Genomic DNA, 115,343 nt, shown 5'->3' on the forward strand with positions numbered 1-115,343 from the left:
CTGGCTCACCTGTGCTGGTGCTTGGAAAATCTGGTCGCCAAAGAAAACGTCAACGTGATCGAAGTCGATGAAGAGACCTCGCGATGGTCGCTGGTCGCACTGGAACGCATGCTTGCGGTGAAATAACCCATGACTCAACCGATGAATCCGACCACGCCCTTGTCGCGGGAACAGGTTCGAGCGATCGACGAGATCGCGATCGGGGAATTTTCGATGCCAGGCATCTGCCTGATGGAGAACGCCGGCCGAGGCGCGGCCGAACAGATCGCTGCTTTTACAGCCGCCACGGAGATTGCGATCCTGTGCGGCGGCGGGAACAACGGCGGCGATGGGTTTGTGATCGCCCGCCATCTGCAGCTGATGGGACGCAAGCCCCACATCTTTCTGCTGGCCGATCCCGCTCGGCTCTCCGGCGACGCCCTGACCAATTGGCAGATCGCGATGGCCAGCAAACTGCCTTGCGAAGTCGTCGACGAACACTCGCTGCCGAGCCTACAGCGGAAACTGGCCGAAGCATCGTGTATCGTCGACGCGATGTTAGGGACCGGAGCCAGCGGAGACCCTCGCGGCACGATCGCCAACGCGATTCGAAATGCCAACGCAACCACGGCGGTACGCGTGGCGATCGATCTTCCCAGCGGACTCGATTGCGACACCGGCAGCCCCGGCGATCCCTGCTTTCGCGCCGACCTGACCTGCACGTTTGTCGCCGAGAAGATTGGCTTTGCCGCCGCCGGGGCAAGCGAGTTCACCGGCGCGGTCCGCGTCGTTTCGATCGGCGCACCGGCGGAACTGCTGCGTCGCTACACGGTCGACGATTAGACCGACGCCAAGCCCCAGGTGGCCAATTGCGCCAGGACGCTTTCGGTCGCCTTCCACTGCTCGTTGGTCGGCGGAGCGAAGAGTTCCGTCGTATGATGCTCGCAGATCCCCAGCAAACCGAGCGACATCTTCAGCCCAAGGATCACCGAGCCGATCGTTTCCGGCTGACCGTACAGCCGCCCCAACACATCGGCTTGCTTTTGCAGACGGTGCAGCGCGACGGCATCCTCGTCGATTGCGGCCTGATAGATGCTGCGGAACAGCGACGGGCAAACGTTCGCGCCACCGTTGACGCCCCCGGTCCCGCCCGCCGCGATCGCTTCGGCCAGCAAATGTTCGGGGCCAACCAAACGGCACCACTCCGGCCGCCGCGCGATCGCGAGGTCGCAGTACTGGCGGAACAGCTGCATGTCGCCGCCGCTATCTTTGAAACCCGCGATGTTCGGCTCGTCGGCCAGCCGTTGCAACGTGCGGATCGAAATCGTTTGATGGACGCAGGACGGCATGTTGTAGACGACCAACGGGAGCGGGCTGCGCCGGGCCAGTCGCACCAGATGCCCCGCTTGATGTTCTTCTGCCGACGCAAAGTAATAGGGAAGCGTCGATACGATCGCCGACGCACCGCAATCGGCGGCGTGTTCGGCCAGCCCGACGGAATCTTCCAGCGAGGGGCTGCTGACGCCAACCAAGACGGGGACGCGGTCGTCGACTTGCGAACAGGCCCGTTCGATCAATTCGCATTGCAATTTGAAAGGCAACGCGGGCCCTTCGCCGCAGGTTCCCAGCAGGAACACGCCCGACACGCTGCCGGAGATCAGGTGTTCGAGCAAGTTGTCGAGCCCCTGGTGGTGCAAGCTGTCGGGAGCCGTCAGCGGGGTCACCAGCGGTGGCACGATGCCGCTCAAAGGGGCAGGGAAACGGGACGTCTTCATGCAATGCACTCCGCGAGAACAAACAACCTGAGGGGCCGAGGCTGGCTTCGTTCGCAGAGCTACGAAAAATCGCCGCCGCCAACAGCACGTCGCCACCTCAACGCGGTTTGGATGCCGAAAGTATATTCGTTTGTCGGGGGCAAATGAACGTTTGCGTCGCCAAATTCACTGGCTTTCCCAAGCACCGGGCGTGGTCGTTTGCGGTGGGCAAATTTTTTCGAACACGCAGCTTCGCATCCCTCCGCTGGTCCGCAAATCGTGGTCGCGCGGCGGCGGGGTTCGAGGGAGCGGCGATTCGCGGGGGATGATCTGGTTCTGGGGAGCAATTTGAGGCACAATAGCCGTTCCGGCCGTTGGACGCAGTGACGTTCAGGGCGTCCCGATCAGGAACCACAATGTCCAGTTCTCGCAGCGAAAACAAACCCTCCGCGATCCATCCAGGCCCCGGCGATCGCGTCGTGGAAGTCGATGGGCAAACGGTCTACTTGCGAAAACCGGCGTTGGCAGCCGTCCTGGCGTGGTTGATCCCCGGTGCGGGGCATCTGTACCAGGGCCGCACGCGGAAGGGCTGGATGTTCATGATCTGCATCCTGGTCACCTACTTCTTCGGCTTTGCGATCGGCGGCGGACACGTCGTCTACGCTTCCTGGATCAATGGCGACAAGCGATGGCACTACCTGTGTCAGCTGCCAGTTGGTCTGGTCGCGTTTCCGGCGTTGATCGAAGGGAACAATATGCGAAAGCATACGGTTCGCGGAGTCACGACTGCCGACTGGAAGCCCTATTTTGGCGAACTGATGTCGCCGCCGCGGCGTCCGCTACAGGAGAACGATGCGGACGATTTGGCCAGCTGGTATGCCCAACGGGGCGCCGGATACGAGATGGGAACTTGGTACACGATGATCGCCGGGCTGTTAAACGTGCTGGTGATCTTCGACGCTTTCGCCGGTCCGCTGGCGATCCCGATCAGCGGCAAGTCGGAGCGTTCGCCCAAAGACGAAAAAGAGGGTGACGAGAGCGAAGCGAAGAGCCAGGAGGGAGCTGCCTGATGTTGCCGATGACCCCCGTCTACATGCTCTACTTCATCCCGCTGCTGATCTCGATCAGTTTCGTCTACGCGGGCACGCGGCACGAAGATCCCAAACAGATCTTGGTCCAAGCTTGGCACACAGCCTACTGGATCCTGGCCTTCATGGGGCTGATCTTCGCGTTGCTGTGGGTCGTCGGCTGGTTTCTCTAACCGCCGCGTCTGCGACGCCGAACGCAGAGCCTGAAAGTCGCTAGCAACTGCCCTCGCCAGAGGCAAACAATCAGCCTGCGCCGCCTGAATATGAAGATTGCATAAAGAGACGATGAGTTCTCCGTTAGGAACGCTTGTCCCTCGATTCTCCTGCCCATACCTTTCCCAAGGTGATGCATTTTGCGTTGGCATCGCCGTGGGAAATCGGTCGCAGATCGATCAAGCCGAGGTGTGTCAAAAGCTTCGCGCACGTCGCCCCTTGGATCGCACCGGATCTTCGTGGACATCATCTCTTTCAGGCAAATCGGCAATGAAACGTCGCGGTTTCACGATCATCGAAATGTTGGTGACGCTCACGATCATTGGGGTCTTGGCCAGTCTGTTGCTGCCGGCGACCAACATGGCTCGCGAAGCGGCTCGGCAAACCCAATGCGCGAACAATCTGCGGCAGATGGGAACCGCGTTGCTCGCTCGCGCTGAACAGGATAAGGGTCGGCTGTGCAGCGGTTCGTTCGATTGGGCAAACGACGGCGCGGTCACCGACATCGGCTGGGTTGCCGATCTGGTCCGCGACGGCATCGCGCCAAGTGAATTCCGCTGTGCTTCAAATCCTTCGCAGATCAGCGCCGCCTACCGCGATCTGATCGAGATGCCGGTTGCCGATGCCGGCAACGAAGCCTGTACGCCGCGGTTGGGCAAAGCTCCCGTGACGCAGATCGACGGCACGATCGCGAAAAACTATGCGTTGACAATCGTCGATGAAAACCTTGCAGCGTCGGGCGCCGATCGGATCGCGGTGCTGACACGCGACGTCTACGATCGCGGCTTCAACACCAACTATGCCGCTTCTTGGTTCCTGGTTCGCGGCGGCGTCCGGTTGGACGACAGCGGCAACTTGGATCCCGCCGACGCCGGTTGCAGCACCGACATCGATCATCCCAACGTCACGACGGGACCACTGACAACGAAACAGATTGCCTCCGCTCGCGCCCCCAGCTACACGATCCCGCTGCTGTGCGATGCCAAATCCAACGAAGCGCTGACAACAGACTTCGGCGACCGGCTTGGTGGCGAACCGATGACTCGCACCATGGTCGGCGGTGCGATCACGATCTCCGGACTGGCAACGCCCTCGTTTGCCGCGGGGACAGCTCGCGCCGGCGCCTCGGGTTGGTGGAATGTTTGGAACAAGGAAACGCTGCAAGATTACCGCGGCATGTTCCCGCTGCACCGCGGCATCTGCAACGTCGTGATGGCCGACGGTTCAGTCAAACAACTGTTCGATGAAAACGAAGATGGCTTCATCAACAACGGCTTCCCACAGAACAGCGATTTCCAAAGCGACGTGATCGAAGCCGCTCCGCTGCAACTGGTCAGCACCTACACGCTGACCACCGGCGACAGCGATTGAGCCCAAGTCAAAGCCGCGGTTTTGACCCGCGGTCGGTCGTCGAACTTTCGACAGCCCGCCTGGATCTGGTGTAGAATCGTCGACCGACGAACGCCTCTACCTACCTAGATCCTGCCGAAAGACTCCGCCATGCTTCGCCTCTCTCTTTGGCTGGCAGCGCCGCTGCTGCTCCTCTCCAGCTCACTCCTCGCCGCGCCGAAGCCGAACATCCTGCTGATCGTCTCGGACGACCAAGGCTACAACGATCTGGGCAGCCTGGGGAACGGGATCATCACGCCGGCCTTGGATCGACTGGCTGCCGAAGGGACACGGCTGACAAACTTCTACGTTTCCTGGCCCGCTTGCACACCGTCGCGGGCGAGCCTGTTGACCGGTCGGTATCCGCAGCGGAACGGGATCTACGACATGATCCGCAACGAGGCTCCCGATTACGGCAAACTGTATACGCCCGAAGAATATGACGTCACGTTCGAACGTATCGGCGGGATGGATCTCCACGAAGTCATCCTGCCGGCAGCCCTGAAGCCAGCCGGTTACAAAAGCGGGATCTACGGCAAGTGGGACCTCGGGACGCTGAAGCGGTTCCTGCCGACCTCCCGCGGCTTCGACGATTTCTACGGCTTCGTCAACACCGGAGTCGATTACTTCACGCACCGGCGGTACGGCGTCCCCAGCATGTACCGCAATCTGGAGCCGACGGTCGAAGACGAGGGCACGTATTGCACCTATCTGTTCGAGCGTGAGGCGCTCCGTTTCATCGACCAGCACGCCGGAGAGTCTCCGTTTTTCCTGTACGTACCGTTTAACGCACCGCACAATTCTTCGGCTCTCGAACCGGAGATCCGTTCGACGGTTCAAGCTCCGCAGAAATACAAGGATCTCTATCCCGCAGTCGATCCCGAAACGCAGATCAATAAGAAGTATCGCTACGATGCGCCGGCGACCGTGACGACACGAGCCGCACGGCAACGGGACTATCGAGCCGCCGTCACGTGCATGGACGACGCGATCGGCAAGATGCTCGACAGCCTCGAACAAAAGCAACAACTCGACAATACGATCGTGATCTTCTTTTCCGACAACGGTGGCAGTGGCGGCGCGGACAATGCACCGCTCCGCGGCCGCAAGGGACAGACTTGGGAGGGCGGAATCCGCGTCCCCTGCATCGTTCGCTGGCCCGATGGCGGCGTGAAACCGATGCAGGTGAACGACGCCTTTTTAACCAGCTTGGAACTTCTGCCCAGTCTCGCCGCGGCAGCAGGCATCGCCCCGCCGGAAGATGTCGTTTTGGACGGCTTCGATTGGTGGCCGACGCTGCGGGGCGAGCAGCCTTCGCCGCGGAAGGAGATGTTCTGGAAGCGACGCGATATGATCGGCGCTCGCGTCGGCAAATGGAAATGGGTCGACATGAGCGGCAAAGCGGGCGGATTGTACGATCTCGAAGCCGATCCGGGTGAGCGAAACAACCTCGCCCAGTCGCATCCCGAAGTCTTAAAGCACGTCCAGTCGCGGTATGCGAACTGGATCGCCGAGATGGAAGCTGCCGAACCGCGCGGACCGTTTCGCGATTTCTAAACGGATTGCCCGCCGCAGACCGCGGTGCGACTAAACGCCCGCGTCAAACGGAACGGGAACCAACAAGGCGTGCTGCTGGACCCAAGTCGCCAGCCCGTCCCAGCTGGTGAAGGCCGACAGGAAGACGATTCCCAGATAGCCGAAGATGACCGGCAAGCATAACAATCGCAAGCTGATCCGCAGCAACAGGTGCCACCGCGTCGCACCGGGCTGTCGGCGTTGACCTCGCCCCACCGCCAATCCGGTCATCAACCGAGCGGGTAACATAAAGGCGACCATCAGGATGCATGGCAACCATACAACCTCTTGTTGTGTCGCTTCGATCTTCAGCAGATACAGCGGCACGGCAAACAGTAGCGTCGACGTCAGGCCCAGCCAATAGAAGATCGGAGACGCGGCGAACCCCGCCCGGATCGGTGCCACTTCGAACATCGCTCGCCAGCGGTTCTCGGCGGCGAAGCGAGCTTGCAGGAAGGGGAGGTACAGCAGCACGATCGCCATCAAAATGAGACCGACGGCGCCGACGATCGCCGCCAGTCCGGTCTGGCCATCGCGCGTGGTGCCGATCAGAATCGCCGCGGGAGGCAACAGCCACAGCACCGTCGCCAGCATGCCACGCGTTCCCAGCCAAAACAATTTGCCAAGCTGCATCGAGGCGACAAACTCCCACAATCGATCGCGGGCTTCGACCCAAGTCGCCGGACGCCAGACCTGCTTGAGAAACTGGATCGGCCGCGGCCAGAAATAGCTTCGGAAACGACCGCCGCGAAACCAGACCCAACCGATGTGCGCCGCGATCGCAAAGACCAACAGCGTGCCGACGACCTGCAGCACTCCCGCCGCGTTGCCCGCCGGATCGACTAATCGAGCGGCTTCCGCCCACGTGGCGACCGCGCGGATCGGCAGACTCATGACCAAGATCGCAACGATCGCCGTCCCAATTCGACCGGCTTGATCCAACAGGAACAATCCGTCGCGAAGCCGCCCGCTGCGAGCGACTCGGCCGCTAACTTCCAACAAATACCCGAGCGCGACCAATTGAAAAACCGGGATCGCGGCGAGGACCGCCAACAGCACGACAAGGCTGGCCGTCTGAAAAGGACGGACGATGATCCACTTTCGCGCTCCCGCAGCGACCGATCTCCAACGCCCCGCCGGCCGATCTGACTGCAAATCCCGGCCGATGGCGTCCTCGGGAATGTCGATCACCGCCGTGGGTGCCGCGTCGGATACCAGTTCCGCATCGATCGTCATGACAAAGGGTCCTGGTCTCAAGTAAGTGCGGGTGTTTGCATCGCTTCGCCCTTGGCAAATCAAGCTTTCAAACGAGAGCGGCAGAGGAAGCGGTAACGCAACGCGTAAGCGGGGAATTCACGCGGCGACTCGCTCACGCGCCGGGTTACCAATCATTCCTAAACACAATCGGTGACTCGCCCTTTCGCGTTGCCGACGCAGCTTGCATTTTGGCGGATCAAAGAGTGGGAAGCTACAAGTGAAACGGGGGGAGTGATACATCGATGCAGCGTTCGAATTTGCGCATGCAGTGGGCGCCGCCATCGCACTACCACTTGTCTGGTTCGTTGCGGGAGCCGTGATATTGGACCGCGGGGCTTGAATCGGCACAAAAAAATGAGAAACGACGGTCGGGAAGCGGCCTGATCCGGGCGAATCAGGCCGATCCGAGCCACTCTTTTGGAATAATCCAAAAACTTCGCTCAGTTTACCTAATCCGCACCACGATCGAATGACGATCGATTGGGCAGGGGGATTTTTGGTGCAGCATTGCGCCCCGTCTCTCTCGAATTGCTAGCTGGCTGAGATGTTCCCAAAACCACAGCTCTCGGTTTTCCTGATCCTCGCGATCTTATCCGTCGCCAGCGGATGTCACTGTTTCCCTAGCGTTCGCTACCGCAATCCGCACGCTGCGGATTACGAGACCGCCTGCACTTGCGGCCGCGGCGATTGCCTGGAGTGCCGGGACCGCGAAGAGAAGACCAAGAAGGTCCCATGGCCGCTGTTCCATAGCGTTCCGACGCGGCCTGTCTTTGAAGGCAACCCCGCGACGCAGATGGTTCCGTACTGCGAACCGCAGAACGAAGTCGTGCTACCGCCGCTCCGGCCCGTCCCTCCGCCTGGGGCCGTGGAAACGCTCGCCCCCCCTCTAGAAATGCAGGAGGAAACCCCGCCAGGCACAAACTACTCAGTCTAGCCAAGCGGCCAGGTCCCCCCAGTCGAATACGTAAGCCTGTTAAACCTTGCGGCTCGACTTATGCAGGCGTCAAGCTGCTGCCAACGATGTTCCGATGCTAAGGCTCGTAAGAGTTATAATAGGGAACATGTTGAACCTCACCCCGCAGGTTTCGGTGCGTTCTCACTAGCATGCCCTATCAAGGTATCGCGTAGGGACCTATGAAACTGCGACCCGCTTCTATGACAACACTTCTACGTAGCAGTGTCATCTGCCTGACAACGTTTTGCACGCTGTTGGCACACACTGCCCAGACGGCTTTCGGCTCAAATCGCGATACGCCGGTTGTCCGGGTCGTTCGCGAAGCGTCTCCATCGGTGGTAAACATCCACGGTCACAAGACCGTGCGTGCCGGTGGCTTGCCTGGCCAAGGCCAATCGTTCCAACAGGTCAACGGCATGGGAACGGGAGTCGTGATCGATTCCCGCGGTTACGTCGTCACCAATTTTCATGTCGTTCAAGACGTCAACGACATCCGCGTCACATTAGCTGACGGACGCCCCGCAGTCGCTCGCGTGATCGCTCACGACCTTCGCACCGACCTGGCAGTCTTAAAGATCGACGCTCGCGAACCGCTGCCGGTGATTCGCATCGGCACCTCCGAAGACCTCTGGGTCGGCGAGACGGTGATCGCGATCGGCAACGCGTTTGGATATGAACATACAGTGACCCAGGGAATCGTCAGCGCGCTGCATCGCGATGTCCCGGTCAACGAAGAACAGAGCTATACCGATTTGATCCAGACCAGTGCAGAGATCAACCCGGGCAACTCCGGCGGTCCGCTGCTGAACCTCGACGGCCAGATGATCGGCATCAATGTCGCCGTCCGCGTCGGAGCTCAAGGGATCGCATTTACGATTCCCGTCGACCAAGTCTTGGACATCGTGTCGGGTTTGATTCAGCAGAAGACAGTCAACCAGATCTCTCACGGGATCCGCGGCGTCACAAAATGGAAAGACGACGAATCGATCTTCGAAGTCACCAGCGTCGCCAGCGGCAGCTCCGCCGAGAAAGAGGGTGTTGGCAAGGGTGACCGCATCCTGCAGGTCAACGGACATACAGTTCGCAACCACATGGATTTCGAATTCTCGATGTTGGAACTGACCTCGCGGGATTCGATCGAATTCGAAGTCGCCGACTCCAAGGGAGACGTGACCTTGGTTTCGTTGCAATCGCGACCTCAGACTCGCACGACCGACGCCATCTCTTCGCCCGTCGCTCAGCGAATCTGGACCAGCTTCGGCATCCAGGGCGAACCGGTCGCAGAAGCGACGATGCAAGACCTGAACCGCCGCATGGAAACCGCCTACGGTGCGGGATTGAAGATCACTTCGGTCCGCCCGGGCAGCCAAGCCGATCGTCAGGGAATGCAATCGGGAGACGTCCTGTTGGGAATCCGCAACTGGCAGACCTCCAACCTGAACGATCTCGATTACATCTTGCGAAGCGACGAATTTCGCAGTGGCAGCCAGTCGCAATTCTTCATCATCCGATCCAACAAGACGATGATCGGATATCTGCAGGTAGCTCAAGCCAGCCGACGGACCACGCGGTAAACTTCCAGAGACCGCACAGATTCCCGGCTTGAACCCATCCGCACTGGCGAAGATACTATGTTTTCGCAAGTGCGGCGGCCTTCATCGAAGGCAGGGTTTTCGGCCTCCAGGGGCTCGATCCTCGCCGCGCTGCAGATTGGCGAATTAAGGGGCGGTAGCTCAGTCGGTTAGAGCAGGGCACTCATAATGCCTTGGTCGCGGGTTCAAGTCCTGCCCGCCCTACTTCGCTTTCTCGGCAATAGTGCCTATTTCTAAAGCACCCGATCGCTGGCCAGCGAACACTTACCGGGCTTGTGCACATTGCTACCGCGCAACTGCCAAAAAGTTTTGCTTCCGTTCGCCGAATCCTTACGGCGTCGAATCAAACATCGATCGGCAGGGTGGATTCAATCCGCCCCAGTGCAACGCGCTCCGCACCGACTCGGCCTGTCGCACGGCAGGCAATCTTTTCGATTCGACGAGCGATTGGCACTCAGGTTGCAAGAGGGAATTCTGCGAGGTTCTATCGAGCCCGCACATCCTACCTGCCTTGGATCTCCTTCCAGACCCCCCCTCCTACCAACTTTTTTGGACCCTCTCCCCATGAAGCCTAAGTCCCTCCGATCGGGATTCACCCTGGTCGAATTGTTAGTCGTCATCGCCATCATCGGTATCTTGGTCGGGCTGTTGCTTCCCGCAGTCCAGGCGGCGCGCGAAGCGGCGCGGCGGATGTCGTGTTCGAACAACATGAAACAGATCGGTTTGGCGCTACACAACTACCACGACGTTCACAGAACGTTTCCTGTCGGCGCGTTTTACAACAAACACGGCAGTAATTGGCGGGCCTTGATCCTGCCGTTCATCGAAGAAACCGCAGCTCACGATCAGATCAACTTCGAAACCGGAGGCTTCTGGGCGCACGACGTGGCGACGCAATCCAACAACCCCATTTTCAGTTCGTTGCGGATCGCTGGCTATGTCTGCCCATCGAGTCCCCACGGGGTGACGAATATTGGCGACATCCCGCTTTCCCAACATGCTTCGACGGGAAATACCAGCATGGTCATGGACTACGTTGGCGTCTCGGGAGCGACTCCCGACCTGAACGGCCGGACCTCCGCCTGTACCGCCGACAATATCGTCAGCGGAGGAACGTACTGTAACAACGGAATGATGACGGTCTACTTCAACAAGCGATTCCGCGATTGCACCGATGGCACATCGAACACGCTGATCATCGGTGAACAATCGGGGAACGTAAATGGTAAAGAGGCCAGTGCGAATCCATTGGGCGGCTGGCACGGCTGGGTCAACAACTCCGGCGAACAGATGCTGGAAAACATGAGTCTTTCATCGTTCTCCAGCTTGGCCGCTTATGCGGGTGGAATCACCACGGTTCGTTATTCGCCCAACGCGTTCTGGAAATCGGGGGCTCCATCGAGCGCCAGCAGCCAGTACGAAGTGAACACCATTCTGAACTCGTTTCACCCCGGCGGGATCCACGGTTTGCTGACCGATGGCGCGGTTCGATTTGTCTCCGAGACGGTCGAACTCGACACGATGATCAAGCTGAGCATTCGCGACGATGGCCAGGTGCTGGGCGAGTTCTAATACCCTCGCCGCTTCGATCGCCCGCTATCCGAACCAAAGTGTTCTGCGCTTCCGCTCGCATTTCCACAGTGCGAGCGGACCTTACACCCATCGCCTCCAAAATCCCTCCCGCTCCCAATGCATTCAACTTTCACATCTCGCAGCACCGACACGCGTCATTTCATACTTTCGCTTCTCACGACATTCAGCCTTGTCGTTTCGATCGGTTGCGATCACGAACCGGACTACCTGCATCCTGGAGCCCCGGTTTCGATCACGATCCTATCGTCCGGCACTCCGGTCGCTGGAGGACAGCTCAACCTTTCGGGACAGGGAGGTGGCGCGGCGTTGGACGCCCAGGGGCTCGCAAATCTTGAGCATGTTCCGTACGGGACCTACAAGGTGGTCCTGCTTGCTCCCGAACCAGATCCGGTCCCGCCGGAACCTGGTACCGCGGCAGCTTCCGCCGCCGCAGAGGTCTCGTTCCCGAAAGAGCTTGGCAGCGAAGCGACGACGCCATTGAGCATCACCGTTGCGGAAGGAACCGAGAACACGTTCACGCTGGACATCGCAGAGTAGAGCGGTCCGGTGCCAAGCGGTGCTTGAAGCTTTAGAGTTCAGCCGGAGCGCACTCGCGCGACGGCTGATCTTTTAACTAGGAACTCTGATCAGCCCACGCGAAGCGTTTCTGGGCAGGTTGCGAATGCCGCAGATGCCGAAGATAATGGGTTGGCAAGAGGCAACCACCTCTCCGCCGGCAATCGTTGCTGCGGCGTGCCGATCGTGGCAGCATGGCGTTCCTTGTTTTTCGCTCGCGTTGGATAAGGCTCGCTGATTCGCTAGCCCTCCCGGAGCCTGGTGGATGCCAAGTCGACTTGCGGACATATTTCGCGGATGATTTGGGAACCCTATCGATGGATCGCATCGCTTATTTGAAAAACCTTGTCGTGATGGCGATCGCCGATGGCGCATTGGCTGAACACGAACTGTCGCTGCTGAGCCAACGCTGCGCGGAACTCGGATTCGAAGAGCAGGAATTGTGTGATGCGGTTTCGTACGCTCTCGGGGATGACGCTCAGTTGGAACTGCCGACCGACCCGGCGGATCAGGAAGCTGTCTTGAGCGATCTGATTCGGATGATGGCTGCCGACGGGCAGATGTCCGAATCCGAGAAGCGTTTGTTTGCGTTGGCTGCGGCAAGGATGGACTTTTCAGGCGAGAAGCTCGAACGCCTGATCGACCGCGTCGTCCGCACGAACCACTCCGCCTGAAGCCGGATTCCAAGCAACGTGACAGACCAGGTAAGCGATAGCGTTCAAGCCAAAATCGACGCGAACTGGCGATCGGTTAGCGAGCAGGTTGCCGACGCTTGCCGAGCGGTTGGGCGCAGCCCCGACGAAGTAACGATCGTGGGAGTCACGAAATACGTCGACGTGCCGCTGACCCAGGCTCTGCTGCGCGCCGGATGCCGCGACCTGGGAGAAAATCGCCCGCAAGTCCTTTGGCAAAAAGCCGAAGCGATGTCCGATCCAACGATCCGCTGGCACTTGATCGGCCACCTGCAGCGAAACAAATCGCGGCGGACGATACCGTTGGTCCATCGGCTGCACTCGATCGACACGCTTCGCTTGGCCGAGACGGTCGCACAGCAGAGTGGCGAAGCCGGCCAAACGACCTCCTGCCTGCTGGAAGTCAACGTCTCGGGAGACGAGCAGAAGCACGGTTTTCGCCCGGCGGAGATCGAAAAGATCGTCCCCGATTTGATCGCGCTCCCCAACCTGAAGATCCTCGGCTTGATGGGAATGGCCTCTTTCGACCAACCCAATCACGATCCCGCCATCGATTTTGCAGCGCTCCGCGAGTTGCGAGACCGCCTGACCGTCACAACCGGACTTCCGCTACCAGAACTTTCGATGGGGATGAGCGGCGATTTCCAGGCGGCGATCGCCGAGGGATCGACTTGCGTACGGATCGGAACGCGGCTGTTCGAAGGGGCTCGCTAGAGTCCGCCCCGAGAAATCGCAGTTTTTTGCGGTCTTAAATCACGCGGCCGGGGTTTCACTGGTAATCTTCGCGGTTTCCTCAATGATGCGCCTCGTGTTGCGTCGCCGTGCGGCAAGATTTCAAGTTCGTTGCTACCGCCGGAACCTCCGCGGTTTATACTTACTCTTGAAGGGGCGCGGTATCTTTGCGGTTCGCGCCGCCTCTTGAATCGATCCCACCTTTCCGTTTGGCTGGCGACCTTTGTCAGCGGAGACTCTCCCCTATGAAGCCCCTCGTACAACCTGCCAAAAACCGCCGCGGCGGGATGCTCACCTACCTCTCGATTTTGATCGTGTTGGCCGCTGTGGCGGGCGGCGCTTATTGGTACTTCAAAATTCGGCCCGCTAAGAGCGTCACCACCGGCGAATTGATCACCGATGTTGTCCGCCGCGGTGCGTTTGACCACATCGTGCTCGAACAGGGCGAGATCGAGAGCAGCAAGAACATCGAACTCGAATGCGAAGTCGAGAGTCGCGGTGGTGGCGGCACGGCGATCCTATGGGTAATCGACGAAGGAGCTCGCGTGAAAGCGGGCGACAAGCTGGTCGAACTCGATTCGTCGCAGCTGGAACAGGACCTCAAAACGCAGCGGATCGTGCTGCTTGGGGCCGAAGCGAATGTGACCAATGCGGCGGCACTGCTGAAACAGGCAGAGATCTCGCGGCAAGAGTACCTCGAGGGAACGTTTAAGACCGAAGAGAAAGCGATCCTCAGCGAATTAGCCGTCGCCGAACAGGAGCTCCGCAAAGCGCAATTGGCACTCGCTAGCACCCAGCGACTGGTTGCCAAAGGGCTGGTCAAATCGCTGCAAATGGAAGCCGATCAGTTCGCCGTCGCCAATACGAAAAACCAACTGGAAGCCGCTCAGGGCCGGCTGAAGGTTTTGCAGGAACTGACCAAACAGAAGTTCCTGGTTCAATATGACAGCGACATCGAATCGGCTCGCGCGGTCCTCGAAGCCAACAAGAGCACGCTCAGTGAAGAGCAGGACAAATACGCCGAGATGGAAGACCAGATCAAAGCCTGCGTGATCTATGCCCCCAGCGACGGCGTCGTGGTTCACGCCAACCGCTTCAGCAGCCGCGGTGGCAACGCGGAGTTCGTCGTCGAAGCGGGAGCGACAGTTCGCGAGCGTCAAGCGATCATCCGCTTGCCCGATCCGACGCAGATGCAGGTCAAAGCCAAGATCAATGAATCCCGGATCGCCTTGGTTTCCGAAGGCATGCCGTGCAAGATCAGCGTCTCGTCGCTCAATGGCGTCGAGCTGTTGGGTCAGGTGACGAAGGTCAACCGCTACGCCGAACCGAGCAGCTTTTTCACGTCGTCGATCAAGGAATACGCCTGTTCGATCGCGATCATCGATCCGCCCGAAAGCATCCGAACCGGGATGACCGCCGAGGTGCAGATCTTTGTCCAACAGAAACCCGACGCGCTGCAGATCCCGATCCAAGGCGTTTACGAGCACAGCCAACAAACGTTTGCGTTGGTCCGCAGCCCCGAGGGCAAATTCGAAACTCGGAAGATCGAAGTCGACGCGACCAACGATAAACTGGCTGCGATCGCATCGGGATTGGAAGAAGGGGACGAGATCGTCCTGAACCTGCGTCAGCACTTACACTTGTTAGACGATCTGCCATCGGGATCGACCGATACCAACACCGGATTGGCTGGCTTGATCGAAGGCAAGACCGGCGTCTCGGTCACCAATGGTGCTCCGCCCAGCACGCCTCAACCTGTCGATGGCCCCAGCCCCGCGCGAGCCTCCGCTCCGCCCGGCCGCGAAGGTCCTCGTGGTCCCGGCGGCCCTGGTGGTCCCGGTGCGGGAGGCCCACCTTCGCCGGCGGCGATCGTGAAACGGATCTTCGACGAATCGGACACCGACAAAGACGGTTCGCTTTCGGAAGCGGAGATCGCCAAGATGGAAGACCGCCGTCAATCGATGGCTAAAGCGGCCGACGCCGACAGCGACGGCAAAGTCACCCGGGCCGAATTGACCAGCGCGATGGCTGCTCGCTTCGCCGAATCCAACAACGGCGCGGGGCGATAATCCGATGGTCCGACTGGCGACTTCCATTCGCGAGCTGAAAAAGGAATACGTGCTCAAAAGCGAAACCGTCCGCGCGTTGCGTGGCGTTTCGTTCGACGTGCCCGAGGGTGACTACGTCGCCATCATGGGCCCGTCGGGCAGCGGCAAAAGCACGCTCCTGAACATGCTCGGCTGCCTCGACAAACCCTCCAGCGGGCAACTGCTGTTGGGCGACGACGACATCTCGCGAATGACCGACGACAAACTTGCCGAGGTTCGCAGCCGACGGATCGGATTTGTCTTCCAATCGTACAACCTGATCCAGCAGTTAACCGTCGTCGAAAACATCCAAGTGCCGCTCTATTACCAGGGGCGGTTGGGCCCCAAGGAGCGGCAGCGATGCGTCGAACTGGCCGGGCTTGTTGGATTGCGCGATCGCTTGGACCACCGCCCCACCCAGTTGTCCGGTGGTCAACAGCAACGCGTAGCGATCGCACGCTCGCTGGTCAACGATCCGTATTTCATCCTGGCCGATGAACCGACTGGAAACCTCGATTCGCGGACGACCGCCGAGATCCTGGCGATGTTCGATCAGTTGAACAACGAGGGGCGGACGATCATCCTGGTCACGCACGAAGACGACGTGGCCGAACGGGCTCGCCGCGTCGTTCGCTTGAAGGATGGGCTGCTCTGCAGCGATGTCCAGAACAGCGAAGAGAACCGCGAGAAAGCTCGCCAGGCTTCGCTGGCTGCCGCCGAAGCGGTCCGCGACGAATAAGTGCTCCCGGCGGCGACTGTCCCTGCCGATTCACAACACGAAGCATTGCCAACACCGACGAAACCTGAACATCTATGTTGCTTCTGAGAACCTTCCGATTGGGCGTCAAAAGTTTGATGCTGCACCCGCTCCGCAGCGGTCTGACGATGCTTGGCATCTTGATCGGCGTGGCGGTTGTGATCGCGTTGACGGCGATCAGCAACGGCGCCAGTCGCGTGGTCCAGGAGCAGATCGAGAGCCTTGGTGCCGACACGATTATCGTCCGCACGGTCAAACCGCCAAGCGACGTCTTCGCCGGCCGCAGCGCGGTCCCCTACGGCCTGTCGCGCGATGAACTGGATCTGTTGATCGCCACCGTGCCGACGATTCGCAGCGCTCTGCCGATTCGCGAAATCAAACGCCAATTCATGTATCGGGACCGGTCGATCGATGGCCGCCTAGTCGGCTGCACCCCCGAATATGCCGACGTCACGAAACTGGAACTGCAACCGGGGCCCGAGGGAGCTTCGGGGCAATTCATCACCGATCTGAACAACCTCAAACGCGATAGCGTCTGTGTGCTGGCAGCCAAGGTGGCGGAAAAGCTGTTCCCGTTTGAAAACCCGATCGGCAAGCGGATCTATCTCCCCGAGCACACCGATTTCTATCGCGTCGTCGGCGTGCTGAAGCATCGCACCGCATCGGCGGCGATCGGCGGCTCGCTCGATTCGCAAGACTTCTCCAGCGACGTCTACATCCCGCTGAAGACGCTCGAACAACGGATCGGCGATACGATCGTGACCCGCGGCAGCGGCAGCTTCTCGATGGATATCGTCGAACTCAACCAGATCACGCTGAAGATCGACAAGGTCAGCAACGTCCGGACGACCGCTGCATTTATCGAGGATCTGTTGGGGCCGCGTCATACGGCCCTGAACGACATCTCGGTCGTCTTCCCCTTGGAACTGCTGGAACAAGCCGAGAACATGCGGCTGATGTTTATCGGCATCGGCGTTCTGATCGCCTTCATCTCGCTGTTCGTCGGCGGCATCGGCATCATGAACATCATGTTGGCGAGCGTCACCGAGCGGACTCGGGAGATCGGGATTCGCCGCGCCCTGGGAGCCAAACGGGCCGATATCGTCTGGCAATTTCTCGTCGAAACGATCGTGCTCAGCTTCGTCGGCTCGCTGCTCGGAATTGTCCTGGGGCTGCTGAGTCCCTGGATGTACGACGGCATGCGGCTGTTGGCGACCGAGTTCATCCCCGAGAAGCTCGCAGCGCTTCCCGAGGCGATCCGCGAGGCGAGGCCACAAATTGTCGAGCTTTCGATTCCGATCGCCGTTGTGATCGCGATGGGCGTCGGCATCCTCAGCGGGCTCTATCCGGCGATCCGCGCCGCTCGCATGAATCCGATCGAAGCGTTGCGCCACGAATAGACCGCTCCGCCAACCTGCCTACTTAAAGATCTCCGCCGCGGTCGGCGCGTGAATTGCGACAGTTGCCCCCTCGGTACAATATCGAGACGAAAGGAAGCGTAGGCGGCCAAACTGGCAGAACGTTGGTGCAAATTGCGACAAACTGGTGTCAATTTGATACCACTGGACAGTTTTTACATAGCTTCCGAGCAGAAAACGAACAAGTTACAAAGCCCCAAAGGTGGGTAACCGAAGCGGGCTGAAAAATTTAAGTCCTTTGTTTTCAGACACTTAGTCGAATTTGGACGCTAATTTGTGAACGCTTTTGCTCTGTTTGGCCTCTTATTTCCTAGTAAGGACCTATGACTCGAAGCGTCCTGTAATGTGTGACGTGCTTCACAGCGAAACACGCGTACTCATGGTAGGATTCAATCTGCCAGGCGATTGCCCCAAGATTGATCGAGTTTGAACGATGTACGTTGACAACGAAGTTGTTGTTGCGAAAGCAGAATCTGAACAGAACTCAGTCGCTCTGCTTTTCGTAACATGACTCGACGGAAGGACAAGGAGTCCGGAAGTCGTTGTCCACGTTAACCCGCCTCGGGAAGAGGCGAATCCCGGGCCTAATTTTAGGCAGCAATGACGGAGCGACCCGCCGGGGTCGTAGGGATGCCGTCGCTGTCGGTATACGGGGAATGAGTGATGCACGAAGACTATCGCGATCAAGCTGTCAAAGAACTGCGCGACCACCTGCGTTTTGCGCCTCGCAGCAAAAAGCTGGAGCAGACCGCGCGGGCTGAAAAGCTGTTATCGGAAATTGAAACGAACAAGGAGTATTCGTTTGACTACCTCTGCTTTCGCATCACCGATTACCGCCCCGAGCAACCCTCGCGTCGACTAGTTCACGGCAAAGATGTCCGCCACGACCTGCGTCTGTTCGTCGAAGATGTCTCAGACGCCGCCGACGTTAACGCCGACGAAGCGTCCGAACCGGTTCACACCGTCGACGATCTCAGCAAGATGTTTAACGTCTCGACCAAGACGATTAGCCGTTGGCGCGATCAGGGTCTGGTCAGTCGTCGATTTGTCTTCGAGGGTCGCAAACGCGTCGGCTTTCTGCACAGCAGCGTCGAGCACTTCGTGGCTCGGAACAAGGACCGCGTCAAACGCGGCGAGCGGTTCAGCCAACTGAGCGAAGACGAGAAGGGCGAGATGATCGAACGCGCACGTCAGATGGCGACGCGCGGCACCAGCCTGTCGGAAGTCACTCGCCGCCTATCGGCGCGAATGAGCCGCAGTGCTGAAACGATCCGCTACACCCTGAAGAACTACGATGCCGAGAATCCTCAACTGGCGATCTTCCCGAACCATCGCGGTGCACTAACCGAAGATGACAAGCGGGCGATCTTCCAATTGGCTCGTCGCGGCACCACGGTCCCTCAACTGTGCAAGCGATACGGTCGCACACGCAGCAGCATCCAACGAATCCTTGTCGACATGCGTGCCGCTCGGATCATGGAACTGCCGCTGGACTATATGTTCAACGAGGACTTCGAGAACGCCAAACTGGAACCCGAGATCTTGGGCGAGATGCCTGAACCGGAGAAGGCGCCGCGAAAGCTGCGTGTTCCCGCCGGGCTGCCCCCCTACCTCGCCAGCTTGTACGACGTGCCACTGTTGGATCGCGAGCAGGAATATTACCTGTTCCGCAAGATGAACTACCTCAAGCACAAAGCGAACAAGCTCCGCGAGCAACTGGTTCCGGGCAACGCCAAGGCGTCGCTGATGGACGAGATCGAAGCCCTTTACGAACAAGCGGTGCAGACCAAAAACAAGATCGTTCAATCGAACCTTCGACTCGTCGTTTCGATCGCGAAACGGCACGTTGGATCGACCGACGACTTCTTTGGTCTGGTCAGCGACGGCAATATGTCGTTGATCCGCGCCGTCGAGAAGTTCGATTACGCTCGTGGCAACAAGTTCAGCACGTACGCCAGCTGGTCGATCATGAAGAACTTCGCCCGCACGATTCCGGACGAATTCAAGCACCGCGATCGCTTCCGCACCACCGGTGAGGAACCGTTCCTGGCCGCTCAAGATGAACGCAAAGATCCGATCGCCGAAGAATCGGCACATCAACGTCGCCAACGTCAGGTCAATCGAATCCTGAATCGCTTGGACGACCGCGAACAACGGATCATCAGCGCTCGCTTCGGCTTGGGACGTCGCAACGAACCGCAGACTTTGAAAGAGGTCGGCGAGGAGCTGGGCGTGACGAAGGAGCGGATTCGTCAGATCGAAGCCCGCGCGTTGTCGAAGCTACGCGAAGCGGCAAACGCTGAAAAGATCGAGATCGATATCTAAGTCGCAGCCCTTTCTGCGACCGCCGACCTGCAGCTTGCAGGTCGCGATTGGCTCGGCCCCACGATCCAACGGCTGTTCTCAGCAGCAGCCGTTGGATAGCCGATCGCCCGGCAACTTTCTTCCGGTAAAGCGTTTCAGCTTTCTAGGCGAAGGATAGGGTGAGAAGTTCGAACCGGTACCGGGCGGGCTCCCGTCGCGGGCACTACAGCAACAGGAAAACAAAGCCAGCGGTGGCGAGCCCTTGCAGCGTTGCCGCGTGCAGTTTGCACTCAAACGGACGCATCCGCGGCATCTCTTCGCAGCAACGGCAATCGCCAGCGGCACACTGCGTCGTGCAGGGCGGATCGGCAGCGATTTGATACGGCAGCGTCAGCGTGTTGGCGAAGAAATGGACGGCCGAAACGGCGGTCGTCGCGATACCGCAACCATTGCCGCAGCGTTCGAGATCGGGTTCTTCAAAGTACAAAGGATTGTGGCACGAGCAGATCGGGTATCGATTGGGAGGAGAAAGCGGGCCGAATTCGGCGGTGATCACCGTTTCGCCAGCTGGCAATTGGGCGGCGGCTCGGTTCTCGGGAGCTTTCGCTCCATCGTCAGCCGGTTCCAGACGGATCTGCCCCAACGGCTTCATCAGGCTCGCCAAACGATCGGCGACCGGATCTCGATCGACAGGGCTCGCAGCGGCAGAACCGCCCGACCGCAGTGACTTTCCTGGTTCGTCGGCATTGGCGGGAACCAAATCGATGGCTGCAACTTCAAACAGCCCAACCGCTTCAACTCGGTTGACGGGGTCGGCCGCCGCGAGCTCGGACAGACAGAACTGCGGGACGACATAGACGGCTAAAAGAGCTGCGATCGTGGGAATCTGGTTTCGCATCGTCGTTACTCTAAAGTGGGGATAACCACCAAAACGGATCATCGAACGGAGTGTTGATGGACGGACCTTCAAAGATCATCGGCAGCGACATCCGGCGTCGCTAGCGTTATTGCTACTGTCGATAGGCTCGACATAATCGGCAAACCCAAGCGGGCCCGCGGGTTAAGCGCCCCTGCGGGGGGGAAAGTTGCCTGTTTGTCCTGGGAAAACGCCCGGCCATTCGCGTGCGGCAACTACGATAAGCGGTTATTCTGAACGGTCCGGATACCCGTGCGTTCGTTCAATTCAATGGCCGCTGAAGAGGTACAGGTCGTCGATGCGATTGTTACTAGTCCTGCAAAGGTTGTCCCAAGCGAACGCTTGGGCACGCCAGCTGTTGCGAGCGCGCCGTCCGCTGACCGCGCGGCCGCCGCTGCCGGTGCGGTTGCGTCGCGCAGCCCCCTTAACGGTGGGACGCCTCGAGAAACGAATCGTCTTGGACGCCAGCGGTGTGCTGTCGGCGATGGGGGAATTGGTGATCACCAGCGATGCTGCCGCCGCCAACGAGACGGTGACGATCGACACCAATACCGATGGCGAACTGCAAATCACCGAGCTGGGCTCCCCGCTGGAGATTGTCGACGAACTGGGAGCACCAGTCACGTCGCTCGCGGGTGTCACTTCGATCGATGTCTCTCTGGGCGAGGGACAGGATCTGTTGGTCGTCGATTTCAGCAACGCACCGCTCGCTTCGGCGATCCCAAACATCAGCTACCACGGCGGGGCGGCGAGCGATCCCAGCGGAGCGCCGACGGATCGCTTGAGCGTGATCGGCGGCGGAACTCAGTCGGCGATCTACGCACTCGACACCCTGCTGCCAGCCGATGGTTCGCTGCAAGTCGGCGATCCGTCGCTGGCAACGACAACGATCGCTTTCGATGGCCTGCAACCGATCGAAATCACCGGCATGGCTTCGACGCTGCTGCAGACCAACGACGCCTCGGGCGGCTCATCGACAATCGAGATCTCGGGTGAGTTTGATCTTGTTGGCGGCGGGACCGATGCAGACCTGAACGTTCACGACGGCGCCGTCCTCTCGGGAACCGGAACCGTTCAAGCGGGTGACCTGACCGCCAACGTGAACCTTCAATCGGGCAGCACTCTGTCGCCAGGCAACAGCCCGGGGATCTTGGCGGTCGCCGATTTGAACTTCGCCGACAACACAACCTTCGACGTCGAGATCGACGACCACGATTCCGCCGATCCGCTGACCACACCGACCGGCGGCGTCGCCGGGATCGATTACGATCAGATGCAGGTTCAAGGTTCGGTGACGGTTGGCACCGGTGTTGTGCTGGATCTCGAAGACTTGGGATCGACCGAAGCGAATCCTCGCGACGTCTATACGATCATCGACAACGATGGCTCCGATGCCATCGTCGGTCGGTTTGTCGACACGTCGAACGTCGTGTTGGAAAACGGCGATACGGTGACCGCCGCGGGAGGCCTTCAGTACCGCATCGACTACAACGGTGGCGACGGCAACGACGTTGTGTTGACCGGAATTCCAACGTCGCGGTCCGAGGTGTTTGTTTCCAACAGCTTCACTCAGACGCCGGGAACGTTGATAGCCGACGTCGACTTCAATACCGACGGCAACCAACCGGGGCTGTACGGAATCGATGCCTTCGGGACGCTTGCCGAAGCGATCGCAAACGTCGATTCGGGCGGAACGGTTTACGTCGACGCGGGGACGTTTGCCCATTCCGGAACACTGCTGATCGATCGATCGGTGACGATCGAAGGCCAAGGCATGAACCAAACGGAGATCCGCAAAGCGGGGGCTCCGGTCGGCATCGATGACGAAGCGATCCGGATCACCGCCGATAACGTCACGCTCCGCGGCATGCAGTTGGGATGGGTCGACTTTCTATCCAACGACGGTCAAGGCAACGTGGTTGTGACGCACGCTGACCACACGACGATCGATCGAGTTCAATTTGGCGAAACGTTGGGTGGCGATCCTTCAAATGACGAAGGCTATCACAGCGCGATCGTCTTCGAAAACGCAGACGATCTGGTCGTCTCCGATTCCAACTTTGCTGCACGTTGGGCATCCGCCGCGATCCGCGACGGAAGTGGCGGCAGCGGCGAACGACTGCTGATCACGGGGAACCAATTCAGCGAAGACCATCTCCACGGCGGAGGCCCGATTTCGATCGGCAACTCGCCGGGAACACCCGGGGCGACGTTCAGCGGCACGATCGCGTTCAACTATTTCGCCAACGGCATCGATCCCACCGACACTCCCATCGCGGGCGACCAGTACAGCACCGTCGCGATTGCCGATCGCGTCGTCGGCGTCGATGGCTTGACGATTTCGCACAACACATTCTACTGGCACGACGCCAGCCTGCCCGCCGAAAGCGTTGGCGTCTCGATCGATCCGGCGCTCCCTGGCGCCGACCGGATTTCGATCCAAGACAACATCTTCGACGGCTTTGCATCGGGCGACGCGGCGGCGGTCCAGAGCAGCGGCGTGATCACGCCGGTCGATGCGGTTGTGACCAACAACGTATTCTTCGGAAACGACATCGATTCGAACCAACCGCTGGACGCATCAAATCGGACGGGCGCGGATGCCGATCCGTTCTTTGGCGGAGAACAGGTCGGATTTGCCGGATCGACGCTAGCCGACTTCTTCGCCCTGCGGTACGGTTCATCGGCAGCTTACCAATCGACTCAATTTCAAGCCGACATCGCGACCGCAACTCCACACATCGGAGCCAATCAAGGCGATCCCACGCCGGTTGGCACCGAAGACATATTGATCGCGGGAACCGACCAGAACGACTTTTTGTTGGTCACGTTCGATGGCGGCGGATCGGGAACGTTTGTATTGACAACCGGTATCGGCACGGCCATTGAAACCACGCTTGGCCCCGTCGTCTTCAGCGACATCACCTCGCTGACCTTCAACAGCTACGGCGGTGACGACGTCTTGAAGATCGTTCAACCCGACGGCGGCAGCATTGACGTCAGCGGTGGGATCTTCTTTAACGCGGGTTCGCAAACGCTCGACGGCGACGCTCTGATTCTCGAATCCGGACCGGCACAGACGACGATCGACAGCGTGCACTACTTCTTCGCAGACGAAGGAATCGCAGGGCATGTCGGTTCGATCGCGATCACCGACGCCAGCCACAACGGCGGACTCGGTGGTACGACCACGATCCACTACGACGGGCTGGAACCGATCTACGACAGTCTGAACGTCGACTATCGCAGCTTCACTTTCAACTCCACTGCAGCCATCGAAACGATCACGTTGTCCAGCCCCGGCGATTCGGCAGATCCGATGCTGCCGCCGCTAGACAATAAGATCGGTTCCGAATTCGGTGGCGTTCCGCTCAGCGAAGTTGTCCATTTCAACAACCCCAACGTCTCGATGACGATCAACGGTGGCGACGGCGACCAAACGATCAACATCGATTCGCTGGATGCCGATTACCGCGCAGCGCTAACGATCAACGGCGACGATGGCGCCGCGGACGTCGTCAACTTCAATAGCTCGCTGGGCGCGTTGTTGCTGGGATCGGGAAGCGTCACTGGCACCCTAACGGTTACCGCCGAAACAATCGCCATCCACGACGGTGTCAGCATCGACACCAGCGGTGGCGACACCGATGGCGATGTCGCATTCGACGCTATCGCGGGCATCACGATGCACGACACGTCGACGCTCGCCGTGGGAACTGCTGATGTTCGCATGAGCGCCCAAGGAGACATTGCGATCAGCCGAATCGTGTCGGCGGAAACCGCCGCGATCACCACAACCGACGGGCGGATCGTCGACAATCGCAGCTCCGACGAAGCCGCCAACATTACAGCGACATCGACCGCGCTGCGATCCGCAACGGGAATCGGCTCGGGAACCGCTGCCGACGACGCGGATCTCGATCTCGATGTTTCCAACCTCGCCGCTGTTACCAACGCGGGCGATATTCATCTTCAAAATGCCAAAGAGCTAACCGTCACGACAGTCGACGGATTGTCGGGGATTGCGATTATCGATCCCTTGAACAACAACGCGTCAGGAACCATCACAATCCGCACCGCTGGGGCATTTCAAGTCGCGGTGGGCAATGGAATCCTCAACAGCGATGGCGGCGATATCACTCTGGCCGCCGAAGGAAATACGGTCGACAGCGACCTCTCTATCGCTGCCGCGGTTACCGCGTCGGGCGGTTCGGGAAACATTCACCTGCTGGCTGGCGATTCGATCGCGGTGGCGGCCGTTGCGGTTACAGCGACTCAGGCCGGCGCGATCCTGTTGAGTTCGGGGACCGATTTCAATAACGGCAGCCCGCAGGTCGGCAGCGTTGCGGGACAGATCGCATTGACCAACGCCGCCCGCGTACAGTCCGATGCCGGACACATCTCTCTGCTCTCCGCCGATTCGATCGGTTTGGGAATCGACGTCCAGGTGCAGACATCCGGCTCGGGAACGATCGATCTCTATTCGACCGGCGGCGCGATCGCGATGGATACGACCGCGATTCTGCAATCGACCGATGGCGACATTCGAGTTTCCGCTCACGGCGACTTCACGATCGGCGATATCGTTGCCTCGGCTGCCACTGTTTCACTGACCAGCGCCACAGGATCGATCCTCGACGCCGACGCCAACGACTCGGATCTCGATGTCGTCGCGCAACGTCTGCGATTCGATGCCGCTGTCGGCTTCGGCGAACTGGGCGTATCCTCCAATGCCATCGAAACAAGTGTCGACGTCGTCAGCGGCCGATCCACCAGCGGCGGGATCCATCTGGTCGAGAGCGATGGAGTGACGGTGGGCGATGTCGACGCGACCGTCTACCGCGTTTCGGCAACGACAGTCCCCACCGCAATCGTCGATGGCTCGGAAAGCGACCTGGTGACAATTGGCGGAAACGGCAGCATCATCCTGCGCTCGCTCGCCGGCGATATCACGCTGACAGATGGGACCGCCGCGGCAGACGGCAATGCTGTCGTTGCCGATGGCAGTGGTAACGTCTTGATTGCAGCCGAAGGCATCGACGCCGATATCGTCGTCGACGCGGACGTTCGTTCGACCTCAGGCAATCTCAGCTTGATCGCCGCCAGCGACCTAAAGCTGAACGCAGATGTCGATGTTCAAACGGGAACCGATGGCACCATCGACGTCGAAGCTTCGGCGGGATTACTGACGATGGACGCAACCGCGACGCTGCAGTCGGTTGCGGGCGACATTCGAGGAGTGGCAAACAACGACCTTACGATCGGCGACATCTTCGCCACCGATGCCAACGTTTCACTGACCGCTCGCACCGGATCGATCCTCGACGCCGATCCCAATGACGCCGACGTCGACGTCACAGCACAAGGCCTTCGCCTGAACGCGGCTGGCGGAATCGGTATTTTGGGCGTCGGCAGCAACGCAATCGAAACAAGCGTCGACGTCGTCACAGCTCGCTCGGCCGCTGGCGGTATCAACTTGTTGGAATCCAACGGAATCACCGTCGGCGACGTCGCGACCAGCGTGAACCGCGTCACCTCCGACGCGTCCCTCGTCGACCTCATCGACACAGCACAAAGCGACCTGGTAACGACATCCGATGATGGCAGCATCGTCTTGCGGGCTCTCGCCGGCGACATACTGTTGACCGATGGCACCGCAACAGCTGACGGCAACGCAGTCGTCGCCAATGGAAGCGGCAATGTCTTAATTGCAGCGGAAGGACTGGTAGCCGATATCGTTGTCGACGCAGACATTCGTTCGACTGCAGGCAACCTCAGTTTGATCGCCGCCGGCGACCTGCAGCTGAACGCAGATGTCGATGTTCAAACGGGAACCGATGGCACCATCGACGTCGAAGCTTCGGCGGGATTGCTGACGATGGATGCGACCGCAACGTTGCAGTCGGTCGCTGGCGATATTCGCGGACTCGCGAACAACGACTTGACGATCGGCGACATCTTCGCCACCAATGCCAACGTTTCGCTGACCGCTCGCAACGGATCGATCCTCGACGCGGATCCCAATGACGCCGACATCGACGTCACCGCAGAAGGCCTTCGCCTGAACGCGGGTGAAGGAATCGGAACTTTGGGCGTCAGCAGCAACGCGATCGAAACAAGCGTCGACGTCGTCACGGCTCGCGCGGCCGCTGGCGGAATCAACTTATTGGAATCCAACGGAGTCACCGTCGGCGATGTCGCTAGCACCGTCAACCGCGTCATCGCCGACGCGTCCGCCGTAGAACTCATCGACACAGCACAAAGCGACCTGGTGACGACATCCGATGATGGCAGCATCGTCCTGCGGTCGCTCGCCGGCGATATCACGCTGACTGATGGTACCGCCGCAGCAGACGGCGATGCGGTCGTCGCCGATGGTGTGGGCAACGTCTTACTGCAGACGATTGCAACGACTGCAGACATCATCATCGACGGTGATGTCCGCAGCCAGAGCGGGCACATTTCGGTTGCCGCTGCGGACGACATCCTTCAAAACGCAGATCTCGTAACAGCAGGTACAGGGACGCTTTCCTTGGTTGCATCCAATGCCAACAACGATGGCGTGGGCAGCGATGGGATCGTAATGCAGGCAGCCACGGAAACAATCTCCGGCGGCGGGAACATTCGTCTGCAAGCCGCCGGTGAAAGCGATCTGATGTTGGGGACAATCGACGCTGGCACAGGTGATGTTTCATTGATCGCCGATCGCAACGTGCTCAGCAACAACGGTGCGGAGGACAACGTCCGTGGCGATGTGTTGCGGATCGTGGCCGATGCCAACAACGACGCGGCGGGAATGATTGGCACCGCCGATCCTGGGAACGCTGCCAACGCAAACGATCATGCGATTCGGACGACAGTTGCGACGCTGGCGGCTGTCAGTGCAGAAGGGATCTACGTCCTTGAATCCGATGCGTTGTCGATCGACCAAATTCCGGAGATCGCGGTCCAACACGTGGGCGTCGACGCAAGCACCACAACGACAACCGACACACAGCTGTCGGATCTCGAAACGACAATCAACGGATCGATCAAAGTAGTAACGCTGGCGGGAACGCTTACGATCCGACAAGGAGATGCCAACGACAGTGGCATCCGCGCCGCGAGCGGCGGTGACATCCTGCTGGAAGCTCGCGGCGATGCTTCGGATCTGGTGCTCGACGCTGACGTTGCGAGCGACGATGGGAACCTGAGCCTGCTTGCAGCGGATGACATCGCAATTGCCGCTGATATTTCGGCTGGCGGCACCGGTACGATCTGGATGCAGGCCGGGGGCTCGACAGCCGAATCTCCTGCGATCGATGGCATTCAGATGGCCGCGGGATCGTCGATCACAAGCGGCGGAGACATTTCGATCGAAGCGTTGGGGGATGGCGACCTCGTGCTTCAAACGATCGACGCCGGGACCAACGCGGTGCGATTAGCCGCTGCGGGAAATATCGTCGATGGCAATGGAGCCTCCGTGAACGTGACCGCTGGTTCGTTGATCTTGATCGCCGATCTCGATGGCAACAACACCGGCAGCATCGGATCGCCCGATCCTACGAGTCTGCCGAACGACAATTTGAAAGCGATCGATATCGATGTCGACACCGTAGCGGCACGCAGCGGCGACGGAATCTATCTGCGTCGGGAAGCTGGCAATCTTGTTATCGATGCGGTCACAGTCGATGTGAATCGCGTGAACTTCAATTCGACAACCACTCAAATCTCTCAGACCTTATCGGATCTGGAAACTACCGATTCCGGTTCGATCAAAGTTGTCGCGTCCGATGGCGACCTGACGGTCAACGATGGTGATAGCGACGGCACCGCAGTCAGTGCAGCAGCGGGGGGCGACGTCCTGTTGGAAGCACGTGGTTCGGGGAACCTGGCCATCAATGGATCGGTCTTCAGCGGCAACGGCCAGATCGGCTTGCAAGCTCAAGAATCGATCGCCCTTGCCGACGCGGTCGTCGTGCAAACCGGTGGCGACGGGACGATTGTGATCGACGCCAGCCTCTCCGCTGGCAGCACCGGCGAATTCGCAATGGGTGCCGACGCACGAGTCCAGACGGCGGATGGCGATATCCGCATCTTGGCGGATCAAAACGTTTCGGTCGGTCGGATCCAGACGCTTGCCAACGTCAGCTTGACCAGCAACTTCGCCTCGATCCTCGACGTCGATCCCGACGACGCAACGACCGATGTCACAGCCGCCGGCTTGCGAATGAACGCCTTTGACGGCGTCGGCGTCTTAGGAGCCGCGGCCAATGGACTGGAAACCGAAGTTGCCACGCTGAGTGCTCGTGCGGGAAGCGGTGGGGTTCACGTGGTCGAAGCCGACGGTCTGCGTGTCGACGACGTCGCGGTCGAGGTTCAGCGGCCCGAGTTCCGGTCGACGCAAACGACGGTCAACGACCTCGCGCAGAGCGACCTCCGCACGACCGATGGCGGCAGCATCGTGTTGCGGTCGCTCGCCGGAGAGATCACTCTGAACGAAGGGACAGCGTATGCGGGGGACGGCGCGCTCCAAGCCGATGGCATTGGGAACGTTCTGATCGCGGCTGAAGGCCTCGGTTCGCAGATCAACGCCAACGCAAATATTGTCAGCGGCGTTGGCAATATCAGTCTGATCGCCGCCGATTCGATTGCCATCAACACAGGCGTGAACGTTATGACAACCGGCCCCGGCACGATCGATCTCGAAGCGTCGACCGGGGCGTTGACGATGGCTGCCGACTCCACTCTGAAAACCACCGCAGGCGATATCCGCGCCGCGTCGGGAGCCGATTTGACGATCGGTGATATCGTTGCATCCGCCGCGGACGTTTCGCTGATCAGCACCGGCGGATCGATTCTCGATGCCGACCCGGACGATGCCGATGTCGATGTGACGGCAAACCGCTTGCGTATGTCAGCGGCCATTGGAGTTGGCACCGCTGCCAATGCGATCGAGACCGACGTCGATACACTCAGCGGCCGCGCGACCTCCGGCGGGATCCAGTTGCTCGAAACCGATAGCGTCGCGATCGACGATGTGGAGGTGACGGTCCAACGGATCGCTACCGACGCAACCTCGACGAATCTGACCGATGCGTTGCAGAGCGATCTGCGCACGACGGGCGGCAGCGGTTCGATCGCGTTGCAAACGCTCGATGGCAGTATCACGCTCAACGAAGGAACCGCAGCGACCGGCGACGGCGCGATCTCCGCCGATGGATCGGGCAACGTTCAAATCAACGCAAGCGGCGTCGACAGCGACCTGATCGCTGGCGCCGACATCGCCAGTGGCAGCGGGGCAATCGTGATCGATGCGGCCCGCGACATTCTGCTGAACGCCGACGTCGACGTGACGACAACTGGTGCTGGAACGATCGACCTGACAGCGACCTCGGGCAACCTGACGATGGGCCCAACCGCGACGCTGCAATCGGTGGCGGGAGACATCACCGGCACGGCGGAGCAAGACGTCACGATCGGCGACATCACATCGACGATGGCCAATGTGATTTTGACTTCGCAGACATCACAAATCATCGACGCCGATCCGGCGGGGGATTCCGACCAAGACATCGCCGCAGTCGAAGCGATCTTAACGGCTCCACTGGGTATCGGCGATGGAAACGCGATCGAAACATCGGTGAATATTCTCGATGCAGAAGCGGCCACATCGGGAGCGATCGAGATCGCGGAATCCGATGTGATCGAGTTGCGTCAGGTTATCACCGCAGACGGACAAATCGCGGTCACCGCCGGGGGAACGATCACGGCAACCGATGTGCAGTCGACCAACACAAGCTCCTCCGATGCAGCACTTGGCGAGGCCGGCAGTCGCGACATCGCTTTGGTCGCCAACGGTGCTGCGAGCAGCATTTTGGTGACGAAGATTACCGCAGCGGCCGGTGCCGATGTGCACCTGACCGCCGACAATGACATCCTGGATACCGATATCGGTGATGGAAATTTGATCTTCGCTGACGACCTGCATTTGATCGCGGGGAATCAGACCGACGATGGCGACAACTCGGTGCAACTGACAACGACGATCAACGATCTGCAAGCCGAAGTGAGTGGCAGCGGCCGCGGCGATCTGGAGGTCAACGAGACCGATGCATTAAACTTGGTCACCAGCGATGAAGCGACCGATGCCGATGTATTGCGAACCAGCAACGGCGAGATTCGCGTGAGCGCCGGCGGATCGATCGTGATATCAGATCCCGACCTCAGCAACGACGGCGGCGACCGGACTGCCGATCCCGAAATCGTCGCCGGTGGTGACAACGGACGGATCGTCTTGCAGACCAACGGTGACCTGACGATCGACGAAGGAGTTCAGATCCACGCGTCGCAATCGACGGCCGGCGCGGTCAGGATCAGCGCTGTGGGAGAGATCCTTCTCGGCGATCAGATCGAAATCAACACCGGCGCCAGCACCGGCGTCGCTCGCGTTTTTGCACCGCGTCCCGAGGCGGGCGTAACCGACACGGCGTTCTACGATTACGATACGGTCTCGACAACGATTCTCGCATCGGAACCGGGAGGCTTCGGCGGCGACCTGACGATTGATGTGGGAACCGACGGAGAACGTGGACTGGCGATCGAAATCGATTGGGGCGCCGAAGGTAATCGGTTTCAAGTCGTCGACGGTATCGATGGCGACTCGTTAACAACGGTCCATCACACGTACACCGAAGCCGAAATCTTAACTTCCACGCTCAACGGCCGACCTTCCTCGACGAGTCCGTTAGAAGTTCGCTTCGCGGTTCGTCAACACGAATCGATCGTGTTGGAAGGGGCATCGATTGAGCAGGGAATTTCGGGAAACCAGACTGTCGCTGGTGGACTGATCTCATCGACCGACAACCCTGACACAACGCCGCTGCTGGAAAATGGCGAGGGGCAGTTCATCGTCCCCAACCTCTCGATCCCAACGCGTCTGTTCTTCCCGTCGCCGGAGTATCCAGAACTGGTGCGTCGCGTCAGCGAATCCTACACCCAGCCATCGACGCTACTGACAACCACAACGAATTCCACCGAAACGGTGACCGTCACGACAACGACGGCCCGCGACGAGTACTTTCAAATTCGTGTGATCTCGCCCGATCCGAACGTTGAATCGGAGGTCCCGCCGGAACGCCTGCCCGACGACATCCTCTCGGGCGACAAACTGCAGACGCTGTTCGCGAATCTGCCCGATGGTACTTACGAGATCGAATACGTGTTGGGTGAAGGGAACGCGCGGTCGATTCTGCGAGTCGAGATTCGCCAAGGCAAGCCGATCATTCCGGGAGAAGATCTAGAAGGCGGCCTGTTGAGGTTGAAGGAACTGGATTTAGATGCGATAGAAGCCGCACCACAGCCGGGCCCGGCCGCCCCCAACGATTTGGAATCGACTCAAACGATTCCAACAACCGACGCCGCCAAGACTTCCGTTGCGTTTGCCAACGAGCCAGAAATTCACGACACCAGCATTCAGCTCGATAACCAGCTGCCTTCCGCCGAGTGGCCAGCAACGTCGGTCGAGAGGATCGACGATGGGCAGAACGTTGGCGAGGAAAGCTCCGATGAAGGACTGACAATCGCAGCGGGGAGCGCATTGTCGACATGGATGGTCAAAAATCGACGTCGCCCTGCCGGTGGCGAATATTCACTGACGCGTCGCATCGTGCGTCGATTTGCCAAATAAAATCGCTCTCAGAGAGCAGACAGTAATTGTTCGGACAGTTTCACGATGACTAACCACGATCGCCCACAGAAAAACGAACGCACCGTGTCGGACGAATTGGACAAGACGATCCAATTCTTCGACGAGGAAGCGGAGCAGCCCGATGCGCAGGAAGATGCGCAGCGGAAGACCGATCCGGAGCTTCCAAACGTTGGTGATCAGACTGTCGAATTTGATGGGCCCACCGGTTTCGACGCCGACGAATCACCGCTCAGCAAAGCGTTTGGCCCGACTGGAACGATCGTCGAAGAAGACCACTTCCTCGATCCGCAGCAGACGTTCCTCGCCAACGATCAAACTGTCGATTTAAACGAAATCGAAGCGGACGATTCCCCCACGCTCGATGCCGACGAACTGCAGGCGTTGCAAGAGGGTGGAGCGGCGTTCAACGCGCACGGCAAAACGGTTAACGAAGGTCTCGGCAAAACGTTTGAAACGCCGACGGTCGATCTCGGCAACCCTGAAGGGATCGGCGAGTTCCCAACGATGGAACTCGAAAGCGGTGTGAGTTCCGATTCCTCGCAGTCGATCGATCCCGATTCGGTACTCGACGGCAACAACATCACGCAGACGATCGACGCGCGATCGCTGAACGAAAACGATCGCAAGATCTGGGGGCTCAGCAGCGACCTGAGCGTCGAGATCGAAAGCCGGGCCCAGCCGGCGACGCCTTACGGCCCCGTCGATCGCGACGATATCACCGAAAGCAAAGTGTTGGTTCCCGGTCGCCAATTGGCCGGAATCGGTGCCGACTTGAGTCTCGGGTCGGATTACGAACTGATCGAGGTCTTGGGCGAAGGCGGCATGGGAACCGTCTACCTGGCTCGCCAGACTTCGCTCGATCGCTTGGTGGCGCTCAAGATGGTCCGTCCGATGGACGAAACCCGAGCTAGCCAACTCCGCAAAACCGGCCGCTTGGATAAAGCGGAAAACAACCGGCGAAATCAGTTTTTATCCGAAGCGATCGTCACCGGCGACCTCGACCATCCCAACATCGTGCCGATCCACGACCTCGCCTTGGCCGACGACAAGGCTTTGTTCTATGCGATGAAGAAGGTCGACGGGATCCCGTGGTCCAAAGCGATCATGGACAAATCGCAAGACGAGAATCTCGAGATCTTGCTGAAAGTCTGCGATGCGATCGGGTTCGCGCATGCCCGCGGCGTCGTCCATCGCGACATCAAGCCCGAAAACGTGATGCTTGGCGAGTTTGGGGTCGTGATGCTGATGGACTGGGGACTGGCGATCCCAACCTCCAAGTGCAAAAAGAAATCCTCGATTCAAAAAGCCGCCAGCTTGGGCGGATCGCCAGCCTACATGGCTCCCGAAATGGCAGCCGGCCCGATCGAGAGCATCGGACCGGCCAGCGACATCTATTTGTTAGGCGCTGTGCTGTTCGAGATCATCACGGGCCGACCGCCACACATCGGCAACAACTTGACCCAGTGTCTCAAAGCTGCGGTCACCAACCAGATCGTCGAAGTCTCCAGCCGGCACGATGGCGAACTGATGCAGATCGCTCGCACCGCGATGGCGACTAAACCGTCGCGACGCTACGCCAGCGCCGCCGATCTGCAGAAAGCGATTCGCCAGTACCGTTCGCATGCCGAGAGCATCATGATGACGGTGCGAGCGGATACCGATCTGCTGCAGGCGGAAGAATCGAACGAATACACCGATTTCGCGCGGGCCACGTTTGGATTCGAAGAGGCGTTGACGCTTTGGCCGGGCAACGAGATCGCCGAACTGGGGCTCGACAAAGCTCGTGTCGCTTACGCCACCACCGCCTTGGAAAAAGAGGACTTCGAGCTTGGGCTGTCGCTGTTGGACGATCAGCACGAGAACCATCGTCCGCTGATCGAGAAGCTTCAACACGGACAACACGACCGCGATTCGCGGCGCGGTCGACTGCGCCTCGCCAAACAAGTCGCCGTCGGCCTGGTCGCTTTTATCCTGCTGGGCGGCAGCGGCGCACTCTATAAGATCAGCACCGAAAAGAACCGCGCGGTCGACGCCGAACGCCAAGCTCGCACAAACGCTCGGCTCGCGGAAGCCAAGCGAGCCGAAGCGCTCGAGAACATGGAACTGGCGCGACGCAGCCAGGTCGAAGCGGAGTACCAGAAGGGAATCGCCCAAGAAGAGGCGGATGAAGCCGATCGGCAGCGGGCGATCGCCACGCAAAAAGCGCTCGAAGCGGAGAGCAATTTCCAATTGGCCGCGGCCAACGAACGCAAAGCGGTCAAAAATGCGGAAGAGGCGGCTCGCCAAGAACAGATCGCTTTGCAGCAACGTTCGATCGCGATGAAAAATGCCGAAGAAGCGATCCGCCAACGCGAGAACGCTGTCTACGAAGCTTATGTCGCGCAAATCGGTTTGGCCAAAGCGAGGATCGATCAAAACGAATTCGATGACGCCCGCCGGATCCTGCTGGAATTGAAAGCGCAAACGACCGACGATGAACCGCCCGGATGGGAATGGCAATGGCTATGGCAGCAAGCCAATCAAGCTCAAGACGACAAACCGTTGGCCGCCGCCGGCCGCAATCTGGCGATCAACCCCACCGCGACTCAAGCGATCGTGACGCTCGACGATGGCACGACACAACGCATCGAGATCGACGACGCCGGGGAGATCACGACAGCTGACGTCGGGCAATTGCCCAAGCTGGGTTCGGTCGAGGTGACGGCGATCTCTCCCGATCAACAGTCGATCGCAACGGCGGGTGCCGACGGGATCGTGCGGTTGTACGATGCCAAGACGCTCGAGTTGCGGAGCGTGTTACGTGGTCATAGCGACGAGATCACATCGCTTGGTTTTGTCGACGAGCAGCGTTTGATCAGCGGCAGCCGCGATCGGACGCTTCGATTGTGGGATCTGAACCAACAGCGAGAACTGGCCCAGTGTTGGCACATCGCCGCTGTCAACGACCTGTCGCTGTCGGTCGCCGACGGACGGGTCCGCGTTCTGGCGGTAGTCGCCGATGAACGATCCGGCCGCGCCGTGGTCTGGGACCTCGTGGCGGGACAGTTTCAACGCGTCGGCGATTTCCTGGAACACGACGCGCCACTGATGGCCGTCGCCCTTTCCGCCGATGGACTCCGCGCCGCCTCGGGAGACCGCAGCGGGCGCGTGCTCGTTTGGGAAACCAACGCGATTCACCCCGTCGATTATGCTTCGCGGATCACGATGGCAGTCAATGCGATCTCGGGAACCGACGCACCGACAAAACCGGCTGCCGAATCGGAACTGCGATCGCGGCAAGCTCCGTCGTTTACAGAACTTATCGATTTGCAAAACGATGATACGCTTAAGCTGACGCCCGCCGATTCGCAGACGTCCCCCGCGGCGGCGCACACCGATGCCATCGAATCGATCGAGTTCAACGACGATGGGACGCAACTGCTGACGACCTCCGACGACTACACGATCAAGCTCTGGGATGTCGCATCAAATCGCTTGACCAAGACGCTTCGCGGGCACGGCGGCTGGGTTCGCGACGCGGTCTTCTTTCCAGGAAACGATGGCCGGATCTTGTCGATAGGAAACGATGCGGCGGTCCGCGTCTGGCAACCGGCGACTCTACATGAGACCGTTGCGTTCCAGTCGACCGAATCGGACACGCCGTCGCTGCAGACGCGTCCGCACGACGATGAGATCTGGTCGGCGTCGTTTAACGCCGACGGAACGAAGATCGTCACGGCCAGCCGAGATCACACAGCTCGCATTTTGGAGATCGATCCGAAGACGCTGGGCTTCAAAAACACTGTCGACTTGGTCGACGAGGACGGACGCCTGCAAGAGGGTTCGCCGTTTGTTGCCCTTTCGCTGGCGGTCGATCCCAGCCACAACCGGTTGTTTGTCGGCAGCGCCGATTCCACCGTACGCGTCTGGGACATGGGAAGCGGCAGCCAAATTTCGAGTGCTGCGGGAACCGGGCTCAACACAACGCTTGCCGTCTCATCCAACGGCAGCTTGTTAGTCACTGGCAGCAGCGACGAAGAAGCGCGGTTCCTGGTTTGGGAAATCGACGCGCAGGGGATGATCGCGGAACAGCCGAAGTTCCGACTGAAACAACATCAAACCACCGTCACCGCGATCGCGATCTCTCCCGATAACCGATTGATCTTCACCGGCGATCGCAACGGGTTGGGCCTGCTTTGGGATAGTGCGACGGGCAAAACCGTCGGGGCTGCGTTGAATCAACACCTTGGATTCCGGATCAATGCGGCACAGTTCACGCCCGACAGCCAGCAGCTGTTGATTGCCGCCGACGACCAAAAGGTCTCGCGGGTCGATTTGGATACGCTGCAATTGTTGGATGTCCTTCCGCATCCAGGTTTTGTCACTCGGCTGAGCATCGCCCCCGATGGTCGCAGCGCCGCGACGTTGGCGGAATCGTCGCTCGAAGGGACGCTCACCAGCACCGTCACGCTGTGGGACCTCAGCAATGGAAAGGACCGCGTGATCGATCGCGCTGTCCGCCGCGGCGAAGCGACTGAGGGCGACGCTGCTAAAAACCAACGCATCGTGAGCGTTCGATTTGGCGATTCGGAAACGCTTGTCACGTCGCATGATCAAACCTCCGGCGACTTTGTCAAAATCTGGAGACTCGGCGACGCCAAGGCCGCCGTTGGCCAAGTCTTGCAGATGCCGAAGAAACTGGCGACGTTAGCCGATGCGGTCCCGATGGGATCCGACCGTCTGCTCTCGCTGGCCGGCGACGCCGCCTTCCTATGGGACCTAAAAAGCCTGAATCACATTCGCAGCTATCGATCGCATGGGGGCGTGACCGAAGCCGATTTCTCGTTCGACGGAAAGTATGTCGTCACGGGAAGTCGATCGATCCGAATCTGGGACGTCGCCTCGGGGCGGTCGCTGCAGAAGATGGAGGTCCCGCACGATGGAGCAGTCCGCACCGTACAATTTTCGCCCATCGAATCCGACTACACATTTGCCAGCGGCGGCGAGGATGGTGTCTGCCGTCTGTGGCGTTGGGATCCGCAGCAGCAAGCGATCACGTTGATCAAAGAATTGCAGGTCGCGGGAACCGAGAAAGCGACGATTCATCAAGTCCGGTTTTCCCCCGACGGGAAATATTTGTTGAGCGTTGGCGACGATGCGGTCGCTCGCGTCTGGAGCGTCGACCAAGATCAACCGCCACGCCTGTTCAAAGACAAGGAATCCGATGCACCTTTCTTGTGCGGAGCGTTCTCCGACGATGGGGAATGGATCGCCGTAGGGTCTGAAGACCGGCAGGCGCGCGTCTGGCAATTGACCGACGACGGCGAGGGGGCCGACACACCGCGAAGCGTCTTGCAGGGACACGCCGATCAGATCGAAGCGATCGGATTTTTGGGGAGCGATCCGCGACAGCGTCGCATCATGACCGCCAGCCGCGATAAATCGGCGCGGCTGTGGGACCCGCGACTGTCCGATCGGTCTGGCAAGGGACGCGAGATCCTCGCGCTCCGCAAGCACTCCTTGGGGCTGACTGCCGTCGACGCCACGCGCGATGGCAGCCTGATGATGACCGCCAGCCGAGATGGCACGATCATCTTGTGGCCTGCCGGCTATGCGACGCCAACAATGTAGCTGATCCAGCTGGGGTGACTCGGCGCGTTGATGCCGCGTCGCCACTCACCGGCATCTTTGCCGGCGTCCTCTTCCTGTTCCCAATAGACGTGACTCTCGCGGAAGCCCGCCTCGGCCAACAGTTCGCGGACCTCGGGGATCGTCCAGAAACGCCAGTGATACTCAAAGGCGTTTTTCATTTTGCTGCCATCGGCAAACTTGAAATCGATGCGGAAGTGAGCGTCCGCGTTGACCGGGTTGAAGCTGACTTGTTGCCAATGGTATTCGAAGCCGTGCTTCCCCTTTTTGATCGTCCGCTTGTCGACGTTCTGTTCCTCGTAACACGCTCCGCCTCCCATCATATCGATCACCATGATCCCTTCGCTGTTCAAGTTCGCTCGCGCGGCCTTGAAGTATTCGAGCACTTCGGGACGAGTCTTGAAGATCCAGAACGAAAAGTTCTGCGCCGCCAAGACGTCGACCGTGGGAACGCTGGGAATTCGAACGTCTTCCTGCAGCAGCGTCACGCGTGACTGTTGCTTTTCGGTCAGCTTGGACAGGTTGTGATCGCGGCCCCACTGCAGCGTCTGATCGCACAGATCGACACCGATCGCCGTCCGCCGCTTGTTCGAATCGACCCAATCGCAACAGACGGCAAAGGTGCCGCAAAAGTCCTCGCGAAGCGTATAGGGTTTGCGTCGAAAGGCGTCGCGAAACGCTTGCTCAAAAAACTCAACCTCATGGCTGGGTGATTGCACCGACTTCTGATAGCAGAGGAACTTGTCGGCGGTTTCGGCCATCGTCAGCGACTTGGCTTTGCGAGCTGTTTTTGGGGCGGCCTTGGTTTTCGTCTTGGTCATCGTTTTGCTGGGGTGATCGGTAACGCAGTGGCTCGGAAACCGGCGACGGCATCGCGGCTGCCCTATTGAACCGCTTGCGCAGTCGGCTGACTAGGTGTTGTCTGCAATCCGACGCAGCAACACTTTGGAGTTTGTCGATGCAAAATCGGCGACCGTTCCCGTTTGCCGAATCGACGTTCGACTTGATTCTCGCGTTGACGGGGGATTATCCTATGAGATCGTTGCCTTCCTAGAGTTTGCTTCCTACCAAAACCGAAAGACGATCCCCATGCGTTCCGCTTCTATCGCTCGATTCCTTGGATGCGCAGGACTGATCCTGTGCGGAAGCTTTGCCACAGCGGAAAACTGGCCTCAGTTCCGTGGTCCGCATTTTAATGGCTCGTCGACCGAGACGAATCTGCCGACCGAGTTTTCGCGCACCGAAAACGTCCGCTGGTCAGCCGACCTGCCCGGACCAAGCGCTGCGACGCCCGCGATCTGGGGCGATCATATCTTCGTCTCCAGCACCTCGCCCGGAAACGATGAACTGCTGGCACTCTGCTTCGATCGCAAGACGGGCAAGCAGTTGTGGAAACATGAGATCGCCAAGGGAACACGGCAGGACACGCGAAGCACCTTTGCGGCACCATCGCCGGTGACCGACGGGAAGGTAGCGATCTTCTTCTTCGGCAACGGCGAATTGGTCGCTTACGACTTCGACGGCAAACAGCAATGGAAGCGCAACCTTCAAAGCGAATACGGATCGTTTGCGTTCCAGTGGACCTTCTCGACAAGCCCGCTGATCTATCAGAACCGCTTGATCATGCAAGTCCTGCAACGCGACACCCCCGTCAACGGACGCGGCTTGGCCGACAAGGTGAACGAATCGTATCTGATGGCGATCGATCCGCAGACCGGCGAAAACATCTGGCGGATCATTCGCCCGAGCAAGGCACAGGCGGAATCGCGTGAAGCCTTTACGACTCCGATCCCCTATCAGCACGACGGGCGAGAAGAGCTGTTGGTGATCGGCGGCGACGCGATCACCGGCCACGATCCGGCGACCGGGAAAGAACTGTGGCGTTGGGGGACTTGGAATCCGCAACGCATCGGGCACTGGCGTCACGTTCCCTCTCCCGTGGTTGGCGATGAAACGATCCTGATCTGTGCTCCAAAGAAAGACCCGATCTACGCGGTTGCCGCCGGCGGCAAAGGCTTGTTGGACGACTCGTCGATCCGCTGGATCAGCACCGACGATCGCAATTTGACGTCCGACGTTCCCACCCCTGCGTTTTACGATGGCGACTTCTTTGTCCTCAGCGACCTGCGGAAGATGCTGATGCGAGTCGAACCAAAGACCGGGAAGGTCAAATGGGAAGTTAAAACGCCTGGACTGAAGAAGTACGAAGCTTCGCCGACCGTTGCCGATGGCAAGATCTACGTGGTCAACTTTGCTGGCGACGTGGTCATCTTCGATGCCGAGACGGGCGAGATCATCAACAACGTTTCGATGGATGATCCGAGCGAAAACAACGTCCGGTCGAGCGTTGTCGTCTCTGGCGGCAACCTGTTCATCCGCGTGAACCACAAGCTGTATTGCATCGGCAAATAGTCCGAGCACTGGCAAACGCACAGCACGGCTTGAGCGATGATCCATTCCGCTCAAGCCGTCGCGGGCCCGCAAGGTCCACCAATTTCTAGCCGCATTTGCTGCGGCATCGCTCCTCGCCGTAGCGAACTGATTCTCTAAACCAGTAAACCAGTTCGCGTTTCTTGCGAGTTGGAAAACGCCCCCGCACTGATATTGCCTTGGCAAGCGGTCAGCCACTATAGAGAGTGGTGAATTCGATTGCGCAACGCGAAGTGGGTCCGACGACCGGTTTCGGCTCTCGAAATATCTCAGCACAACGCAGGCAGGGAGGCCTGACGTGGCACGCAGAAAGTCGCGCAAGAGCTCTCGATTGACAACGGTCATTTGGACGTTGGTCGCCACCGTTTCCAGCGGCGGGATCGGCGGCTATTTGAAGTCGGATCTCCCCGTCGTTGGACCGCTCGTGCAGCGGTTCATCAGTGATGAGGAGGAAAAACTTGCTGGCGCGTTCCCAGCTCCCAGCGCGAACGGCTACCCGGCGGCGACTGCAACAAACAATCCCGGCTACGCCCAAGGATATCCTCCGCCGGGAATCGACCCTCGAGCGATTCCAACCTCCGCAAATCCAGCACGCCGATACCCGCCAGCCAATCCGCAGTCGGGGACGAATTACGTGCAGCCCACATCGGCGGCGATGCGACCTGCCCCGGTGCAGCAGGCTGCCTCGCGGAAGCCGACCGACCGACTGCTGATCGCGACCTTTAACATCCAGGTTTTCGGGGCCAGCAAGCTTGGCAAGCCGGAGGTCGTCGAGGTTTTGGCGGCGGTCGTTCGCCAGTTTGATATCGTCGCAATTCAAGAAGTCCGCGCCAAAGCGGACAACATCCTGCCCGACTTTGTCAGTGCGATCAACGCCGATGGCAGCCGATACAGCTTTTTGATCGGTCCTCGCTTGGGACGGTCCAACAGCAAAGAACAATACGCCTACATCTTTGATACCAACCGCATCGAGCACGACCCTCAAGCCGTCGGCACGATGCAAGATCCCAACGACCTGCTGCACCGAGAACCTTTTGTTGCACGGTTCCGCGCCCGCACGGCGTCGCCGCAGCATGCGTTTACGTTTTGGTTAGTCGATACGCACACCGACCCCGACGAAGTTCCCGAAGAGGTCGCTGCCTTGGCCGATGTGTTTCGCGTGATGCAAACGGCGCGAGCCGATGAAGACGACGTGATCTTGCTGGGAGATCTAAATGCCAGCGAGAAGCAACTCGGTCCACTGGGACAGATTCCGGGTATCACTTGGGTCGTTCGCAATGCGATGACCAACACGCGACAGAACAAAGCGTACGACAACATCCTTTTCCATGCCCAAGCGACGCAGGAGTTTACCGGGCGATGGGGCGTGTTCGATCTCGAACGCGCCTTTGGTTTGTCGCGTGAACAGGCACTGGATGTCTCCGACCATCTGCCAGTGTGGGCGGAGTTTCAAATCTGGGAAGCCCCCCACCAAGCTCGCGTCGCCGAAGCGGCTCCGGCGATGCAACGCTAGACTCCGTAAGCTGAGCTAGCAATCGCGTTCTCCATTTCTCGCCAGACACACCGGCCTATACTATATTTAAATAGGTCTCACTGCAGTCTGTCGTTTTGATGGAGCTTGCTATGCCGCTGGGCATCCGTCCGCTCGTCGATTTCGCCTTCAAGAAGATTTTCGGGAGTCCCGAGAACACTTCGGCGTTGATCGGTCTGCTGAATGCAGTGTTGAAGCTGCAGTCGCCGATTCGGGAAGTCACGATCCTGAATCCGTTCAGCCACCAAGAGTTTGAAGACGCCAAGCAGATCGTGCTGGATGTCCGCGCTCGCGATCAGAGCGACCGCTGGTTGAACATCGAGATGCAGGTTTCCATCGCAAGCGGTCTGCTGAAACGCTTGACTTATTACGCCTGTTCGATGTACGTCGATCAATTGCAATCCGGCGACAATTATTCAAATCTGAACCCAGCGATCTCGATCTGTTTGCTGAACAAGAACCTGTTTACCGATTCGCCTCAGCCACACCATCGGTTTCAGATGCTCGATCGCTCCAGCGGTCGCCAGCTGACCGATGCGATCGAAGTACACACTGTCGAACTTCTGAAGTACAATTTAGAGGAAGCTTCGATAGCGACGGCGAGCCGCATCGAGCAATGGGTTTTCTTTTTGCTGAGGGCTCACGAGTTCGACGAAAAACGTTTGCGTGAACTGTTACCAGCGATCGAGTTCCAGCAGGCAATCGCAACCGTGGCAACTATCTCTGAAAAGACCGAGGACCGATCGATGTACGATCAACGTGAAAAAGCGCTCCGCGATCACGAATGGCGACTAGCCGCCGCGCGTGAGGAAGGCGAGAAAATCGGCGAAGCTCGCGGCGTGGTTTTGGGCAGGATTCAGATATTGCAGAGCATTCTGTCGATGACGGTTTCCAGCGAAGCAGCGTTGCGCGACGCAACGACCGAACAATTGATCGAGATCGAAGCCGACCTACAGCGAATCGCCCGCGCACGCGGCCAAGCTTAAGCCTACCCGCGGGGCCCGTTGCGTTTCTAACCGCTACGGCATGATTCGCGAAAGGACCAGCGTCGCCGCCATGCCGACGATTCCCAGGACCGCTAACAACGGAGTCCAGGTTTTCAGGGCTTCCCCTTCGGTCAAGCCGCCCATCTTGGCAAAGATCCAAAAACCGCTGTCGTTCATCCAAGATCCGACCAGCGAACCCGCACCGATCGCGGTTGCGATATAAACGGTACCATAAGGCAGTTCGGTGCCGTCGATGATCCCCGCCATCATCCCCGAGACGATGATCATCGCCGCGGTGCTGGAACCTTGAGCGATCTTCAGCAGCGACGCCAAACCGAAGCCCAGGAACAGCATCACCGTGCCCGGGCTCGTGTCGCCGAAGGTGCTTTCGGCGATCTGTCGAATCGAATCGCCAACACCTCCCTGCTTCAACATCGCCCCAAACGCAGAGCCTGCCGCCGTGATCAAGATGATCACGCCGCCGCTCATCAACGACAGCTCCACCATCTTGGCAACATCCTGCCTGCTGGGCGTCCGCTGCCGGATATAAACTCCCATCGCGATGATCGTAGAAATCAGCAGCGCGAAGGCTGGATTACCAACCACGTTGGTCACACGACTTGCGTTAGTGAAGAACCCGGGCGCTCCGTACTCGGCCAAGGTTTCGGCTTTGACCTGCTTCAGAACCTCATCCTTCGATACATTCTTTCCGGCCAGTTCGGCTTCCGCCTGGATCGCTGCGACCTGAGCATCCAAGGTAGTCCCTTGAGCCACAGCTTCGACCTCGGCTTTGGTGAGCAATTCTCGCGATGAAAGGGTGCTGGCAACGGTATGCAGCGCGATCATCACCACCGGCAACAGCACGGGCAACAGCGACGCGAACAAGCTTGGCAATTGGTCGTCGGCCAGCGGCTCGGGCTCTTCATGACCAGCGACCTCTCGCATCGGGATATCGAACATCCGGTCCAACAGCCCCGCGACCAAGATGCCTGCAATCGCTGCGGGCAAGGCAACCATCGCCCCGATCAAAATCATCGTCCCCATATCGATGCCCAGATTCGCAGCCATCGTCAACGGACCGGGAGTCGGCGGGACCAACGTATGCGTGATCGCTCCGCCAGCACTGATCGCCAAAATGCACTTCAGATAGGCTCCGCCAGTTCGTCGATAAAACGACCGCGCCAGTGGCACCAGCAGATAGAAAACCGTATCGAAGAAGACCGGTATCGCCAGCACATACCCGCTGCCCATCAACGCCCACGGGGCTCGCTTTTCCCCAAGCATCGACATGAACGCGCGAACAATTCTGTCCGCCGCACCGCTGTCCATCATGCAGGTGCCGATCACCGCCGCCAACGCGATCACGATCGCGATGTTGCCACACGTTTCACCAAAGGCAGCAGTCACCCGCGACATCGCATCGCCAGCCAATCGATATCCGACGCTCTGCGATGTCGAATCACCCGCCCCGGTGGGCTGCGGCACCGGTTCCAGCGTCAACAAACTGACACTGATCGCAGCGATCAACAACGCGATAAACGCATTGACGCGCAGCCACATGATCAAACCAATGACCAGCGCAATGCCGACCGCCATCACAATCAACGGATGAATCATATCTCAAAATCTTGCGGATATAGTGCTTATGGAAAAGCAAGAGAATGGCACAAGCCGGCCGCAGATTCAAGCGTTAACGCTACCTTTCGAGGCACAAAGACCAACTTTACGGCGAAGCGGTGACCGTCGCGGGGTCAGCCGTTTTCAGCGGTCGTCGGTATAGATAAATCAACAGCCCGATCGACCCCACGAAAACGAAGATGCTGACCCACTGCGAGATCGTCAGCCCCGTTCCAAACTGGCCCGGTTCATCCGACCGGATCGATTCGAGCCCAAAGCGGACGACGGCATACCCGGCGAAACCGATCCCCATCAACGCCCCTTCGCGTCGAATCCAAGGTGAGATCACCATCAACATCACCGCCATCGCCAGCCCAAGCACACTGCTGTACAGCTGAGCCGGAGCGACGCTGTTCGCACGCTGCGGCAATTGGTCAGCCTTCCATCGATAGGTTTTGCCATCGACAAACATCGCGATCCCAAGGCCGCTTGTATCGTCGATTGGCAGTGTCAGATCGGTATCCTCGGGAGCGGGGCGCTCCAATTGAATCCGCACCTCACCGCCCGGTTGCACTCCCGCTTCCGCAGCCAGCGACGCCGGCACAACTTCGACGATCTTCCCGAGCCGCGCGGAATCCGACTTGTCGCTATCTCCCCAATCGACGACCAGCCCCAACAGATCGCCCGAGCGCGCCTGATCCTCGTAGACAGGACTCCCCTTGGGGAACTGCATCGAATAAGCACTTGGTTCGCAGCGCCCGCCATAACAACACCCATTCATGACACATCCCATGCGGCCGAAAAACAGACCGATGAAGACGCACGGAATGATGATGTCGGCCATCCGAAAGAACGGCAGACTATGGCGACGACAAAACAGGACCAGCCCAACAAACCCGCCGATCAAGGAACCGTAAACCACGATCCCACCGCGAGTGAAATCGACGATCGATCGCAACATCTGCAGCATGCTCTCGTGCTCGAACCGGTCGCGATACTCGATGACATAAAACGCACGTGCTCCCAAGATCCCCAGCACAAACAACCACGGCGCGGCCGCCATGATCGTCTCGGATCCCAAACCGTATTTGCGAGCGCGAACGATCGCCAAACCTACCGCTGCACTAACGCCCAACAGCATCATCACCCCATATCCGCGGATCGCCATCCCCATCGGTTCGCCCGCCTGGTTGCGGATCTCGACATTGGGAAAGACCACCGCGACGACAACCGCCGCGATCGCGCACATCCCCAACGTGCTGAACAGTTCCGAACGACGGTTCGGATCGCGGCTGGAAAAGATGGTGATTGCGATCGCATACAACACGATCGCTCCCAACAACCAGCCAAAGCCAAACAGTGGAATGCCAGCAAATTCGTGAGGGATGAAAAAGAGCGTGCGGTACATATAAATGAAAGCAAAAGCTAAGGGAATCGTCCCGCCACAGGACGGTTGCCCGAGAGGCGGCAGGGGGAGTAACACGCCCCTCCAGTGGAGCGGCGGCAGGCGTTTGATCCTGCTGACAATACCATCAAGGGTCGCCGTTGTGCGAGATGCGTTTCCGGGACTTCCTCATAATTATAGATAGCAGAAACGCAAAACGGCCTGTCGATTTAATCAGCCGTTTGGGCGTTAGCCCCGGTTCAAGCACCGCTAAACCGGTGCCAACGCCCAAACGGCTAATTCAAGGAAACTCGTTGTGATTAAACCGACAGGCCGAAAAGAACGTCTGCCGAAGGCCCGTCGCAAACGTCTCGAACAAACTCCGTGAGCCCGACGCTTCGCGGACGATATCGACGGCACGCCCGCTTTTATTTCTGATCGGCCCCTGCGGCAGTCAGATCGACAGCAAGCAACTTGCTCTGCTCGCCATCGCTCATCCGGCAGACCAACTTGCCGCCCGACAGTGCCGGCAAGGCACGGTAGGTTCCCGGCGGCAGTTCCATCTTCCCGAGCGATTGGAACTTCGACCGATCCGCAGCAAACAACTCCAGCGTCCCGTCGGTCCGCTGCGCGATCAACCGATCGCCAACGCCGATCAAATGCGCCACGCCATAATCCTCCTCGGACCACTGGACCTTGCCGGTCGCCAGTTCGATGCACCGCAGCGTCGCCGCCCCCATATCCTCGCGTCCATGGATTCCGTAGACGTAGCCGTCGCGGACGATTCCCGAATTGTATTGGCTGCTGAGAATATCATCGCCGCTCCACACGATCTCCGGCGGCCGCTTCGACAGATCGACCAATTCCGCTCCGATCCGATAACTGGCACTCAACAGCAACCGTTCCCCCACCCGCGTTGGCGTCGCACCGATCACGTTCAGACCGCGCTGACCAAACGGAATCTCAAAAACGATCTCGCCATCGGCCGCGTTCAGCACCACGGTTTGGAAACGCATCGGCACGATCACTGTCGTTGCGTCGAAAGCGATCGGCGAGGCGTAGTCGGCTGTCAGATCGGTTGCCGCCCAAACGGTTTTGCCCGATTTGCGATCCAAGCCCACAATACCATGGCCTTCATCGCCACCAACCGCCACGACAACCGTATCACCGCTGACGATCGGCGTGCTGCCGGCGCCAAAGTAGCCATCTTCGGCGGCATAGTCATGTCGCAGCGTTCGCGACCAGATCGGCTTGCCATCGGACGCGGCGACAGCGTGCAGGTCTCCCGCGGCACCGTAAACATAAACCGTTCCGCGATCGACCACCGGCACGCATCGCGGGCCGCGGTCGTTGTTAAATCCACCGCCGTAGGTTGCCGGAAACTCCGCCTGCCACAGTCGCTGGCCGTCGCTCAATCGGCAACAATCGAGTCGCTCTTGGTCATCGACTCGGTGCCACAAAAAAACCTTCCCATCGACAACCGCCACTCCGGAATATCCCGATCCACACGGAATCTGCCAGGCGACCCGAGGCGTCTGTTGCCACAATCCCTCCCCCGCATCGCTGGCGATCCCATTGCGCTCGGGACCAAGAATCTGCGGCCAATCGCCGGCGCGAAGCGACGGTGTGAAGGCGAGGACCAAGACGATAGCCATCCACGCCGAGGCCGGCCAAGTTTTCAGACCTTGCGGCGACCGAGGCCCGGCGGCTTCGATCGAAAGGGATTGTTGAATGCACATTTTGTGTCGAGGGGTTCGAGACGGTGGGGAAAGTATTGATATGATACAGCAGACCGAACCATTCGAGGCGGCCAGCGACCGATGTTCCGCCCTGCCGCACTCCCTATCCATCACCCCGACGACACACCGATGATCCGCAGGCCTCGCCTTCTTAATAAAAAACGTGGCAGCCGACGTTCGGGATGGCAAATCTGGGGAACCGTTGGCGAAACGCTCTTTTTTGCCGCCCTATTCCTGCTGGGATCCTTTGGGTTTGGACTGATCATCGCGATCGTCACCTTCGCCACCGACCAAGCTCCCGTCACGCCCGGCTTCGGATTTTGGACCCTCCTGATCGCCTCGATCTCGCTGATTTTTCTAGGAACCAGCGGCGTGACCTATCGAATTTTGGGCGTGGGAGCCAGCCATGAGCGCCGCAGCGCGCTAGCCAAACGCGCCGCAGAAATCGAACTGGTGCCGCGTGGCAAACTGAGCAAAAACGACCTCCCCAACGTCCCTCAGCTGAAGCGAATTACCGAAAGTCCCGGCACGCAGCTCGCGTTTCGCTTGCCGACGATCGCGTCGCCGATCTGGAATCTCGCCGCGTCCGCCGCGTTGGCCTTCATGTGGACCGGATGTGCGCTGTCGTTGCTGGGAGTATCGATCGTGTCGATCGTCGAAGGCCAGCCGCGGGTGCTGCTGACCATACTGATCGTGCCGATCAGTGCGGCGGGGATCTGGACCTTCCGCCGCTTCATCATCCAACTGAAAAAGTCGGCTGGGATCGGGCTGTCGATCGTCGAGATCAGCAACCATCCGCTACAACCCGGACAGACCTGCGAAGTCTACGTGGCGCAGTACGGTCGTGCTGCCCTCAAATCTTTCCAGGCTAAGCTAGTCTGTGAGGAGCTATCCACATTCCGCCAAGGAACCGACGTCCGGACTGAAAAACATGCTGTTTTTGAAGAAATAGTGCTTGCTATCAGCGGAATAACCATTGACCCCAACCAGCCTTGGGAGCGAAAATTTACGTTAGCAGTTCCACCAAGTGCGATGCATTCGTTTCAAAGCCCGCACAATTCAATTAGTTGGTGGATTGTAATCCACGGAGAGGGTTCCCCTTGGCCATCGTACTTCCGAAGATTCCCGGTCGTAGTGCTACCACACGGCGCAACAACCGCAACCAACCTATGATCAGCATCCAGCTGGATCGCGAGGAAGGTGTTTACTCACCTGGCGATCTGCTCGAATGCAACTGGCGAATCGGTCGGATTGGTCTCGATGGCATTCAGAGCGTCGAAGCGTCCGTGTTATGGTACACCGAAGGCAAGGGTGACGAAGACTTTTCCGTCCACCACTTTGTCCGCGTCTCGGGCGAACAATTGCGTAAACTGGGCGACAGCTACCAACACTCGCTGGTCACCGCTTTGCCGATGAGCCCGCTGACCTACGACGGGCAACTGCTGCGAATCCGTTGGTGCGTCCGACTGCGAATCTTCCTTCCCAATGAAAACGATACGGTTTGGCAACAGCCGTTTTTCCTTGGTTATGCCGACAGCGACGCCTAGTCCGCACGATCGGCAAGCCGCTTGGCGTCAGCCGACCAATCCGTTTGCCACCCGCTGCGTACGCCCCGCCGCGCTTCGCTTTCGCTTCGATCAAACCAGCGTCGACCTCGAATCGCTCGCCGAAAAACTGCGTTCTCAATCAGCCGTCGGATCGGTGATCGTCGGCCCTCACGGCTCGGGCAAATCGACTCTTGTAGCCCATCTGAGCAGCAAACTTGAGAACGATTTCAGCTCGATCCAAACCAAGACCCTTCGCATCGGCGATCCGACGCGCGGCTTCATCCGCTGGGCGATTCGCCAGCCGGCCGGATCGCTGCTGATCGTCGACGGGCTGGAACAATTGGACAGCTTCCGCCGCCGGGCGTTACTGTTCGTCTGCCGCATCCGCCGCATTCGTTGCCTGGCGACCGCACACGCCCCGCTTCCCGGGTTTTGCGAATTGCATCGGACCGCCGCCACGATCGACTTGGCCAAACAACTGGCCAGCGAACTACTGAGCCAAGATAAGCTCCGAATCGCTGCGGCCCACGATTTCATCGACCAAATCTGGGATGATCTCGACGGCAACCTCCGCGAGCTGTGGTTCGCCATGTATGATTGGTATCAAGCCGAGGCGCTCGCGTCTCGCTAGCCAGCGGCGCAATGCCTACTGTTGCCGCGCGACCTTTCGTGCACAGACCCCTCGAGTTTTCTCGCCCCGCGAATAGTACAGTAATGCCTATTGTTATGCCCGTCGTCGTCAGCCAAGCCGCTGGCGCAAACCAAGCTCATCGCGATTTGGAAGAGAAGCTCGTCACGCGGCTGATGCTCGACGAAGCAGCCGACGTGCGGCTGATCGGACCAATGCAGCAGCTGCAAGGCAATTCGACCGACCAAATCATGCTCGAACGCATAACCAGCGATTTCATCCTACTCGGCTGGCACGCACCCGAGGAGAGCTTGCGAAATTTGCAGGCGCTCGGCATCGCCGCCCGTCGCGCCGCCCATGCCGGCGACCGGAACCCGCCTTTGAGATCCTGCCGCGGCGTCTACTTTATCGACCTCACGAAACTGAAGTCGATCGACGATGCGATCCTGCAGATCAAAGCCTGCTCGGCGAACCGAGCGAACAAAACGATCCAGATTGGCCTGTCGGCACCCAGCCCCAAAAAGACGGCTCCTCCGGTGACACCCTCTTCGCCACCGCCGACATCCCAGCCCGCTTCGCCTGCTGCGGAGAGTCCATCCACAGCCGAGCGCTATGTCGCTCTGGGGCGGAACGATCACCGCGACGAACCTCACGACGCGGTGGACGATGCGATGGAATCGCTGATCGATGAACTCGATCAGATGGATCTATGATCGTTTGATTTGCGGTGCATCTCAAGCAACGCGGCGGACATGAATCCGCGCGTCCAACGCGACGGCGCCGTGTGGCGAGACGAGCAAAGGGTTCATCGTCAGGTGTCGAATTTCCGGGCAATCGGTAAGCATCTGCGCCGTCCGCAACATCACGTCGACAAGCGAATCGACATCGATCGCCGCGCGATTGCGAACGCCTTGCATCAACGGCCAGATCTTTAACGAGCGAATCATCCCGCGGGCGACCGGAGTGTTCCACGGCGGCAGCTCAAAGACCGTATCGCGCAACGCTTCGCCAGCGATCCCGCCGGTCGCCAACATCAACATCGGTCCCAACACTGGGTCGCGGAAGCCGCCGACAATCAATTCAAACGCATCGCGTGAATCGATCATCGGCTGGACCGTTACGCCCGGCACGATCGCATCGGGAGCGTGTTGCCGCGCCGAACGCATCAATCCGCAAAACGCAGCCCGGACTTCCGATGCGTCATGCAGATGCAACGCCACGCCACCGACATCGGTCTTGTGTGCGATCTGCTGCGAGACGATCTTCAACACCACCGGATAACGCAACACTTCGGCACAAGCGACCGCTTCATCGATACTCCCCGCCCGCAGCGATTCAGCGACCGGAATGCCGTAAGCGCTCAGCACCCGCTTCGATGCATCTTCGGCCATCGTTTCGATCGAATCCCGGACTGCGTCGGATAGCGTTTGTTGCACGATCAGCGGACTGCAATCGCTACGCAGCTGATAACTGCGGGCCGGTTGATCCAAATACTCGCGGTGGCCTCGCTGTTGCAATAGATAATCGAGTGCCACGATCGCTTGTTGCGGCGATCGAAAGCTTGCGATGCCCGCAGCTTGCAACAACGGCTCAACCGCCGTCGCCCCAGCCTCTCCCATCACCACCGCCAACACCAGCTTCGTCGAATCGCGGCAACGATCGATCCAAAGCGTCGCCGCTTCGCCAAGATCAGTTGACGCCGGCGGGCTCCAGATCACAAGCACCACATCCGCGTTGCCGTCTTCCAAGACGCAACCGACGGCATCGGCAAACCGTTGCGAGGCGGAACAGCCAGTGCCATCGAACGGGCTTGCGATCTCGCCGTGCTCGGGCAGCAAACGCTTTAGCGATTCGATGGTGCACGGCTCCAATTCCGCCACCACGCTGCGGCGATCTTGCATCGCTTCGACAGCAACCCGCCCGATCCCGCTGGCATTGGCAATGATCGCAACGCGAGCCCCTGACACGCGTGGCTTTCGCGATAGAAAGGCAGCGGCATCAACAACATCGTCCGGCGCCGCAACTCGTACCATGCCGCACTTGCGGAAGAGAGCGTCATCCATGCGGTCGCGATCCAACCAGCCGCCTTCACGCAGAATGTTGCGTGCCGACGATTCAAAGGTTCTCGGCGTGTAGATCACGATCGGCTTGCGACCACAACATTCACCGGCCGCTTCGATCAAAGCCTCGACATCGTCGATCGAATCGACACAGATCCCAATCGCATCGGTCTCTGGATCGGCTGCGATGCGGAGGAGAAAATCGGCAAGCGTCGCCCCCAACACTTTGTCGACCGACACGACGTGCGACAGACCGACCGATCGCTGCCTGGCCCGATCGACCAAGCCATCGCACAAAACAGCGGACTCCGAGATCAACGCGATCTGTTTCGCGACCGGCACTCTCTCTGCACAACGAATACTCATCCGAGCGTCCTCCGTAAAGTTGGGCCGACGGTTGATTCGCGGTTCGCATCGGACAAACGCCAGATGCGACCAAAGCACACATCAGTATAGGCGAATCAGGGGGCGAGCGTTCCTTGCCGACGAAACAGCAAACGCCGCGTCCGATGAAACTTTCGTGAATCCTCGCCCGCCGCCAGATAGCTTTCGCAGCGGCGAATGTTGCGAGAGCTCCGCTGGGTTTAGCTGCCTCGATAGTTGCGGAGCACGCTGGCCAGATGATGCGACAGCAAAACCGCGATCGCTCCCGGAATCAGGACCGTCACCGCATCGACGAAACGCCCCAGCGGAGCGGATGTGAGGACGACCGGAATCATCCCCAACACACTGTAAAGCAAAGCGAAAGCGAGCGTTAAGACGTTCGCTCGCGTAACCTCTTCAGGTACCAGGATTGCGGAAACGCAGCGATCAGCGTCTCGCCGACAGAGCGGCAGCAGAATCAACGCGACAATCCCCACCAACAAACAGACGAAAAATGGTGGGTGCAAACCGATGTGAGCCAGAGCGATGCGCACCGTCTGGCGCACCGCTTTGGCGATCCAGATCGCATAAGCGATCGGTTTCCGAAGAATGATTTCTCGATTCAAGCTCGAGATCTCGGCGTGCTGCAGCAATACATCGTCACCAAAATCGCGGCTCGCCGTCGGGACGACCACTTCGTAGATCATCGCATTCCAGCGATCCTCCATCGTTTGATACCCCATCCCTTCGGACAACGCGGGATGTGCCGCATACCAATCGATGCGAGAAGCAAGAACATGTTGCGCGAACGCCTGCTGATCCGCTGGCAACTGCTGGACGATCTCCTGATCCATGAACTGGACCGTGACGCCAGCGAGGTTCTGGCTGCCAAACGCGACCACGCCAAACTGGCCGACGACGACTAATCGGATCAGCGAATAGATGACCACGGGGCCCAGGCTAGCAAAAAACAAGACACAACACCGACGCATCGTTGGCATCCAAGCGAGCCCCGCGTCCCGCCAGATCAACGCCGCCGCGACTGGCAGAAATCCAACGAGAAACAGGTACGCCGGCCGGCAAAGAATCGTGACGATCGACATCAGACTGATCGCAAGCAGCAGCCACGGCGATCGCGTGTTGCAATACATCAGCAGCAGACTGCAGGTGATCAGGCTCATCGAGACCGCCAGCGAATCGGTCGAGATCAGGTTGACGTTGAACCATAAGGTGATGCTCAACAGAGACGCTGCCGCCATCAGAAACGTCTGCCAGCGTGGGATCCCGATTTTGGAGAACCCAAGGGCCAACATCGCACAAGCGATCAGATGCACCAGCAACTGAAAGTGAGGAAGCAACGACATCGCCCCCGTCAACTCAAACAGCTCAAGAATCGCGGGATAGACCGGCGTGCGAATGCTCTTCAATGCAGCCGCAAACGAATCAAAAGGGAACTCGAGATAACTCGGCGAGTCGGGAACCTGCTGCGGGTGCAATCGACCGGTGACCTGCAACGCCACGACCAAACATCCCGCCAGCGCGATCCAGATCCCTACCAGCCAATTGCGTGACGAAAAATCGGGTTTGCTCACGGCGAGGCACCTTGGGGCGATGAAATGTCGGACGCCGCCAACCGACGGGTCGCAAAAGGCCCGGAGCCAAGGTAGTTTTGGATCGGCGAGCGTCCTCGCAGCCAGCGGCCGCGAATCGCATTAAAGGTTACCGATTGCCCAAGAAACTGACAAGCAAAGCAGTCGAGCGCGGGGGAGAACGGAAGCGTCGGCGAAGAAAACATGACGACGCAGCTCGCTCGCGGCGCCCTGTTCAAAATCGAGAACATTGATGCTACGTTGCTCTGCATAACACAAGGAGCTGATCAACGATGCGTATTATGTTAACAAACGATGATGGAATCTTCGCGCCGGGGCTGGAGGCGATGGAACGAGAGTTCACGCCGCTGGGCGATGTCCAAACCTGCGCGCCGACGACCGAGCAAAGCGGCGTCGGGCATTCGATCACCTACCTGACTCCGCTGACCTATAAAGAAGTCTTCCGCGAAAACGATCGAATGGCATTTGCTGTCGACGGATCGCCGGCGGATTGCGTCAAGCTGGGCATTTCCGAACTCTGCGAACATCGCCCCGACGTGGTGATCAGCGGCATCAACAGCGGGCTCAACGCTGGCATCAACGTCCTCTATTCGGGAACGGTTGCCGCCGCGATCGAAGCTGCCTTTTTTGGCGTCACCAGCTTCGCCGTTTCGCTCGAATACGATCCCCACGCCGACTATCGCCGCGCCGCCGAGATCGCCCGCGAGATCGTGATGAAGATCGTCGCCCGCGACGAAGCCAAAGCGGGTTTGTTCAACATCAACATCCCCACCGCAGCGACGCGGCAACCGGCGGAAGTGCGTGTCGTCCCGATGGGCATCGGGCATTACGGCAGCCAGTACATCAAACGCCAGGATCCCAACAACCGAGACTACTACTGGGCCACGGTCGATCCGCCTCCCGCACCGACCGATCACAACACCGACCTCAACGCGTTGGCGGAAGGCTTCGTTACGGTCTCGCCGCTAAAATTCGATCTGACGCGTCAAGAACTGCTGTCGCCGATGAAGACATGGGAACTGTAGATCGGATGGATTGGCAACCCTTTGCGGCGATGAACCTGCTCCGCAATCCGTTTGGTGAACTGACGCGTGAAGACCGCGTGCGAGCCGCCGTGGTCGATGTCGCCGATTGCATCGATCGTCTGCAGCAACCGCAAACGGCTTTGCAGTTCATAGCCGACTGTGGTCGCGGCAAGACGACGCATCTGTTGTCGATCGCGGCTCAGGCCCCCGCCGCGGCATACGTCTATCTGCCCGAAGACGAACGTTGCCCGCCGATCCCGCACGGCCAACCGCTGCTGATCGACGAAGCGCAGCGATTGCCTTGGCTTGTGCGACGGCGAGCCTTCGCTCGCGGCGGCGCGTTGGTGCTGGGAACGCATGTCGATTTAAACGGCCCACTACGGCGTGCAGGATACAGCGTCTGGACGTATCATGTGGGGCAAGATCTCACGGCAGAACGACTAGCCCAAATGCTCAACCGACGAATTCAGCTGGCCCAACTTCGCAGCGGACCGATTCCGCAAATCAGCGAAACCGAGGCAGCCGATTGGATGGCACGCCATGGCAGCGATATCCGCGCGATCGAATTCGATTTATACGAACGCTTTCAACAGCAGATTGGAGTCGGCTGATGGCAAAATGCAGCTTGGCAATCGAACTCGACGAACCCGACCGCCTCTACACATCAAACGACCGCATCCGCGGCACCGTCGTCGTTCGCGCCGATGACGATGTCCAATGCAAAGCACTCAAGGTTCGCAGCGGCTGGGCGACCCACGGCCGCGGCAACATCGATTCGAACGATTTACATTCCGAAGTGCTGTTCCAAGGGCAATGGCGCAGCGGCGAAGAACATCGCTACCGCTTCGACCTGCCCGTCTCGTCATGGCCCCCAACGTATCACGGCACGTTCCTGAACGTCGATCACTACATCCATGCGACCGCGGATATCCCCTGGGCATTCGACCCGAAAGAATCGCAACCGTATCGGGTCGTCAGCTCCAACGCACCCGGCGCCGGCGTGGTGGAAAAAGATGCCGCGAACAACGCGATCGTCGGCGGGATCTTGAAGTTCTTTTTCATCGGCCTCGCGTTGTTCATGCTGCTCAACCCGATGCTCTGGATCCTAGCGTTTCCCATTGGGATCGGCGGCGGGGTCTGGTGGTTCCTGAAATCCTACCTCCCCAAGAAACTGCTGGGCGACGTCGAATACACATTAAACCAGGATAGCTACCAACCAGGCGAAACGCTCCAGGCAACGCTTCGCGTTCATCCCAAAAAGGATATCCCGATCAATTCAGTGATCTGGACCGTGACAGGCGTCGAGGCCTGCGTCTCGGGCTCGGGAAGCAACCGACGAACGCATCGCCACGAACTGTTCCACGGTGGAAAGCTGGTCGACGAGCTTCGCACCCTGCCCGGGAACAAGGAAACCCTAATCCCTTTGGAACTTCAACTGCCCGACAAACCTTGTTTTACGATGAACCTAGGTTCGAATCAGATCGCCTGGAAAACGACGATTTGTATCGACATCCCGCGCTGGCCCGACTGGAACGATTCGCGTGCCATTCAGCTCGCACCGTCGAAAGAACTCGTCCAGGCAGTCACCGTCGAAACGATCGACAGCGGCGGAGACATCTCGACACAGCCGACTGCGGCGGCTGGCGAAGAACCCGACGTGACCTTCGCGGCAACGCTAGAGATGATTCAATCGGTGATCGACGACGACAAACAAGTCGACCGAATCGTCGATGCCGTTCGCGACTTGCCGATGCAGTTGAATCTGATTCCGCAGCGCCGCGAACTCTACAGCAGCAGCAGCAAGGATCACGCCTACGCCGATGGACACGTCGTGATTGGGCAAACGATCGACCCCGTGATGCCGGTCACGATGTTCATTCCGCGTTCCTTGGCCGATGAGTTCGACCAAGCGACCGATCGTCCGTGGAGCGGGGAGGGGAGTATCGTCGGATACGACCATCGCCAAAACCGCTTGCAATTACGTATCGAACCCTAACGGCGCGATGCGTCCAATCGCCGCTCGCCGGCGTCGACTTTCCGATTGATTTGACAGGTGCCTCGATGGCTCGAAACGAAAAAAGCCGCTGGGGCGGCATTGTGATTGGTCCCGTCATAATGCTCGCTGCCATGGCGGCACTCTGGTGCAACGAGACCCGATACGACTACTACAAAGCAGCCGCGAAGACGACCGAAGTTGCAGCTCCCGCCGATGCCGAACCGGGATCCAACTTCTCGCTCACCGGATCGATGGATCCAGGATTAACGTACTCTGGAAAATACGTCGATTCGTTCACCGGCTACCTGACCGTCGCGCGCAGCGCCGAAGTCTATTGCTGGGACCGCGATAAAGACGATGACCGCGTCCGCTGGTCGAAAAAATGGATGAGTAGCGTCGAGAACAATTCGCGAAACAGCGGCATCCATCAGCAGTGTTCGTCGACTTCGCTGACCCCGCCGGAATATCGAGTCGGTGAGTTGCCGGTCGACGGCCAGTTGATCGAATTCGTCGACCCCCATAATACTATTTCCCCCCACAGCCTCACCCTTTCCCAAGCCGGCACCCAGCTGCATCTGAAACCGCAAGGCGAATACTTCTACTTGTCCAAGAATCATTCGGACAACCTGGGTGATGAACGCGTTCGCTACACGGGAATCCCGGTCCCCGCGGTCGCAACCTATTTCGGCCAGTCCGCATCGGGACGGGGCGTCGCCGACCAATCGCACCGACGCACGGGCTTTATCAATCAGATCATCCAAGACTCGGGCAACCTCCACTACATCGTGGCCGGGGATCGAAAAACTGCTTTGGCGTCGATGAAGTCCCATATCCAACGGCTGAAATGGATCGTCCGCGCGATCGGCACCGCAGCAGTCGTAATCGGAACGCTGATCCTCGGTTCGACATTTGTCGGGTTCCTGTTCCACATTCCAGTGATCGGTCCAATCGCCGAAATGGGAGTGTTCCTGGTCGCCCTGCTGATCGGTCTGCCGCTGGCACTACTTACGATCCTGAGCGGTTACCTTGCATCTCACCCTTTCATCTTGGCAGCGATCCTGACCGGAATCGTGGCGATCATCTATTGGATTCGCAAACGCGGCCAAGACTCACAACAAATCCTCAAGCAGGACCTGGACCAGCAATACGGGCACCAGCTTAGTTACGAAGAGTTGAAAGATCTGGAGTTCTTGGAACTGGCGCAGCTGGCATTTTCAGACGCTAACCTCGACACCGGCGAAGCCAAAGTGTTGTCGCAGTGGGCTCGCAAACACGGCTGGGATAAAACGAAATGCGATGCGATGATCCAACGTGCCAAGGAGAATCGAGGGACCGAAGCGGCCGCGGAATCGAACGACGATCACTTGCAAAACCTGATTCGCTTGGCGATGGCCGACGGCTCGCTCTCCAACTATGAAGTCCGCACGATTCGCAAGGTCAGCAAACAGATCGGTTACGACGACAAAACGATTCGCGAAATGATCGACCGCGTCCGACGCGGGATCGCTACACCAACACCTGCCTGAAAGTAAACTCGCTTGTTGAATTCAAAACATCTCTATTTGATCGGTTATCGCGGCTCGGGCAAATCGTCGGTCGCACGTCTCCTGGCCGCTCGAATCGGTTGCACCTGGATCGATTCGGACGACGAGATCGAACGCCGCGCGGGAGTCTCGATCGCCGAGATCTTTGCAGCCCACGGCGAACCGGGGTTCCGCGACCGAGAGACCGCAGCGATCGAAGCGCTCAGCAAGACGCCGCCGCAAGTGATCGCACTCGGAGGCGGAGCGATCCTGCGACCGGAGAACCGCGACATGATCGCCCAGACCGGCCAAGCGATCTGGCTCGACGCCCGCCCCGAAGTGCTGGTCGAGCGGATCGAAGCGGATGCCACCAGCGCCAGCCGCCGGCCCAGCTTGACCGAGCATCCGATGCTGCAAGAGGTGCGTCAGTTGATGGCGTCGCGCGAGCCGCTGTATCGCGAAGTCGGCAATCTGCGGATCGACGTCAGCGACCAAACGCCCGACAAGATCGTCGAACAAATAACCAAGTTCCTCTCCGACCAAGCCGACAACTTGCTGGAGTAGAGGCTTTAGCCGACAACGCGCTGGAGTGAAGGCTTTAGCCGACCGCGCGCATCCCTCCGTTGCACGCCCCCAACGCGCGGGGCGGCGCCCACGCGGTTAAACGATCAGCCTCCAACGGCGATCAACTCAGATAGATCCCGATCGCTACCGCAGCCAGCGCCGTGACAAACAGATCGCCGCGTGTAAAACGTCCGCTGCCGCCGTGCCATCTCAGAAAGCGAAGCATCGCTCCGGTCGGGCAACCGTAATGGCAGTAAGCCATCGGAACAAAAGCTGACACGACAAGCCCGACCACCGCGACACTCAGCGTCGCCCAGCCGGCGATCCGGATCACAAACGCATCAAACGGCTCGATCCCGACCAGGCTGATCGGCAGATGCTTCATCGCCACCACCACGACAAAGACCAACAGGAGCGCGGGGAGCAGACGCAGCGAGCGGTCGATCCATCGCGGAAACTTCGCTCGCAACGGAACGCGGCGCAGCCAATCTTGAGCCGCTCCGAAGGGACACAGATGCGTGCAATAGACCTGCCTTCCGGTGAAGATCGGACAGGCCAATGCCGCCGCGGTCAGCAGCACCAAGCCGGGCGCGACCTGCCAAGCGACGCCGTTCTGCGTCCAGCCGACCAGCAAAGCTTGCGAGACCATGTCGGCGTTGATGAATCCCAAATAGACAATCAGCACGACTTGAAATCCGATCCGCAACCAACGCTTGCCTCGCAGATGCGTCAGCGCCAGCAAAAGAGCCAGCAGGACGACGATCGCAGTGCCGTAATCGCGCGGCGAAAAATCGTACCAACGCGGCGGTTCGGCCACCACGATCGGTTGTTCCGCCTGCACTTCCTCCGCCGTGTGGATCAACGCTTCGGCGACCTGAGTGCTCGTTTTGGTCGCTCCCGAAACCCCTTCGATCCCCGCGTCGACAACATCCAGCTCCGCGATATCGGCTAGCGAAAACCCTTTGAAGATGTTGAAGAAGTACTCGTCTTCTTTGACATACCGCACGTACGGTTCGTTGTCAAAACTGTGTCGGATCGCCGCCCCGACGATCCGGTGCTCGGGATCCAACGCAACCAAGGTATCGGTCGGGCCCTGGTATCCGATCATGTTATCGGCATGAGGCGAAGTCCTCAGAACTTTGCCCACCTCAGCCCCTTGAGCGTCTTGCACGATTTGCAAACTCGGTTTCTGCGGATCGTCGGTCAAACCGGTCGCCTCGGGGAAAAACGCTTTTGCTTCCTCGACGGTGATCGCCTCGGGAAACCGCGAAGACGGATTGGCGCCTCCCAACCGCCGCGCGATCCCGTCGATGATCGCCAGGCTGGTCAACGTCGCGCCGGAGACCGCGTCGACCTGCGGATGGCTGGCCGCTTGCCAATTCAGCCCGTTCAGACTGGTCATAAACCTTTCGTTCTCGACCACGTCGCGCGTATGCTCGCGAGTGTCGCCGCTGTGCAAAACCGACATCCCGAGAATTCGTTTGTCCGGCCCAAAGGCGAGCAACGTGTTGGTCGGGCCCGAAAATCCGATCACCCTGTCGGCTTCGGGAAACGTCTGGACGACAAAGCCCAACTCTTTTTCGTCGGCATCCAACACCGTCTGGCCGCCATGATCGGGATCCCACGGCCCCAGCGATTTGGCATCGGGGAACAATCCCGTCACCTGATCGACGACCAACGCCTGCACTCGATCGCCTCGCTGTTGCGCGACATACCAACGATGCTGATGATGGATCGCCGCGATAATCACCAGGAACAAGATCACGCGGTAGGAATGCAGGGCGAGGGTTTGAAATCGTCCCGGACGCTCTCGCCGCGGGCGTTCAACAATCGGTAGTTCGGTCATGCGTAATCGAAGCTCGTCGCCGGGAATTGCTTGTTTGGAGGAATGCCATACGGCATAATGGCGGGCAAATGAAGGCCAACACGAGGCCGCTGCGGGCCCGCAGTCTACCATAAATCGCTTGGGAGACTTGAGGCGTGATACCGCCACTCACACGGCCCGCACCTTCCGTCCCCGTTCCTCGCTAAAAATCCAGCCAGGCACAGCGTCCCTTTGCGACGCTTCCTTTCCCCAATCGATAAACCTTCCATCATGCAGCACTATCGCACCTCGATCGCCTTGCTTTGTTGGATCGCTTGCGCGCGGTCCGTTTTCGCGGAAACATCGATCATCGAATCGCAGCGTCAATTGCCGATCGCCTACCAGGCGGACGTCGTTGTCGTGGGCGGAACGACCGGAGCCGTCTCGGCCGCGATCGCCGCTGCCGAACAAGGAGCGTCGGTCTTCCTCGCCGCACCGCGACCCTATCTCGGCGAAGACGTCACCGGAACGCTGCGATTGTGGTTGGAACCGGGCGAAGAACCCGAGTTGCCGCTGGAACACAAGCTGTTCGATGTGGCTCCAAGACCGAGCCTGTGGGCTGGCCGCTTGCCGTTTAAATATGAAGCCGACATCGCCGCCGATCGCGCCCACGCCGAGACCAAACCAGCATCGCGGTTGACCGACGGCCGGATGGGCAACGCCGTCAACGATTCGATTCAGTTCAACGACACGGTCACGATCGTCGCCGAACTCGAAGGGCTCAAGCGAGTCAAGGAACTCCATCTGCTGGCCTATCAACGCACCGGCGTCTTCGAAGTCGCTCAGATGCAGGTCTGGACCTCTCCCAACGGCAAACTGTGGCGAGACCTCGGCGTCGTCGCCAACAACCAGCTCGATGGCGGCGTCAACGAAAACAATGGCGTCGACCTCGCCTTGCCGATCAAACAGCCCTGCCGTTTCATCAAAGTCACGGTGCAAAAGACGGAGCAGTCCGAGCGGATGCTGTTGGGCGAATTGGTGATCCTGGAAGATCAACCCGAGACCAAACAAACGACCAAACGACAAGCTCCCACACCGATGCAAGTGAAGTATGCGTTGGACCAAGCCTTGATCGATGCGGGCGTCAAATTCCTGTACGGTTCCCCCGTGACCGACGTCTTGCGCGACGAGCAGGGACAACTGGCGGGGATCGTGATGGCCAACCGGGCTGGCCGCCAAGCCGTCAAAGCGCCGGTGATCATCGACGCCACGATGCGAGGCACCACCGCTCGGATCGCCGGCGCCAAGTGTCTTCCCTACCCCAGCGGTCGACAGACGTTTCAACGCGTCGTCGTCGGCGGCGAGCTTGAGCCACAGCCTGGCATGACACTGACCTCTCCCGGCGTCGAATTTGGCACGCGCGATGGACTGCATGAATTACAGGTCGTGACGATGGAAGTCGACATGCCCGATGGCAGCTTCGGCTCCTTCGCCGCTGCCGAACAACAGCTCCGCGACGCAACCTTCTCGGCCCAGCTGGTCGATGAATCCGACTTCGCCTTCCAAATTCCACCCGATCCGATCGTCTCGGCCATCGCGGTTGAGGATGCTTCGTTCGATCCTGCCACGCTCGACTTGAAAGCGTGTCAGCCCGACGGCTTGGATCGCATCTATGTTCTCGGCGGCGCCGCCGGTGTCTCGCGGTCTGCGGCTCACGATTTGATGCGGCCGCTGAATCTGATCCGTTTGGGACAACGCGTCGGTCAAGCTGCCTACGCAGCGGCGAAAGCCAAACCAACAAGCGGCGAGATCGTTGTCGCCAGCAGCATCGACGCGGACGCGAGCCGATTGGTCGACGTGCGTGAATTCCTGCAAGGTGCACGACCAACCGATGAAGATCTACCAACGGTCAACTCTCCCGAGCGCAGTCTGCCCATCCTGGGAACCTACGACGTCGTGGTCGTTGGCGGCGGCACCGGCGGAGCGCCCGCTGGCATCGGCGCGGGCCGGCGCGGTTCGAAAACACTGGTTATCGAATATCAAGATCACCTGGGAGGCGTGGGAACGCTGGGCCTGATCAGCAGTTATTACCACGGATATCGCAAGGGATTTACAGCCGAAGTCGATAAGGGAGTCGCCGCGTTGGGCGGACCGAAGCGGCATGGCGGCTGGAATCCCGTGACCAAACGAGAGTACTGGCGTCGCGAAGTCCGCGCCGCCGGGTGCGACATCTGGTTCTCGACCCTTGGCGTCGGCACGCTGGTGAGCGGCGAATTTGTCAAAGGCGTTGTCGTCGCAACGCCAACCGGCCGCGGCGTCGTGCTGGCCAAAACGGTCGTCGATTCGACGGGCAACGCCGATGTCGCCGCAGCGGCTGGCGCCGAAACGATCACGACGTCGTCGGATCATGTAGCGATGCAGGGAACCGGCCTGTCGCCGCGAGCCCTCGGAACCGGTTACACCAACACCGACTACTCGTTCTCGGACGATTCCGATCCTGTCGACCAATGGCGAATGATCGTCTCGGCGCGACGCAAGTTTAAAAACAGCTACGACATCTCGCCGTTTATCGATTCGCGCGAACGACGGCGGATCGCGGGCGAAGTCTTCATCACGCCCCTGGATCTGATGAACCAGCGGAAGTATTCCGATACGATCGCGATGCACCAGAGCAACTTCGACACGCACGGCTACACCGTCCATCCCGTCTTCTTGATCAACTTCCCCGACAAGAAACAGATGACCGTGCCGGTCCCGTACCGAGCGCTGTTGCCAAAAGATCTCGATGGCATCTTGGTTACCGGATTGGGGATCAGTGCCCACCGCGACGCGATGCCGATCCTGCGAATGCAACCCTGCGTGCAGAACCAAGGTTATGCAGCCGGCATCGCGGCTTCGATGGCGGCGGAAGAAAACTCATCGACCCGTTCGATCGACCTCAGCGCATTGCAAAAGCACCTTGTCGAAATCGGCTCGCTGGAATCGGAGGTCTTGAGCCACCAGGATTCGCAGCCCGCCGCCGCGGACGTGCTCGCTGCCGCCGTCGAATCGGTCGTCCACGATTATCGTGGCCTCTCGGTGATCCTGGATCAAAGCGAAGCCGCCCTGCCGCAGCTGCGAACCGCCTTTGCGGCCGCCGACAACGACGAGCACAAGGTGGTTTATGCGAACCTGCTGGGAATGCTCGGCGATCCGACCGGCAGCGACGTGCTGGCCGATCTGATTCGGAAATCGGAGTGGGACGAAGGCTGGAACTTCCGCGGCATGGGGCAATACGGCGGCAGCATCTCGCGACTCGATTCGCACATCATCGCGTTGGGGAAATCGGGAGACGACGACGCGCTGGCGACGATCCTGGAAAAGGTGAACCAGTTGGATGCGTCGAAAGAGTTCTCGCATCACCGCGCCGTCGCGATGGCGTTGGAGACGATCGGCGATCCGAAAGCGGCTGAGCCACTGGCCCAGCTGTTGCGAAAACCCGGCATGATGGGGCACGCGATCACCGACATCAACGCAACGGCCAGCACTTCGGGGAATGAAACCCGCAGCCAACCGCTCCGCGAAATCATCCTCGCCCGAGCGTTGTACCGCTGTGGCGATCATGAAGGGCTTGGCCAACAGATCCTCAACACGTACAAAAAGGATCTGCGGGGCCTGTTTGCCAAGCATGCCACCGCCGTGCTTCAATAGAATGACTTGCTTGCGATCCCTGCTCGAGGAACTCCAATGACCGACGCCCCCGCCATTCCTGACTTCTCGCGCGGCGTCGATGGCCTGCTGCCAGCAATCGCTCAGGATGCTGACAACGGCCGCGTCTTGATGCTCGCCTGGATGAATCCCCAGGCGTGGGAAGAGACATTGGAGACGGGGCAAGCGACCTACTGGAGTCGCAGCCGCGGCCAGTTGTGGCGCAAAGGAGAGACCAGCGGTCATCGTCAACGCGTGACCGAGATCCGCGTCGACTGCGATGCCGATACGATTCTGTTGAGCGTCGAGCAGACGGGAGCCGCCTGCCACGATGGCTTTGCCAGCTGTTTCTATCGCGCGATTCAAACCGATGGCACGGCGAAGGTCGCCGATTCACGCTTGGTGGACCCCAACGATGTTTACGGAAAAGGCAGCGACGCACCCTCCGCGTGATCGCACCAGCAACGACAACCCCGCCGCGCGACGCGTTCGGTTTGTCCTCGCCGTGGCGGCGATCGGTTTGTTGAACCTCAGCTTCACGGCAATGGTCGCGTTCAATGGCGATGCGTCGGCGACAAAGGCCAGCCTGCTGTTCCTGGGATATCTCGCCCTGCAAGCGATTCTGATCATCCAGCTGGCGAAATTGCTGTATCGCCAACACGGAGTCCGCCAGTTGCGATTTGGCGTTTCCGCCCTGATGATCCTGACAGCGATCTGCGCCCTGCCGATGGGCGTCGTGCGGATCGCGATGACCGGCGGCTCGGCAGCTCGCGCCGACTGGGCGTTCTACTACGGTTTGACCTTGGTTTTCGCTCTCTTTCCGCTGCTGGTGGTCTGCGAAGCGGGATGGGTTTGGCGCGCGGCAGTTCGCAAACGACGGCAAAGTCGTTAAGCTGTTCGTCGTCCGAACGCGATTCCCAACCGCCAGCAAAAGCCCCCGCGATGGGCGTCGCTGGCCCACGGAAACGTTCCGACGAACTTCCCACCTATTTAGCCAACCCCAAAAACTTCCCGACGATCTAGGAATCAACGATGAGTGCCGAAGCGAATTTGGAAAAACTGAACCTGGAACTTCCCCCAGCTCCCAAACCAGCTGGCGTCTACAAGCCTTGCGTCATCGTGGGCAACATGGCCTACCTGTCGGGACACGGTCCTCTGAAACCCGATGGCAACCTGATCGTCGGCCGACTGGGCGAAGACATGGATCTCGAAGCCGGTTATGCCGCAGCGCGTCAAGTCGGCCTGACTCTGCTCGCATCGATCAAAGCCAACTTGGGCAGCCTGGATCGCGTGAAGCGCGTGGTCAAAGCTCTGGCGTTGGTTCGTTGCACCGATGCGTTCGACCAACAACCGGCTGTCGTCAACGGTTTCAGCGAACTGTTCCGCGAAGTCTTTGGCGAAGAGTTTGGCGTGGGCGCTCGCAGCGCGATGGGAACCAACGCGTTGCCCGGCGGCATCGCGGTTGAAATCGAAGTGATCCTCGAAATCGAAGCCTAAGGCGATATTTGATGACATCCGAAACTCCGCGCACCATCCGATTAGCAACTCGACAAAGTCCACTCGCTTTGTGGCAGGCGAATTGGGTCTCCGATCGCCTGACCGAAGCCGGACATCAGGTCGAGTTGATTCTATTGACGACGCGGGGTGATGTCGATCAACGCCCGATCGACGGCGCATCGGCTGTCGGAATGTTCACAAAAGGAATCCAACGGTCGGTGTTGGCGGAAGAATCCGATGTGGCGATTCACAGTTTGAAAGATCTTCCGACCGCGCCGACGCCCGGATTGACTCTGATCGCCACGCCGCCGCGGGCTCCGGTTCGCGACTGCTTGATCAGCCGTGGCGACAAGAAACTGGACGAACTGGCAGCGGGAGCGATCGTCGGCACGGGCAGCCGCCGCCGCGAAGCCCAGCTGCGCCACCTGCGTCCCGACCTCGAAGTCCGTTCGATCCGCGGCAATGTGGAAACGCGACTCGAGAAGCTCGATTCGGGCGAATACGACGCGATCATCTTGGCCGAAGCTGGCTTGCAGCGGCTGGAGATGCACACGCGGATCACCGAAGCGTTGCCGCCAGAAAAGATGCTGCCGGCACCTGGGCAGGGTTCTCTGGGAATCGAAATCCGCACCGACGACGGATTCTGCTGCACCGCTCTGTCGGCTCTGAACGACCCCGACACCCACGCCTCGGTCACCGCCGAACGGACGCTGATGCTGACGCTCGAAGGTGGCTGCCTGGCACCGATCGGGACCTACGGCCGAATCGTCTCGGGGCAACTGCATCTAGACGCCGTCGTCGTCTCGCGCGATGGCAAGCAGCGACTCTACACCCACGGCGTCGCGCCACCCGAAGAAGCGATGACGCTCGCGCGGCAACTGGCCGAGGAACTGCTGCAACAAGGCGCCGCGGCAATCATCCAAGAGCAACGCGACGAATAGCCGTCTTCGATTCTTCGCGAGTTCGGCTTCGTTTCAACGCCTGCAGCAATGCGGTGGAAAAGCTATCGCGGTGTAAGTGATGGCGAGCTGCGCCTGGTAGAATTTGTCCAACGCGCCAGCTGATGGTTCTTCGCTTGGTCGTTTGCCAGGTGCAAGTCGCTTGCGACCGTCGAGTCTCCGACAGTGCCAGAAACGAGGTACCATGATTCGCCCAACATCCCAGCGTCGACTCCGGATCATTGGGCTGATCGTCACCGCGGCGGCGATTCCGTTGTCGTTTGTCGCCGCACCTTATCCCAACGAACTCGTGCTACAGCATATCCCGACAGCGGTTGGAATCGGGCTGCTGACGGTTGCCGTCGTCCGTTATCACCCGTCGCGAAGTTCGTACATCTGCTGCCTGACGTTCCTTTGGCTGCATATCATCGGGGCTCGATGGATCTACTCGTTTGTCCCATACGACGATGCAGTGAAGATGTTTACCGGGCATACGATCTCGGAGACATTCGGCTGGCAACGCAACCACTACGACCGCCTGGTCCACTTCGCTTCGGGTGCACTTGGGATGGCCCCCATCTCACATCTTCTTCAGTCGTGGTGTCGCATCGCACCCGCGGCAGCAGCGATCCTGGCGATGGCGTGCGTCCTTGCCATCGGAGCCGCCTATGAGATTCTCGAGTGGCAGATCGCGATGCTCTTCTCACCCGAGATGGCCGAATCGTACAACGGGCAACAGGGAGACATTTGGGATGCACAAAAAGACTTGGCCCTGGCGTGGCTCGGTGCCGTCGTCGTGATTCCAATGATCTATCGCTGGAATCCAACTTCACAAGATCTGCGGTAACTCGCGATGCAACGATCGCCCTGAAGCATGCCCACCACATAGCCCGGTGCCGTAACCACCTTCTCAAACGATCGATCTATTTAAGATCGGTCTATAGTAAGATCGGATGCGTCGACTAGCGAGCAGGCAGCAAACCGGCACGCGACCTTTCTCTTCGACAGTGCCATACGCTTTCACATTGGGCCTCTCTCTCAACAGCCGAGCATACAAAGGCATTCAAAGCGAAGACGCAAGCAATCGCGAACAGAACCTTGAACACTTATTCGTTGAAAGAGGCCCCCCGCAGCGACAATTCTCAGTAACCTCATTTGCTTCGCGAGCTCCCCGCTTGCTTCGTATTCGCACCGCTAAGCGATTCTCTCGAGTCTTGAACGAGCCCCTTTGCCGCCCGTCCTGCCTGTCCGGAGACAACCATCGGAAGGGAACCGAGTTTCGCTTGGCAATTACCACCGCAAGTCGCCCCTCTTTTGGATCGCGTCACAATCGATCTTGTCCGATTTACTCGACCACGATTGTTTGAAACGACCGTGGCGACGGATTATGCTGAACCGATCGGGCGGATGCCCCGAAAGTCAACTTTTCATAATGACCTGGAGTCAGCCCACGCCATGGCCAACCAATTCGTCCCGCTCGAAGAAGCTGCACAACTACTTGGAATTTCAACCGAGCAGCTTGTGACGATGCGCTCCGACGGCGAGGTTCGTGCGTTTAAGGATGGCTCGAGCTGGAAATTTCCTCAGTCGGAGATCGACCGGTTGCTAGCCGAACAGCAGGACGACGGCGACTCCACACAACTGTTTGGCGGCGGCATGCCAGACGAACCTCTATCCGACGCGGAACTGAGCCTCGACAGCGGCCTGTCGGGGACCAGTGATCAAGAACCGGCGGGGGAGAGCGAAATCCAAGAGCTTGGATCGTCGGCAGGCAGCGATGAAGACTTGCTTTTGGCTAACGATGCTTCCAACGACACCAATGCCGCTGCGGCCGAACAGATCGCGGCGGAAGATGCTGCAGCCTCCAGCGACGAATCGATTCAACTGAGCAGCGGTTCGGCGAGCGAGCTGGACGAGTTAAGCATTGCCGATTCGGGAGACGACCTGATCGGCGGTCCTGAAGGAGACAGCGATGTCGATTTGAGCTTAGACCTGGGACTTGCCGAAGACGATCCGTCGGACGCGATGAACATCGACCTCTCGCTTTCCGAAAAAGCACTCAGCGATCCCAGCGACATCGATCTCTCGCTTTCCGAAAAAGCGCTCAGCGATCCCAGCGACATCGATCTCTCGCTTTCCGAAAAAGCACTCAGCGATCCCAGTGACATCGACCTCTCGCTACCCGACCCCGCAACCGGCGGTAGCGACCAGGAACTCTCCGGAGCCGACATCAGCGATCTTGGCAGCGGCTTGAACCTCGCCGAAGGGTCGGACCTGTTGGGCGGATCCGGTCCGGGATCGTCAGGTTCAGGATCGGAATCGGTCTTGAGCGACGACGATGATGACGACGATCTGGTGATCAGCGATGACGATGAATTGGTGCTCGACAGCGCCGGCAGCGACATCTCGGTCGTAGGTGGCAGCGGCATCAACCTGATGACGCCATCGGACAGCGGACTGTCGCTGGAGAGCGAACCGCTGGACCTCGCCGGCTCCAGCATCTCGGCGATCGATCTATCGAGCGAACTGTCGGATCCCGCATCCGGGTCGGGCTCCGGACGTGGCCCTGGTAGCAGCGGGTCGCTGGTCGATTTCAAAGCCGACGAAGAATTCCAACTCTCCCCAGGCGGGATCGGTCTGGAAGCCGATGACGATAGTGCGTCGCAAGTTATCGAGATCGAAGACTCCCAGTCGTTCGGCGACGCGATGGAGCTTGGTGGAGCGGAGATGCTCTCGGGCGAAGGCGAAGCAGCCGGCTGGGATCAAGCCGACGGAAGCCTGGGCGAAGACGTCCAGGACATCGAAGCAGCGGAAGTCGACGAGGTCTCGATCGACGAAAACGCGGTCGTCCCCGGCGACGCCTCCGTCGCAGCAAACGCTGGCGCCGCAGCTTATGAAGTCCCCTTCTCGATTTGGAACGTGATGTCGCTGGCTGGTATCCTGATGATGCTCTTAGCCGGCGGAGTCATCTCAGCCGACTTGATGCGGAACCTGTGGACCGACAGCGTCCAATCTGCCGACGTCAGTTCGCTGACCTCGGCGATTCTCAAAGCGATGGGAATGGATGCCTAACCGCTAACGGCGGTGCTGCAATTCGCAGCTTTGCACTGCCAGCCTCGCCTCCAATTTCTTGACTTGCAACCGGCCGAGTGATACGCTGGTCCGGTTGCTTGAGCCCCCGTTAACCGCGGGGTTAAGCGAGTTTCCTCGCCGTTTGCTCAACGTCGCCCCCTGCCTGCATGGGCTCCTGCCCCACGCTACCTCACCGGCAACTCACGCGGTGATGGATCGGCCATCGTTCGTCGGGTCTTTTAAAGGGTCCGGTTGATTGTGTTGCTGAATTTCTTGGAGGAGATGCCCGATGCTCGTCGCCCCCCCGCTGCGCCGGATGATTCGACGCATGGTTCTGACGCTGGCAACCTTTGGTTTATTGAGTCCTCTGCTGGCGGAGCAACCGCCGCAAACGCCGATCGCTCAACCCAGCTTCGTTCGCGATATCGAACCGATCTTGCGGACGCAGTGCCAAGGCTGTCATCAACCGGCCAAACCGCAAGGCGATTACGAGATGACAGCTTTCGATGCGCTGCTCGCTGGCGGCGAGTCGGGCTCCGCGGCGATCGTTCCCGGCAAACCGGAAGAGAGCTCCCTGATTGAACTGATCACGCCGGCCGACGGTGTCGCCGAAATGCCTCGTGGTGGCAAGCCGTTGCACGAGGTCGAGATCGAAAAGATCCGCAACTGGATCGCCGCAGGTGCGGTCAACGATTCCCCTCCCGCTTCCGGCCCCATCTACTCCGCCGACAATCCACCCGTCTACAGCAAACCGCCCGTCGTCCCATCGATCGACTTCTCCCCCGATGGCAGCCTGTTGGCGATCGCTGGGTTTCATGAAGTCTTGTTATTGGAAACCGCCGACTTCACTCAAGTCGGCCGGCTGATCGGACTCAGCGAACGGATCGAATCGGTCCGCTTCTCTCCCGACGGAACGCGATTGGCTGTCGCCGGCGGCCTGCCATCGCGGTTGGGAGAGATCCAGGTTTGGGACGTCGAAAAAAGGACGCTTCTGCTGTCGCGTCCCGCCACGTTCGACACAGTCTACGGCGTCAGCTGGTCTCCCGATGGCAAGCTGATCGCGTTTGGCGGTGCCGATACGATCGTCCGTGCGATCGATGCCCAAACGGGCGAACAGCAACTGTTCCAAGGGGCCCACGACGATTGGGTCCGTGCGACAGCGTTCAGCAACGATGGCAAACATTTGGTCTCCGTCGGTCGCGACATGACCTGTAAATTGATCGAGGTCGAAACGGAGCGGTTTGTCGACAACATCACGTCGATCACGCCCGGTGCGCTCAGCGGTGGAGTCAACAGCGTGGTGATGCACCCTTCGCGCGATGAGATCTTCGTTGGCGGAGCGGATGGAATTGCCAAGGTCTACCGGATCTTCCGGCAGACCGCGCGGAAGATCGGCGATGATGCCAACCTGCTGAAAAAGTTGCCCGCGATGAAAGGGCGGATCTTCAGCGTCGATATCAGTGCCGATGGAACATTGTTAGCCGCCGCAGCGACTCTCGATGGCCACAGCGAGGTGCGGATCTTCAAGTACGTTCCCGAAGCCAAGTTCCCCGCCGCCATCAAAGCGATCCAAGCCAAACGCATCACGCAACGTTCCGCGGAAGAAAAGAAGAAGCTGGAAGACTACGTTTCGTCGTCGATCGATCAAGTTGCGCAAGTCGAGATCCCGGAAACGGCAGTCTACGCGATCGACTTCTCCGCGCAGGGGCTATTGGCCGTCGCGGGAGCCGACGGACTGATCCGGTTGCTGAATCCCGAAGATGGCTCGATCGCCAAAACCTTCGCGGCGGTCCCCCTTTCCGAAGCGGCATCGCCCGCAGCGATCGCCGCTGGCAGCCCGATGGCTTGGGCTGAATCGCGCAGCAAAAAACTGCCTGCCGGAAAGCCGGAATCAATCCCCGCCGACGCCAAGCTAACGGGGCTGGTGGCGTCGCCCGAGAAGATCCAGCTGACCGGCCCTTTCGCCTACGTGCAATTGATGGTGCAAGCCGAACTGGCCAACGGGGAACGTGTCGATGTCACGCGGATCGCCGACATGACGTTGACCGATCCCTTGGCGACGCTTTCCCCCGGCGGTCTGCTGCGTGGAAGTGCGGCGGGGGAAGCGGAGTTGATCGTGCGGTTGCAGGATCAAGAGCTGAGAATTCCCGTGGCGGTTGCCGATTTGGACTCCGCCGCGCCGATCGATTTCGTTCGTGATGTCGGTCCCGTGATGTCGCGACTTGGTTGCAATCAGGGAACGTGTCACGGAGCTCAGGATGGCAAGAACGGCTTCAAGTTGTCGCTGCGTGGTTACGACCCGCTGTTCGATATCCGTGCGTTGACCGACGACCTAGCCGCGCGACGCGTGAACATCGCTTCGCCCGAGAGTAGTTTGATGCTGATGAAGACGCTGGGCTTGGCGCCGCACGAAGGCGGCGTCTTGGTCAACGAAGGGGAACCGTATCACGAGATCATGCGACGGTGGATCGCTGAAGGGGCGCGGTTGAATCTCGAATCGGCGCGCGTCGCGAAGATCGACATCCTGCCGCAAAACCCCGTCGTACAACAGATCGGTTCGCGGCAACAGATTCGTGTCGTGGCGACCTACACCGACGGGGCGACTCGCGATGTCACGCAAGAAGCGTTTATCGAAAGCAGCAATACCGAAGTCGCCACGCGCGACATCACCGGTCTGATGACAGCGGTTCGACGGGGCGAAGCGGCAATCCTGGCTCGCTTCGAAGGAGCGTATGCCGCGACGACGTTGACCGTGATGGGAAATCGCGACGACTTCGTCTGGGAACAGCCCGAAACGTGGGGCCGCATCGATGAACTGGTCGCTGAAAAATGGCAGCGAATGAAAATCCAACCCTCGGGGCTCTGCAGCGATGAAGAGTTTGTCCGCCGCATACACTTGGACCTGACCGGGCTGCCACCAACCGCTGATCAAGTGCTGGCTTTCACCGGATCGGAGCTGCCGTCGCGGGAGAAGCGTCAACAATTGGTCGATCAATTGATCGGCAACGATGACTTCGTCGAGTATTGGTCGAACAAATGGGCCGACCTGTTGCAGGTCAATCGCAAGTTCTTGGGGGCCGAAGGGGCGAAGCTGTTCCGCGATTGGATCCAGCAGCGTGTCCGCGACAACATGCCGTACGATCAATTCGTTCGCGAGATCGTCGCTTCCAGCGGTTCCAACAAGGAGAACCCCGCAGCATCGTATTACAAGATTCTGCGGACTCCCGAAGACACGATGGAGAACACGACGCACCTCTTCTTGGGCGTTCGGTTCAACTGCAACAAGTGCCACGATCATCCCTTTGAACGCTGGACCCAGGACCAGTACTACCAGACGAGCGCCTACTTCGCACGCTTTGCGTTGAAAGCGGATCCGGCGGCGGGCAAAGCCAAAATCGGCGGAACCGCGGTCGAAGGTGCCAAGCCGTTGTACGAGGTCGTCTATGAGAAAGAGGATGGGGAGATCAAGCACGAGCGAACCGGAGCGATCGCACCGCCGGTCTTCCCGTATGCGTGCGAACATCCGATGCCCGAAACGGCAAACCGCCGCGAACAACTGGCCGCCTGGATCACCGCTCCCGACAACCAGTACTTCGCCCGCAGTTACGTCAATCGGATCTGGGGCTATCTGACCGGCGTCGGAATCATCGAACCGATCGACGACATCCGAGCTGGCAATCCGCCGACCAATCCCGAACTGCTCGACTTCTTGACCGAAGGGTTTGTCGTCAGCGGTTTTGATACCCGGCATCTGATGCGGTTGATCGCCAACAGCCGGACCTATCAATTGAGCGTGGAAACGAACAAGTGGAACGAAGACGATGCGCTGAACTACTCCCACGCGACGGCGAAGCGTTTGCCGGCGGAGGTGCTGTACGACGCGGTCCATCGCGTGACCGGGGCCGAATCGCACATCCCTGGCGTTCCGGCAGGCACCCGCGCTGCGGCGATTCCCGATTCGGGGATCAAGTTGACCGACGGCTTCCTGGCAAACTTTGGGCGTCCTTCGCGGGAGAGTTCCTGCGAGTGCGAACGCTCCAGCGATCTGCAGCTAGGGCCGGTGATGGCTTTGGTTAGTGGACCGACGGTCGGCGCCGCGATCTCCGACCCTAAAAACGCGTTGGCCTCGATCGCTCAACAAAACGAAACGCCACAAGCTTTGGTCGACGCGATCTTCCTTCGCGTTCTCAACCGACACGCCAAGCCGGGCGAAGTCGAAGCGTTTGAAACGATCTTGAGCGAGATCGGTGCCGACCACGAAACGTTAGCCAAAACACTCGCCGAGCGTGAAGCCTGGTGGCAGGAAGAGCGAGCCAAGTTGGAACAAAAGCGGTTGGATCAACTCGCATCGGTCGAAATAGAACGCTCCGATCGGATCGCCGCGATGAAAACGGAACGCGATCAATTGGAAGCGGCTCGCAACGAACGGATCGCCGCGGCGACGGCGACACAAAAAGCTTACGTCGACAAATTGGATGATCATGCGGCCGCCTGGGCTCAGCAACATGGGGATGCCACGTCGGAATGGTTCCTGTTGGAACCAAGCGGCCTGTCGGCTTCCAACGGAGCGACTCTAGCTCGCCAAGAAGACCGCTCGATCGTCGCCAGCGGCAAGGCGGAAAAAGGGAAATACGTGATCACGGTGAAGACCAAATTGCAGGGGATCACCGGATTCCGGCTCGAAGCGCTGCCGCAAGCTGGCGTCGCCGGAGGCGGACCGGGGTTGCCCGGCAATGGCAACTTTGTCGTCACCGAATTCAGTGTCCAAGCAGCCGCTGCGGATAAACCGAAAAAGCTAGCGAAGCTGAAGTTGAAGGATGCCAAAGCCGACTTCACGCAATCCGGCTTCGATCCCGCTCAAGCGATCGACGGTAACGCGGGGGATCAGAAAGGCTGGGCCATCTCGCCCGCCGGTGGCACCGTTCACTGGGCGACCTTCGCAACCGAAGCTCCCGTCGGGCATCCGCAAGGAACGATCCTCACGTTCACGTTGGATCAAGTTCACAACGCGGCGGATCATCGCTTGGCAAGGTTCCGTTTGAGTGCGACGACCGATGCCCAAGTGCAGCTGGGATTGCCCGAACCGCTGTTGGCGATCCAGTCGGTCGCGTCGGAGCAACGCTCCGACGAACAAAAGAAACGATTGCGAGACTACTTTGCCAAGATCGACGCGAAACTGGGTGAACTGAACAAGGCGATCGCGGCGGCCAAGGCTCCCGTTCCCGCCGATCCGGTCGTCGTGTCATTGGACAAACGGATCGCTGCTTTGAAACAGCCGACGCCGGACGATCCAAAGATGCTACAGCTGCGGCTCGATCTGCAACAGAGTCAAGAACAGTTGGCGAACGAGCGTTTGACGGCGACCGAAGATCTGACCTGGGCGCTGATCAACAGTCCGGCGTTTTTATTCAATCGGTAAGCGGCGACCGACGTTATAATGTCGGCTTCGCATCGTCACCAACGCCGTTCAACGCTCGAGGCTTCCGGCCATGTCCCACATCTCACGTTTACTGATCATCGCATTGTTTACTCAGGTCGCGGTTGCGACGACCTGGGGGCAAAACCAATTGATCAGTGTCGAAGGGCAATTCGTCGGCGTGCGCGGCCAATTGATGCAGGTCAAAGGAAGCGACGCTCAAATGTACCTGGTCCTGCTGCCGAAGGAGCCGAACAAGATCCAGTACAGCGGAACCGCGGCAGCCGGTTGGCTCCGGCCAGGCGTCTTCGTTCGATTCAGCGGGATGTTTGACGACCGAGGTGTTGGTCAGGAACCGATCTTGGAAATGGAAGCCTTCACGCCCAACCCGCGACGCCCACCGCGCCCCGATCAACTGGCCGACGTCACGCCGGGAATCTATCCCGCCGAAGCCGGTGGCGGTGGTGGTGCTGCTGCGTTGTTCGGCGGCGAAGCGAAGGTGCAACCCAAGCAGGTTGGCCCCAGCAAATATCGAATCGTCGGCCGTGTCGCGGGGCTCGGCCGAAAAGGCGAACTCGGCGTGATGACCGGTCCGCGTCAGATCGTTCAGGTGCAATTGACCGAAGAGACGCGGATCAAGCTGGAAATGGAGGGCGCTCAATTTGCGATGCCCGGCGATCGCGTCGTCGTCGAAGGCTATGCCAATCCGCCAACGCTGACCAACGTGACGGCCAACTCGGTGCAGATCGAAGCCGCCGAACTGCTGGGCCAAGTCGCAGCGAAACCGGTTCGCAAAACGGCCAAACAGCGACGCGAAGAAGCGGCCGCGAAAAAGGCCGAAGCGGAGAAGCCGGCCGCTGAAATGGAAGCTGGCGAAAACGAAGCGGCCCCCGCGGAAGCGCCTGCCGAAGTGGACGACGCAGAATAACGCTCCCTGTTCGGCCGCGCGAGCAACTTACTGTGGTGTGGGAAACAGCTGCTTGTGCAACTGATACACTCGCCGCAGTTCAGTGATCGGATCGGCGTGGTCGTCGACGCGGATGTCGCGGTAGCGATCGTTCAAACCGGCGTATCCCCAGCCTTCGCGAGCGATGAACAACGCCGCCGATTGCATTCCCCGCTTCTCGCCGCCAGCTGCTTGGCCGGCTTGGAGTGCGTCGATCAATCGCGTCGCCAGTTCGCCTTGCGATTGTTCAAAGCCCGCAGCGATCGCATCGACCACTTCTTCCGAGACCAAGATGTTTCCTTGGACTGCATAGTGTCGACCCGTTTTACCGCCAGCCCACGCCATGCAACCTTCGCCCGTAAACGTGGCCGCGTTGCCGGTGGCATCGACGATCCCGATCTGGCGTCGCCCGCGACCGGGATCGTCGTTCGTCAAGATTTCAATCGCCTCGGCAGCCGTCTTCCCCTCGGCCAACAGCGACAAACCGTCGGGGCCGTACTGAGTGTTCGAAAACGATTGCGTCGCGATCGCACCAACGCCCGCTTTAACCCACGGCACGATCGCGCCGACGGCAGGAATTTTCGACTGCACCGCCCCCCCCAACTCCTGCGTCTGTGGATCGAAGGCGACGATCGAATAAGTCGCCACCGGCGGCACGTTTTCCAACGGCGACTGGGCCGCGACGCTTGTAATCGTCGGCGAGCAGAGAGCGATCAGACAGCAACACAGCGGGAGACAAATTCTCACAGACAGACCTCACTCAAAGACCGATTTTCCAACAGCGGCTACCAGCCTACCTCAACAAAGAAAAGACCGCAGCCCGATGCCAAAACTTCGATCGCGGGCAGAATAGCTTTCTGCTGATTCACTGGATGGACTGCAGAAGTCTTCCAACGGCAATTGGAGACGCCGCTTCAGCTTCAATTACGTGGCTTCGCTTTCGATCGCGAAGACTTCGACGCGTCCAAAATCAGGAAAGCCATCGCCTTTGGGTTTGGGTTTGGAGGGCTGTCCCTGCGTTCCGACGATCACCAAGTGCTTGCCATCGGGGGTGAAAGTCGCTTCGGTGGCGCGGAACCCTAGTTTCAGAATCGCCATGCGATCGCCGGTCTGCATATCGAACAGGGCGACGTTCCAATCGCCGCCACGCAAGCGGCCTCCCATCGCAAACATCTCGCCCGATGGATGAACCGCCAAGGTTTCCATCAGTCCTTCGCCGGCGTCTCCCTCGTGCGTTTGATCGATCATCTTCGGTTCGGCAGCCTGCCAGTCCCACTTCTGCCACAACTGTTTACCATTTCCCGCCATCGGATCACGCATCGGCCCCATCCCCGCCAGCAGCAAGTGCTTGCCGTCGCGGCTGAATTGCATCGCAAAGATCCCGCCCAGATAACAATGACTCTTGATGATGCCCCAACTGGTGAAATCGGACGTCGTCCACTGGGAGACCAATTCGCCATCCGCGATGCGATAGATGCGGACCTCGCCCATCAAATTTCCGGCAGCGACAAATTGATTGTCGGGACTGATCGCAACCGATTGGACCGATGGCACATGAGGCAGGCTGTGGACGATCTGCTTCGATGCGACATCGACCACGCGAATCGAAGGCTCCGATTCTTCCTGCGGTTCGTATTTGTAGCCGCCAGCAAGATACTGACCGGTGACCGATGCGAGGTGCTTTCCATCGGGCGAGGCGGTCATGTCCCAGGACCAGAAGTCGTGCAGCTTGACCGAATCGGTGAGCTTCTGTTCCGCAAGATCAAACCAGCGTGCGGTCCCGTCGTATCCGGCTGAGACGATCGTATCGCCACCGAGCGAGACGACGCTGCTGACATAATTACCGTGAGAGTAGAGCAGCTTGGGTTCGCGCGATTTATCGATCGAGGTCAGGTAGACACCATCCATACACCCCGCCACGAGTCCCACGCCGTCGGGCAACAACGCCATCGACAAGATGCCCATCGGCAGTTTGTGGCGATGCTTTTCTTTGAGTGTGATTGATTTCATGATTGATTCCGTGAGCTAATCCAAGATCGCCGCGCGACATTGCGAATCGCAAATCGCCTTGCCGATGGTGTATGTCAAACCAACAGTTGTTCGATCGGGGCGACCCCGTCTTCAACACGTGAAAATGTCGGCAGGTCGGGAAGGTCGTACTCCTCATGTGGATCGATCCCCAAGGCTGCGAAGATCGTGGCAAACAGTTGCCGGTTGTCGACTGCATCCTCAGCCACCTCATGCCCCAGCGGATCGGTCGCACCATGCACGACGCCGCCACGAATTCCGCCCCCCGCCATCGCCAAGCTCCATGCTTTGGGATAGTGATCGCGTCCGCGAGCTGCGTTCAACCAAGGCGACCGCCCAAACTCTCCCATCGCGATCACCAACGTATCTTCCAACATCCCTCGATCCTCCAGATCGGTCACCAATTGGTACAAGACGTTGTCCAATTCGGGGACCAGCATCTGATGCATCTCGTGCTGGAAGACATGGTTGTCCCAAGGCATGCCGTTGGCGACCATCACAAACGTCGATCCGTTTTCGATCAAGTGCCGCGCCTGCAACGCGTGCTGTGCAAACGCACCGGCTCCGTATCGCTGGCGATCCGCTTCGGGCAAAGAGTTTAGATCGAACAATGGCGCACAACTCATAAGTCCCTTGACCCGATCGAAGGCCGCGTTCAGCGAGCCCGCAGCTTGGCTGCGGCGATCGTTTTCGTATTTCTTGCTGAAGAAACTTCGCAGCGCCTCGCGATCCTGGTGGTCGATGTCCGAGATCGTATCGAGCTTATTCAAATTTGGAATCGAATATTCGCCGCCGGCTCGCACCGGACCATATTGTGCTCCCAACCAACCGGCCCAGTTCCCCGCCTTGAAGCCTTTGAATTCGTTCCCCTCCGGACATGGGTCCAACAGAATGAACTGCGGAACCGGACTGTCCAGATGTCCCAATTGCTCCGCCACCACCGAACCAAGGATCGGACGAACAAACGGCTGCCGCGGCTTATCGCCTCGCGTCAGCACATCGATCCCTTGAAAGTGTTCGCCCGGTTCGGTGCTCATGCTGCGGATCACCGCCAACTTGTCCATGATCCCCGCACACTTTGGCATCAACGAACTGATCTGTACTCCGGGCAGATTGGTCGGGATCGCGCCGAAGGGACCACTGAAAGGAGTCCCCGGCTTGGGATCCCAGGTTTCGAACTGGCTGGGCGCACCACACAGCCACAGAAGAATACACTTCTTGCCCCGGCGTTTCGTTTCATCGGCAAGCGCGGGGACCGAGAACAGGCCGTTGAAGCTGGCGACCGACGCTGCGCTGGCCGCCATCGTCCCCTGCAGGAACAAACGACGATGCAACAAGTGCTCGGGACTACCGCAGGTTTTGTGTGTATGTTTCATCGGAAGCTGCCTCAATGATTGAATTGAAATTCGGCGCTATTGATCATCGACCACAACACCTGTTGTAGGGCGGCGGGAAGGTCATCGTTCCTCGCCTCCAGATAGTCGACGACGGCCTCGGTTTCGTCGCTGTCGGGAGCCCGCAGAAAAACACTCTGAAACAAACGCTCGGCCCGTTGGCGATGCGATTCACTGCCGTTCAGCTCCGCCAGCAACCCCGCCTTGTCGCAACTGCTTCGCAGATAGTTATCCAGTCCGGGACCATTGGTCAGAAACAACGTGTCGTCGACGCCAACAACGGTTTCGTCCGGCAGGACGTCGGAGATCTGTTGGCGGAACTGTTTGATCAACTCCGCGTCGTTGGTGAACTTCCCCTCAGCGATCAACTGGATCGACCGGGCGAGCTGTTCTCCGGTAAGTCGCCGCTCGAGGTACCAGGCGAAACTTGCGGGATCGTCGACTCCCATGGGTTTCCGCGAATCGAGTTGATAGGCATCGCTGAGCGCAAGGCTGCGAACCAGGCTGCGAATGTCGTAGTTGCTTTCGGCAAATTCGGTCGCCAACCAGTCGAGCAATTCGGGATGACTGGGAGGATGCACGCTGTCCATCTCGTCAAACGGATGGACGATGCCACGTCCCAACATGATCGCCCACAATCGATTGACCATCGACCGCGCCAGCAGCGGGTGATCGCGCAACACGTCTTCGACAAATCGCTGGCGCCGCGAAAATTTGGGGATCCGATTGGCGGGTTCCGCGCTTGTCGCAACGTACAAATCGTCGGCGTCTTCCTGCTTGGCGTCTCCCGCCGGGCGTGGCTCTTCAACCGTCGAAGCTCCGAGAAAGGTCAACAGGTTGGGAGTGCTGTCCCCTTCGAGGTTGGCGAAGTCGGAGAAACCACCGATGGCCGATTCGGCAACGCGCAGCCCTTCCTTCGTCTTGGCATTTTTGCTGCGGTTAAAAAATGCGACCAATCCCCAGTAGTGCGCCTGCTCGATTTCGTTGACGACCATGTGATCGTGACATTGGGCGCATTCGATCCGGATCCCGAAGAAGGCGGGAGCGACCGCTTCGGCAATCGCTTGATGCTGGTCGTTGCGTTCATACAGAAACCACACAGCTCCCCGCTTCGCTTTGTCTTCGGGGCGGGCCAACAGCACTTCCGCAGCGACTTCGTCCCAGGGACGGTTGTTGCGAAAGACATCCTCCAGATACTTCCGCCAGCCCGAATTAGCCCGCTGTTTGTATTTGCCTTCGTTGGTCCGCCCCATCAACAGCGCATCGAACAGATCGGCGAAGTGCTGCGGATAATCTTCGCTCGCCAACAACCGATCGACCAACGCAGCCCGCTTGTCCGTCTGGGTGTCGTTCGCAAACGCATCGGATTCTTCGATCGTGGGAACGCGACCAGCCAAGTCCAGATAGACGCGGCGGACGAACTGGCGATCATCACAACGCGCGGCAGGTTGCACGCCACGCTCTTCCCAAGCTTGGGACACGAAGTCGTTGATTTTCGCAACGGGGAACAGGTCGCCGGAGCCCTCCGAGGGTTGATCGGCACGACTCGCGTGCATCATCAACACGCTGGACGCGAGGAACATACCTAACAAATAGCGGCAGGAAGTTAACATGCGGGAAGCTATCGGCGGGGAGGGATTTGGGAGATGACGGCTCGCCCCCCATTCTAACCAACCCAGCCCACTACGGTCCATTCCAGAACCTTTCACCAGCCGGTTTGCAGTGGTCGCTCCCCATAGCAGGCCACGCCGGCGATTCATGAGCGGATCCGAACAAGCCTTTTATCTGCTACCGCAGCAGGTCATTCGCATTGATTGATTCCAGATCCAACACTGTTCCGCTCTCTTCGCCACCCTGCCAGCCCTCATGTTCTCGTGAGCGATGATCCTTTAGGCTGATTGAACGGCGACACACCTGCGTCAACACATACCTACACGCCCCGAGGAGCTATCGATGCGCCGGATGCCTTTTCACATGCGACTCATGTCGATCGCCTTGCTCGCGATGGCGGGCTGTTCTCCTAAAAAGGTGCCAGTCGAAGAGATCTCCGGCCGCGTCGATCTAGACGATACCGCCGCCGCGCCGATCGTCGTATCGGAAGCGGATTGGAACAGCTGGCGCGGCCCCAGCGGTAACGGGATCGCCGCCGATCAAGAGGTGCCGATCCGGTGGAGCGAAACCGAAAACGTGATCTGGAAGGCAAAGGTTCCAGGCCGCGGCCATGCCTCTCCCACGGTCGTTGGCGACCAGGTTTTCTTTACTTCCGCCGACGAACGGGCGGAGACTCAGTTTGTTGTCGCGTTGGATCGATCCAGCGGCCAGCAACGTTGGCAGACGCAAGTCAATCAAGGTGGTTTCGCACGCGAGGTCCATGCCAAGGGGACGCAAGCCAACAGCACGCTGGCGTGTGATGGGGAACATGTATTTGCAGCGTTCTTGCACCACGATGCGATCCACGTGACCGCACTTTCCATCGACGGCGAGAGCGCGTGGCAGACGACGGTCGGCGCCTTCAACTCAAAATTCGGATACGCACCGTCGCCATTGATCTACAAGACCTCGGTGATCATCGCCGCCGATAACCGCGGCGGAGGCTACATCGCGGCGTTGGATCGATCGACGGGCGAACCGATCTGGCGGAAACGCCGCGGCGCCGTCTCGACCTACTCTTCGCCGATCGTTGGTCATGTCGATGGCAAGGATCAATTGCTGATCACCGGCGGCGATGCCGTGACCAGCTACGACCCGGCCACCGGCGAAGAAAACTGGTTGGTCCCCGGAACCAGCGAAGCGACTTGCGGCACGGTGGTCTGGGACGCAAATCATGTCTACGCCAGCGGCGGCTATCCCGATGCGCACACGCTGTGCATCCACGTCGATGGAGATGCGACCGAAGTCTGGAGCAACCGAACCAAGCTTTACGAACCTTCGATGCTGGTCAGCGATGGCTTCTTGTACGCCGTCAGCGATCAAGGGATCGGGTTTTGCTGGGACGCTGAAACGGGAGCTCAGATGTGGAAGAAGCGACTGGGAGGCAATTTCAGCAGCGCCCTTGTGCTCGCCGGCGACAAATTGTTTGCCACCGCCGACGACGGAACCTGCACCGTTTTTGCAGCCGACAATTCGGACTATATCGAACTCGCCAGGAATCGACTGGGCACCGACGCCTACGCAACACCCACGATCTGCGGCGGTCGGATCTACTTCCGCGTCGGCCAAGGCGACGGTCCCCAGCGACAAGAAATGCTCTACTGCATCGGCGAGCCCCACGAAAATTGAATGCGTCCGCCGCGCTGGAGTCGAGGCTTCAGCCGAATTGAATGCGGACTCACACGGTTTCGGCTGAAGCCTCAGCTCCAGCCGGTGTAGAATGGGAGCCAGTTTGAAAATCCCGCCTCTCTCCTTTCGGAGCCCACCTGATGAAGTTCGCCTCGTTCTGGAATCGTACCGCCTGCTGCGCCTTACTCTCGCTCCCCTGCCACTGGGCTGCTGCACAACAATCAAACACAGACACCCCGAAGTCGGAGCCACCGGTTGCGGAGGAGGCCACGGAAACGTCGCCGACTCGATTGCCACAGACCGAGATCTTGGCCTACCGCGCGGCCGATGGAGCGATTCAAACCGCTCAGTCGCCCGCCGATTGGGAAGCTCGCCGACGCGAGGTGCTTGCCGGGATGGAAGCGATCATGGGGGCGATGCCAGGCGAAGAGAAGCGGGTGCCGTTGGACGTCCGCATCGATTCGGAAGAGGATTGCGGTAGCTATGTTCGCCGTTTGATCACGTATCAATCCGAACCGGGCAGTCGCGTGCCGGCTTACCTTTCGATTCCCAAGACGCTGCTGGCCGACGACGCCAAGCCAGCCGCCGCGGTTCTCTGTTTGCATCCGACCGACAATTCGGTTGGGCACAAAGTTGTGGTGGGCCTGGGTGGCAAAGCGAATCGACAATACGCCGCCGAATTGGCCGAGCGCGGCTTCGTCACGTTGGCTCCCAGCTATCCGTTGCTGGCCAATTATCAACCCGATCTCGAAGCGTTGGGGTGGACCAGTGGGACGCTGAAGGCGATTTGGGACAACATGCGTGGGATCGATCTGCTGCAGTCGCTGCCCTACGTTCGCAAGGAATCGATTGGTGCGATCGGCCATTCGCTGGGAGGCCACAACGCGGTCTACACCGCTGTTTTTGATCCTCGCATCGGGGCGATCGTCTCCAGCTGTGGACTCGATTCTTTTCTCGACTACTACGGCAGCGTGCCGTCCGTCTGGCAGTTGGGAAGCGGATGGACTTCGACGCGTTACATGCCGCGGCTGGCTGAATATCGTGGCCGACTGGAAGAGATCCCGTTCGATTTTCATGAGCTGATCGCCGCCTTGGCTCCACGTCCGATGCTGATCGTCGCTCCGCTGCACGACAGTAATTTCCAGCACGACAGCGTCGACCGAGTCGCCGCCACGGCAAAGAAGGTTTATCAACTGCACGACGCCGCGGATCGCTTGCAGGTCGAACACCCCGATTGCGACCACGACTTCCCCGAAGCGATGCGATTGAAAGCGTACAAGTTGTTCACCGATACGCTTTGAGTATCGCCGATGTCACATCGGGACGATCGATCGTCCCGAATGTTTTCCAGCCAGCATGCTGTCGACAGCAGCTGGCAGGTCGTCGAGCGAGATCTCGTTGGCCAGATCTTCCAGTCCGGCCGGCTTCCAATCGCTGGCCAACCGGTTCCAGATTTCCAATCGCTGAGGCATCGGACACATCGCCGAATCGATTCCCGCCAGCGTGATCCCTCGCAACAGGAAGGGATAAACCGTGGTCTGTAGCTCATGTCCGCCAGCCAATCCGCAGGCGGCGATGCAGCCGCGGTAGGCAGTTGTTCGCAACAGCGTTTCGAGGGTCGGTCCGCCGACGGTATCGACGCCGCCGGCATAGCGAGCACTCAACAGCGGACGTTTCGATTCGTCGATGAAGTCGTTGCGATCGATCACTTCCGCAGCGCCCCATCGTTTCAGTCGAGAGTGCTGGTCGGGTTTCCCGGAGACCGCGACGACGTCGTAGCCCAACCGCGACAAGATCTGGATCGCGATACTGGCAACGCCTCCGCTGGCTCCGGTCACGACAACCTTTCCCGAATCGGGTTCCACACCGTGATGCTGCAGCGATTGCACGCACTGGGCTGCGGTAAATCCAGCGGTCCCCAAGATGATCGCTTCGCGCGGCGTGAGCCCTTGCGGCAGCGGGACGATCCACGATGCAGGTACACGAATCTGTTGTGACCAGCCGCCGTGACGACTTGTCCCCAATTCGTGGCCTGTGACGATCACGGTTTGACCGGTGGCAAATTGCGGATCGTCGCTGTCGATCACTTCGCCAATGACATCGATCCCGGGAACGTGCGGGAAATGGCGGACGATGCCAGGATGGCCCGTCGCCGCCAACGCGTCTTTGTAGTTGAGCGATGTCCAACGGACGGCGACGCGAACGCTCGGCGATTCAACGCTTGGCAAGTCGGCGACCGAGCGGTCGATGATCGATTGCTGGACGTCTCCCGCAGCGTCTTTTTCAACCCAGAAGCAACGGTAGGTGTCGGCCACGGGAATTCCTCCGAGAGTCGAGGCGGTTTGAGAGGTGGTACCAAAATAAAAGGCGAGCCAGCAGAGTGGCTCGCCTTGTTGGATTTTAGCATTTTAGATCGAGCCGACGAAGTGGCTCCACCTAGTGACACGCTAGCTCAAGTATTCTTGTTTCTTGACGATTCCTGGCAGCGGGATGGGGTAGCGGCCATCGTCGCCCGCTTGCAATGGCGCCGGCGAATCGAGCGTTAGCTTGTCGATGCCGGGGGCGAATTCATGTTTGTGAGCCATCATCTGGTCAAGCGTGATCTCCTGACCGGTGTGCGCCGCCATGCGTCCCATCGAAGTCACGATGCTCGCCATCGCACCACGATCGACTTCGTTGTATTCGCTGTCTTCGCGAATCGCGGCGATCAGATCGTCCCATTCCAATTGATAAGGATTTGGTTCGGGCTGACCAAATTCCCAAGCCAAGTTGGCTTTATCAGCGACCTGCCCGCGATAGATCCGCGACTTGGCCGGCGTGTGCGAGGCTGTCGAGATCACCGCCATGCCTTTGGAACCATGGGCGTAACTGGCGAACTCGCTACGGCAGCCCGGCATCGTCCGTCCGCCGATATACATCTTCGTTCCGTCGGCGAAGGTGTATTCCATCGCGTAGCTGTCGAAGTTCTGATCGACATCGTCGCCGCGATAGTGGCGGCCGCCCGAAGCGTGAACCTTGACGGGCCAATCGTTCTTCATCCAACAGGTTTCATCGATGTTGTGGATCAAGAAATCGCTGACCGCACCGCCGGAGAGCCATAAGAAGCCGTGGAAGTTGGCGATCTGATACATCAGTTCGCTGGTCCCCTCGGGCTTCGGCCCACACGCCGCGGTCCCCGTGGGTCCCGCCATGCGGTAAGCCCGCAACATGTTGATCTCACCGATCTCGCCACCCTGAATCCGTTCGAACAGTTCCTGCCGCGCCTTGCAGTGACGGCACATCAATCCGACGGCGACCTTCAGATTCTTTTCCTTCGCCTTCTTGTTCAGCTCCATGATACGCACCGTCGTCGGGCCATCGACGGTGACCGGTTTTTCCATGAAGACGTTCAGCCCCTTTTCGATGGCATAGCTGAAGTGAACCCAGCGGAATGCTGGCGGCGTTGCCAGGATCACGACGTCGCCCGGACGCAGCACATCCATCGCTTTTTTGTAAGCATCGAAGTCGACGAACTGCCGCTCTTCGGGCACGTCGACTTTGCCTTCTTGATCCTTAAACGCGTTGGAGAGGTTCTTCTGGCTGCGTTCCAGATTCTTGGGGAAGACATCGGCCATCGCTACCAATTTGATCGGACCGTTATCGACCGACAACGCGTTGACGGCCGCTCCCGTTCCCCGGCCGCCACAACCTACAAGGGCCACCTGAATCGTGTTGTCTTCAGCCGCGTGGACCTGCGGCGCCGTGGTGGCTGCGAAGGTGGCCGCTGCAGCAACCGTTCCCGTCGCTTTGATGAAACCGCGGCGGGAATCTTGGCTCTCGGGCGTCTTGGACTGGTTCGACATCATGGACTCATTTGGGCTTGGGATTGAGAGACGGGAATGAAAACGGTTATTCGCCTTCGGCGGGATCGAGCTGTTCGGGTTGCGTGTTCTCCCACAACTCGGCACGCTCCTTTTCGGAAGGGACCGTCAAAGGGCGAACGATGCGAAATCCGACGCTCAACGCATCGGTATGATACCAGATACTTTGGGGCAATTGGGGATCCTGCTCCTTCCACTCCTCGCTACTGGCGATCCTAGCCCCGCTGCGCAGAAGTTCGGGATCGTTATCCCAGCCGCCGCCACGGACGACGCGGGGGAACAAAACCTTGGGAATCGCCAGCGGATTAAGCTTGGCGGATGTCTTGTAAAAGTCGGGCAGGTACTGATCCAAGACCCACTCCGAGACATTGCCGTGCATGTCGTAGAGCCCCCACGGATTCGGGTTCTTCTGGCCCACCGGTTCGTATTGGTCGTTGGTGTTTTCGCCATACCAAGCGTAGTCGTCGAGCATTTCAGGGTCGTCGCCAAACGAGTAAGCGGTGTTGGTTCCCGCGCGGCAAGCGTATTCCCATTCCGCTTCGGTCGGCAAACGGTAATAGCGTCCGGTCTTCGCCGACAGCCACTGGCAATAGGTCCGCGCTGCGTGCTGTGTCATGCAGATCGCCGGATGGCGACCGCTGCCCATCCCAAAGGTCATGTCGGTGTAGGGTTCGGTCGGACGCGTGAAGCCGTCGACGACCGCGTCGCGCGGCGTTTCCTTCGACTTCAAAAGGCGGCGACGGATCGTATCGAGTTCGTCGCCCCAGATCTCGTACTGCTCCCACGTGATCTCATACTTGCCCATCCAAAAGGGAGAGACTTCCACTTGATGCAGCGGACCTTCCGAGTCATCGCGGCCCTGTTCGGTGTCGGGAGTTCCCATCGTGAAGACGCCGCCAGGAATCGGTAGCATTTCGATCGTCGCGTCGGTGTGTTCGATCACCTCTTCGTACGGCTTCATCTCCGCCGCCGAATTCGCTTTGCTTTCGGGAAGGTCTAGCGGAGGAACTGGATCGGCAGCGGTGGCTCCTGCAGCGAGGAACGAACAGCAGATCAAAGAACCGAAAAGGCGTTGGATTTTCATAACAGGATGGAGTACGGGAAGGGGAGATTGAGTTTGTTGCGGTTGGTCGCCTTTCGCTCCGCGAAAGCGCGTCTGTTGTGCGCACTTTCGCGGAGCGAAAGGCGACCATCAGACAGAAGCGAATGGTTTGTTAAGCCAACGCTTTGCGAACGGCAGCTTTCATCTTGCGGAGACCGGTCGTGGCGACTTCCGACGCGGGTTGTTTCCAGTAGTCGCGATTGAACAGCTCCAGCGAGAAATAGCCTCGGAAGCCGTTGCGATGCAGCAGCGAGATGATATCGTCCAACGGAGCAATCCCGTCGCCGGGATAGACGCGGTCGGCATCGCCGATCGTTTCCCAAGGTGGATTGGCCGGGTAGTCGTTCATGTGGAACGCGGGCATCCGCGAGGCTTCGATCATCGCCAGGCCGGCAAAGTCGGAGCCACCTTTGTAAATATGGTAGACGTCGGGCAGGACACAGGCGTCGGGATGGCCGGCTTCGGTGGCAACGTATGCCAGTTCGCCCAAGCGATTGAGCGTCTTGGAGAAGCCCCACAATTCCAACTCGGGCGTCACGCCAACTTCCGCGCCAACGTTCAACAGATCCGCGTAACGCTTGGCGATCACGGGCAGCGCCGGACCGGCCTCTTTGGTTGCACCGACCGGCGGCGCGGCGATCCGCTTGCCGCCGATCGACTTCAGCAGTTCCATGTCGGATCGGGCTTGTTCCAATCCCTTTTGGCGTTGGGCATCGTCATCGACGATCCACTGGGCAAAACCGATCGCACTCTCGACAGTGATCCCGGAGTCTTCGATACGCTTTCGCAGATCGGGCAGACTTCCACCGGCCTCTTTGTAGGCAACCAGATCGCGAACCCAAGGTTCGATCGCGTCGTAACCGCTCGATGCCGCCAGGTCGACTTGTTCGGTGATCGTCAGTTCTTGGCCGCGAACGGTGCTAGTGTTCAAGCAGAACCGGATCCCGCCAAATTCATCCGATGCCGCGGTGTCGGCAGCCTTGGCGGGGGCTGTTGGCAGGCCCGAACCAACCAACGTGGTAGCGGCCGCAATCGAGAGAATGCTGCGGCGATTCATGGAAGCGTCTGTCATCTAGAAGGCTCGAGTCTCGGGAGGTGGAGAGGCGGGATCATCGGAGCTTCGATTATAAACTGGTACCCCGCAATGTGCTTCGCTGTTGCACAATTTTCCCGAAACCTAGCCCAGCTGGCGGATCGCGGACCATTGCCGCAACAACGGATCCGCAGGTCGATTCGCCGCGATGGAGCCGATTTGCCTACTTCGCCTCGACAGCCGCGTGCTGCTGGATGAACTGGACGACCTGATCGACCGCGGGATGCGGGAAGTGGTGTCCGCTGGATTTTTCGGTTCCCATCGGGACCGAGATGACTTCCATGTCGTGGCCTGCCGCTTGCAGACGTTCACGCAAAAGATAGGTGTTCTCCTTGGGCGGAACGACGCGATCGTTCTCCGAGACGATGTGCAGCAGTGGAATTTTGGCGGCTGCAATTTTCTTCGCGTGATCGATTGGATTGCCTTTGAATGCGGCAGCCTGTTTCTCGTCGAATCCATATTGCGCCAGGCAACTCTGCCACGTCGCGGCCGAACCGACGCCCTCTCCCATTCCGCCGGGCCAGCTTTTGAAATCGCAAACCGGCGTGTCGCAGTAGATACAAGCGACGCGATCGAGATTAACGGCGGCCCAGTTGTAGGCGAACAACCCGCCGCGGCTGACCGCTTCGAGAGCCACTCGCTTTGCCAAGCCACGCTTCTCGGTCATTTGACGATAGAACTGATTTCCAATCTCGATCGCCTTGGGACTGCCAAACATTCCCGCCACGTCGACGTAGCCGATATGGAATCCTTTGGCCACCAATTGAATGTCGGCTTCAGCGTGGTAGCCGGGGAAGCGTGCCCGCCAAACCCAAGGGTTGCCGGGCGCAGCCTGCTTGGGAACGACGACGTACGCATTGCGCTCGGCGACTTGGAAATGGAGTTGGTCGTATCCGTTCCACTTCGTCTTGCGTTCCGCTGGTGCAGCGGTCTGCGTCTGCGCGACGCAGGGCCGCAATGATAGGAGAGATACGGCAACGCACGTCAACGCGGCGAAAAGGGAGATGCGATTCATGGTGTTTTTCAAGTTATCGGGGGCAGAAAAGATCAGTCGATCACGCGACGCATCAGGCCTTGGTAAGCGTCGATCCGGCGATCGCGCAGGAAGGGCCAATGCGTGCGGACCACATCGATCATATTCAAATCGCAGTCGGCCGTAATAATTTCTGGTTCTTCGTGGCTCCCTTGCGTGATGACTTTGCCATTGGGATTGGCGATGAACGAACCGCCCCAGAACTGCAGGCGGCCTTCGACGCCGACGCGGTTGGGAGCTCCCAACCACAAACCGTTGGCGATCGCATGGGATCGCATCATCGTTTGCCACGATTCGTATTGCGTCGTGCCGTACTCTTCTTTTTCCTCGTCGATCCATCCGATCGCGGTCGGGTAAAGCAGGATCTCCGCACCGGCAAGGGCCATCAATCGCGCGGCCTCGGGGAACCATTGATCCCAGCAAACGGCAACGCCCAGCTTCGCAAAGCGGGTTTCGATCACCTTGAATCCCAAATCGCCGGGGGTGAAGTAGAACTTCTCGTAATACAACGGATCGTCGGGGATGTGCATCTTGCGATAAACACCCGCTGTCGAACCATCGGCATCGAGGACGACGGCGGTGTTGTGGTAGACGCCGGCGGTTCGTTTCTCGAACAGCGAGACGACGATCACGACGCCCAGTTCGGCGGCCAACTCGCTTATCCGTTCAGTCGTCGGCCCGGGGATCGTTTCCGCCCAATCGAACTGGCAATGGTCTTCGGTTTGGCAGGGGTAGGGGCCGTTGAACAGTTCCTGCAAGCAAATCACTTGTCCACCGTCAGCCGCGGCTTGGCGGATCTGCGAGACGGCCCGCTCGACGTTCTCGGCTTTGGAGTCGGTGCAGGACATTTGCACCAACGACAGCGTTACTACTGAATTTGCCACGTAATATTTCCTTTGCCAATCCCGCGGCGAACGCGCGGGGTCTCACTAGAACTTCACAGAACACAGGCCGAATCCACGGACGTTGAATTCTACAATCATTTGGTCTTATGGCTACGCTCGACACGCCGATATCGCAGGCGCGACTTACCGCGATCGAGCTCTCTCACAGCTTCAAGCTGAAGGTGACCAACCGCAGACGAAGTCGCATCCCATCCGAGGTATTGTCGAAAGTTGTGTTCTTGAGTGAATGAAAAAGGTGGCGCATCCTGTTGGAACTATCACCCTCCAACGGCCCGACGTGGGCAAAGGAATACGCCATGAATCAGACTAAAACAGATCGAACCGACGTGCCAGTGGACAACCAGATCGATCCCGAAGTGGTTTCCTTCCGGGCTCAGTTCGACCAGCGAAGTCCACTCGACGAAATTGTCCGCGAAGGAGCCAGGCGAATGCTGCAATCTGCGATCGACGCTGAAGTCGAAGCGTTCATCGGCATGCATTCCAGTCGAACCGACGAGCGAGGCAGACGACTCGTCGTCAAAAACGGAAGCTTGCCGGAGCGGGACATCCTCACCGGTGCTGGATCCATTCCCATCACCCAGGGGCGAGTTCGTGACAATGACCCCGATCGCAACCGACGGGTCACGTTTTCGCCCAGCGTGTTGCCAAGCTACCTGCGAAAGACCAAGGCCATCGAAGAATTGATTCCTTGGCTGTACCTCAAAGGGATCTCGACCGGTGATTTCGCGGAAGCCCTTCAGTCGCTTGTGGGCGCGCGTGCCGCAGGGCTGAGTCCCAACGTCGTCTGTCGGCTCAAGGAACAGTGGTGTAGCGAGTACGACGATTGGAGCAAGCGTGATTTATCCGACAAGCAATACGTTTACGTCTGGGCTGATGGAATTCACGCGAAGGTCCGTCTGGAAGACGATGCCAACAAAAAGCAGTGCTTGCTGGTGCTAATGGGAGCAACGCCCGATGGCAAAAAGGAACTGATCGCCGTCCTCGATGGCTACCGTGAAAGCGAACAAAGCTGGAGTGAACTGCTCATCGATCTCAAGCAACGAGGCCTGAAGATGGCTCCGAAGATCGCCATCGGTGACGGTGCGTTAGGCTTCTGGGCGGCGATTCGGAAAGTGTTTCCCGAGACCCGCGAACAGCGCTGTTGGGTCCATAAGACGGCCAACGTTTTGAACAAGATGCCCAAGAGCGTGCAGCCCAAGGCGAAGGGAGACCTGCACGAAATCTGGCAAGCCGAGACGAAGGACGACGCGAACAAAGCGTTCGATCACTTCCTTGAAAAATACGGTGCGAAATACGCTCCTGCATGCGCGTGCTTAAAGAAGGACCGTGACGTGCTGCTGGCATTCTACGATTTCCCGGCGGAGCACTGGAGTCACCTCCGAACGACCAACCCGATCGAGTCCACGTTCGCGACGATCCGGCTTCGCCATCGAAAGACCAAAGGAAGTGGAACCCGGCGAGCAAGCTTGGCGATGATGTTCAAGCTCGCCCAATCAGCATCCAAGAAATGGAGACGCCTGAACTGCCACGAAAAGATCACTCTCGTCACCGAAGGGCGTTCCTTCAAAGACGGAATCATGCAGGATGAGATCGCCGCTTAATTCAATTTCTCAAAACACAACAATTGACAATTACTCATCCCATCCTCGATCCCTCTCATGCAAGTTGAGCGAATCGATCAGCCGTCGAAGGGCTCCGAATTTGAGTAGTGATCCGAAGACGCTTACGCCAGCCCCACGCCCTGCTCGGTCGCCCAGTATCCGCCGCGTTGGTGATCGAACAGCGGCAGCGTTCCGCGAATCGACGCATCGAAGCGGCCGCGATCAAAGACTCGGCGACCGCCGACCCAGGTCGTCACAGGCCAGCCGGTTAAGGTCTCGCCGTCCCATGGGGACCAACGACACTTCGTTTGCTGTTCTTCATTGCGGATCGTTTTCTGTTGTTCCAGATCAACCAACACCAGATCGGCATCATAGCCATCGGCGATCCGCCCCTTGCCGACGATTCCCCAAACGCGAGCCGGGGCATCACACATCCAATGGACCAGCTGCTGCAGATCGCACTTCCCTTGAGCGACTTGGTTCAGCAGAAGGGGGAGGCTGTTTTCGACCGCTGGAAGACCGGAGGGACTCTTCGGATAAGGCTGTTGTTTTTCGGCGAGCGTATGAGGCGCGTGGTCGGTCGCGATGACTTGGATCTCGCCGTCCAATAGCGCCTGCCACAGTTGGCGATTGTCGTCGGCCGATTTGATCGACGGGTTCATTTGAATCAGCGAACCGAGCCGGGCGTAATCGTCGACGTTGAAGAACAGGTGATGCGGACAAACCTCTGCCGTAACATAAGGTCGTGCCGGAGTGATCAGTTCCAATTCCGCAGCTGTCGAAACATGCAGGACATGAAAGCGGTGCTGATGCCGGACCGACAGATCGACAGCGCGGCGCGTGGCGATGTAAGCCGCTTCAGGAGACCGAATCCGCGAATGGTTCGTGATGTCGTCGCTGCCGGCGTATCGCTCGGCATTCGCGCGGACCGTCGTCTCATCCTCGCAGTGGGCGCAGATCGGCATCTCGGTTTCGGCAAAGATCTGTTCCAACACCGCCTGTTCATCGACCAGCATGTTGCCGGTGCTGCTGCCGATGAAGATCTTGATACCCGGCGTCTCGCCGCTGGGTTTCAATTCGTCGAGATTGCTGGTCGTGGCCCCCATGTAGAAGCCGTAGTTGACGGCGGAGTGGGTGGCGCCGAGAGCGTTCTTTTCGCGCAACCGCTCGCGCGTCGTCGTCGTCGGATTCGTGTTGGGCATCTCGAGGAACGTGGTCACGCCGCCGGCGGCGCAAGCGCGGCTGGCGTGGGCGAGGTCTTCTTTATGTTCCAGGCCGGGCTGGCGGAAGTGAACCTGATCGTCGATCGCTCCGGGCAGCAGATGCAGTCCGCTGGCGTCGATCGTTTCATCGGCGACCGTGGCGGGACTGGGATCGACCACGATTCGACCGTCGTCGATCAGCACCGATACCTTGCCGATTTGATCGGGGAATACGACCGTTGCGTTTTTGATCAGGGTTTTCATCGGTGTGGCTGCGCTTTCGTTTCGTGGGTTTGCCTGTTGCTATCACAAGTTTGTGGATCAAACCAACGATCAATGCAAGCCCCAGGGAGACGTGCGGAACTTGAACCAATTTTTCAATTCGATCGAGCTTTCCTCGAAATAGTTTTCCTGCCACAATCCGCCCGACCAATGGATCCCGCAACTGCTTTTCTGTCGGACAAGGAATGTGTTGACAATCGGTTGCGGGGCTTGTCTTGCGGAAAGGAATCCTGATGACAACTCTACTGGCCGCTGCGTTTGGCATTCATGCTTTTGCGATCCCCGTGTTCGGGATCGCGGTTTTGATCGCTAGCAAGCTATCTCTCGCCGACAAACGATTTGCGGAAAGCCTGTTCATGGCGGCGTTGACGCTTGTCACGCTTGTTACCCTGCGAACTGTCGCAAACAACGACCCCGCCTGGCTGACTCACACGTTGACCCTGGCGGTGATGATTCTCGGTGCCGTCTGGCTCCCATCGATGAACGATATCCAAGCAGCAAAAAAGAGCTAGCGTCTGCGAGTGTATTGATATTGATGAGCTGAAGAGGTCAACTCATCTCGCGGCGGCGATGCTTGAAAGATTCAGCCGTCGGGCATGCTCACGCGCCGAATGCTGACTGCAGATCCGCTGGCCTTGCAAAAGAGCGGCTTGGTTGCGAATCCTTTCGCAAACGCGGAGACCGCAGTTTCGGATTAGACATAATAAGGGTCGGTCTCGCGAAGAGGTCGAATCGCCGCATTGATCGACAATCCGCTGAGCGTAAGCCCAAGTACAATAAGTAGAATTCCTGACATCGAAAGCTCCTTTGAAGTGGCGTTGTGCACTCCAAAGTGAATGCACAGGCCGTGCCTGTTCCTCTCTCCGCTGCCGCCAGATCGTCATAAGTCATTGCGATACAGCATCTTGCAGCACACAGCCCCTTCGCGACCTGTCGCTTTCCAACGCTCGCGAGCGCCGTCATTCCGATGACACATTCTCAATACTGCGTTTTGAACGAGACGCTTTCTAACGAGTGGCGCACATGCTGAGCGGATAAGACACCGACATCACCCCCGCAAGATTGCAATCACCCCCCAGATCAATTACGCTCTAATAGGGTTATTCCCACTGGCCCCTGGAACGCCAAAGCAGTAGTTTTTCGATGGCTACCCTGTTCAGCCCAACCGCAATTTTGTTTACCTGCAGCGAGAGAGACATCTAGTGCCCTCCATCCGATATGCCAATCGGACGTTTTCATGCGATGCAGGCGACAACCTACGCAAAGTACTGCTTCGCTCGAAGGCCCCGGTTTACAATGGCATCGCGCGAATTGTAAATTGCCGTGGCAATGGCATCTGCGGCATGTGCACAGTTCGGCTGCGAGGCAGCGTCTCGTGGCCCTCCACCTATGAGACTGCACTCCTGCGACTGATCCCTGGAGCCGATACGCTTGGCTTGCGTCTCGCTTGTCTTTGCACCGTTCATGGCGATGTGGCGGTCGAAAAATTCGGCGGAACCTGGGGAACCGATTGCGGCAACCAACGCCATTTTGGCCGCAAAGCGACATCGGGCGATCTCCCGAACCAGCAGCACTAACACTCAACAACCACGATGAATTCTCGCTCCACTTTCGATTACATCATCGTTGGAGCGGGAAGTGCCGGATGCGTCCTGGCAGCTCGATTAGCAGCGGACGCTTCCGCTCGTGTTCTATTGATCGAAGCGGGCGGCGATCACCGCAAACGCCCCGATGTGCAAAGGCCCGCCGAATATTTGCGGCTGCAAGAAACGTCGTTGAATTGGAACTATACGACCACCGCGGCAGCGGGACTTTCTGGCCGTAAGATGATCTGCCCACGCGGACGGATGCTGGGCGGTTCCAGCGGCATCAATGCGATGATCTATCACGAGGGCGAGCCCGACGATTTCGCTAGCTGGCAGCAAGCCGCAGGCGATCGATGGAACGGCTCGGCGATCGAAAACACGATGCAGCGCCTGCGTGCGGAACTGGAAGCCACAGGCTCGGTCGAATCCCCCACCGAGATCAGCCCCGGCTGCCGAGCATTCCTCGACGCGGCAAATTCAGCTTGTGCGGAGAACCAGCTCCACGGCACGGCTGAAATCTACAACCGCACGACTCACCGGGGCGCACGCCAAACCGCGATGCAGGCCTTTCTTGGCGACAGCCCGCCAGCCAACTTGACGATCCGCAGCGACACGACGGTCCAACGGATACAGATCCAAGACCAGCAAGCAACGGGAGTGATCGTTGGCGACGGGGCTGATGGCGAAGCGATCACCGCATCGCGCGCAGTGATCCTAGCGGCTGGAGCGATCGTGTCGCCGCAGTTGTTGATGCTTTCGGGCGTTGGACCGCGACAGCAGTTGTCAGAACACGGGATCACGACGCAAGTCGATTCGCCCGCAGTGGGAGAACGGTTAGTCGACCACTTGGCGTTTCCCGTCATCTTTGCAAACAGGGATACCGCCGGGTTCCCAAGCCGCTGGTCGATGCGCGACCTGGCGCGTTGGAACCACCTGCAACGCGGGCCGATCGGATCCAACCTTGCCGAAGTCGGTGGCTTCTTCGATCTGCCGTCCGACAGCGCACTTCCCGCTCCCCTTCGCCATCGGGCGATCCAGTTCCATGTCACGCCGACCCACTATCTCCGATATCCAGCCGACGATTCGCCACCGGCGATCACGTTAGCGGTGACCGGATCGCAGCCACTGAGTCGAGGCCGCGTAACGTTGCGTTCTTCTCAGATCGGTGACTCGCCGAACATCGATCCCGGATATCTGACGGCAGCGGAGGACCTGCAGGTCATCGTCGAAGGGGTGGCCATGGCGCGACAAATCGCCCGCCAATCTCCCTTGGCAAATCGGATCGATCGCGAGCTGCTGCCGGGAGAAAAACGGAGCACTCCAGAACAACTGGAGCGGTCGATTCGAAAGTTTTCGATGACGATGTACCATCCCGCAGGCAGTTGTTCGATGGGGACCAACCCTGCCAGCAGCGTCGTCGATCCGCAGTTGCAAGTCCACGGAGTCGAGAATCTTTACATTGCCGACGCCTCCGTTTTCCCAACCCTTCCCCGTGCGAACCCGCAGGCAACGGTGATGATGGTCGCCTGGCGAGCTGCAGAGTCGATCGCCAAACGCAGCGCATCGTGACCTCCCCGCCCCTACGACCGGCGAAGCCATAACCGCAGCCAGCGCAGGCTGTGATCGCAAACGCGACGTGTTATAACGGAAAGCGTGGCGCGGCCATGCGGGGCTGTCAGATAGCAGCGTGTTAGCCCGATCTCCCGCCAAAAACATTCCGATCGCGCCCCCGATGCGACGTGCAGAGGTCTCGCTCCGATGCCGACAACCATGAATTTGGCAGTCAACAGCCAGAACGAATCGACGTCGCGAGCAAACTGGCGCGGTTACGCGATCAGCGCGACGCTGCACGCGGTGCTTCTGCTCGCTCTCGCGTTTGTGGTGCTGGGCGAAAGCGGGGTGGAAACCTTCATCGTCACAGCAAAACAAGCGACCGCGCGCGCCGAGCCACTCATTGCGATTCCGCTGGAACCCGCACCAGCTCCCGAGCCGCAGACGTCCGAAGCGATCGAGCTCGACTCTCCGCTCCCCAAACTTTCGCTGGCTCCCATCCCCGTCGATCTTCCTGGCAGACTCGCTTCGCAGAGACTCGGCGCATTGTCCGGCAGCGGGCAGAACGTCGTCACAGTCGCCCACGCACAGCCGGTCACGAAAACGGAAACCAAGTCGAAAGAGAAAGCTGCCGACGCGGTCCCCTCGGACTCTCGACGGGCTACATTTTTCGGGAGCCACGCTTACGGCAACAACTTTGTCTTCATCCTCGATGCGTCGCCGAGCATGGTCGGCGCACGCTATCGAAGAGCCTGCGACGAATTAATCGCGTCGCTGATGAAGTTAGAAGACTCGCAATCGTTTTACGTGCTGCTGTTCAGCTGGCGGACTCAGTTGATGTTCGATGGTCCGCTTGCATCGATACAGTTCATCCCGGCGACCGACGAAAACGTCGACCGGTTTCGGCAGTGGTTGTATGCGCAAGATGTGCGTAAAAACAACGGCACCGATCCGCGAGTGGCGTTGGACCTCGCCGAGCGATTGCAACCCGATGCTGTCTTCTTGCTGTCCGATGGCGAATTCAACAAACCGCCGCGATGGAATCCGAGCATGCCGACGCGGGCGATGCCTCAACACAGCGTTGCTCGGCTGGTGGAAATGATTTACGAGACGATCCCGCTGCATTGCATCGCGTTTGAGATTGCCGCCTGCGAACCGGGGCTTCGCGCCTTGTCGGTGCTAACCGGCGGCAGTTGTCGCTTTGTCCCTCCGCTGCGCCCCGACGCGGACCAGATCTTTTTGACGAAGCTAGAGAATCAATTGAGGCAGGTCGATCCGCAAGGGACCGGCGACAGCTTTAGAGCCCAACAAACGCGGCTCACGATCGCGAATTGGCTGGTCGAAAAAGGGTTTGCCGAGGAGGCTCAAGATGTCATCGAAGTCCTCGCCGACAAACAATTGCCCTCGCGGTTGCAACGCAAGCTGGAATCGATCCAAGGAAAGATATCCGAATAGGTTCGCCCGCTGCGCCGCTCGATGATGCCGCTTCCGCGTTCCCCCACGCCGCCGCCCACAACACCCACCTGCACCGGTCCACCGAAATGGGACCGGCGTGCTGGACTGGTTAACAAACCGAATGCAGCCAGTATAGTAATCGCCTCAGGATTACTGATTTCGCCGACAACCGAGTCAAGCAACACAGGAGAGTGAAACGATGCAGCGACGCCCAATAGGACGCAGTGGTTTGGTCGTGTCCGAGATTTGCATGGGAACGATGACCTTTGGTTCGCAATGCGATGAACCGACATCGTTTGCGATCATGGATCGCGCATTCGAAGCGGGGATCGATTTCTTCGACGCCGCCGAACTGTACCCCGTGCCTCCCAAAGCCGAGACCGTTGGCGTGACCGAAGAGATCGTCGGGCGATGGATGAAGACGAAGCCTCGCGACCAAGTCCTGATCGCCTCAAAAATCACGGGTCCCGGTCACGGTTGGTTCCGCCCGCCGGTTCGGGGCGGCGTCACGGCGATCGATCGCCATCAAATCATCCGATGCTGCGATCAGAGCCTGCAGAGACTGGGGACCGACTACATCGATCTCTACCAAACCCACTGGCCCGATCACAACATGCGTTACGAAGAGACGCTCGGCGCGCTGACCGAACTGAAACAAGCGGGCAAAATTCGCGCGATCGGATGCAGCAACGAAACCTCTTGGGGCGTGATGAAGAGTCTGTGGCAAGCGGAAAAGCATGGCACGATGCGATACGACACCGTGCAGAACAACTTCAGCCTGATCAACCGGCGCTGCGAGAGCGAATTGGCTCAGGTTTGTCGGCAGGAGAGCGTCGGTTTGCTGCCCTATTCACCACTGGGCGGCGGCGTGTTGACTGGTAAATACAACGACCAGAACCCAATCGGCGGCCGCTTTACCGAGTACCTGGAGAATGGGGAACCGCGGCAACAGCGGATGGCTCGCCGTTTTGTCAACGAGCGGACGATCGAAACGACGCGTCGCTTGAAAGTGATCGCCGACGAGATCGGTGTTTCGCTGGCAACGCTAGCGGTCGCTTGGAGCAAGCAGCACGACTTCGTCGCTTCGACTATCATCGGCGCAACCTCGGTGGACCAGTTGAACGAATCGTTACCCGCGGCCGACCTGGTGCTCGACGCACAGACAATGGAGCGGATCGATGCGATCGACGCGGAGATTCCCAATCCGATGACCGAGGACGGCTTGCGTCGCTTGTAATTGCTAGCGGTCGTTTTTTATATAGTTTTGCTGTGCTTTTGCGGGATATTCCGATTCGCCTGATAATTCCATCAAGCTTTGCTTTGCGAGGGTCGATGACCGATCAAATCCGATGGATGATTCTCCACAGGCGTGTTGGAAGCCCTATGAAAATTCGACAAATTTTGCATGCATCTTTGCTGATCTGGATCTGTGCCGGACTCGTAACCCCACGAGCCACGATCGGCAACGAAAGTCCCGCGATCACTCGCCATGCAAAGCCGATCCCGATTGCAAAACGAATCCAGGACGTCGCCTTGCACGGCGACGGGGAACTGCAGGGAGCGGTCGTCGACAGCAACGGCCATCCAATCGAAGACGCTCCGGTCGTGATCGGACAGTTCGGCAAACCGATCGCTGAACTGCGAACCGACCGCCAGGGGCGATTCGTCGTCAGCGGCTTAAACGCCGGTATCTACCAAGTTGTCTCACACGGCGGTGCCCAGCACTGCCGCGTCTGGCCAACCGGAACCGCTCCAGCGTCGGCCAAGCAGGGCGTGATCCACGTCACCGAACCCGAGGTGGCTCGCGGCGCTGGCAACAGCAGCCTGTACAGCATGTACAGCCATCCGCTGTTCGCTTTTGGCGTCGCTGCGGCATCGGTTGCAATTCCGATCGCGGTCGAAGACGACGACGCCAGCTGAACGCGGGGACTCGACCTTGCGACGCTGATTTATGCCCGCCGCGGTACATTCCCGCGTGGGCGGTTGATACATTGTTATTAGCATGTAGACGAACAACCACTCACCCGTGCCAGGAGCCTAAAGCGTGAATCAGTTAGAACAGCTGAAGCAATACACAACCGTTGTTGCCGACACCGGCGACTTCGAATCGATGAAGCAATACCAGCCTCAGGACGCGACGACCAACCCGTCGTTGATCCTGCAAGCGGCCGGCAAACCCGAATACGCCCACCTGATCGAACAAGCGGCTCGCGATGCGGGAAGCAAGGGAACCGAGGCGGTCATCGATCGCGTGCTGATTCTGTTTGGACTAGAGATCCTCAAGATTGTGCCCGGCCGTGTTTCGACCGAAGTCGACGCAAGGTTGTCGTTCGACACCCAGGGTACGATCGACAAAGCCCATCAGTTGATCTCAGCTTACGAAGCCGAAGGGATCTCGCGGGACCGCGTTCTAATCAAGATCGCCTCGACCTGGGAGGGGATCCGCGCCGCCGAGAAACTCGAGCGCGAAGGCATCCACTGCAACCTGACACTGCTGTTCTCGTTCGCTCAAGCGGTCGCATGCGCCGAAGCAGGCGTGCAACTGATCTCACCGTTTGTCGGGCGGATCTATGATTGGCACAAAGCGAAAGAGGGCCGCGATTTTGCCGGCGCAGAGGATCCCGGCGTGATCTCGGTCACGTCGATCTACAACTACTACAAGAAGTTCGATTACAAGACCGAGGTGATGGGAGCGTCGTTCCGCAACATCGGCCAGATCACTTCCCTGGCCGGCTGCGATCTGCTGACGATCAGCCCCAACCTGCTGCAGGAACTGGCTGATTCCGACGCCGAGATCAAACCGGCGCTGTCGGTCGACGCGGCTCAACAATCGAACCAAGAACGAATCACCTTAGACGAGAAATCGTTCCGGTTCGCATTCAACGAAGATGCGATGGCGACCGAAAAAACGGCCGAAGGAATTCGCAAGTTCGCCGCCGACGTGGTCAAGCTGGAAAAGATCGACGCCATCGCCGGAGCGGCTTGCTAAGCAAAGCGACTGCAAAGGTTTCGGCCAGCGGAAAGACTGGCCGAAACCGGGCTGATCGCTCGTCTCGTCGGCTATTCCAACTCGATAACTTCCCCACCCGCGATCGACGCCATCGCGGCGACGGTTTTGGGATCGACATCGGCCGGTTGCAAGCGGACCGCCCCATCGGCCAGCATGATATAAAAGCCTTCCGGACGCGACTGCCCCAAGCCAACGAGAGGCTGCTGTGGGTCGTAAGCAAGGTCGTCGGGTTTGGTCCACACGACGGCTTGATCGGGATTCGCTTCGACCGCCATGATCGTATTGGACAACCCATCGGTAATATCGCGGAACCGCGTCGCGCTGTCGTTTTGCATCAGCGTCCCAGAGCCATCCAAGGTCAAGTAGATCGTCTTGCCTGCTGGCAATTCAATACCTGGCGAGGCAAAAACTGCGGGCATCTTCTCGATCAACGCCTTGTTGTGGTCGCTGTCCCAGGGCTCGTCGAGACGGAACTGTTCATAGAGTTCTGTCTGTTCCAAGAAGGGCAGCACGTGAACTCGCCAACTTAGCCCCGTCGGTTTCCCATCGGGCCGAACACGACGTCCTGGCAACGTAGCATAAGTGTCATGATAGTTGTGCATCGCTAAAGCAATCTGCTTCAGGTTGTTCATCCCACTCATGCCTTGAGCCGACATCTGGGCACCCTGAACCGCTGGAATCAGCAGCCCCACATGCAGCGCGGCCTCGACGTCCAGAATGTTATCCATTTGTATCACCAACTGGCCCGCTTCGGCTCGCGGCGTCAGCTCCTGGTACTTCGCACGGATCACCCGCTCGAGATAAGCCTGCACTGGCTGAGCGATCGGGCTGCCGGCCGCTTGAACCCCATCGGTGACTGTCTGCAGCAACTGATTCGCACCAAACTCCAAGGCCTGTTGAGCGATCGCGCCCAGATTGTCAACGGACGAATCGGCGCGTGGCAGCATCTGCAACGACACGTACGGCGACTCTTTAAACGAAACCACTAGGCTAGCTGAATCGAGATGATCCGGAAGCGACTTCAGATTCGCAAGCTGTGGCGGCACGGGAGGCATCTCCGCGAACACGGCTTGAGCGAACAACTGAACCTTGGACATGTCAAACGCGACCAAGGCTTTGCCGCTGCCATGCATCTCGCGCAGCCGGCGACTCAATTTGCTGCTTTCGGCAACCTCGGGCTTGGCTCGCTGCATCGCCAACACCTGTTTGAGCGCAGCCTCCGTTCCCACAAACAACGTGCCGTCGGCGAGCGTCCCGTGGCAGGCAACAAATCCCGACTCACCAACGGTCTTTTGATAGTTAAAGTCGCCGAGGCTCGCACCAGCTGTCTCGACAGGCAACTTGAGCGCCAACTGCTCCCCAACAAGAGGTTTCAACAGCACGCCCCAACAGAGAGCCTGTTCGATAGGCGCGACGCTCAGAAAACCAACTGCCGATTGGATCGCAGCAGGATCGACCCCAAACGCTCCACTCGACAAGCTTGCCAACAGTTCGTGCGGCAGAAATTTCAGCGACTCGTCTTCAACGAGAGCGGCCGGGTCGAAACTGCCAACGAGATACGCGTCCAGCGGGATATGGCGTTGAAGAGCGACCAAGCCCAGGTGCGAATTTCGCTCCAATCGACGATATTCACCAACGATTCCATCGAACTTCTCCGCCTCCTGCGTCTTGCGATACAAGCCCGCAATCTCGTTGAGCGTCATCATTTGCGACTCGACATCGACGCCCAAGCGGTTTTCGATCCTCCGCGTCTCCAACAGCGCCGCCTCGGCATCGGCCAAGCGGTCCAGGTCGCGATAAAAGATCGCTTTGTTGTACAAGATCGTCGCATATCGAACGGTCTCTTTGCCCAACGTCTGCTCATACATCTCGAGCGTCGTATCGTAGGCTTCCTCGGCCTCTTCGTTCTTCCCCGTCTTCACTAATGCAGCTGCCAAACTTCCGTATTCACTGGCCAGCCTTGGAGTGATACCAGCGATCTCGCGACGCGTGGCCAACGCCTCAGGGCCGCTCGCCACCAAGCGGTCGTACTGCTTCGCCCCCATCAGGGCCTCTACTTCTTTCGACGTTTTGAGCGCCGCATTGTAGCGTTCGATCTCTGCGGGAGTCGCTTCCGCAAGACGCTGAGCGCGACGGTTCAGCCAAACCAGATCGTTATAAACTTCCAGCTTCAGATCGGTCCGCCGACGAGCGATGTTGAGCGTCTGGCTGTAGAACTCGGCCGAGCGTTTGTAGTCGCCTAGCTCGTAGAGCGAAAAGGCCAACAGACTGCCGTCCCCTTGCGGCGTCGCGCGATAAGCATTCGCCAGGTCGACGTTGTCAGCCCCCAACTGCTCCTCCGCCATCTCCAACAACTTCACCTCGACGGCAAACAGCTCGGCCAGCTTTTCGATCGCCAGCTCCGACTGTTGCTGTTGCTCGGCATCGCGATACTCGCCGATCAACTGCGATTTCCGCTGAGCCAACGAATCGTAGCTCTCAGGAGCCGCAGCCTCCTTTTCCGCCGCTGGCTGTGCCGGCTGAGCGGTCGCCGCGGGAGACGCCGGAGCCTCGGTGGTGGTGGGCGTCAGGGGCACAGCAGTGACTGCCTGGGCGAACGCCAGACAGGGCGTCCAAATCAATAACAGCAGACAGATAGTTCGGGTCTTCATCTCGACAATTCCGTAGGGTGTTTATCTCGATCACAAGCAAGCACAAGGCGTAGTGACAACAACACCACAGTCACCTTGCCAACGTTTCAGAGCGGGAAAAGCTCGGAGCAGCGTAACACCGCTCCTCACCGCCGCCGCTCATTGTAGCGAGAACCTCACGCAAATGTGGGGGCACTAGGCCCAATCACGAACCGGTCGCGAACGCAGCCGATTCGCTTCGTCATCGCCGATGAACGCTTCGGTTTTCGGGTCGAGCGTCAACTTGCGTTGCAATATCCAGGCGAGGGCTGCAGCGTGGCATGCGACGTGGGATCGCCGCATCACTTCGCCGTTGGCAACCGGCGCTTTGCGAGACTTCACACAATCGAAGAAGTCGCGAGCGTGCGCCGTTACGTCCAGCCCAACCACGCGTTTGTAGTCTCCCACGCGCGTTTGCAAGTCAGCCGGCTTCACGACAATCTCGCCGCTGTCGCCGGTTTCCACCGAACCTTCGGATCCAACAAATCGGACAGGGCAGGTCCCTAACCGCGTGATCCACTTCGGCCCCCGATCGCCAAACGGATCCTTCAAGAAATCGATCACCAACTTCACACCGTTGGCGTACCTGCAGGTGATGTTCGTTTCCGATGGCGTGTATTCGACCGGCAACGTGTCGTCCGAACCGTTTGCCATCTGACACAGGTCGACCGTATGCGCCCCCCAGTCCAACAGCCGAGCTCCCGAATCAAAATCATGATACCCACGCCAGCCACCGCTCACGTACTTGCTGTTGTAAGGACGCCACGGCGCCGGGCCCAACCACATATTCCAATCACAGGTCTCGCGATCTGGCGTCGGTTCGCCCGGCAACCAACTGTTGTCCAGCGAGGGAATGTAGACCGAAGCATAAAGCGTGTGCAATTTGCCCAACGCACCGCTCTGAGCCAATTGGACGGCTTGCTGAAAGTTCGGAACGCTACGCCGCTGCGTCCCCGCTTGGAACACGCGACCGGTCCGCTTCATCGTTTCAGCCAACTGCTGACACAGCTCGATCGTGATCCCACAGGGCTTCTCACTGTAGACATCCTTGCCCGCCTCGGCAGCCAACATCGATGCCGACGCATGCCACCGATCGCCAGTCGCGACGATGACGGTGTCGATATCCTCACGCGCTAGGAGTTCACGAAAGTCGTCGTAGACCACACAGTCATCGTTGCCGTAGTGGCCATCGATGAACTTCTTCCCCTCGACGCGGCGCGACTGCTGAACGTCGGCCAGAGCAACGCATTGCACATCATCGAGCGACAACATCGACTTCAGATCGTACCGACAGCGCGGCCCGATCCCGATCACACCCAATGAAATCTTGTCACTCGGTGCGACGCGAGTCTTACCAAGCACATGGGGAGCGACGACCAATGGCGCTGCGACGGCAAGCGCCGACGTGGCGGCGGAGCGTTTCAGAAACTGACGACGGGAATTTTCGGGGCTGCTTTGCACGGAAGAACTCGCTACAACAGAATGGGGGGGGAGTCTCAAAGCCCCCAAGTTACACCGACCACCCAACCAGACTCAACCGAATTCGCTCCGCCCCGTCACGCTTTACCCAGCCGAAACAAAGCCCCTCGACGGCCCTCAAAACAGGCCACCGAAGAGATCGTCTGAAAAATTCCAATCAAAAGATCTTCTTTGGCGTTGACGATGGCCGAAGCTAACCTTATCTTCATCGCTCCCACGTTGTGGGCGGGCTCAGCGTACCGAACCGGATCGCCGAGCTTTCTGTAGAATTTGCCTTAATCGTTTATGGACTGACTTGCCGTGGCGTCTCCTCACGAAATCATCCGAATCCGCATGGAAGCCTACGATCATTCGATCTTGGACCAGAGTGCGGCCGATATAGTTGATACCGTGAAGCGGACTCACAGTGAAGTTCACGGGCCGATCCCATTGCCGACTCGCATCGAGCGATATACGGTAATCTCTGGGCCATTCGTGAACAAGAAAGCTCGTCAGCAGTTCGAAATCCGAACGCACAAGCGATTGATCGACATTGTCCAAGCCACCGCTAAGACGATCGAAGCTCTCAACAAGTTGAGCTTGCCTGCCGGTGTGGACATCAAGATCAAGGCAACCGCTAGCTAGTTAGCGGCTCACGCGGAGCGTGGCCGACTAAGCAGCAACACCCTATATACTAACGGGCGATTCGCCTGTTTGCTTCAAATAAGATATCGCATTGTGCAGGCCCTGCCTTGCATCGATGCATTACCCGTTTGTTTAACCATTTCGCTGGAACCGCCGTATTGTACGGAAGCTTCAGGGTAACCGCCGAAGTCACTTCGGAAGGCCCCTGTCAAGCAACACGCTCCACGAACTTACTGTTGAGGCGAGGCTGACATGTCGCGAGGAATCCTCGGACGCAAAGTCGGTATGACGCAGTTGTACTCCGACGACGGCACGGCGATCACCGTGACCGTGCTCGAAGCTGGTCCATGCAATGTTTTGCAAGTTCGCACTCAGGAGCGTGATGGTTACCAAGCCGTGCAGCTAGGCTTTTCTGATAAGCCTCGCCGATTGGCCAGCCGCAGCGAACGCGGCCATGTCGCCAAGCTAGACAGCAAGCGACAACGCGACCGCAGCAAGTCGGGCGCAGCTCCAATGGCCAAGGCCGATTGCGAGCCGCAACGCTTTGTTCGCGAAATCCGTGGCGAATCGGGCCTCGAAGTTGGTGCACAAGTCAACGTTGATGCTTTTGCAGAAGTCAAAGCTGTCGACGTCACCGGCACTAGCAAGGGTCGTGGTTTCGCGGGTGTCATGAAACGACACAACTTCTCCGGTCAACGTGCAACGCACGGTGTCAAGAAGGTCCACCGTCACGCTGGTGGTACCGGATGTAGTGCCTCGCCAAGCCGCACCTTCAAGGGACGTCGCATGGCCGGCCATTACGGAAATGCGAAGCACACAAAACGAAACCTTCAGGTTGTGCGTGTCGATGCCGAAAACAATTTGATCATGGTACGCGGTGGCGTTCCAGGTCCGGCTGGTGGATACGTTGTCATCCGCGAAACGAACATGGTCAGGTTGGAAAGATGGCAAGCCTAACAATTTACAACGCAAGTGGCAGCGAAGTCGGCAAGTACGACATCGATCCTGCTGTAATTGCACCACGAATCAGCAAGCAGTTGCTGCACGATGCGTGCGTGATGTACCAAGCGAACGCTCGCATGGGAACTCACCGCACCAAGTCTCGTGCAGAAGTTGCTGGTCACAAGAAGAAGCTGTTCCGTCAAAAGGGAACCGGTAACGCCCGTATGGGTCACAAGCACACCAACGTGCGAACCGGTGGTGGTCACGGCCACGCGATCCGCCCTCGAGACTACAGCTACAAGATGCCTAAAAAGGCGATGCAAGCTGCGACTCGCATGGCGATCGCCAGCAAGATCATCGACCAAGAACTGGTCGTCATCGACAAGCTGGAATTTGACAAGCCAGCGACCAAGACGATGGCCGGCATCCTGAAAGCACTGGGAATCGACGGCAAGACCGCATTGGTCGCAACCGCTGGTCGCTGTGTCAACACGTACAAGAGTGGCCGCAACATCGCAGGCGTTAGCGTCTCGCCCGTTGCCGACCTCAACGCACTGACGGTTATCAAGCCTCACCGAATCTTGATCACCAAAGACGCGTTGGATCGGATCCGCGACGGCGTGTTCAAGCAAGCGGCTGAGAACAACGAGAGTGCATCAGAAGCGGAGGCCTCGTAATCATTATGTCGACCACAACAGAACAACAAGTACGACTCGACGCACACCGCGAAAAAGGTGTGCAACTGGAATCGTACCAAGTCTTGCTGCGACCGCTGGTTACCGAAAAGGGTGTCCACCGCGCGAGCCGCAACAATCAATACGCATTTGAAATCCACAAGGCTGCAAACAAAGACGACGTCCGTGCTGCGGTCGAAGACTTGTTTAACGTCAAGGTTGAAAAGGTTCGCATCCAGAACCGCAAAGGCAAGCCACGTCGCTTCAAGTTCCGCTCGGGTCGCTCCGCAGACTGGAAGAAAGCACTGGTCACCCTCGATGCGGAACACCGAATCGATTTCTTCTAGGATCGCGGAACGCGAGTTCATAGAAGCCAACAGCCGCGAATGGCACAACTGCCAATCGCGTGGAACAAACAAAGTTAAGTTCGTTTAGGTAACGCCGCCATGGGCATTCGAGTATACAAGCCAACGTCCGCCGGCCGTCGCAACGCGTCGGTCAGCGACTTCAAAGAGCTGACGAAGGGTGCAGTCCCTGAGAAACGCTTGTTGCGTCCGAAGCGTAAGACCGCGGGCCGTAACAACCAAGGCAAGATCACTGCACGTCACCGTGGTGGCGGACACAAGCAGATGTACCGCATCATCGACTTCCGTCGCGTCAAGGATAACATCCCTGCGACTGTCGATTCGATCCAGTACGACCCAAACCGTTCGGCTCGTATTGCACTGCTGAAGTACGCCGACGGCGAAAAGCATTACGTCATCGCTCCCGATGGCTTGACGGCTGGCGATCCCGTCCTCAACGGACCCGACGCGCCGCCAAAAGTTGGCAATTGCTTGCCACTGAAAAACATTCCTTTGGGAACCACCGTCTGCTGTGTTGAACTGCGTCCCGGAGCGGGTGCATCGTTCTGCCGGTCGGCTGGAACCGAAGCAACATTGATGGCTCGCGAAGCCGATTGGGCTCAGCTCTCCTTGCCAAGTGGCGAAATTCGCCGCGTGTCGAGCAAGTGCCGTGCGACCATCGGTAAAGTTAGCAACACCGATCACATGAAGGTTGTGCTGGGTAAAGCCGGCCGAGCCCGTTGGTTGGGACGTCGTCCACACGTTCGCGGTACCGCGATGAACCCGATCGATCACCCGCACGGTGGTGGTGAAGGACGAACGAAGGGTGGGCGTCACCCAGTTAGCCCTCAGGGCAAGAATGCCAAGGGTGGTGCGACTCGCCAACGACGTAAACCGAGCAACAGCTCGATCGTACGTCGCCGCCGATCGCGTCGCTACGGCCAGTTGAAATTGATTAAGTAACATTCTGGGCGGTATCGGAGACGACCGGCAGCTTGCCGGTCGCAGATCTGAATCGCCGACACGTTAACACAAAACAGATACGCGAAGAACTATGAGTCGTTCGAGCAAAAAAGGCCCATTCGTTGATCCTAAAGTCTTTGCCAAGGTGCAGAAGCAGCTTGAAGGAGGCAAGAAGGAGCCAATCAAAACGTGGGCGAGAGCCTGCACGATCGTGCCTGAGTTTGTCAATTTGACATTCATGGTTCACGACGGTCGCAAGCACATGAAGGTGCTCGTAAGCGAAGATATGGTTGGTCACAAATTGGGTGAATTTGCTCCGACGCGCACATTCCGTGGTCACGGCGGCAAGAAGAAGTAGGAATTTGATTCATGTCATTCAATGCCTCCCATCGTTATTGTCGCATGAGCGCCCAAAAGGTTCGCCTGGTTGCGGATCTAATCCGGGGTAAGTATGCCGACGAAGCGTTGGATATTTTAAAGTATCAGCCACAACGTGGTGCTCGCATGTTGGAGAAGGTTCTCCGCAGTGCGATTGGCAACGCCCAAGACCCCGATCAAAACGGCGGCCGCAACATTGGCGTGGAAGAATTGGTGGTCAACGACGTTCGCGTCGATGGCGGGCCGATGTTCAAGCGGATCCGGCCTCGTGCCCGTGGTACCGCGTTCATGATCAAGAAGCGAATGAGCCACATTCACGTCGGCGTAGTGCCGTTGGATGAGATTTAACAACGAATAAGATCTGAGGCCGGTTCTAAACAAGGAATCCTACGGTCTCCGATTTGAATACGACACAAGAATGCCAGTTCCCAAGCGACCTGGCCAACCTTAGAGATACGATCTAATGGGACAAAAAGTCAATCCAGTTGCGTTTCGAACCGGTGTTACTGTCGGCTGGAAGAGCCGTTGGTACGCTTCGAAGAAACAGTTCGGTGAACTGTTGCTTGAAGACAAGAAGGTTCGCGACCACATCAAGAACCACCCCAAGCGGACTCAGTACCGCAACGCGGGTATCGACCGGATTGAAATCGAACGAACTACAGACGAAGTTCGCGTGATCATGTTTGTCGCGCGTCCTGGTCTAATTATTGGTAAGAAGGGTCAGGAAGTGGAGCTGCTTCAAGAGGAGCTGCAAAACCTGACCGGTCGTCGGATCAATTTGAAAATCGAAGAGATCGGACGTCCAGAGATTATGGCTCAGTTGGTGGCAGAGGATATCTGTCAACAACTGGCAAAGCGATCAAGCTTCCGTCGAACAATGAAACGTTCGATGGAGCAAACCATGGATGCGGGTGCCAAAGGCATCAAGATCCAACTGGCTGGCCGGTTGGGTGGCGCGGAAATGGCTCGGCGTGAGAAACAAAGTTTAGGTTCGGTTCCCCTGAGCACCTTGACTGCCAAGATCGACTACGGATTCGCGGAAGCGAAAACGGCTCAAGGTCATATTGGTGTTCAGGTGTGGGTTAACCAAGGTACACACGGAGAAGAGACCGATGGCGCTGATGCCCAAGAGGGTCAAGCATCGAAAAAGCCAAAGAGGACGTATAAAAGGTAGCGCGACTCGCGGCAACACGGTCGTCTTTGGTGACTTTGGTCTGCAATCCCTGGAACCAGGGTGGATCCGAGCTCAAACGATCGAAGCTGGCCGTATCGCAGCCCAACAATACGTTCGTGGTGAAGGTACGCTTTACATTCGTCTATTCCCCCATCGTTCGATCACCAGCACTCCGCTGGAAACTCGGATGGGTAAGGGTAAGGGCGAGCCCGAAGCGTGGGTGGCAGTCGTTAAGCCTGGCACCATCCTGTACGAGCTTGGCGGTGTAACAGAACAGCAAGCGAAGGTATGTTTTGCGCGTCTCGCGTCGAAGATGCCTGTCAAGGTGAGGTTCGTTTCGCGGCGTGCGATGTAAGCCGATTGCGACCGTACCAAAACGGTTTTAGCGGCTGCAAGCCCGAAGCAACAACACAATGGTGAGTGGTGATGAAAATTACTGAACTACGAGAAATGAGCGACGAGCAACTGCAGCTCACGCTCAAAGAAACTGCGGAAAAGTTGTTCCATTTGAAGTTTCAAGCTCAAACCGAACGATTGGACGCGCCAAGTGAGATTCGCAAGAGTCGACGATTGATCGCGCGGATTAAGACAATTCAGACCCAGCGTGCTCCCCAAGCTGCCGCCGAAGGCGAAGCTGCGGCGACTTAGCAAAACGTGTGGCGAGCACTCGTCACAACAGATGAACACAGGTAACTACGAATGCCAAAGCGTGTACTAACAGGCGTCGTCACCGGCGACAAGATGGCTAAGACCCGCCGCGTTGAAATCAAGCGGTTGGTAAAGCATCCAAAGTATAAGAAATATGTACGTCGTCGTACCGTTTGTTACGCCCACGACGAGCAGAACGAGTCGGCCGTAGGCGATTTGGTGGAAATCAAAGAGTCGCGTCCGATGAGCAAGCTGAAGCGATGGGAACTGATTCGCGTTGTTGAAAAGAGCACCGCGGTTGACGTTGCTGCTTTGCGAGCTGCTCGTAAGCACGCCGCAAGCGAAGCTGAAAACGAAGCGATCGAAGCAGCTCACGGCGGCGACGCCGAAGCTCCTAAAGCTTAACAATTGCCAGTCGATTCGGACGATTGATCGTTCGACGTTCATTAGAAACACTGCAAACAAGTCTTTTGCCAACGCCGCCCTTCGACGCGATCCGATCGCAGCGATGTGAACGCCGAGGAAGGCAACTTACGAGATAACAGATCATCAGCCATGATCCAACAAGAAACAAGACTAACCGTTGCCGACAACACTGGCGCTCGCGAAGTGATGTGCATCAAGGTTCTCGGTGGCTCGCGCCGTCGCACCGCCGGACTCGGCGATGTGATCGTGTGCAGCGTCAAGAGCACGATTCCTGGCAGCGATGTCAAGAAGAAGGCGGTTGTGAAAGCGGTGATCGTGCGAACTAAGTCGCCGACCCGTCGCAACGACGGCAGCTACATTCGCTTCGACAGCAATGCCGTTGTGATCGTCGATAACGACAAAAACCCTCGCGGCACTCGTATCTTCGGTGCTGTGGCTCGCGAACTTCGTGAGAAGAGCTTTATGAAGATTGTCAGTTTGGCCAGCGAAGTAGTTTGAGCGGAGATTAATAAGATGCTGATCAAAGTTGATGATAACGTAAAAGTGATCGCGGGTGCCGACAAAGGCACGACCGGCAAGGTCTTGAAAGTTGATCACAAGAAAAACAAGGTTCTCGTCGAAGGCGTCGCTCGCGTGTGGAAGCACGTTCGCAAGAGCCAGAAGAACCCGCAAGGTGGCCGATTGAACAAAGAGATGCCAATCAGCATCTCCAACGTCATGATCGTTTGCCCGCAAACCGGCAAGCCATCGCGAATTGGCGTCCGTTACCTCAAAGACGGCACCAAGGAACGCTACGCAAAAGTCTCGGGCGCTTCGCTCGGGGCGATGAGTCCTCCACGACCCGCTTACGCGTCGTAGGGCACTTGGCCGAGCGGTTGCTTAACCAATGCAACCAGCTGCGATACGAAGTCAATTCAAAGCAATAAACTGATAGTACGATGGCAGACTACGTTCCACGATTACAGACGATGTACCAAAACGAGATTCGCAGCGCGCTTCAAGAGAAGCACGGGCTGAAGAATCCGATGACCGTACCACGGCTCGAAAAGATCACCCTGAACATGGGTGTCGGATCGGCGACCCAGGACAAGAAGAACCTGGAAACCGCTTACGCCGCGATGACCGAAATCGCTGGTCAAAAGCCGATTTTCACCAAAGCCCGTAAATCGATCGCTAACTTCCGTCTTCGTGAAGGAATGGCAATCGGATGTATGGTCACGATGCGTGGTGCTCGGATGTATGAGTTCCTGGACCGTTTGGTCTCCGTCGTTCTTCCACGTGTTCGTGACTTTCGCGGTATCAGCCGCAAAGCCTTCGACGGACGTGGTAACTACAGCATGGGTCTCTCGGAAATCATGGTATTTCCCGAACTGAACCCCGACAAATTCACCAAACCGCAAGGTTTGAATATCACAATCGCCACTACAGCTACCAACAACGATCACGGCCGCGATCTCCTGGAAATGTTCGGAATGCCATTCCGCGAAGATCCAAAGAAGGCCGCCGAAGCTGCTGCTGCAGTCTAAGCGTTTTGATAGCCGCTTGTCAGCGTTGAATTGTGCAAGCTAGAATGCCGCCACTGTTTCGGCGGTTAACAAGACAACTGTTGTGCAACGTAATGCACAACACAATATTTCACCCAGTTTTTCCACAGGTATCCACCAAGTGGCCAGCAAATCGAAGATCGCAAAAGCGGAAAGGGAGCCTAAGTTCTCTGTCCGTCGCGAAAACCGTTGTCAGCTGTGTGGGCGGCCTCGAGCCGTGTATCGCAAGTTTGGCTTATGCCGCATCTGTTTCCGCAAATACGCTGATCAAGGCTTGATTCCGGGTGTCCGGAAAGCCAGCTGGTAAAGGGGACTCCAAGACCATGATGACTGACCCAATCGCCGATATGCTCACACGCATCCGCAACGCTGTGCGTGTCGAACGGCCTTATGTCGATATCCCGCTCAGCCGCGTGAAACGTGGTATCGCCGATGTGCTTAAACGCGAAGGCTTTATTTGGGATTGGGAGGAAGTCGACTCCGAAGACTTGCCTATTAAATTGATTCGCTTGGAACTGAAATACGGTCCCAACGGTGAACAATTGATCCAATCGATCACTCGGATCAGCAAACCCGGACGTCGCACCTACGTACGTAGCCGCGAACTCCGACCGATCCTTGGTGGAATGGGTATTACCATTATTAGCACCAGCAAAGGCGTGGTTAGCGACCGCGAAGCGCGTCGCCAAGGTATTGGCGGCGAAGTTCTTTGTGAAGTCGCCTAGCCTTTATGAATCGTTTCGATTGAGCTGTTTCAGTCCAATCTGTCGAGCAAACCAACAAGCAGAACCATGTCCCGAGTTGGAAAAAAACCAGTATCTATCGTCAGCGGCGTCAAAGTTTCGCTGGACGGCAAGCTGATTACCGTCGAAGGCCCGAAAGGCAAGTTGACGTTCGAGCACCGCCCGGAAGTTGAAGTCAAAGTCGATGGCGATCTCGTCACCGTCAGTCGCTTCAACGATGAGCGCGAGAGCCGTTCGTTCCATGGCCTGACTCGTGCCGTGATCCAGAACATGATCGTTGGCGTCACCCAAGGCTACGAAAAGAAGCTGGATATCGTCGGCGTCGGTTACGTTGCTGCGGTTCAAAATGGTGAACTTCAGCTTCGCGTTGGTTATGCAAACGAACTGACTTGCAAGATCCCAGAGGGTCTGACGGTCGTATGCCCCGACACGACACACGTAACGGTCACCGGATGCGATAAGCAACAGGTGACTCAATTTGCCGCGGCGGTCCGCGCGTTGCGTAAACCTGAACCTTATAAGGGTAAAGGAATTCGTTACAGCGGCGAACAAGTCAAACTGAAGGCAGGTAAGGCTTCGGCGAAATAATCGCTCGAGTCGGCCTAGCCATCATAAGCTAACACTATTATCCCCAAGCGATTGGGGACGACGATATCACCAACCCAGCTTCGTGGCTCGGGTCTCGGCAGGAAACAAGTTGTGGATAAGAACAAGAAGCTAGACAAGAATCGCCAACGACGACGTTTTCACGTACGTAACAAGTTGCGTGGATCGGCCGATCACCCGCGGTTGTGCGTCAATCGTTCGCTGAGCCATTT

General features: G+C 58.7%; 90 protein-coding genes and 1 tRNA gene (2 of these 91 running past the window's edge). 68 read left to right on the forward strand and 23 right to left on the reverse strand.

The window, feature by feature from the left end:
• Together nadA and CA51_RS21265 are read left to right on the forward strand one after the other, a co-directional pair.
• Nucleotides 1–126, forward strand: the 3' portion of a protein-coding gene (gene nadA / locus CA51_RS21260) for a quinolinate synthase NadA (RefSeq protein ID WP_197451369.1). It extends 1,014 nt beyond the left edge of the window; 126 of the gene's 1,140 nt are visible here — the last part of the coding sequence; the start codon falls outside the window, past its left edge; it ends in the stop codon at nucleotides 124–126.
• A 15-nt stretch (nucleotides 127–141) separates the two neighbouring features.
• Entirely contained in the window at nucleotides 142–822 is a 681-nt protein-coding gene (locus CA51_RS21265) for an NAD(P)H-hydrate epimerase (RefSeq protein WP_231745819.1), read from the forward strand.
• Here the strand turns inward: CA51_RS21265 and CA51_RS21270 are convergent.
• Complete coding sequence (locus CA51_RS21270; protein WP_145123173.1) at nucleotides 819–1,754, reverse strand: dihydrodipicolinate synthase family protein; 936 nt, start codon at nucleotides 1,752–1,754, stop codon at nucleotides 819–821. The genes CA51_RS21265 and CA51_RS21270 overlap by 4 nt on opposite strands.
• Before the next feature lie 395 nt (nucleotides 1,755–2,149).
• Here CA51_RS21270 and CA51_RS21275 point away from each other — a divergent pair, with 395 nt between their 5' ends.
• From CA51_RS21275 to CA51_RS21290, 4 genes are all read left to right on the forward strand, one after another.
• Nucleotides 2,150–2,803, forward strand: coding sequence for a DUF6677 family protein (locus CA51_RS21275; protein WP_145123174.1), 654 nt, complete (start codon nucleotides 2,150–2,152; stop codon nucleotides 2,801–2,803).
• On the forward strand, nucleotides 2,803–2,994 hold the full coding sequence (locus CA51_RS21280; RefSeq protein ID WP_145123175.1) for a hypothetical protein: 192 nt from the start codon (nucleotides 2,803–2,805) through the stop codon (nucleotides 2,992–2,994). The genes CA51_RS21275 and CA51_RS21280 overlap by 1 nt, the downstream gene beginning before the upstream one ends.
• A 310-nt stretch (nucleotides 2,995–3,304) precedes the next feature.
• Entirely contained in the window at nucleotides 3,305–4,405 is a 1,101-nt protein-coding gene (locus CA51_RS21285) for a DUF1559 family PulG-like putative transporter (RefSeq protein WP_197451370.1), read from the forward strand.
• Nucleotides 4,406–4,534: 129 nt separating this feature from the next.
• A complete protein-coding gene (locus CA51_RS21290; protein ID WP_145123177.1) occupies nucleotides 4,535–5,980 on the forward strand; it encodes a sulfatase-like hydrolase/transferase in 1,446 nt (481 codons plus the stop codon).
• Nucleotides 5,981–6,010: 30 nt separating this feature from the next.
• Here CA51_RS21290 and CA51_RS21295 read toward each other — a convergent pair whose 3' ends face one another.
• Nucleotides 6,011–7,234: a DUF4013 domain-containing protein gene (locus tag CA51_RS21295; protein WP_145123178.1), complete on the reverse strand. Its 1,224-nt coding sequence runs from the start codon at nucleotides 7,232–7,234 to the stop codon at nucleotides 6,011–6,013.
• Nucleotides 7,235–7,799: 565 nt separating this feature from the next.
• On the opposite strand from CA51_RS21295, the gene CA51_RS21300 reads away from it, so the two are divergent.
• The 11 genes from CA51_RS21300 (at nucleotide 7,800) to CA51_RS21350 (ending at nucleotide 19,961) form a co-directional block, all read left to right on the forward strand.
• Entirely contained in the window at nucleotides 7,800–8,189 is a 390-nt protein-coding gene (locus CA51_RS21300) for a hypothetical protein (protein ID WP_145123179.1), read from the forward strand.
• 221 nt (nucleotides 8,190–8,410) lie between these two features.
• Nucleotides 8,411–9,784, forward strand: a complete 1,374-nt coding sequence (locus CA51_RS21305; protein WP_197451371.1) for a trypsin-like peptidase domain-containing protein — start codon at nucleotides 8,411–8,413, stop codon at nucleotides 9,782–9,784.
• Nucleotides 9,785–9,932: 148 nt separating this feature from the next.
• Nucleotides 9,933–10,006: transfer RNA gene (locus CA51_RS21310), tRNA-Ile, on the forward strand.
• Nucleotides 10,007–10,366: 360 nt separating this feature from the next.
• A complete protein-coding gene (locus CA51_RS21315) occupies nucleotides 10,367–11,374 on the forward strand; it encodes a DUF1559 domain-containing protein (RefSeq protein WP_145123181.1) in 1,008 nt (335 codons plus the stop codon).
• Nucleotides 11,375–11,491: 117 nt separating this feature from the next.
• Nucleotides 11,492–11,932 (forward strand): hypothetical protein, encoded by a 441-nt coding sequence (locus tag CA51_RS21320; RefSeq protein WP_145123182.1) that lies wholly within the window; start codon nucleotides 11,492–11,494, stop codon nucleotides 11,930–11,932.
• A gap of 335 nt (nucleotides 11,933–12,267) precedes the next feature.
• Nucleotides 12,268–12,624 (forward strand): tellurite resistance TerB family protein, encoded by a 357-nt coding sequence (locus CA51_RS21325; RefSeq protein ID WP_145123183.1) that lies wholly within the window; start codon nucleotides 12,268–12,270, stop codon nucleotides 12,622–12,624.
• An 18-nt stretch (nucleotides 12,625–12,642) separates the two neighbouring features.
• Nucleotides 12,643–13,356, forward strand: a complete 714-nt coding sequence (locus CA51_RS21330; protein ID WP_145123184.1) for a YggS family pyridoxal phosphate-dependent enzyme — start codon at nucleotides 12,643–12,645, stop codon at nucleotides 13,354–13,356.
• Nucleotides 13,357–13,619: 263 nt separating this feature from the next.
• Nucleotides 13,620–15,443, forward strand: a complete 1,824-nt coding sequence (locus CA51_RS21335; RefSeq protein WP_145123185.1) for a permuted SH3 domain-containing protein — start codon at nucleotides 13,620–13,622, stop codon at nucleotides 15,441–15,443.
• A gap of 4 nt (nucleotides 15,444–15,447) precedes the next feature.
• The gene (locus CA51_RS21340; RefSeq protein WP_145123186.1) at nucleotides 15,448–16,200 is read left to right on the forward strand and encodes an ABC transporter ATP-binding protein; all 753 of its coding nucleotides are present in this window, start codon (nucleotides 15,448–15,450) and stop codon (nucleotides 16,198–16,200) included.
• A gap of 74 nt (nucleotides 16,201–16,274) precedes the next feature.
• Entirely contained in the window at nucleotides 16,275–17,618 is a 1,344-nt protein-coding gene (locus CA51_RS21345) for an ABC transporter permease (RefSeq protein ID WP_145123187.1), read from the forward strand.
• A gap of 681 nt (nucleotides 17,619–18,299) precedes the next feature.
• Entirely contained in the window at nucleotides 18,300–19,961 is a 1,662-nt protein-coding gene (locus CA51_RS21350) for a sigma-70 family RNA polymerase sigma factor (protein ID WP_145123188.1), read from the forward strand.
• Nucleotides 19,962–20,163: 202 nt separating this feature from the next.
• Here the strand turns inward: CA51_RS21350 and CA51_RS21355 are convergent, their stop codons facing one another.
• Nucleotides 20,164–20,838, reverse strand: a complete 675-nt coding sequence (locus tag CA51_RS21355; RefSeq protein ID WP_145123189.1) for a hypothetical protein — start codon at nucleotides 20,836–20,838, stop codon at nucleotides 20,164–20,166.
• Nucleotides 20,839–21,154: 316 nt separating this feature from the next.
• Here CA51_RS21355 and CA51_RS21360 point away from each other — a divergent pair, with 316 nt between their 5' ends.
• Nucleotides 21,155–32,524 carry a hypothetical protein gene (locus CA51_RS21360; RefSeq protein ID WP_145123190.1) on the forward strand — a complete coding sequence of 3,790 codons (11,370 nt, stop codon included), beginning with the start codon at nucleotides 21,155–21,157 and terminating at the stop codon, nucleotides 32,522–32,524.
• Nucleotides 32,525–32,569: 45 nt separating this feature from the next.
• Nucleotides 32,570–38,155, forward strand: a complete 5,586-nt coding sequence (locus CA51_RS21365) for a protein kinase domain-containing protein (RefSeq protein ID WP_145123191.1) — start codon at nucleotides 32,570–32,572, stop codon at nucleotides 38,153–38,155.
• Here CA51_RS21365 and CA51_RS21370 read toward each other — a convergent pair.
• Complete coding sequence (locus CA51_RS21370) at nucleotides 38,134–38,994, reverse strand: hypothetical protein (protein WP_145123192.1); 861 nt, start codon at nucleotides 38,992–38,994, stop codon at nucleotides 38,134–38,136. The genes CA51_RS21365 and CA51_RS21370 overlap by 22 nt on opposite strands.
• A gap of 268 nt (nucleotides 38,995–39,262) precedes the next feature.
• On the opposite strand from CA51_RS21370, the gene CA51_RS21375 reads away from it, so the two are divergent.
• The 3 genes from CA51_RS21375 to CA51_RS21385 all read left to right on the forward strand — a co-directional run bounded on the left by CA51_RS21375 (nucleotide 39,263) and on the right by CA51_RS21385 (nucleotide 43,120).
• Entirely contained in the window at nucleotides 39,263–40,585 is a 1,323-nt protein-coding gene (locus CA51_RS21375) for an outer membrane protein assembly factor BamB family protein (protein ID WP_145123193.1), read from the forward strand.
• A gap of 316 nt (nucleotides 40,586–40,901) precedes the next feature.
• On the forward strand, nucleotides 40,902–42,116 hold the full coding sequence (locus CA51_RS21380) for an endonuclease/exonuclease/phosphatase family protein (RefSeq protein ID WP_231745820.1): 1,215 nt from the start codon (nucleotides 40,902–40,904) through the stop codon (nucleotides 42,114–42,116).
• A gap of 110 nt (nucleotides 42,117–42,226) precedes the next feature.
• Nucleotides 42,227–43,120, forward strand: a complete 894-nt coding sequence (locus CA51_RS21385) for an Rpn family recombination-promoting nuclease/putative transposase (protein ID WP_197451372.1) — start codon at nucleotides 42,227–42,229, stop codon at nucleotides 43,118–43,120.
• Nucleotides 43,121–43,153: 33 nt separating this feature from the next.
• Here CA51_RS21385 and CA51_RS21390 read toward each other — a convergent pair whose 3' ends face one another.
• The 3 genes from CA51_RS21390 to CA51_RS21400 all read right to left on the reverse strand — a co-directional run bounded on the left by CA51_RS21390 (nucleotide 43,154) and on the right by CA51_RS21400 (nucleotide 47,860).
• Nucleotides 43,154–44,737 carry a GntP family permease gene (locus CA51_RS21390; RefSeq protein ID WP_145123196.1) on the reverse strand — a complete coding sequence of 528 codons (1,584 nt, stop codon included), beginning with the start codon at nucleotides 44,735–44,737 and terminating at the stop codon, nucleotides 43,154–43,156.
• A 106-nt stretch (nucleotides 44,738–44,843) separates the two neighbouring features.
• Nucleotides 44,844–46,145, reverse strand: coding sequence for a prolipoprotein diacylglyceryl transferase (locus CA51_RS21395; RefSeq protein ID WP_145123197.1), 1,302 nt, complete (start codon nucleotides 46,143–46,145; stop codon nucleotides 44,844–44,846).
• A gap of 404 nt (nucleotides 46,146–46,549) precedes the next feature.
• Nucleotides 46,550–47,860 (reverse strand): PQQ-binding-like beta-propeller repeat protein, encoded by a 1,311-nt coding sequence (locus CA51_RS21400; RefSeq protein ID WP_197451373.1) that lies wholly within the window; start codon nucleotides 47,858–47,860, stop codon nucleotides 46,550–46,552.
• A gap of 129 nt (nucleotides 47,861–47,989) precedes the next feature.
• Between CA51_RS21400 and CA51_RS21405 the strand changes: the two genes are divergently transcribed.
• The 4 genes from CA51_RS21405 (at nucleotide 47,990) to CA51_RS21420 (ending at nucleotide 50,748) form a co-directional block, all read left to right on the forward strand.
• Complete coding sequence (locus CA51_RS21405; protein ID WP_145123199.1) at nucleotides 47,990–49,033, forward strand: hypothetical protein; 1,044 nt, start codon at nucleotides 47,990–47,992, stop codon at nucleotides 49,031–49,033.
• The gene (locus CA51_RS21410) at nucleotides 49,030–49,407 is read left to right on the forward strand and encodes a hypothetical protein (protein ID WP_145123200.1); all 378 of its coding nucleotides are present in this window, start codon (nucleotides 49,030–49,032) and stop codon (nucleotides 49,405–49,407) included. Before CA51_RS21405 ends, CA51_RS21410 begins: the two co-directional genes overlap by 4 nt.
• Nucleotides 49,346–50,038: a GTPase domain-containing protein gene (locus CA51_RS21415; protein ID WP_145123201.1), complete on the forward strand. Its 693-nt coding sequence runs from the start codon at nucleotides 49,346–49,348 to the stop codon at nucleotides 50,036–50,038. The genes CA51_RS21410 and CA51_RS21415 overlap by 62 nt, the downstream gene beginning before the upstream one ends.
• Nucleotides 50,039–50,121: 83 nt before the next feature.
• Entirely contained in the window at nucleotides 50,122–50,748 is a 627-nt protein-coding gene (locus CA51_RS21420) for a hypothetical protein (RefSeq protein ID WP_145123202.1), read from the forward strand.
• Between the two features lie 21 nt (nucleotides 50,749–50,769).
• On the opposite strand, the gene CA51_RS21425 is transcribed toward CA51_RS21420, so the two are convergent.
• Nucleotides 50,770–52,461: an acetate--CoA ligase family protein gene (locus tag CA51_RS21425; RefSeq protein ID WP_145123203.1), complete on the reverse strand. Its 1,692-nt coding sequence runs from the start codon at nucleotides 52,459–52,461 to the stop codon at nucleotides 50,770–50,772.
• Nucleotides 52,462–52,679: 218 nt separating this feature from the next.
• Nucleotides 52,680–54,050 carry a hypothetical protein gene (locus tag CA51_RS21430; RefSeq protein WP_145123204.1) on the reverse strand — a complete coding sequence of 457 codons (1,371 nt, stop codon included), beginning with the start codon at nucleotides 54,048–54,050 and terminating at the stop codon, nucleotides 52,680–52,682.
• Nucleotides 54,051–54,340: 290 nt separating this feature from the next.
• Here CA51_RS21430 and surE point away from each other — a divergent pair, with 290 nt between their 5' ends.
• The 5 genes from surE (at nucleotide 54,341) to CA51_RS21455 (ending at nucleotide 59,176) form a co-directional block, all read left to right on the forward strand.
• Nucleotides 54,341–55,093 (forward strand): 5'/3'-nucleotidase SurE, encoded by a 753-nt coding sequence (gene surE, locus CA51_RS21435; protein WP_145123205.1) that lies wholly within the window; start codon nucleotides 54,341–54,343, stop codon nucleotides 55,091–55,093.
• Nucleotides 55,094–55,098: 5 nt separating this feature from the next.
• Nucleotides 55,099–55,704, forward strand: a complete 606-nt coding sequence (locus CA51_RS21440) for a hypothetical protein (RefSeq protein WP_145123206.1) — start codon at nucleotides 55,099–55,101, stop codon at nucleotides 55,702–55,704.
• A complete protein-coding gene (locus tag CA51_RS21445; protein WP_145123207.1) occupies nucleotides 55,704–57,089 on the forward strand; it encodes a vacuolar protein sorting-associated family 26 protein in 1,386 nt (461 codons plus the stop codon). Before CA51_RS21440 ends, CA51_RS21445 begins: the two co-directional genes overlap by 1 nt.
• Nucleotides 57,090–57,154: 65 nt before the next feature.
• Nucleotides 57,155–58,615, forward strand: a complete 1,461-nt coding sequence (locus CA51_RS21450) for a TMEM43 family protein (RefSeq protein ID WP_145123208.1) — start codon at nucleotides 57,155–57,157, stop codon at nucleotides 58,613–58,615.
• A 12-nt stretch (nucleotides 58,616–58,627) separates the two neighbouring features.
• Complete coding sequence (locus CA51_RS21455; protein WP_231745821.1) at nucleotides 58,628–59,176, forward strand: shikimate kinase; 549 nt, start codon at nucleotides 58,628–58,630, stop codon at nucleotides 59,174–59,176.
• Between the two features lie 121 nt (nucleotides 59,177–59,297).
• Here the strand turns inward: CA51_RS21455 and CA51_RS21460 are convergent, their stop codons facing one another.
• On the reverse strand, nucleotides 59,298–61,022 hold the full coding sequence (locus CA51_RS21460) for an FMN-binding protein (protein WP_197451374.1): 1,725 nt from the start codon (nucleotides 61,020–61,022) through the stop codon (nucleotides 59,298–59,300).
• A gap of 249 nt (nucleotides 61,023–61,271) precedes the next feature.
• On the opposite strand from CA51_RS21460, the gene CA51_RS21465 reads away from it, so the two are divergent.
• The 9 genes from CA51_RS21465 to CA51_RS21505 all read left to right on the forward strand — a co-directional run bounded on the left by CA51_RS21465 (nucleotide 61,272) and on the right by CA51_RS21505 (nucleotide 76,518).
• Nucleotides 61,272–64,670 (forward strand): FAD-dependent oxidoreductase, encoded by a 3,399-nt coding sequence (locus CA51_RS21465; RefSeq protein WP_145123210.1) that lies wholly within the window; start codon nucleotides 61,272–61,274, stop codon nucleotides 64,668–64,670.
• Nucleotides 64,671–64,706: 36 nt separating this feature from the next.
• The gene (gene hisI, locus CA51_RS21470; RefSeq protein ID WP_145123211.1) at nucleotides 64,707–65,120 is read left to right on the forward strand and encodes a phosphoribosyl-AMP cyclohydrolase; all 414 of its coding nucleotides are present in this window, start codon (nucleotides 64,707–64,709) and stop codon (nucleotides 65,118–65,120) included.
• The gene (locus CA51_RS21475; protein WP_145123212.1) at nucleotides 65,083–65,559 is read left to right on the forward strand and encodes a hypothetical protein; all 477 of its coding nucleotides are present in this window, start codon (nucleotides 65,083–65,085) and stop codon (nucleotides 65,557–65,559) included. The genes hisI and CA51_RS21475 overlap by 38 nt, the downstream gene beginning before the upstream one ends.
• A gap of 140 nt (nucleotides 65,560–65,699) precedes the next feature.
• Nucleotides 65,700–66,164 carry a RidA family protein gene (locus tag CA51_RS21480; RefSeq protein WP_145100724.1) on the forward strand — a complete coding sequence of 155 codons (465 nt, stop codon included), beginning with the start codon at nucleotides 65,700–65,702 and terminating at the stop codon, nucleotides 66,162–66,164.
• An 11-nt stretch (nucleotides 66,165–66,175) separates the two neighbouring features.
• The gene (gene hemC / locus CA51_RS21485; RefSeq protein WP_145123213.1) at nucleotides 66,176–67,105 is read left to right on the forward strand and encodes a hydroxymethylbilane synthase; all 930 of its coding nucleotides are present in this window, start codon (nucleotides 66,176–66,178) and stop codon (nucleotides 67,103–67,105) included.
• Between the two features lie 202 nt (nucleotides 67,106–67,307).
• Nucleotides 67,308–67,949 (forward strand): DUF2238 domain-containing protein, encoded by a 642-nt coding sequence (locus CA51_RS21490; protein WP_145123214.1) that lies wholly within the window; start codon nucleotides 67,308–67,310, stop codon nucleotides 67,947–67,949.
• 608 nt (nucleotides 67,950–68,557) lie between these two features.
• Entirely contained in the window at nucleotides 68,558–70,174 is a 1,617-nt protein-coding gene (locus tag CA51_RS21495; protein ID WP_197451375.1) for a helix-turn-helix domain-containing protein, read from the forward strand.
• A 289-nt stretch (nucleotides 70,175–70,463) separates the two neighbouring features.
• Nucleotides 70,464–75,593, forward strand: coding sequence for a DUF1549 domain-containing protein (locus CA51_RS21500; RefSeq protein WP_145123216.1), 5,130 nt, complete (start codon nucleotides 70,464–70,466; stop codon nucleotides 75,591–75,593).
• 70 nt (nucleotides 75,594–75,663) lie between these two features.
• The gene (locus tag CA51_RS21505; protein ID WP_145123217.1) at nucleotides 75,664–76,518 is read left to right on the forward strand and encodes a hypothetical protein; all 855 of its coding nucleotides are present in this window, start codon (nucleotides 75,664–75,666) and stop codon (nucleotides 76,516–76,518) included.
• A 27-nt stretch (nucleotides 76,519–76,545) separates the two neighbouring features.
• On the opposite strand, the gene CA51_RS21510 is transcribed toward CA51_RS21505, so the two are convergent.
• The 4 genes from CA51_RS21510 to CA51_RS21525 form a co-directional block, all read right to left on the reverse strand.
• Nucleotides 76,546–77,283 carry a DUF1028 domain-containing protein gene (locus CA51_RS21510; RefSeq protein WP_197451376.1) on the reverse strand — a complete coding sequence of 246 codons (738 nt, stop codon included), beginning with the start codon at nucleotides 77,281–77,283 and terminating at the stop codon, nucleotides 76,546–76,548.
• A 177-nt stretch (nucleotides 77,284–77,460) separates the two neighbouring features.
• Complete coding sequence (locus tag CA51_RS21515; protein ID WP_145123218.1) at nucleotides 77,461–78,546, reverse strand: WD40 repeat domain-containing protein; 1,086 nt, start codon at nucleotides 78,544–78,546, stop codon at nucleotides 77,461–77,463.
• A 74-nt stretch (nucleotides 78,547–78,620) separates the two neighbouring features.
• A complete protein-coding gene (locus tag CA51_RS21520; RefSeq protein WP_145123219.1) occupies nucleotides 78,621–79,940 on the reverse strand; it encodes a DUF1501 domain-containing protein in 1,320 nt (439 codons plus the stop codon).
• An 11-nt stretch (nucleotides 79,941–79,951) separates the two neighbouring features.
• Nucleotides 79,952–81,571 (reverse strand): DUF1549 domain-containing protein, encoded by a 1,620-nt coding sequence (locus CA51_RS21525; RefSeq protein ID WP_197451377.1) that lies wholly within the window; start codon nucleotides 81,569–81,571, stop codon nucleotides 79,952–79,954.
• A gap of 340 nt (nucleotides 81,572–81,911) precedes the next feature.
• Between CA51_RS21525 and CA51_RS21530 the strand changes: the two genes are divergently transcribed.
• Nucleotides 81,912–83,237, forward strand: a complete 1,326-nt coding sequence (locus tag CA51_RS21530; RefSeq protein ID WP_145123221.1) for an outer membrane protein assembly factor BamB family protein — start codon at nucleotides 81,912–81,914, stop codon at nucleotides 83,235–83,237.
• 140 nt (nucleotides 83,238–83,377) lie between these two features.
• The gene (locus CA51_RS21535) at nucleotides 83,378–84,538 is read left to right on the forward strand and encodes an alpha/beta hydrolase family protein (RefSeq protein ID WP_145123222.1); all 1,161 of its coding nucleotides are present in this window, start codon (nucleotides 83,378–83,380) and stop codon (nucleotides 84,536–84,538) included.
• A gap of 12 nt (nucleotides 84,539–84,550) precedes the next feature.
• On the opposite strand, the gene CA51_RS21540 is transcribed toward CA51_RS21535, so the two are convergent.
• From CA51_RS21540 to CA51_RS21565, 6 genes are all read right to left on the reverse strand, one after another.
• On the reverse strand, nucleotides 84,551–85,552 hold the full coding sequence (locus tag CA51_RS21540; protein WP_197451378.1) for a YhdH/YhfP family quinone oxidoreductase: 1,002 nt from the start codon (nucleotides 85,550–85,552) through the stop codon (nucleotides 84,551–84,553).
• 132 nt (nucleotides 85,553–85,684) lie between these two features.
• Nucleotides 85,685–87,079: a Gfo/Idh/MocA family protein gene (locus tag CA51_RS21545; RefSeq protein WP_145123224.1), complete on the reverse strand. Its 1,395-nt coding sequence runs from the start codon at nucleotides 87,077–87,079 to the stop codon at nucleotides 85,685–85,687.
• A gap of 46 nt (nucleotides 87,080–87,125) precedes the next feature.
• Complete coding sequence (locus CA51_RS21550) at nucleotides 87,126–88,181, reverse strand: formylglycine-generating enzyme family protein (RefSeq protein ID WP_145123225.1); 1,056 nt, start codon at nucleotides 88,179–88,181, stop codon at nucleotides 87,126–87,128.
• 130 nt (nucleotides 88,182–88,311) lie between these two features.
• Nucleotides 88,312–89,271: a sugar phosphate isomerase/epimerase family protein gene (locus CA51_RS21555; RefSeq protein ID WP_145123226.1), complete on the reverse strand. Its 960-nt coding sequence runs from the start codon at nucleotides 89,269–89,271 to the stop codon at nucleotides 88,312–88,314.
• Nucleotides 89,272–89,455: 184 nt separating this feature from the next.
• Entirely contained in the window at nucleotides 89,456–90,307 is an 852-nt protein-coding gene (locus CA51_RS21560; protein WP_145123227.1) for an alpha/beta hydrolase family protein, read from the reverse strand.
• A gap of 32 nt (nucleotides 90,308–90,339) precedes the next feature.
• Nucleotides 90,340–91,209 (reverse strand): carbon-nitrogen hydrolase, encoded by an 870-nt coding sequence (locus CA51_RS21565; protein WP_231745823.1) that lies wholly within the window; start codon nucleotides 91,207–91,209, stop codon nucleotides 90,340–90,342.
• Between the two features lie 317 nt (nucleotides 91,210–91,526).
• Between CA51_RS21565 and CA51_RS21570 the strand changes: the two genes are divergently transcribed.
• Nucleotides 91,527–92,831 carry an IS256 family transposase gene (locus tag CA51_RS21570; protein WP_231745824.1) on the forward strand — a complete coding sequence of 435 codons (1,305 nt, stop codon included), beginning with the start codon at nucleotides 91,527–91,529 and terminating at the stop codon, nucleotides 92,829–92,831.
• A gap of 122 nt (nucleotides 92,832–92,953) precedes the next feature.
• On the opposite strand, the gene CA51_RS21575 is transcribed toward CA51_RS21570, so the two are convergent.
• Entirely contained in the window at nucleotides 92,954–94,297 is a 1,344-nt protein-coding gene (locus tag CA51_RS21575; protein WP_145123228.1) for a dihydroorotase, read from the reverse strand.
• A 251-nt stretch (nucleotides 94,298–94,548) separates the two neighbouring features.
• On the opposite strand from CA51_RS21575, the gene CA51_RS21580 reads away from it, so the two are divergent.
• From CA51_RS21580 to tal, 7 genes are all read left to right on the forward strand, one after another.
• Nucleotides 94,549–94,827: a hypothetical protein gene (locus CA51_RS21580; RefSeq protein WP_145123229.1), complete on the forward strand. Its 279-nt coding sequence runs from the start codon at nucleotides 94,549–94,551 to the stop codon at nucleotides 94,825–94,827.
• 690 nt (nucleotides 94,828–95,517) lie between these two features.
• Nucleotides 95,518–95,892 (forward strand): 2Fe-2S iron-sulfur cluster-binding protein, encoded by a 375-nt coding sequence (locus CA51_RS21585; RefSeq protein ID WP_145123230.1) that lies wholly within the window; start codon nucleotides 95,518–95,520, stop codon nucleotides 95,890–95,892.
• A gap of 15 nt (nucleotides 95,893–95,907) precedes the next feature.
• A complete protein-coding gene (locus CA51_RS21590; RefSeq protein ID WP_145123231.1) occupies nucleotides 95,908–97,470 on the forward strand; it encodes a GMC family oxidoreductase in 1,563 nt (520 codons plus the stop codon).
• 189 nt (nucleotides 97,471–97,659) lie between these two features.
• A complete protein-coding gene (locus tag CA51_RS21595) occupies nucleotides 97,660–98,907 on the forward strand; it encodes a vWA domain-containing protein (protein WP_145123232.1) in 1,248 nt (415 codons plus the stop codon).
• Nucleotides 98,908–99,106: 199 nt separating this feature from the next.
• On the forward strand, nucleotides 99,107–100,144 hold the full coding sequence (locus tag CA51_RS21600) for an aldo/keto reductase (RefSeq protein WP_145123233.1): 1,038 nt from the start codon (nucleotides 99,107–99,109) through the stop codon (nucleotides 100,142–100,144).
• 146 nt (nucleotides 100,145–100,290) lie between these two features.
• Nucleotides 100,291–100,827: a carboxypeptidase-like regulatory domain-containing protein gene (locus CA51_RS21605; protein ID WP_197451379.1), complete on the forward strand. Its 537-nt coding sequence runs from the start codon at nucleotides 100,291–100,293 to the stop codon at nucleotides 100,825–100,827.
• A gap of 124 nt (nucleotides 100,828–100,951) precedes the next feature.
• A complete protein-coding gene (gene tal, locus CA51_RS21610; protein ID WP_145123235.1) occupies nucleotides 100,952–101,896 on the forward strand; it encodes a transaldolase in 945 nt (314 codons plus the stop codon).
• A 71-nt stretch (nucleotides 101,897–101,967) separates the two neighbouring features.
• Here the strand turns inward: tal and CA51_RS21615 are convergent, their stop codons facing one another.
• Nucleotides 101,968–104,568, reverse strand: a complete 2,601-nt coding sequence (locus CA51_RS21615) for a DUF1559 family PulG-like putative transporter (protein ID WP_145123236.1) — start codon at nucleotides 104,566–104,568, stop codon at nucleotides 101,968–101,970.
• 174 nt (nucleotides 104,569–104,742) lie between these two features.
• Nucleotides 104,743–106,047 carry a Gfo/Idh/MocA family protein gene (locus tag CA51_RS21620; RefSeq protein WP_145123237.1) on the reverse strand — a complete coding sequence of 435 codons (1,305 nt, stop codon included), beginning with the start codon at nucleotides 106,045–106,047 and terminating at the stop codon, nucleotides 104,743–104,745.
• 318 nt (nucleotides 106,048–106,365) lie between these two features.
• On the opposite strand from CA51_RS21620, the gene rpsJ reads away from it, so the two are divergent.
• The 18 genes from rpsJ to rplR all read left to right on the forward strand — a co-directional run.
• Nucleotides 106,366–106,689: a 30S ribosomal protein S10 gene (gene rpsJ / locus CA51_RS21625; protein WP_145101054.1), complete on the forward strand. Its 324-nt coding sequence runs from the start codon at nucleotides 106,366–106,368 to the stop codon at nucleotides 106,687–106,689.
• A gap of 285 nt (nucleotides 106,690–106,974) precedes the next feature.
• The gene (rplC, locus tag CA51_RS21630) at nucleotides 106,975–107,646 is read left to right on the forward strand and encodes a 50S ribosomal protein L3 (protein ID WP_231746217.1); all 672 of its coding nucleotides are present in this window, start codon (nucleotides 106,975–106,977) and stop codon (nucleotides 107,644–107,646) included.
• On the forward strand, nucleotides 107,634–108,308 hold the full coding sequence (gene rplD, locus CA51_RS21635; protein ID WP_145123239.1) for a 50S ribosomal protein L4: 675 nt from the start codon (nucleotides 107,634–107,636) through the stop codon (nucleotides 108,306–108,308). Before rplC ends, rplD begins: the two co-directional genes overlap by 13 nt.
• 5 nt (nucleotides 108,309–108,313) lie before the next feature.
• The gene (gene rplW / locus CA51_RS21640; protein WP_145123240.1) at nucleotides 108,314–108,652 is read left to right on the forward strand and encodes a 50S ribosomal protein L23; all 339 of its coding nucleotides are present in this window, start codon (nucleotides 108,314–108,316) and stop codon (nucleotides 108,650–108,652) included.
• 99 nt (nucleotides 108,653–108,751) lie between these two features.
• On the forward strand, nucleotides 108,752–109,612 hold the full coding sequence (gene rplB, locus CA51_RS21645; protein ID WP_145123241.1) for a 50S ribosomal protein L2: 861 nt from the start codon (nucleotides 108,752–108,754) through the stop codon (nucleotides 109,610–109,612).
• Nucleotides 109,613–109,703: 91 nt separating this feature from the next.
• Nucleotides 109,704–109,970 carry a 30S ribosomal protein S19 gene (gene rpsS, locus CA51_RS21650; protein ID WP_145123242.1) on the forward strand — a complete coding sequence of 89 codons (267 nt, stop codon included), beginning with the start codon at nucleotides 109,704–109,706 and terminating at the stop codon, nucleotides 109,968–109,970.
• Nucleotides 109,971–109,981: 11 nt separating this feature from the next.
• Nucleotides 109,982–110,338, forward strand: coding sequence for a 50S ribosomal protein L22 (rplV, locus tag CA51_RS21655; RefSeq protein WP_145123243.1), 357 nt, complete (start codon nucleotides 109,982–109,984; stop codon nucleotides 110,336–110,338).
• A 115-nt stretch (nucleotides 110,339–110,453) separates the two neighbouring features.
• A complete protein-coding gene (gene rpsC / locus CA51_RS21660) occupies nucleotides 110,454–111,164 on the forward strand; it encodes a 30S ribosomal protein S3 (RefSeq protein ID WP_145123244.1) in 711 nt (236 codons plus the stop codon).
• Nucleotides 111,112–111,519, forward strand: coding sequence for a 50S ribosomal protein L16 (rplP, locus tag CA51_RS21665; protein ID WP_231746218.1), 408 nt, complete (start codon nucleotides 111,112–111,114; stop codon nucleotides 111,517–111,519). The genes rpsC and rplP overlap by 53 nt, the downstream gene beginning before the upstream one ends.
• A 68-nt stretch (nucleotides 111,520–111,587) precedes the next feature.
• Nucleotides 111,588–111,812 carry a 50S ribosomal protein L29 gene (gene rpmC / locus CA51_RS21670; RefSeq protein WP_145123246.1) on the forward strand — a complete coding sequence of 75 codons (225 nt, stop codon included), beginning with the start codon at nucleotides 111,588–111,590 and terminating at the stop codon, nucleotides 111,810–111,812.
• Between the two features lie 51 nt (nucleotides 111,813–111,863).
• Complete coding sequence (gene rpsQ / locus CA51_RS21675; RefSeq protein WP_145123247.1) at nucleotides 111,864–112,217, forward strand: 30S ribosomal protein S17; 354 nt, start codon at nucleotides 111,864–111,866, stop codon at nucleotides 112,215–112,217.
• 150 nt (nucleotides 112,218–112,367) lie between these two features.
• Nucleotides 112,368–112,736, forward strand: coding sequence for a 50S ribosomal protein L14 (rplN, locus tag CA51_RS21680; RefSeq protein WP_145123248.1), 369 nt, complete (start codon nucleotides 112,368–112,370; stop codon nucleotides 112,734–112,736).
• Nucleotides 112,737–112,751: 15 nt separating this feature from the next.
• Nucleotides 112,752–113,096: a 50S ribosomal protein L24 gene (gene rplX, locus CA51_RS21685; protein WP_145123249.1), complete on the forward strand. Its 345-nt coding sequence runs from the start codon at nucleotides 112,752–112,754 to the stop codon at nucleotides 113,094–113,096.
• Nucleotides 113,097–113,176: 80 nt separating this feature from the next.
• Nucleotides 113,177–113,764 (forward strand): 50S ribosomal protein L5, encoded by a 588-nt coding sequence (gene rplE / locus CA51_RS21690; protein ID WP_145123250.1) that lies wholly within the window; start codon nucleotides 113,177–113,179, stop codon nucleotides 113,762–113,764.
• A 139-nt stretch (nucleotides 113,765–113,903) separates the two neighbouring features.
• The gene (locus tag CA51_RS21695) at nucleotides 113,904–114,089 is read left to right on the forward strand and encodes a type Z 30S ribosomal protein S14 (protein WP_145124292.1); all 186 of its coding nucleotides are present in this window, start codon (nucleotides 113,904–113,906) and stop codon (nucleotides 114,087–114,089) included.
• Between the two features lie 16 nt (nucleotides 114,090–114,105).
• Nucleotides 114,106–114,507 carry a 30S ribosomal protein S8 gene (rpsH, locus tag CA51_RS21700; protein ID WP_145101015.1) on the forward strand — a complete coding sequence of 134 codons (402 nt, stop codon included), beginning with the start codon at nucleotides 114,106–114,108 and terminating at the stop codon, nucleotides 114,505–114,507.
• A 66-nt stretch (nucleotides 114,508–114,573) separates the two neighbouring features.
• The gene (gene rplF / locus CA51_RS21705) at nucleotides 114,574–115,113 is read left to right on the forward strand and encodes a 50S ribosomal protein L6 (protein ID WP_145123251.1); all 540 of its coding nucleotides are present in this window, start codon (nucleotides 114,574–114,576) and stop codon (nucleotides 115,111–115,113) included.
• Between the two features lie 111 nt (nucleotides 115,114–115,224).
• Nucleotides 115,225–115,343, forward strand: partial view of a 50S ribosomal protein L18 gene (rplR, locus tag CA51_RS21710; protein ID WP_145123252.1) — the beginning only. The gene runs 250 nt beyond the window's last position; only the first 119 of its 369 coding nucleotides appear in the window; its start codon is at nucleotides 115,225–115,227; the stop codon falls past the right edge of the window.

The sequence above is a fragment of the Rosistilla oblonga genome (assembly GCF_007751715.1).
Classification (GTDB): Bacteria; Planctomycetota; Planctomycetia; order Pirellulales; family Pirellulaceae; genus Rosistilla; species Rosistilla oblonga.

Excerpts from the sequence above, each read along its gene's own strand:
- CA51_RS21265 (WP_231745819.1), top strand. The coding sequence starts at position 142 with ATGAATCCGACCACGCCCTTGTCGCGGGAACAGGTTCGAGCGATCGAC.
- CA51_RS21270 (WP_145123173.1), bottom strand. The coding sequence starts at position 1,754 with ATGAAGACGTCCCGTTTCCCTGCCCCTTTGAGCGGCATCGTGCCACCG.
- CA51_RS21275 (WP_145123174.1), top strand. The coding sequence starts at position 2,150 with ATGTCCAGTTCTCGCAGCGAAAACAAACCCTCCGCGATCCATCCAGGC.
- CA51_RS21280 (WP_145123175.1), top strand. The coding sequence starts at position 2,803 with ATGTTGCCGATGACCCCCGTCTACATGCTCTACTTCATCCCGCTGCTG.
- CA51_RS21285 (WP_197451370.1), top strand. The coding sequence starts at position 3,305 with ATGAAACGTCGCGGTTTCACGATCATCGAAATGTTGGTGACGCTCACG.
- CA51_RS21290 (WP_145123177.1), top strand. The coding sequence starts at position 4,535 with ATGCTTCGCCTCTCTCTTTGGCTGGCAGCGCCGCTGCTGCTCCTCTCC.
- CA51_RS21295 (WP_145123178.1), bottom strand. The coding sequence starts at position 7,234 with ATGACGATCGATGCGGAACTGGTATCCGACGCGGCACCCACGGCGGTG.
- CA51_RS21300 (WP_145123179.1), top strand. The coding sequence starts at position 7,800 with ATGTTCCCAAAACCACAGCTCTCGGTTTTCCTGATCCTCGCGATCTTA.
- CA51_RS21305 (WP_197451371.1), top strand. The coding sequence starts at position 8,411 with ATGACAACACTTCTACGTAGCAGTGTCATCTGCCTGACAACGTTTTGC.
- CA51_RS21315 (WP_145123181.1), top strand. The coding sequence starts at position 10,367 with ATGAAGCCTAAGTCCCTCCGATCGGGATTCACCCTGGTCGAATTGTTA.
- CA51_RS21320 (WP_145123182.1), top strand. The coding sequence starts at position 11,492 with ATGCATTCAACTTTCACATCTCGCAGCACCGACACGCGTCATTTCATA.
- CA51_RS21325 (WP_145123183.1), top strand. The coding sequence starts at position 12,268 with ATGGATCGCATCGCTTATTTGAAAAACCTTGTCGTGATGGCGATCGCC.
- CA51_RS21335 (WP_145123185.1), top strand. The coding sequence starts at position 13,620 with ATGAAGCCCCTCGTACAACCTGCCAAAAACCGCCGCGGCGGGATGCTC.
- CA51_RS21340 (WP_145123186.1), top strand. The coding sequence starts at position 15,448 with ATGGTCCGACTGGCGACTTCCATTCGCGAGCTGAAAAAGGAATACGTG.
- CA51_RS21345 (WP_145123187.1), top strand. The coding sequence starts at position 16,275 with ATGTTGCTTCTGAGAACCTTCCGATTGGGCGTCAAAAGTTTGATGCTG.
- CA51_RS21350 (WP_145123188.1), top strand. The coding sequence starts at position 18,300 with ATGCACGAAGACTATCGCGATCAAGCTGTCAAAGAACTGCGCGACCAC.
- CA51_RS21355 (WP_145123189.1), bottom strand. The coding sequence starts at position 20,838 with ATGCGAAACCAGATTCCCACGATCGCAGCTCTTTTAGCCGTCTATGTC.
- CA51_RS21360 (WP_145123190.1), top strand. The coding sequence starts at position 21,155 with ATGCGATTGTTACTAGTCCTGCAAAGGTTGTCCCAAGCGAACGCTTGG.
- CA51_RS21365 (WP_145123191.1), top strand. The coding sequence starts at position 32,570 with ATGACTAACCACGATCGCCCACAGAAAAACGAACGCACCGTGTCGGAC.
- CA51_RS21370 (WP_145123192.1), bottom strand. The coding sequence starts at position 38,994 with ATGACCAAGACGAAAACCAAGGCCGCCCCAAAAACAGCTCGCAAAGCC.
- CA51_RS21375 (WP_145123193.1), top strand. The coding sequence starts at position 39,263 with ATGCGTTCCGCTTCTATCGCTCGATTCCTTGGATGCGCAGGACTGATC.
- CA51_RS21385 (WP_197451372.1), top strand. The coding sequence starts at position 42,227 with ATGCCGCTGGGCATCCGTCCGCTCGTCGATTTCGCCTTCAAGAAGATT.
- CA51_RS21390 (WP_145123196.1), bottom strand. The coding sequence starts at position 44,737 with ATGATTCATCCGTTGATTGTGATGGCGGTCGGCATTGCGCTGGTCATT.
- CA51_RS21395 (WP_145123197.1), bottom strand. The coding sequence starts at position 46,145 with ATGTACCGCACGCTCTTTTTCATCCCTCACGAATTTGCTGGCATTCCA.
- CA51_RS21400 (WP_197451373.1), bottom strand. The coding sequence starts at position 47,860 with ATGTGCATTCAACAATCCCTTTCGATCGAAGCCGCCGGGCCTCGGTCG.
- CA51_RS21405 (WP_145123199.1), top strand. The coding sequence starts at position 47,990 with ATGATCCGCAGGCCTCGCCTTCTTAATAAAAAACGTGGCAGCCGACGT.
- CA51_RS21410 (WP_145123200.1), top strand. The coding sequence starts at position 49,030 with ATGATCAGCATCCAGCTGGATCGCGAGGAAGGTGTTTACTCACCTGGC.
- CA51_RS21415 (WP_145123201.1), top strand. The coding sequence starts at position 49,346 with ATGAAAACGATACGGTTTGGCAACAGCCGTTTTTCCTTGGTTATGCCG.
- CA51_RS21420 (WP_145123202.1), top strand. The coding sequence starts at position 50,122 with ATGCCTATTGTTATGCCCGTCGTCGTCAGCCAAGCCGCTGGCGCAAAC.
- CA51_RS21425 (WP_145123203.1), bottom strand. The coding sequence starts at position 52,461 with ATGAGTATTCGTTGTGCAGAGAGAGTGCCGGTCGCGAAACAGATCGCG.
- surE (WP_145123205.1), top strand. The coding sequence starts at position 54,341 with ATGCGTATTATGTTAACAAACGATGATGGAATCTTCGCGCCGGGGCTG.
- CA51_RS21440 (WP_145123206.1), top strand. The coding sequence starts at position 55,099 with ATGGATTGGCAACCCTTTGCGGCGATGAACCTGCTCCGCAATCCGTTT.
- CA51_RS21445 (WP_145123207.1), top strand. The coding sequence starts at position 55,704 with ATGGCAAAATGCAGCTTGGCAATCGAACTCGACGAACCCGACCGCCTC.
- CA51_RS21450 (WP_145123208.1), top strand. The coding sequence starts at position 57,155 with ATGGCTCGAAACGAAAAAAGCCGCTGGGGCGGCATTGTGATTGGTCCC.
- CA51_RS21460 (WP_197451374.1), bottom strand. The coding sequence starts at position 61,022 with ATGACCGAACTACCGATTGTTGAACGCCCGCGGCGAGAGCGTCCGGGA.
- CA51_RS21465 (WP_145123210.1), top strand. The coding sequence starts at position 61,272 with ATGCAGCACTATCGCACCTCGATCGCCTTGCTTTGTTGGATCGCTTGC.
- hisI (WP_145123211.1), top strand. The coding sequence starts at position 64,707 with ATGACCGACGCCCCCGCCATTCCTGACTTCTCGCGCGGCGTCGATGGC.
- CA51_RS21475 (WP_145123212.1), top strand. The coding sequence starts at position 65,083 with ATGTTTACGGAAAAGGCAGCGACGCACCCTCCGCGTGATCGCACCAGC.
- CA51_RS21480 (WP_145100724.1), top strand. The coding sequence starts at position 65,700 with ATGAGTGCCGAAGCGAATTTGGAAAAACTGAACCTGGAACTTCCCCCA.
- hemC (WP_145123213.1), top strand. The coding sequence starts at position 66,176 with ATGACATCCGAAACTCCGCGCACCATCCGATTAGCAACTCGACAAAGT.
- CA51_RS21490 (WP_145123214.1), top strand. The coding sequence starts at position 67,308 with ATGATTCGCCCAACATCCCAGCGTCGACTCCGGATCATTGGGCTGATC.
- CA51_RS21495 (WP_197451375.1), top strand. The coding sequence starts at position 68,558 with ATGGCCAACCAATTCGTCCCGCTCGAAGAAGCTGCACAACTACTTGGA.
- CA51_RS21500 (WP_145123216.1), top strand. The coding sequence starts at position 70,464 with ATGCTCGTCGCCCCCCCGCTGCGCCGGATGATTCGACGCATGGTTCTG.
- CA51_RS21505 (WP_145123217.1), top strand. The coding sequence starts at position 75,664 with ATGTCCCACATCTCACGTTTACTGATCATCGCATTGTTTACTCAGGTC.
- CA51_RS21515 (WP_145123218.1), bottom strand. The coding sequence starts at position 78,546 with ATGAAATCAATCACACTCAAAGAAAAGCATCGCCACAAACTGCCGATG.
- CA51_RS21520 (WP_145123219.1), bottom strand. The coding sequence starts at position 79,940 with ATGAAACATACACACAAAACCTGCGGTAGTCCCGAGCACTTGTTGCAT.
- CA51_RS21525 (WP_197451377.1), bottom strand. The coding sequence starts at position 81,571 with ATGTTAACTTCCTGCCGCTATTTGTTAGGTATGTTCCTCGCGTCCAGC.
- CA51_RS21530 (WP_145123221.1), top strand. The coding sequence starts at position 81,912 with ATGCGCCGGATGCCTTTTCACATGCGACTCATGTCGATCGCCTTGCTC.
- CA51_RS21535 (WP_145123222.1), top strand. The coding sequence starts at position 83,378 with ATGAAGTTCGCCTCGTTCTGGAATCGTACCGCCTGCTGCGCCTTACTC.
- CA51_RS21545 (WP_145123224.1), bottom strand. The coding sequence starts at position 87,079 with ATGTCGAACCAGTCCAAGACGCCCGAGAGCCAAGATTCCCGCCGCGGT.
- CA51_RS21550 (WP_145123225.1), bottom strand. The coding sequence starts at position 88,181 with ATGAAAATCCAACGCCTTTTCGGTTCTTTGATCTGCTGTTCGTTCCTC.
- CA51_RS21555 (WP_145123226.1), bottom strand. The coding sequence starts at position 89,271 with ATGACAGACGCTTCCATGAATCGCCGCAGCATTCTCTCGATTGCGGCC.
- CA51_RS21560 (WP_145123227.1), bottom strand. The coding sequence starts at position 90,307 with ATGAATCGCATCTCCCTTTTCGCCGCGTTGACGTGCGTTGCCGTATCT.
- CA51_RS21570 (WP_231745824.1), top strand. The coding sequence starts at position 91,527 with ATGAATCAGACTAAAACAGATCGAACCGACGTGCCAGTGGACAACCAG.
- CA51_RS21575 (WP_145123228.1), bottom strand. The coding sequence starts at position 94,297 with ATGAAAACCCTGATCAAAAACGCAACGGTCGTATTCCCCGATCAAATC.
- CA51_RS21580 (WP_145123229.1), top strand. The coding sequence starts at position 94,549 with ATGACAACTCTACTGGCCGCTGCGTTTGGCATTCATGCTTTTGCGATC.
- CA51_RS21590 (WP_145123231.1), top strand. The coding sequence starts at position 95,908 with ATGAATTCTCGCTCCACTTTCGATTACATCATCGTTGGAGCGGGAAGT.
- CA51_RS21595 (WP_145123232.1), top strand. The coding sequence starts at position 97,660 with ATGCCGACAACCATGAATTTGGCAGTCAACAGCCAGAACGAATCGACG.
- CA51_RS21600 (WP_145123233.1), top strand. The coding sequence starts at position 99,107 with ATGCAGCGACGCCCAATAGGACGCAGTGGTTTGGTCGTGTCCGAGATT.
- CA51_RS21605 (WP_197451379.1), top strand. The coding sequence starts at position 100,291 with ATGAAAATTCGACAAATTTTGCATGCATCTTTGCTGATCTGGATCTGT.
- CA51_RS21615 (WP_145123236.1), bottom strand. The coding sequence starts at position 104,568 with ATGAAGACCCGAACTATCTGTCTGCTGTTATTGATTTGGACGCCCTGT.
- rplC (WP_231746217.1), top strand. The coding sequence starts at position 106,975 with ATGACGCAGTTGTACTCCGACGACGGCACGGCGATCACCGTGACCGTG.
- rplD (WP_145123239.1), top strand. The coding sequence starts at position 107,634 with ATGGCAAGCCTAACAATTTACAACGCAAGTGGCAGCGAAGTCGGCAAG.
- rplW (WP_145123240.1), top strand. The coding sequence starts at position 108,314 with ATGTCGACCACAACAGAACAACAAGTACGACTCGACGCACACCGCGAA.
- rplB (WP_145123241.1), top strand. The coding sequence starts at position 108,752 with ATGGGCATTCGAGTATACAAGCCAACGTCCGCCGGCCGTCGCAACGCG.
- rpsS (WP_145123242.1), top strand. The coding sequence starts at position 109,704 with ATGAGTCGTTCGAGCAAAAAAGGCCCATTCGTTGATCCTAAAGTCTTT.
- rplV (WP_145123243.1), top strand. The coding sequence starts at position 109,982 with ATGTCATTCAATGCCTCCCATCGTTATTGTCGCATGAGCGCCCAAAAG.
- rpsC (WP_145123244.1), top strand. The coding sequence starts at position 110,454 with ATGGGACAAAAAGTCAATCCAGTTGCGTTTCGAACCGGTGTTACTGTC.
- rplP (WP_231746218.1), top strand. The coding sequence starts at position 111,112 with ATGCCCAAGAGGGTCAAGCATCGAAAAAGCCAAAGAGGACGTATAAAA.
- rpsQ (WP_145123247.1), top strand. The coding sequence starts at position 111,864 with ATGCCAAAGCGTGTACTAACAGGCGTCGTCACCGGCGACAAGATGGCT.
- rplN (WP_145123248.1), top strand. The coding sequence starts at position 112,368 with ATGATCCAACAAGAAACAAGACTAACCGTTGCCGACAACACTGGCGCT.
- rplX (WP_145123249.1), top strand. The coding sequence starts at position 112,752 with ATGCTGATCAAAGTTGATGATAACGTAAAAGTGATCGCGGGTGCCGAC.
- rplE (WP_145123250.1), top strand. The coding sequence starts at position 113,177 with ATGGCAGACTACGTTCCACGATTACAGACGATGTACCAAAACGAGATT.
- rpsH (WP_145101015.1), top strand. The coding sequence starts at position 114,106 with ATGATGACTGACCCAATCGCCGATATGCTCACACGCATCCGCAACGCT.
- rplF (WP_145123251.1), top strand. The coding sequence starts at position 114,574 with ATGTCCCGAGTTGGAAAAAAACCAGTATCTATCGTCAGCGGCGTCAAA.